The sequence below is a fragment of the Kitasatospora sp. NPDC049258 genome (assembly GCF_040678895.1).
Taxonomy (GTDB): Bacteria; Actinomycetota; Actinomycetes; order Streptomycetales; family Streptomycetaceae; genus Kitasatospora.
The window spans coordinates 1-106009 of the sequence record NZ_JBFAQT010000022.1 but is presented as its reverse complement, the minus strand read 5'-3'; the positions used below and the strand labels follow the sequence as shown (position 1 = coordinate 106009).

Sequence of the window (106009 nt, the reverse complement as noted above, 5' to 3'; positions counted from 1 at the left end):
CGGACACTTCCTTCGAGCCACTCTCGTGAACTCTCCGGGCGCTTCGTTCTTTCGTGTTTCCCAGCCTAGCAGATGTTTTCCGCTCCGTTTTCCGGAGTTTCACTCACCAGCCGGCCGGTCCTTCGTGTTTCCAGCTTATCAGATGTTTTCCGTCCCGTTTCCGGGTCTTCCTCGTCCGATTCGCTTTCCGTCGGCCCGACCTGACGGCCTGTCCGACGTTTCAAACCTTAGCCGATCCCCGCCTCGAAAGGCGAATCCGGCCACAATCCATAAAAGCGCGCACGCCAATTCTCACGGGACGCGACAGAACACGCCCGATTGAATGGGAAGTGGTGGTTCAAAGGATTGGCCGCCCCGGGACCGTCCGCGTAGACACGTGTCCGGTGCTCCCAGCCGAGCGACTAGGGAACACTACCTGCGGTCCGCAGCCGATGCAAACCTCGGCCGACCCGAACGGCCGAGGGCCGCCCGGCGGGCCGAGCCGTCCTGTGACGGCGGGCGGGCCGGGCGGCCCTCGGTGCGGTCGGGCGCCGAGCGGATCGGCGGCCGGTGGGATCAGGAGTTGGTCGGGAAGCCCAGGTTGATCCCGCCGTGCGAGGGGTCGAGCCAGCGCTGGGTGACCACCTTGCCGCGGGTGAAGAACTGGACGCCGTCGGGGCCGTAGGCGTGGGCGTCGCCGAACAGCGAGGCCTTCCAGCCGCCGAAGGAGTAGTAGGCCACCGGGACCGGGATCGGCACGTTGATGCCGACCATCCCGACCTCGATCTCGTTCTGGAAGCGCCGGGCGGCGCCGCCGTCGTTGGTGAAGATCGCGGTGCCGTTGCCGTAGGGGTTGGAGTTGATGAGCTCCACGCCCTCCTCGTAGGAGGCGACCCGGACGACCGAGAGCACCGGGCCGAAGATCTCGTCGTTGTAGACCGACATGCCGGGCTTGACGCGGTCGAACAGGGTCGGGCCGAGCCAGAAGCCGTCGGTGGTCGGCGCGCCCGAGGCGTCCTCGCCGGCGATCGCGTGCTTGCGGCCGTCCACGCTGAGCTCGGCGCCGTCCGCGACACCGGACTCCACGTAGGAGGTGACCTTGTCGCGGTGCTGGCCGGTGACCAGCGGGCCCATCTCGGAGTCGCCGTTGCAGCCGGGGCCGACCTTGAGGGTGGCCATCCGGGCCTTGATCTTCTCGACCAGCTCGTCGCCGATCGGGTCGACGGCGACCAGGACGGACACGGCCATGCAGCGCTCGCCGGCCGCGCCGAAGCCGGCGTTGATGGCGGCGTCGGCGCTGAGGTCCAGGTCCGCGTCGGGGAGCACCAGCATGTGGTTCTTGGCGCCGCCGAGGGCCTGCACGCGCTTGCCGTACCGGGTGCCGGTCTCGTAGACGTAGCGGGCGATCGGGGTGGAGCCCACAAAGCTGACCGACTTGATGTCGGGGTGCTCGAGCAGGCGGTCGACCGCCACCTTGTCACCGTGGACGACGTTGAAGACGCCGTCCGGCAGGCCGGCCTCCTTCCACAGCTCGGCCATGAAGTTGGCCGCCGACGGGTCCTTCTCGGAGGGCTTCAGGACGACCGAGTTACCGGCCGCGATGGCGATCGGGAAGAACCACATCGGCACCATGGCCGGGAAGTTGAACGGCGAGATGATGGCGACCGGGCCGAGCGCCTGGCGGATCGAGTAGACGTCGACACCGGTGGAGGCCTGCTCGGTGAAGCCGCCCTTGACCAGCTGCGGGATGCCGCAGGCGTACTCCACGACCTCCTGGCCGCGGGCGAGCTCGCCGAGCGCGTCCGAGTGGACCTTGCCGTGCTCGGAGACGATGATCGCGGCCAGCTCGTCCTTGCGGGCGTTGAACAGCTCGCGGAAGTTGAAGAGCACCTGGGTCCGCTTGGCCACCGAGGCCGTGCGCCACTCCGCGAAGGCGGCGGACGCGGCCGCCACCGCCTGGTCGACCTCGGCGATCTCCGCGAAGTCGACCTGGCCGGAGACCTGACCGGTGGCCGGGTCGAAGATGTCGCCGCGCCGGGGCGCGGAGCCGGCGGTGGCGACGGGGGCGCCGCCGATCCAGTGGGTGATGTGCTTGCTCAAGGTCTTCTGCCTCCGAAGTCCGTACGGCGCAGCGCCGCCGGTACCGTGCCGGCGCCTCCCGGACGAGGGCCCGGGTGGCGGGAACACGGGGCTCCCGCGCTCAAGCTCCAGTCTGGTGACCGGGCGCGCCGGTCTCAACGAGCAGCATGACGGGGAACCGGGATTCACCCTTACAGGTCGTCGGGCGCCGGGCCGTCGGGTTCACCCTCCTGGGGGTCGGTCTCCTCCAGGTAGGGGTCGTGCAGGCCGTCGGGGAGGGCGAGCGTCTCCATCAGGTCCAGCCGGAGGTCCTGGGCCCAGTTCTGCGCCCAGGCCTGCAGCCCGGGCCGGCCGGGGCCGGTCAGCTCGGCGGCGCCTTCCAGCCGGTCGGCCAGCACGGTGGGCTGGAAGTCCTCGTCCAGTGCGCCGGCCAGCGCCAGCAGCTCGCCCTCGCGGAAGTGGTCGGTGAGGGCGTGGACGGCCACCAGGTCGGCGGGCAGGGCCCGGTCGCAGAGCTCCAGGACGGCGAGTCCGGCCGCGTCCGCCAGGGCGATCACCGGGACCGGGGCGTCCAGCAGCAGGGGTGGGTGGCGCAGCGGCTCCCGGCGCAGTTCGATCGGGCCGGTCGGGCCGGCCAGCTGGATCCGGCGGGGCGTGCCCGGTTCCTCGTGCGCGGGGTGACCGGCGGCGCGCAGGGTCTCGGCGAGTCCGCCGGCCAGTTCGGCCAGCGGGGGGCCTTCCGGGGAGACCAGGACCAGCCCGGTCGAACGGCCGACGGCCAGGCCGTGGGCGCGCAGGGCCTCGGTGCCGGCGAGGGCGAGGGCGTGCCGCAGGCAGTACGGCTGGGCGGTCGCCAGCAACTGCAGGTGCTCCTCGGCGAGCAGGCTCGGGGTCATGCCTCCAGTGTCGCGTCCGGGGCCGGCGGGCGCAGTGGCCACGGCCGCGCCGCGGTGATCGGGAGGCGGGCCAGGAGTGGCCGCCCGTGTCAGTCCGCGGGGCGGCCGAGGTGGTGGCGGGCGGCCGCGTCGTGCAGGGCGAGTTCCAGCAGGGCCGGGTCCACCAGGCGGCCCGAGCCGTCCGGGGGGACCAGCCAGCGCAGGCCGTGTCGTCGTCGGCCCGGGTGCGGCACGGCGACCCACAGGCCGTCGCCGGCCACCTTCACGCCGGTGCCGAACCACCGGGAGGCGGTGCCGACCGGGGTGAGGAAGCCGACCTGGCCGTGGCCGGCCAGGACCGGGCCGCCACCGGGGAGCCTGCGCAGGATGTCGAGTGCGGGCAGGCCGAGGCCGTCGGGGACGGAGAGCAGGTCCCAGTTCTGGCCGGCGGGCAGCAGCAGCACGGCCGAGCCGGCCCGGGCCCAGGTGCTGCGGCAGCCGGACGGGTCCGGGGCCGCATCGGCGAGCCAGTCGAGGGCGGCGTCGTGGGGGTTGCCGGGTGCCATGGTCGGTTCTCCCGCTCGGTAGGTGCTCATCGGGGAGAGAGAGCGGGTACGGGGCCGGCTCTTACACGGGTGCTGCGGGCGGAAGGGGAGGGCGGGGAAAGGGACGTGGGGCGCATCCGGGAGTGGATGCGCCCCAGCGGGCCGGATCGGCGGGCCTGCACGGCGGCTTCGGCACGGCGGCTTCGGCACGGCGGCTTCAGCGCGGCGGCTTCGGCACGGCGGCTTCAGCGCGGCGGCCCCGGCGTGTCAGCTGTCGAAGCCGAGGCCGAGCCGGTCGAGCGTTCGCAGCCAGAGGTTGCGGCGGCCGCCGTTGTGGTCGGCGCGGTCCAGCGACCACTTGGTGATCTCGATGCCGGCCCAGCGGACCGGCTCGGGCGGGAACGGCAGCGGCTTGCTGCGGACCATCTCCAGCGAGGTGCGCTCGGTCAGCTCGCCGGCCAGCAGGTCGAGCATCACCTCGGCGCCGTAGCGGGTGGCGCCCACCCCGAGGCCGGTGAACCCGGCGGCGTACGCGACCTTGCCGCGGTACGCGGTGTCGAAGAAGGCCGAGAACCGCGTGCAGGTGTCGATCGCGCCGCCCCAGGCGTTGGTGAAGCGGACGCCTTCGAGCTGCGGGAAGGTCTCGAAGAAGTGCCGCGCGAGGGTGCGGAAGGTCTCGGGCCGCTGGTCGTACTCGGCCCGGACCTTCCCGCCGAAGTTGTAGATGGCGTCGTAGCCGCCCCAGAGGATGCGGTTGTCCCCGGAGAGCCGGAAGTAGTGGAACTGGTTGGCGCTGTCGCCGAGGCCCTGGCGCCCGCTCCAGCCGATCGAGGCGAGCTGCTCGGCGTTGAGCGGCTCGGTCATCAGCGCGTAGTCGTACACCGGGGCGAGGTACGGGCGCACCCGCTTGAGCAGGGACGGGAACACGTTGGTGCCGAGTGCGACCCGCCGGGCGAAGACCCGGCCGTACGGGGTCCGGACCGCCATGCCGCTGCCCTGCTCGGCAAGGTCGGTGGCCCGGGTGTGCTCGAAGATCCGGACGCCCTGGGCCAGGCAGGCGGCCTTCAGTCCCCAGGCCAGCTTGGCCGGGTGGACCATCGCCACGCCGTCCTTGTCCCAGATCCCGCCGAGGAAGGTCGGCGAGTCGACCTCGCGGCGCAGCTCGTCGGCGTCCAGCACGGTGAGGTCCAGGCCGAACTCGGCGACGGCCTCGGCGACCTCGTGCAGCTCCGCCAGCTGGTGCGGCTGGGTGGCGACGTCGATCTCGCCGGTGCGCTCCCACTCGCAGTCGATGCCGTAGCGCTTGACCGCGTCCTCGATGGCCTGGAGGTTGGCCGCGCCCTGGCGCTCCAGCTCGGCGAGTTCGCCGGGCCAGCGCTGGAGGCCGTTGCCGAAGCCGTGGGTGAGGCTGGCCGCGCAGAATCCGCCGTTGCGCCCTGAGGCGGCCCAGCCGACCTCGTGCCCCTCGACCAGGACGACGTCCAGCGAGGGGTCGCGCTCCTTGGCGATCAGCGCGGTCCACAGGCCGGAGTAGCCGCCGCCGACCACCAGCAGGTCGCACCGGGTGTCACCGACCAGCGCGGGCAGGGCCTGCGGGCGGCCCGGGTCCTCCAGCCAGAAGGGGGTCGGCTGGGCGTCACTGAGCGCACGGGCGGAGTCCATGCTCTATCAGCTACTTTCTGGTCATCGATTGGTGTCGTGCGGCCTGACGGGAGTCGTGTCAGGCGCGCGCCTTTCGCCGGTTGCCGATCGCCTGGCCGACGACGGTCAGCACCACCGCGGCGAGGAACATCGCGGTACCGATCACATTGACCTGAACCGGGATGCCACGCTGGGAGGCGCCCCAGACGAACATCGGGAAGGTGACCGTGGTCGGTCCCGAGTTGAACTGGGTGATGATGAAGTCGTCGAAGGAGAGCGCGAAGCTGAGCAGCGCGCCGGCCGCGATGCCGGGGGCGGCGAGCGGCAGGGTGATCTTGAGGAAGGTCTGCAGCGGGGTGGCGTAGAGGTCCTGGGCGGCCTGTTCCAGCCGGGGGTCCATGCTCATCACGCGGGCCTTGACCGCGGTCACCACGAAGCTGAGGCAGAACATGATGTGCGCGATCAGGATCGTGGTGAAGCCGAACGGGATCCGCATGTTGAGGAAGAGGGTGCCGAGCGAGGCGGCCATCACGACCTCGGGCATGGCCATCGGCAGGAAGATCAGCGCGGTGGTGGCGGAGCGGCCGCGGAAGCGGTAGCGGGCCAGCGCGAAGGCGACCATGGTGCCGAGCACGGTGGCGCCGAGGGTGGCCAGGGCGGCCAGCTTCAGGCTGAGGGTGAGCGAGCCGCACATGTCGGCGACGCCGCAGGGATCGGTCCAGGCGTCGGTGGAGAACTCCTGCCACTCGTAGTTGAACTTGCCCACGGGCTTGTTGAACGAGAAGGCGAGCACCACCAGGTTCGGCAGGACCAGGTAGGCGAGGGCGAGGATGCCGGCCAGGACCACGAGGTTCCGGCGGATCCATCCGATGGTTCGGGTCATCAGACCAGTTCCTCCGTTCCGGCCTTCTTCATGTAGACCGTCACCATCCCCAGGATCAGGGCCATCAGGATGAAGCTCAGGGCTGCCGCGGTCGGGTAGTCGAGCACGTTCAGGAACTGCTTCTGGATGCCGTTGCCGACCATCTGCTCGCTCGGCGAACCGAGCAGCTGGGCGTTGATGTAGTCGCCGGAGGCCGGGATGAAGGTGAGCAGGGTGCCGGCCACCACGCCGGGCAGCGAGATCGGGAAGGTCACCTTGCGGAAGGTGGTGAACGGCCGGGCGTACAGGTCGCCGGCGGCCTCGTGCAGCCGGGGGTCGATCCGCTCCAGGGACGTGTAGAGCGGAAGGATCATGAACGGCAGGAAGTTGTAGGTGAGACCGCAGACCACCGCGAGCGGGGTGGCCAGCACCCGGTGCCCGGAGGTCAGGCCGAGTGCGTCGCTGATGTCCAGCAGGTGCAGCGTGTTGAGGGCGCCGACCACGACGCCGCCGTCCGAGAGGATGGTCTTCCAGGCGAGCGTGCGGATCAGGAAGCTGGTGAAGAACGGGGCGATCACCAGGATCAGGATGACGTTGCGCCAGCGCTTGCTCGCCTTGAAGGCGATCGTGTAGGCGAGCGGGTAGCCGATGGCCAGGCAGAGCACGGTCGCGGTGGCCGCGTACGAGAACGAGCGGACGAAGTGCCACTTGTACTCGACCAGCGCGTCCCAGTAGGTGGCGACGTGCCAGGTGACCTTGAAGCCCTCCTCCAGCGAACCGGTCTGCAGGGAGGTGGAGCCCTGGTAGACCATCGGCACCGCGAAGAAGACCACCAGCCAGGCGATGCCGGGCAGCAGCAGCCAGTACGGGGTCAGCCGGCGGCGGGTGCGCTTCGGTTCGGCGAGCGGGACGACCTGGGGTGGCGCGGCCTCGGTGGTGGTGGTCATGCCGCCGCCTCCCCGGTGCCGGCGTCGATCGCCTGGGTGGCGTCCATGCCGAAGGAGTGGGCCGGGTTCCAGTGCAGGACGACCGGGGCGCCGGCGGCTATCCGGATGTCGCGGTCCATGTTCTGCTCGAACACCGCGAGCTCCTGGCCGGTCTCGGCGCGCACCACGTACTGGGTGGAGACGCCGATGAAGCTGGAGTCGACCACCGTGCCGGCGACCTGGTTGCGGCCCTCGGCCACCGGGCTGTCGGCGTGCGCGATGGTGATCTTCTCGGGCCGGATGCCCAGGTGGACCTTGGTCGCCTCGGTGGCGCAGCGGGCCTTCGGCAGCGCCAGCCGGACCCCGGAGGCGCTCAGCAGCAGGTCCTCGCCCGAGCGCCCGGTGACCTCGGCGGGGATCAGGTTGGACTGGCCGAGGAAGTTGGCCACGAACGTGGAGGCCGGGTTCTCGTAGAGGTCGGCGGGGGCGCCGAGTTGCTCGATCCGGCCGCCGTTCATCACCGCGATGGTGTCGGCCATGGTCATGGCCTCCTCCTGGTCGTGGGTGACGTGGACGAAGGTGATGCCGACCTCGGTCTGGATCCGCTTGAGTTCGAGCTGCATCTGGCGGCGCAGCTTGAGGTCGAGGGCGCCGAGCGGCTCGTCGAGCAGCAGCACCTGCGGGTGGTTGATCAGCGCCCGGGCGACCGCGACGCGCTGCTGCTGGCCGCCGGAGAGCTGGTGCGGCTTGCGCCGCGCGAGCGGGCCGAGCTCGACCAGGTCGAGCATCTCCTCGACCTGCTTCCTGACGTCCTTGCGGCCGCGGCGGCGCAGACCGAAGGCGACGTTCTCGAAGATGTCCAGGTGCGGGAAGAGCGCGTAGCTCTGGAAGACGGTGTTCACCGGGCGCTTGTACGGGGGTAGCGCGGTGACGTCCTGGCCGCCGATCAGGACGGTGCCGCTGCTGGGCTCCTCCAGGCCGGCGATCATGCGCAGGGTGGTGGTCTTGCCGCAGCCCGAGGCGCCGAGCAGGGCGAAGAACGACCCCTGCGGCACGGTGAGGTCCAGCGGGTGGACGGCGGTGGAGGCGCCGTAGGTCTTGCTGATGCCGGTGAGGCGAACGTCTCCGCCGGCGGCCGCGGTGTCGCGCAGCTGCTCCGTCATGGTGTCCCTCTGTCAGATGCCGTACGGGGTGCCCGGAGGCCGAGTGGGGTCAGGCGCCGATCAGCTTGGAGAACTTGTCCTCGAAGTCGCTCTCCTCGGCCTCGGTGAGGCTGCGGAAGGCGTGCACCTTGGCGGCCATCTCCGGGGTGGGGATCACCAGCGGGTTGGCGGCCGTGTCCGGGTCGAGCGCGGCGAGCTCCTCCTGGACGCCGGTGACCGGCGAGACGTAGCCGATCCCGGCCGTCAGCTCGGCTGCGATCTTCGGCTGGTAGTAGAAGTCGATCAGCAGTTCGGCGTTCTTCTTGTGCTGGGCCTTGGCGGGTATCAGCAGGTTGTCGGTCGAGGCGACGTAGCCGTGGTCCGGGATGACGAACTCGATGTCGGGGTTGTCGGCGCGCAGCTGGATCAGGTCGCCGCCCCAGGCGACGCAGGCCGCGATGTCGCCGGAGGACAGCTCCTGGCCGTAGTCGTTGCCGGTGAACTTGCGGATCTGCTTGCTGTCCACCGCCTTCTGCAGCCGGTGGATCGCGGCGTCGTAGTCGTCCGCGGTGAACTTCGCCGGGTCCTTGCCCATCTCCAGCAGGACCATCCCGACCGTGTCGCGCATCTCGGAGAGGAAGGTGACCCGGCCCTTCAGCTCGGGGTCGTCCAGCAGCTGGGTGACGCTGGTGACGGCCTTCCCGCCGGTGGCCTTCTTGTTGTAGGCCACCACCACCTGGATGCCGGCCCAGGGGTAGGAGTACAGCCGGTTCGGGTCCCAGTCCGGGGCCCGGAAGCGGTCCTCCAGGTTGGTGATGGCGTGGGTGAGGTTGGCGGGGTCGAGCCGCTGCGCCCAGCCGAGCCGGATCAGCCGGGCGGCCATCCAGTCGGTCAGCACCATCAGGTCCCGGCCGGTGTCCTGACCGGACGCCAGCTGGGGCTTGACCTTGCCGAAGAACTCGACGTTGTCGTTGACGTCCTCGGTGTAGCGGACCTTGATGCCGGTGGCGGTCTGGAACTCGTCGAGGGTGGCGTGCTTCTGCTCGTCCTGCGCGTCCACGTCGATGTAGAGCGGCCAGTTGGAGAAGTTCACCACCTTCTCCTCGTCGGAGTGGTCCGGGGCGGCGACCGCGTCACCGGTGGCAGAGCTCCTGGCCGGCGGGATCCCGCAGGCGGCGAGGGTGCCGGCGCCGGCCGCGACCACCGAGGCCTGCAGCAGCGCCCGCCGGGTCAGTGCGGCCCGGCCGCTGGTCAGACTGCGTTGCCAGGCCTTGCGGACCGGATCCGGCAGGCTGCCGGTGATCTCGTTGAGCTCCATGCGGGGACACCCTCCTGGGGGAAGAGGACAGGAGACGACAGGGGATTATCTGTCTCCGAAGATCGTGCGGTGCCAGTCCTTGCGGGCCACCGCCGTGGTGTCGAACATGACGTGCTTGACCTGCGTGTACTCGTCCAGCGAGTACTGCGACATGTCCTTGCCGTAGCCGGAGGACTTGTAGCCGCCGTGCGGCATCTCGCTGATGATCGGGATGTGGTCGTTGACCCACACGCAGCCCGCGGCGATCTCCCGGGTGGCGCGCAGCGAGCGGTGCACGTCGGTGGTCCAGGCCGAGGCCGCCAGGCCGTACGGGGTGTCGTTGGCCAGCCGCAGGCCTTCGTCGTCGCTCTCGAAGGGCAGCACCACCAGCACCGGGCCGAAGATCTCGCCCTGCACCACCTCGCTGTCCTGGGCGACGCCGGTGATCAGGGTCGGCCGGTAGTAGGCGCCGCGGGTGAGGTCGGTGCCGTCGTGCCCGGTGTCCGGGGCCTGACCGCCCGTCACGATGGTGGCGCCGTAGCCGCGGGCGCGTTCGACGAAGCCGGCCACCCGGTCCCGGTGGGTGTACGAGACCAGCGGGCCGAGGTCGGTCTGCGGGTTGAGCGGGTTGCCGAGCCGGATCGCGGCGAACAGCTCGGCCACCCCGGCCACGAAGGCCTCGTACAGCGGGCGCTGCACGTAGGCGCGGGTGGCGGCGGTGCAGTCCTGGCCGCTGTTGATCAGCGAGGCGGCGGCCGCGCCGTGCACGGCGGCCTCCAGGTCGGCGTCGTCGAAGACCACGAACGGGGCCTTGCCGCCGAGCTCCAGATGGGTGCGCTTGACGGTGGCGGTGGCCAGCTCGGCGACCCGCTTGCCGACCGGGGTGGAGCCGGTGAAGGAGACCATCGCGACGTCGGGGTGCGAGATCAGGTGCTCGCCGGCCGGGCGGCCGGCGCCGGTGACCACGTTGACCACGCCGTCGGGGATGCCCGCCTCGGTGCAGGCCCGGGCGAACATCAGCGAGGTCAGCGGGGTCAGCTCGGCGGGCTTGAGCACGATGGTGTTGCCGGCCGCGATCGCCGGGAGGATCTTCCAGGCGGCCATCTGCAGCGGGTAGTTCCACGGGGAGATGGAGCCCACCACGCCGATCGCCTCGCGGCGCACGTAGGAGGTGTGGTCACCGGAGTACTCGCCGGCCGCCTTGCCCTCCAGGTTGCGGGCCGCGCCCGCGAAGAAGGCGGTGTTGTCGACCGTGCCGGGTACGTCGAACTCGGTGGCGAGCTTGATCGGCTTGCCGGTCTGGGCGCTCTCCGTCCGGGCGAACTCCTCGGCCCGCTCGCCGAGGATCGCGGCCAGCTTCAGCAGCGCCTCGGAGCGCGCGCCGGGGGTGGCGCGGGACCACTCGGGGAAGGCGGCCTTCGCGGCGGCCACCGCGGTGTCCACGTCTCCCGTGGAGGCGAGCCGGACCTGCTGCACGACGCTGCCGTCGGCCGGGTTGACGACCTGGAAGGGCTCCGTGCCGGTGCCTTCGGTCAGCCGGCCCGCGATGTACTGCGCGCCCGCGCTGAAGTCGGTCAGGTCCATCTGTTCCTCCATGTGCCCGATGATTCGACGGCAGCGGCGTGGGGGTGCCGCTGCCGTCATGCTGCACGCGCCGACGGGTCCGGCCCGGTACTGCGCCGGGCGCGGCTGGTCGAGTCGCGCTAGCAGCATCGGTCGGCCCGCGAGGTCTGATCGCCGGGATTGCGCGATCCTGACAGGCGCGGCCGGTGGCCACAAGGGATTCCGCTGTTGCCATCTGGTTACGCGACGGATTCCGGCGGAATCGGCCGCAGGCTGCCACTGCCGACCCGCTGACGATGCCCGTTCCGGTGACCGGGTGACAAGGGTCACTGCGACAGGGCGGGCGCCGAGCGCCTTACAGGGTGCAAGGCCGCATCGGTGTGACAAGGCGTCGTGGCGATGGATGATTTACCTGACACTCTGATCAGTAGGAGGACCTGCGATGCTCCCCACCGTCGCCCGCGTGCTCGACCTGGACGTGATGCGGCGCGGCCTGCCCCAGGTGGTGGCCGGCGCGGAGCACCTGGAGCGCCCGATCCGCTGGGTGCACGTCAGCGAACTGCCCGACGTCGCCGGTGTGCTGCAGGGCGGCGAGCTGGTGCTCAGCACCGGGATCGCACTGCCGGAGGACCGCGAGGGCCTGGCCCGGTACGTCCGGGAGCTGGCCGAGGTGGGGGTCGCCGGGCTGGTCATCGAGTTCGGGCGGCGCTACTTCGACTCGCTGCCGCGCGCCCTGGTGCACGCCGCCGAGCAGCGCGGGCTGCCGCTGATCGTGCTCCGCCGCGAGCTGCGCTTCGTCGCCGTCACCGAGGCGGTGCACGCGCTGGTGGTCAACGCCCAGCTGGAGCAGCTGCGCACCTCCGAGACGGTGCACCAGATCTTCAACGAGCTGGCCACCGAGGGCGCCGAGCCGGGCGAGGTGGTCCGCCAGGTCGCCCAGCTGGCCGGTGCGCCGGTGGTGCTGGAGAACCTCGCCCACCAGGTGCTGGCCCACGACCCGGCCGGCCGCCCGGAGGCCGAGCTGCTGGAGGGCTGGGAGCGCCGCTCCCGCGGGGTCCGCCCGCCCGGCCGGACCGGGCACGACCCGCGCAGCGGCTGGCTGGTCACCACGGTCGGTGCCCGCGGACAGGACTGGGGCCGTCTGGTCCTGGTCGACGACCCGGGCCCGCTCCCGGAGGGCGTGGCGCACCGGCACACCATGCTGCTGGAGCGCGGGGCGGCCACCCTCGCACTCAACCGGCTGGTGCTGCGCGACCGGGAGAGCCTGGAGCGGCAGACCCACCGCACCCTGCTCGCCGGCATCCTGACCCACGCGCTGACCGTCTCCGAGGTGGCACTGCGGGCGCAGGCGCTGGGGGTGCCGCTGGAGGGCCGCCGGCTGGTCGGTGTGGTGCTGCGGCAGCGCCAGGGCCCCATCCCGGCCGCGCTGGAGGCCCAGGCCCGGCTGCGGGACTTCACCGAGCTGGCGGCCACCGCGATCCGCGCCGCCCGGCTGTCCGCGCTGGTCGGCGCGTTCGACGACGAGGGCGTGGGGCTGCTGATCGCGCTCGGCTCCCAGCAGGACGAGCACGCGGCCCTGGAGACCTTCGCCGCCGCGCTGCGCAAGCTGCTGGCCGAGGCCACCCGCGACCCGGCCGTGCCGGCGCCGCACCCGGTGATCGCCGTGGGCTCCTCGGTCGGCTCGGTCCGGGACGCCCGGCGCACCCTGCTGGAGGCCACCCAGGTCGCCGACGCCGCCCTGCACGACGCCCCCGGCGGCCGGGCCGCCGCGTACTACCGGCTGCCCGACGTCCGGCTGCGCGGGCTGCTGCACCTGCTGCGCGACGACGAGCGGCTGCAGACCTACGTGGAGCGCGAGCTCGGCCCGCTGCTCGCGTACGACGCCGAGCACGGTGGGCAGTTGGTGCGGATGCTGCGGATCTACCTGGAGCAGGGTCGCAACAAGTCCGCCGCGGCGGACGCGGCGCACCTGTCCCGCCCCTCGTTCTACGACCGGCTGCACAAGGTCGAGCGGATCCTCGGGGTCGACCTCGACCAGGTCGAGTCCTGCCTGTCGCTGCACGTGGCACTGCTGGCCCTGGACGCGGTGCGCCGCTGAGCGCGGTCGCGGCGGTCCGGAAGGGTCGCCGCGAGCGGCACGGTCGCCGCGTTCCAGGACGGCCGACGGCCCCGGGCAGCGTTGCCCGGGGCCGTCGTGCGCGGAGGGGGGTCGTGGTCAGACGGTGTGCGCGTCGGCCACGGTGAGGGCCTCGTCGAGGACCGCCAGGCCGGCCTTGGCCTCCTCCTCGGTGACGGTGCACGGCGGCACCACGTGGAAGCGGTTCATGTTGACGAACGGCCACAGACCGCGCTGCTTGCAGGCGGCGGCCAGCTCGGCCATCGGCGCGTTGGCGGCGCCGGCCGCGTTGTACGGCACCAGCGGCTCGCGGGTCCCGCGGTCCTTCACCAGGTCGAGCGCCCAGAACACGCCCAGGCCGCGGACCTCGCCGATCGACGGGTGACGCTCCGCCAGCTCGCGCAGGCCCGGACCGAGCACGTTCTCGCCGATGTGCTTGGCGTTCTCCACGATGCCCTCCTCGGCCATCGTGTTGATGGTCGCCACCGCGGAGGCGCAGGCCAGCGGGTGGCCCGAGTAGGTCAGGCCGCCCGGGAACGGGCGCTCGGCGAAGGTCGCGGCGATCTCGGCCGAGATCGCCACGCCACCGAGCGGCACGTAGCCGGAGTTGACGCCCTTGGCGAAGGTCAGCAGGTCCGGGGTGATCCCCCAGTGGTCGGCGGCGAACCACTCACCGGTCCGGCCGAAGCCCGCCATCACCTCGTCCAGGATGAAGACGATGCCGTGGCGGTCGCAGATCTCCCGGACCCCGGCCAGGTAGCCGGCGGGCGGGATCAGGATGCCGGCGGTGCCGACCACGGTCTCCAGGATGATCGCGGCGACGGTGGCCGGGCCCTCGAAGGCGAGCACCTGCTCCAGGTGGGCCAGCGCGCGCTCGCACTCCTGCGCCTCGTTCTCGGCGTGGAAGTTGGAGCGGTAGGCGTAGGGGCCCCAGAAGTGCTTGATGCCGGAGACGCCGGTCTCGTTGGCCCAGCGCCGGGGGTCGCCGGTCAGCGCGATCGCGTTGGCGGTGGCGCCGTGGTACGAGCGGTAGGTGGAGAGCACCTTCTGCCGGCCGGTGTGCAGCCGGGCCATCCGGATGGCGTTCTCGTTGGCCTCGGCGCCGCCGTTGGTGAAGAAGATCTTGTCGAGGTCCCCGGGGGTGCGCTCGGCGATCAGCCGGGCCGCCTCGCTGCGCGGCTCCACCGCGAAGCCGGGGGCGATGGTGCAGAGCTTCGCCGCCTGCTCCTGGATCGCCGCGACCACCTTCGGGTGCTGGTGGCCGATGTTGGTGTTCACCAGCTGCGAGGAGAAGTCCAGGTAGCGGTTGCCGTCGTAGTCCCAGAAGTAGGAACCCTCGGCACCGGCCACCGCGAGGGGGTCGATCAGCGCCTGGGCGGACCACGAGTGGAAGACGTGCGCGCGGTCGGCGGCCTTGACGGCCTGCCCGGCAGCCGAGTCAGCAGTGGGGATGCTCATGCGGCAAGCCTAGGGAAATCCACCACGCGGATGCAGTTGCATCTTGTCAGGCGGTCCTCGCGTCGGCCGACATGCTGACAGGTACCGCGGGCGGGCCCACGCGCGTACGCCAGGGGCGCGGGGAGCCGTGCTGCTCCCCGCGCCCCTGGCACGTACCGGTGACGACCCGCTCGGATCGCGGTATCAGATCTCAGATCGCGGTCATCACGTGCTTCACCCGGGTGTAGTCCTCGAAGCCGTACGAGGAGAGGTCCTTGCCGTAGCCCGACTTCTTGAACCCGCCGTGCGGCATCTCCGCCACCAGCGGGATGTGGGTGTTGATCCAGACGCAGCCGAAGTCCAGCCGGCGCGACATCCGCATGGCGCGGGCGTGGTCCTTGGTCCACACCGAGGAGGCCAGCGCGTAGTCCACCCCGTTGGCGTAGCCGACCGCCTGGTCCTCGTCCGAGAACTTCTGCACGGTGATGACCGGGCCGAAGACCTCGTTCTGGATGATCTCGTCGTCCTGGTTCAGCCCGGAGACCACGGTCGCGGCGTAGAAGTAGCCCACGTCGCCGACCCGGTGGCCACCGGCCTCGACCTTGGCGTGGGAGGGAAGGCGCTCGATGAAGCCCGCCACCTGCTTCAGCTGGTTGGCGTTGTTCAGCGGGCCGTACAGCACGTCCTCGTCGTCGATCCCACCGGTCTTCGTCTCGCTCGCCGCCTTGGCCAGCGCCGACACGAACGCGTCGTGGATCGACTCGTGCACCAGCACGCGGGTGGCGGCGGTGCAGTCCTGGCCGGCGTTGAAGTAGCCGGCCACCGAGATGCCCTCGACGGCCTCGGCGATGTCGGCGTCCTCGAAGACCACGACCGGGGCCTTGCCGCCGAGCTCCAGGTGGACCCGCTTGACGTCCTTGGCCGCCGACTCCGCGACCTGGATGCCGGCGCGGACCGAGCCGGTGATGGAGGCCATCGCCGGGGTGCGGTGCTCGACCATCAGGCGGCCCGTCTCGCGGTCGCCGCAGATCACGTTGAACACACCCGCCGGCAGGTCGAGGTCGCGCAGCACGCCGCCGATGATCTCGGCCAGCAGCACGGTGGAGGCCGGGGTGGTGTCCGAGGGCTTGAGTACCACAGTGTTGCCCGCGGCGATGGCCGGGGCGAACTTCCACACCGCCATCATCATCGGGTAGTTCCACGGGGCGACCTGGGCGCAGACGCCGACCGGCTCACGCCGGACGATCGAGGTCATGCCGTCCATGTACTCGCCCGCGGCCTTGCCCTCCAGCAGGCGGGCGGCGCCGGCGAAGAAGCGCAGCTGGTCCACCATCGGACCGATCTCCTCGGAGAGGGTCAGCCCGCGCGGCTTGCCGGTGTTGCGACACTCGGCGTCCACGATCTCCTCGGCCCGCGCCTCGACCGCGTCCGCGATCTTCAGCAGGAGCTTCTGCCGGGTGCTCGGGGTGGCGTCGCGCCAGGCCGGGAACGCGGCGTCGGCGGCGGCCATCGCGGCGTCCACATCGGCCTCACCGGACAGCGGCGACGTCGCGTACACCTCGCCGGTGGTGGGGTCGATCACGTCCAGGGTGCGGCCGTCGGCCGCATCGACGAACTCACCGTTGATGTAGTTGCGCAGCGTACGAAGCTCGCTCACGGGTCTCTCCTACGGTCTGGCCTGCGGCGTTGCAGTTCCGGCGCCAGGGTACTCCGGCACCGCGCGAGGCGGACCCGACGAAACGGCAGGTCCGCTGTCCACATGTGGACGTGTTCACGCCTCCGCGTGTACCTGATCAGGCTACCCCGAGAGCTGGCGGTATCGACAGGTCTTCCGGAGAAGACCCACGCAATCCGTATCGATTTTTGAAAACAGCGACGAAATCAGCAGCACGTTGGGTTGCGCGACCGGACCGGATCAGGCACAGTGGCGACGTGGCCAACCGCGACCGGAACGCCAGCGTTCCCCTCGACGCCGCCTCCAAGGCGATCATCGAGCAGCTCCAGGAGGACGGGCGCCGCCCGTACGCCGCCATCGGCAAGGCCGTCGGCCTTTCGGAGGCAGCCGTGCGCCAGCGGGTCCAGAAGCTGCTCGATCAAGGCGTGATGCAGATCGTCGCCGTCACGGACCCGCTCACCGTCGGATTCACCCGTCAGGCGATGGTCGGCATCCGGATCGAAGGCGATGTCGAGCCCGTCGCCGACGCGCTGGCCGCCCTCGACGAGGTCGACTACGTGGTCTGCACCGCAGGCTCGTTCGACCTGCTGGCCGAGCTGGTCTGCGAGGACGACGAGCACCTGCTCGAAATGATCAACAAGCGCATCCGCGCGCTTCCCGGCGTGCGGAGCACCGAGAGCTTCGTTTATCTGAAGCTCCGGAAACAGACCTACACCTGGGGCACCCGATGAGCGCCGACCCGGCACAGAAGGACCTTTCGAAGACCGCCTACGACCACCTGTGGATGCACTTCACCCGCATGTCGTCGTACGAGAACTCCCCCGTGCCGACCATCGTGCGCGGCGAGGGCACCTACGTCTTTGACGACAAGGGCAAGAAGTACCTCGACGGCCTGGCCGGCCTGTTCGTCGTGCAGGCGGGCCACGGCCGCGAGGAGCTGGCCGAGGCCGCCGCCAAGCAGGCCAAGGAGCTCGCCTTCTTCCCGGTGTGGAGCTACGCCCACCCGAAGGCCGTGGAGCTGGCCGAGCGCCTCGCCAACTACGCCCCCGGTGACCTCAACAAGGTCTTCTTCTCCACCGGTGGTGGCGAGGCCGTCGAGACCGCCTGGAAGCTCGCCAAGCAGTACTTCAAGCTGACCGGCAAGCCGACCAAGTACAAGGTCATCTCGCGCGCCGTCGCCTACCACGGCACCCCGCAGGGCGCCCTGTCGATCACCGGCCTGCCGGGCCTGAAGGCCCCGTTCGAGCCGCTGGTGCCGGGCACCCACAAGGCCCCGAACACCAACATCTACCGCGCCCCGGCCTTCCTGGCCGGCCCCGACGGCACGGTGGACCCGGAGGCCTACGGCCGCTGGTGCGCGGACGAGATCGAGGTGGCCATCCTCAACGAGGGTGCCGACACCGTCGCCGCCGTCTTCGTCGAGCCGGTGCAGAACGCCGGCGGCTGCTTCCCGCCGCCGCCCGGGTACTTCCAGCGCCTGCGCGAGATCTGCGACCGCCACGACGTGCTGCTGGTCTCGGACGAGGTCATCTGCGCCTTCGGCCGCCTGGGCACCATGTTCGGCGCCGACAAGTTCGGCTACCAGCCCGACATGATCACCTGCGCCAAGGGCATGACCTCGGGCTACTCCCCGATCGGCGCCACGATCATCTCGGACCGCCTGGCGGAGCCGTTCTACAAGGGTGACAACACCTTCCTGCACGGCTACACCTTCGGCGGCCACCCGGTCTCCTCCGCGGTGGCGCTGGCCAACCTCGACATCTTCGAGCGCGAGGGCCTGAACCAGCACGTGCTGGACAACGAGGCCAACTTCCTCGGCACCCTGAACAAGCTGCGCGACCTGCCGATCGTCGGCGACGTCCGCGGCAACGGCTTCTTCTACGGCATCGAGCTCGTGAAGGACAAGGTCACCAAGGAGTCGTTCAACGACGACGAGGTCGAGCGCGTGCTCTACGGCTTCCTGTCGAAGGCGCTCTTCGACAACGGCCTGTACTGCCGCGCCGACGACCGTGGCGACCCGGTGGTCCAGCTGGCCCCGCCGCTGATCTCGAACCAGTCGACCTTCGACGAGATCGAGCAGATCCTGCGGACCAGCCTCACCGACGCCTGGGCCAAGCTCTGACCTTCCGCCCACCCTCCGCCGCCAGGGCGGTCCCGGCCTCCGGGACCGCCCTGCGGTGCGTTCCAGGCCCACCTTCTTTCGGACCTGCGGTGGATTTCCGGACCCAACACGCCGGAAAGGCACCGTTTTGCCCATGAATGGGTCAGTGTGCCGCAACCATGGAGCGCCCCGGTCGTTCTAATCTGACGACTGTCATATCCCTGCGCAGCCATCAGGATGGAACCTCATGTCAGCGGCCCCGCCCGACAACGACGTGCTGTGGGCCCGGGGGATCGTCAAGTCCCACGACGGCACCCCCGCCCTGCGCGGCGTCTCGCTCGGCGTCCGGGAGGGCGAGGTGCTCGCCGTCACCGGCCCGCGCGGCTCCGGCAAGAGCACCCTGCTCGGCTGCCTGTCGGCCCTGGTCCCGGTCGACGAGGGCGAGGTGTGGTTCAACAGCGGCCCCGTACACACCCTCTCCCGGGCCGGACGGGAACGGCTGCGCCGCGAGCGTTTCGGCTTCGTCGGCTCCGAGCCGCACCTGGTCCCGGAACTGACGGCCCGGGAGAACGTCGCGCTGCCCCTGCTGCTGGCCGGGGCCGGGCACAAGGCCGCGTACGGGGCGGCCGGCGACTGGCTCGAGCGCCTGGACGTGGCCGACTGCGCCGCCCGCCGGCCCGCCGAACTGGTCCAGAGCCAGCGCCAGCGGATCGCCGTCGCCCGGGCGCTGGCCCCGCTGCCGACCGTGGTGTTCGCCGACGACCCGACCGCACCGCTGCACCGCGAGGCGCAGGACCAGGTGCTGCGGATACTCGCCAGCGCCGCCCGCTCCCACCAGCTGACCCTGGTGCTGGCCAGCCACGACCCGGAGGCCGCCCGCTACGCCGACCGCACCGTCGCCCTGGTGGACGGCCGGCTGACCGGCCCGGTCGCCGCGGTGCCGGCGCGGACCGCGTCTGCGGTCCCGGCCGGGCACTGAGGGAGGTCGGCCGTGCTGTACCTCAGACTGGCCCGGGGCTACCGGACCCTCGACCTCGGCCGCTGGCTGCTCACCGCGGCCGCCGCCGCGGTGCTCGCGGCCTTCCTGCTGCGAGCGCTCGGCCGGGCGCTCGGCGACCCAGCCGGCGCCTCGCTGCCCCGGCTGCTCTGGTGCCTGCCGCCGCTGGCCGCGGTGAGCTGGCTGGCCGCCGTCACCGCCCGCGCGGTGCCGGTCCAGCGTCCCGAGCGGATCGCCGGGCTGACCGCCGCGGGCGCCGGCACCGGACGGATCCGGGCCCTGATCGCCGGCGAGACCGCGCTCGCCTGCGTCCTCGGCAGCGGCTTCGCCCTGCTGCTCTTCCTGGTGCTCCGCAACGACATCGCCGACGCCTCGCTCGCCGCCGACCTGGGGATGGGTACACCGCTGCCCACCGCGGCCCCGGTCACCCTGCTCGCGCTGGTCCCGCTGGTCGGCGGGCTCGCCGCCGCGGGCGCCGTGAACTCCCCCGAGCAGCTGGTCGGCCGGCCGGCCGAGACCTCGGCACCGGCCTTCCACCCCCTGCGGATCGCTCTGCCGCTCGGCCTCACCGTGGTCGGATTCGCCCTGGAGCTGTACGGGCTGCGCCCCGGCGCCGCCCAGGACGGTCGGCCGATCGACCTGCCCGCCGGGATGGGCTCCGCCAGTTCCGCGCTGCTGATCGGCTGGTCCTTCGCCGCGCTCGGCCTGGCCCTGCTCACCGGCCCACTGCTGGCGCTCACCGGCCGGCTGCTCGCACTCGGCCGGCCCACCCCGCTGCGGCTGCTCGCCGGCCGGGGGCTCACGGCGCAGGCCGACCGGCTGTCCGCGCCGCTCGCGGTCCTCACCCTGACCCTGGCCGTGGTGCTCACCGGCGCCCGGCAGTGGACCGGTCACCCCGGCACCGCCGAGGCGCTGCCGGCGGCCGAAGGTGTCCTGCTGGTGGGGTGCACCGCGGCCGCGGCGGCCTTCCGGCTGGTCGAGATCAGGGCCGCCCGGCGCCGGGTGACCGGCGACCTGCTCCGGCTCGGAGCCGCCCCCGGGCTGCTGGTCGGTGCGGTGGCCCTGCGCACGGTGGCCGCCGGCACCGTCCTGCTGGTGACCGGCGGCCTGACCGCCCTGCTCGCCGCCGGCGCGCTGACGGCCTAGGCCGCCGCGGGGCCGGCGGAGCGGTGGCGGGCTCAGCCCGCGGCGGCCAGCTGGCCGCAGGCGCCGTCGATCTCCTGGCCACGGGTGTCGCGGACGGTGGTCGGAACGCCGTGCGCCTGGAGCCGGCGGACGAACTCGCGCTCGTCCTCCGGGCGGGAGGCGGTCCACTTGGAACCCGGGGTCGGGTTCAGCGGGATCAGGTTGACGTGCACCCGGTGGTTCTTGATCAACCGGCCGAGCAGGTCGGCCCGCCAGGCCTGGTCGTTGATGTCCTTGATCAGCGCGTACTCGATCGAGATCCGGCGGCCGGACTTCTCCGCGTAGTTCCACGCCGCGTCGAGCACCTCGGCGACCTTCCAGCGGGTGTTGACCGGCACCAGCTCGTCGCGCAGCTCGTCGTCGGGGGCGTGCAGCGAGAGCGCCAGGCGGCAGCTCAGGCCCTCGTCCGCGAGCCGGTTCATGGCCGGGACCAGCCCGACCGTGGAGACCGTGATGCCGCGCTGGGACAGGCCGAAGCCGTCCGGGGCCGGGTCGGTCAGCCGGCGGATCGAAGCCAGCACCCGGTTGTAGTTGGCCAGCGGCTCGCCCATGCCCATGAAGACCACGTTGGACAGCCGTGCCTCGCCGCCCGGGATCTCGCCGTCCTTGAGCGCCCGCATCCCGGCCGCGATCTGCTCGACGATCTCCGCGGTGGACAGGTTGCGGGTCAGCCCGGCCTGGCCGGTGGCGCAGAACGGGCAGTTCATCCCGCAGCCGGCCTGCGAGCTGATGCACATGGTGACCCGGTCCGGGTAGCGCATCAGGACCGACTCGACCAGCGTGCCGTCGAAGAGCTTCCAGAGCGTCTTGCGGGTGGTGTCCTCGTCGCAGGACACGTGCCGGACGACCGACATCAGGTCCGGCAGCAGGCTCTCGGTGAGCTTGTCCCGGCTCACGGCGGGGATGTCCGTCCAGCTCTCCGGATCGTTGGACATCCGGCCGAAGTAGTGGTTGGACAGCTGCTTGGCGCGGAACGGCTGCTCGCCCAGCTCGGCGACGGCCTCCTTGCGCTCGGCGGGGCTGAGGTCGGCGAGGTGTCGCGGGGGCTTGGCGCCGCGCGGCGCGACGAAGGTCAGTTCTCCGGGCTTAGGCATGGTTCATCCAGTGTCGCAGATGGCAGACAATGGCCCGCGCCGCCCAAGGTGTGCAGGGCTCGACGTTGGCTGTTGACTGTCGCCCTCGGCCACCCTCGGACGGCCCACAGGCGGCCCAGACCGACTGTGCTCGACATCCGGTGCGCAGCGACTACCGCGCAGCTGGCCCGCTTCCCCGACTCTCCCTGCCGTCGCGACGCTACGCGCCCTCGCGGGCCCGCCAGACCGGGCGTAGCACGGCTGCATTCTCTTGGCCATCGGCACCGTCTACCAGCAGATATGCCCATATCGACTGCAGGCGTTGGGCTAGCCTCTTTCGACCTTGGAGGGCTATGCCAGCTCCAAACTCAATGACTTTGGAGCCGACACGCTGAGACCGTCCGCGCCCCCTAAATCTAGGAGTAGCCAATGCGCTGGCCAAGCGCCCAAGCGATCCCCTAAAGCAGGTATGCTGACACTCGTTCAGCTCTCGTCGCCCTCATTCGCCTCGGCAAAGCCGAGGTACTCGCTCACTGCGAGGAAGTCCGGCGACAGGAGAAGAACAGCATGGGAAAGCGGCGGCCCCGCGACAGGAAGCAGGCGTTCTCCAACTCCAACTGGAGGGAGGTTGTCATCGCAGCGCTGACAGCGGTGGCCGCAGTGGCGGGCTGCGTAGAGCAGCTGGTGCGCTGAGACCGCACCCATGATCAAGGCGGGGCACCGGACGGTTGGCCAGGGCGCAAGTAGGCCCGGCCGTGATCTACTCGGCCGGGCCTACTTGATCTCTCTACACAGGAGCCCGAGTCTGGTTGCACCCAGCTCGGGCTTCTGCTTGCAGAGAGCCCGACGTTAGCTAGGTACGAGACCTAGCAACGAAGGCAACTTAAGTTGTCACCTATCTTCTTCAATCCACTTCCACAGTTCCACTGTAGATGTAGATCCATATGTCAAGCGTTGCTTACTTCCACTTCCGGAAGTAAGACGGGACCAACTATAGCCGCTGGAAGCAACTTCGCCTCATCTTCTGGTAGCTCCTAGCAACTCCCAGCAACCTGTCTCAGCTTCGGGGATGTCGTTTCGGTGTAGCTTCATCAAAACGACTCGCATCCAGGTCACACCGGGCGTCAATGTCAGCCGCCTACTCGGTGCCGGGCAGCGGGTGGCGAAGCGGTCTGGCGTCATGCCTTGACGACGTCCGTGACAGCTGCGAGGCGTAGAAGTGGGCCTGACCTCCTGCCTAGCGATCCGCTGGCCTGTCGCCATAGCTCCAGCTTCGGCCAGTACCCCGGTACTCAGCGACAGAGATGGTGTCGACGCCTGCGCGCATGCGCGCGGTATAGAGGGTCCCCTCCAAGTGGTCGATCTCATGAGCCACGAGGCGAGCCACCGCATCCTCGAAGATCGTGATTCGACGCTGGCCGTCGATGTCCTGGTGCTCGACGGTGATCGCTCTCGGACGCGGCACCATGCCTCGCAGGTCGAAGAAGCTCCAGCAGCCCTCGTACTGTTCGTCCGTCGCAGCTGATTCCTCGATCACCCTTGGGTTCAGCAGCGTGATCGTCTCGCCCTGAGCCGTCCGCACGATGGCTGCAGCCCGGTCGATGCCGAGCTGGGGCGCCGCCACCCCCATTCCCTTGCTGAAGTTGTGGATCCCCGCCGCGCGCTCGGCCGCCGAGTTGAGTTCAGCGACCACTCGCCGAACGTCCTCTGCTTCCCCTGGCAGCTCGAAGGCGCGGGCCTGGCCCGCGAGGATCGGGTCACCGACCTGGACGACGCCGATAGAGCGCATCTTCTCGCTCGCAGTGGTGGGGGACACAGCCGAAGTCTCCTCGCTGTTGGGGCGGGCCCGGAACTTCCACTCCAGGCGGTATCGGGCGTGCAACGGCGGGTCGTCGGTGGTCCAGGAGAATACCTGCCGGCCGTCGGTGGAGTCCTTGTGGATCGCGGTCCGGAACGGGAAGGCGGCAGCCGTCATGGTGGTCTCGGTGCCCCAGACGGCGGGGTCGAGCTCGGCTGGGAAGTTGAGCCGGACGCTCAGCCGCTCGGTGGGGAGCCGGACAGCGCGCTGGAACCACGTGCCCCACTTCTCGTCGCTCACCGTGTACGAGTACTCGATCCACGTCGTCTCACCCGGGTAGAGCGGGTAGCGGCCGAAGTCGTTCTCGAACAAGAGCCAGAGCTCCTTGAAGGCGTCCCGGTCGTGCTGGACGCGCCATCCGACCGGCTCACCGCCCACGTTCGCGCTGAGGTCGATCTCTTCCCAGGTGAGCGGGTTCTCGCGGTACAGCCGGTTCGAGCGCTCCGGGTTCCCGGGGAAGCGATCCACCGAGATGCGGATCAGGTATCGGGTGATCGGGTCCGGGCTGGCGTTGTAGAGCTGGCGTCGTTGAGTAGCCCGGTAGGTACGGCCGTCGTAGAAGAGCTCGGCGTCATCGTGCTTCACGATGACGCTTGCGGGCTGACTGTCACCGCCGGGCGCGTCCACGTCCGCCGGGTGCGCGTTGGATGCGTCGAGCCGCGGCAGGGTCTCGATCTCGCGGAAGGCTCTGCGAAGCGCCCCGCCCGCGTGAAGGACCCGGTCCGCCTGCTCGGCGAAGGGAGCCGACGGCCGCTGATGTCCGCTCTCGACCTTCGACACGTACGACGGCGTGTAGCCCACCGCCTTTGCCAGTGCTGACTGAGACAGCCCCCGCACATCCCTCCAGCGCTTGAGCTCCGCGATGAATGGCTCGGCTGCTGGCGTCTCGCTTGGCATCTCGTCCCCCCGACGGCTGTGCCTGTGAGTGATCTGTGAGTGATCGAGTCTCAGGCTGTAGTCACTGGCCTGGCCTGCGCTTTGCTGACTGCACCACGAGGGAACCTACCGGACCGGAAGGCGGGCAGAGCAAGTGCGCACGACTCAACTGACGCCGCGCCAGCTACTCCAACTTGGTTGCTCCGGCGGCCAGCAGGGCTTCGACGGAACTCAGCCGCTCGGTCAGCCGATCCACCTGGGATTCGAGCTCTTGGACTCGACTCGCCAGACCACGGCCGGCGGGTGCGCTCACATCAGCAGCATCCTCTGCGGGCCGCCGGACGAAGGTGCCTCGCCCCTGGGTGGAGTAGACGAGACCTTCGTCTCGGAGCACCCGGACGCCACTGGACGCGGTCATCACGGCCACGCCGAACCGGTCTGCCAACTGCCTTGCCGACGGGAGCTTCTGGCCCGGCCCGAGCGCGCCCGAGCTGATCTCTTCGCGCAGCGCATCGGCTACCTGGACATAGGGGGCGCGGTCGTCATCGCTGGAGACAGTCATGCCGTCAGGGTATCCGCTGACACGGGCTAGCACACCTAGGGCCATTCGCTTGACACGTTGATACACCTAGGTCAGCATAGGTGTCACAAGGAAGCCCCGCAGAAACCTGTGGAGCGGCGCCTTTCCGCCAAGTCAGCACGCCGCCCCACACCCATGAAGGGAGTTCCATCATGCCTGCAGCGATCGCGCCCCAGCCAGTGACCATCGGCGCCATCCAGGACAACATCAGCATCTTCGGCGAGAAGGACCCCGGCGAGCCGCAGCGCGCCGCCGTGCAGCTCTCGCTGTGCCTGCGCTTCCACGACCTGGTGGGTCTGCTGGCCTTCCACCCCGTGGCCGGGCTGACGGGCGAGATGCTGGCCGACGACCACGAGGTGAGCGACGCCCTGCGGTTCACGCTGGCGGACTCCAACCTCGCGCAGATCGAGGACTACGCGGGCCTGGCCGTCACTGCCCTCTCCGGCCCCGGGCGCCCTTTCCACCGGTACACCGCCATGGTCGGCGAGGCCGTTACGCGGGTCTTCGGCCTGACCGCTCCGATCACCGAGGCCACCCACACCGAGGGCATCCCCGTCGGGCTGGCCACGCTCACCAGCTGACCACCCCCTGTACCCGCCGTACCCGGGGTGTACCCGGCCCGTACCCGGCACGCCCCAAGGGCGTACCCGGAAGCCTCGCGGCCGGGCGCCCCGGATCGGCCGGCGGACCGACCGCCCACCGCTGCACACCGCCGTCGACCTGGCCGGAGTACGTACCCCGGGTACGGCGAGTACGCCCCGAGTACGTGTACCCGGCTGGTGGCCGACCACCGTTGAGCGCTCACCGACGCTCACGGACGCTCACGGGTGCTCACCGGCCGCCGTACCCGGTGTACTCGGTCGGGGTCTGACCAGCCGTCACGGCCCGACCGGCCACCCGACTGCCCACCGGCGAGCACACCCGACTTCCAGCCCGACTCTCACCCACAGGGAGAGCTTCGCTGTGACCGACCAGACCCAACCCCCACCACCCGACCACACCGACCCGACCGACCCGATCCGCCCGACCGATCCGGTCGTGGTGGACCCGATCGAGCTGGACCCGGCCGAGCGTCGGGCGCATCGGTCGACCGCCCGGTGGGCCGCCGACCGGTTCGTGACCGTGCTGCGGCGCATCACCCCCGCCGTCGTCTTCGACCGGTGGGGCCAACCGATGGGGATCCCCGACTACGGCTGCCCCGCCTTCGCCCTGCTGCCCCCGGAAGACCCCCGCCGGGAAGCGGCGCTGATCACTGCCGCCGAGGCCTGGCGGCAGAGCGCCGAGGACGCCCCCGCCCGAATCCACGCCACCGTCCACACCGAACCGGCCCTGGGCCAGCGCGCCCGGGACACCTGGGAGTTGCAGCGAGACGACGCCGAGCGGGCCGACTGGCAGCGCCTGGTACGCGACGTCCGCTCCTGGGCCAACCACCCGACCGCCGTCCAGCGCGACGCGCTCCGGGCCCGCCGGGAGCGGGCCGCCGCCCGCACCCCGGCCGCCTCGCCCACCTGGCCGCCCGTCGCCGTGCCGGGCCGCCCGGGCTACCACCGCCACCTGACCGGCGACGGCCACCAGGTGGACCGCCCCGACACCGACACCGGCACCGACCTTGCGGAGAGCGCCTGATGCCCGTCGAACTGCACCTCGCCACCACCGCCGACGACGCCCGACCAACCCGGGCGGCGAACCCGCTCTACGACCCCTCCCCCGGCCTCGACCGGCCCACCCGGCCGGGCCCGGTGCCGGACCCGGAGGTCTTCTGCGGCTGGGTCGGCGAGACCGTCCGCGACCTCGACCCGACCACCGAGGCCGACCCCGTCGGCGTGCTGGTCAACCTACTGTCGGCCGGCGGGGCGGTCATCGGCCCCGGCCCGTTCCTGTGGATCGGCAACGACCGCCACCCCGCCCTGATCTGGGCCCTGACCGTCGGAGCCACCGCAGCGGGCAGGAAGGGCGCCGGGTCCAACACCGTGCGCCGCCTGCTCAAGGCCGCCGTCCCCGAGTTCATCGCCCACAACACCCCCTCCGGGCTGTCGTCCGGCGAAGGGCTGATCGAGCAGGTCAAGGACGACGACCCCGACGACGACAAGGCCACCGGGGTCCGCGACAAGCGCCTGTGGGTGGTCGAGTCCGAGTACGGCATCACCATGGCCCGCGCCCGCCGCGAAGGCTCATCCCTGGGCGGCGTGCTGCGGCAGGCGTGGAACGGCGAGGACCTCGGCGTGATGAACCGCGACGCGCTCCGGGCGACCGCCCCGCACATCGCCCTGATCGGCCACATCTCCCCGCGTGAGCTGCGCGCCAAGATGCAGGACTCCGAGCTGGCCGGGGGCACCTACAACCGGTTCCTGCCGGTCTTCGTCCACCGCAACCTCCTGCTGCCGGACGCCACCGGCGCCCCGGAGCAGCTCGTGGACAACCTCGCCTCCGCCTGGCGGACCGTCCTCACCGAGGCCCGCGCGGTCGGAGAGGTGAAGCTCTCCCCCGACGCCGGACAGCTCTGGCGCGAGGAGATCTACCCGGCCCTGTCCGGCGGCGAGGACGACGACGGGCCGCTGGCCGAGTTCACCGCCCGCGCCGCCCCGTACGCCAAGCGCACCGCCATGGTCTACGCCCTACTCGACCACACCGACCGCATCGAGGTGCATCACCTGCGGGCCGCCTGGGCGCTGATCCGCTACGCCCGCGCGAGCGCCGCGCACATCCTCGGCGCCGCCGCGTCCAGCACCGGCGATCCCAACCTCGACAAGCTGGCCGCCGCCGTCAAGGCCGCCGGACCCGGGGGCATGACCCAGACCCAGGTCCAGGTCATGTTCAAGCGCCAGAACGCCACCCAGCGCGGCGAACTCACCGCACGGCTCTGCCAACTGCCCGGGTACGCCGCCGCGCAGGCCCCCGGCACCGGGCGTCCCCAGACCGTCTACCTGTACGCCCCCGCCGACGACTAGCGGACCGGCCCGGGGGCGGCCGGAAAGGTCGGAAAGGTCGGAAAGCCACCTGACCTGCGACAACGCCCGGCGGAAAGGTGTCCGGAAAGGTCCGGAAAGCCTCCCGCCCACCAACCGGCCGCCCCCTCCCGGACCCTTTCCGGACCTTTCCGGACCTTTCCGGACCACTTTCCGCCCACCAAAACCCCAGGTCAGACCCCTTTCCGACCTTTCCGGGCTTTCCGGCCCGCCCCTCGACCCGCGAACGGACACCACCCACCATGATCAGCACACCCGAGCAGCCCGCACCGTCCAGAGAACCGGCCACCACCGATCCACGACCGCCCCGCCCCCGAGCCCGCTCCCCACCACCCCGCAGAGCCCGCTAGCGATAGCAGCCCGGCCCGCTAGCGATAGCGACCCTGATAGCACCCCAAAGGTCCCCTGACCAGGCTGTTAGCAGTAAGCACCCCGCTGGCCGAAACCCCGGAAACAGCCCGAAACGCGGGTCTGAGACCCCTCCGGAGGGTGCTTGCACCCAGCGGGCCCCGCCCGCTTGCGCAAGCACCACCGCTAGCACCCACCCGGACCGGGCTAGGCACCACGGAGAGCAACACTCCGGCACGGGCGGCGCCGGCCACCTGACGCGTCAGACGCGTCTGACACCAGAGGGCCGATTCCCCCAGGTAACGCGTGCACGCGGGCCCGCCTGACGCGGCTGACGCTCCATCTGACACCCCGCCCGGCGCCACCCTGACACCCCTCCCCGCCCGGTCTGACGGCCCTGACACCCCGCCGATGCCCACTTGTCGCTTGTCGCGTTCCACCTCAACGACCGCTCCCCGACCCTGAATCCACCCCTCGACCTGCGGCGCGACAAGCGACAAGCGACAAGCGCGAACCCCGGCCGACAAGCAACACAAAGGGCAGCGCAAAATCTCTGGTGTCGACCGATCGAGCGCACTGTCGCCTCTGCTGTGGCCTGTCGCCCCGAACGTCCCGGGGACCCGAAACCCCCCTCCCACCTGGGAGGCGACAGACGACACGACAGTCGTGACGACAGCACCGGCGACAGGTCACACGACAGCACCGGCCACCTGTCTGTCACCTGTAACCACCCCGTCCGAAGGCCCCACACAGCCGGAATCCACCCGGTCTGGCGCCCAGACAGGTGACAGGTGACAGGTGACAGACAGGCAAGCCGCAGGCTCTCCGCGCCGCCCGCTACTGGGTACTGGGGCGACACCCCACTGACCAGTAACCACTGACCAGTGGCCACCAGAAGGGCCCAGCACGCCCCCACACCCCAGTAGCGGCGCCCCACTACCCAGTAGCCAGTGGCCAGTAGCGGCCAGCGCCACGACCGCCGGCACCTAGCACCACCCTCGCTAGACCTAGCAACCCCGCTAGCACCCGCCCCCCGCCCTGACCGGCCACCTAGCGACCTAGCGCCCGCCGCCAGCACCACCGGAAACCGGCCCTGACGGCCTTGTGGCCACCCCGCCGGTCGCTAGTGCTAGACCCCAGCCGCTCCCACTACCGCGAGGAGAGCCACCACCATGCCCCGCCGCCAGGCCACCATCACCGCCCTGCCGACCCGGAGCACCACCCCGCAGCCCGACGCCCTGCCGCTGCCCGCCCGCTACCTCACCCCGGAGAACATCGCCGAGCTCTTCGAGGTGCCGCTGGAGACCGTCTACCAGTGGCGCCGCAAGCGCACCGGCCCGCCCGGATTCCGCGTCGGCCGCCACGTCCGCTACCACCCCGCCGCCGTCGCCCAGTGGGTCGCCGCCCAGAGCGAAGCCGCGTGAACCGCCGCTACCGGTAGCGGCCCACCCCGCTACCGGTAGCACCCGCGATAGCACCCCAAACCCCAGCCCACCAGGCCGCTAGCAGCAAGCGGCCCTCCCCCGGCACGCCCAAAAACACGCCCACACCGCGTCTGCGGACCCGCACCGCACCCGCTACCAACCGAGGAGCTGGCCCATGGCCGGACACATCCAAGACCGCTGGTACAAGACCGAGACCGGCCCCGACGGCACACCCCGCAAGGTCCGAAGCGACCGCTACGGCACCGGCCTGCGCTACCGCGCCCGCTACGTCGGCCCCGACGGCAAGGAGAAGAGCCAGTCCTTCCCCGACCGCCAGAAGCGCCAGGCTGAGCAGTGGCTCACGCAAATCGAGGCCGACATGGCACGCGGCCAATACATCAACCCCAAGGCCGCCCGAACGACGTTCCAGCAGTTCGCGGAGCGGTGGCTCAAGATGCAGACCACCGACCCTTCAACTCAGGTGCTCGTAGAGACCCGGCTGCGGCTGCACGCCTTCCCTCGGATCGGGCGGCGACCGCTTGACTCGTTCCGACCGTCCCACATCCAGGAGCTGGTCAGGGAGCTGGAGGACAGCCCCATGTCAGGCTCGTACGCCCGGAACATCTACTCCGACGTGCGGTCGGTTCTCTCGGCGGCCGTGGATGACGGTCTCCTGAACCGGAACCCGTGCGGAGCTCAGTCGGTACGTCCGCCGGCCGCTGAGGCCCGGCGCGTCGTGCCCTGGCTTCCGGAGCAGGTGTTCGCAGTGCGGGCGGCTCTCCCGGAGCGGTACCAGACCATGGCAGACCTGGGGGCCGGGTGCGGCCTCCGTCAGGGCGAGATCATCGGGCTCGCAGAGGATGACGCGGTCGACTTCGAGACGGGAACCGTCCACGTTCTGCGCCAGGTGAAGCTCATCCGGGGGAAGGCGGTGTTCGCCCCGCCCAAGTGCAACAAAGAGCGGGACGTGCCACTCCCACGCTCGGTGGCCGCCTCCCTGCGCGCCCACATGCACGGCTTCAAGGTCGCGCCGATCACGCTCCCGTGGAAGACACCGGACGGGCCGAAGGTGACCTTCCGGCTGCTCTTCACCAACACAACCGGCGGCCTGGTCTGGAAGAGCAACTTCAACATCCAGGACTGGAAGCCCGCCATCGCGGCCGGCGGGCTCATCCCGGCGCCCCGCCCGGGCGAGTCGTACGCCTCCGCCCGCGAGCACGGTATGCACGCCCTGCGGCACTTCTACGCCTCGGTGCTTCTGGACGCCGGAGAGAGCATCCGGGCCGTCAGTGACTACCTGGGCCATGCCGACCCGGCCCTGACCCTCCGGGTGTATGCCCACCTCATGCCGAACAGCCAGGACCGTGCCCGGAAGGCCGTCGACCGGCTCTTCCTCCCAGGCGAACCGACCGACTGACGGCCCAGAGACGGCCCAGCGCCAATGCGAAAGCCCCCTTCCAGCGGCAATCCCGCAGGTAGGGGGCTTTTCATCACCTCGCCGGAGCATGTTCTCCGGGCTTAGGCATGGTTCATCCAGTGTCGCAGATGGCGAAAGCCCCGGACGCCGGGCGTCCGGGGCCTGCTGTGGTGGTGCTCGGTCGAGGTCGAGGTCGAGGTCCGGGTCGGGCCCGGTGGTGGGTCAGCTTCCGACGAAGGCGGCCAGCAGCAGCCAGACCACCGGGGCGGTCGGCAGCAGCGAGTCCAGCCGGTCCATGATGCCGCCGTGCCCCGGCAGCAGGGTGCCCATGTCCTTGATGCCCAGGTCACGCTTGATCATCGACTCGGCGAGGTCGCCCAGCGTCGCGACGACCGCGGCGCAGCCACCGAGGATCAAGCCCTGCCACCAGGTGCCGTCGTCGATGACGTACTGCATCAGCAGGGCGCCCGCCAGCATCGACAGCCCGATGCCGCCGGCCAGTCCCTCCCGGGTCTTGCCGGGGCTGATGGTCGGGGCGAGCTTGTTGCGGCCGAACTTGTAGCCGACGGCGTAGGCACCGGTGTCGCTGCAGATGGTCACGACCAGGAAGAGCAGGATCCGCCAGGAACCGTCGTCGGCAGCCAGCATCAGCGCCACGAAGGTGGCCAGGAAGGGGACGTAGAAGGCGGTGAAGATGCCTGCCGTTATGTCCCGCAGGTAGTTCTCCGGCGGGGTGCTCATCCGCCAGATCATCACCGCGAGGCCGGTCAGCGCCAGCACCGCGGCGGCCCACTGGGCACCCGCGAAGTAGCCGGTGATCAGCATCGCCACGCTGCCGACCAGCAGCGGGACGCGCGGGACGTGGATCTCCTTGCGCTCGGCCAGCCGGCTGGTCAGCTCCCAGACCCCGACCGCCACCGCGGCGGTGACCACCACCAGGAAGAACGCCTTGACCACGAAGAGCGAGGCCGCGATGACCGCGCCTAGGCCGACGCCCACGCCTATCGCCGCTGGCAGGTTGCGGCCGCCGCGCGGCTTGGGGGGCTGCTGGTCGGGCTGGGCCACGGGTGTCTCCTGGACAGTGGGCATGATCTGAGTCTGCGCCGCAGTGCCCCCTTGGTACACCGCAGTGCGCTGCGAGTGACCCGTTCGGTCCGCCGGCCGGTCGCGGGCGGCGGCGGGCCGGCTCGCAGCGGCCGGCGCCGGGGCGGGTCACCCGCAGCAGCGGGGTGCGGGAGGTGCTGTGCCGAAAGGTGTGCGGGGAGCGCCCGGCCCCCGCCCGGCCCCGTGGTCGGGGCCGGCGGGGCGGCGGGCGCGCCTGCGTCAGACCTCGAGCAGTTCGGCTTCCTTGTGCTTGAGCAGCTCGTCGATCTGGGCCACGTACTTCGCCGTGGTGTCGTCGAGCTCCTTCTCGCCGCGGCGGCCGTCGTCCTCGCCGATCTCGCCGTCCTTCACCAGCTTGTCGATGGCGTCCTTGGCCTTGCGGCGGATCGACCGGATGGAGACCTTGGCGTCCTCGCCCTTGCCGCGGGCGACCTTGATGTACTCCTTGCGGCGCTCCTCGGTCAGCTGCGGGAACACCACCCGGATGATGGAGCCGTCGTTCGACGGGTTGACGCCCAGGTCCGAGTCCCGGATGGCCTGCTCGATGTTGCGCAGCGCGCTCTTGTCGAACGGGGTGACGACCGCCATCCGCGGCTCCGGCACGGCGAACGAGGCGAGCTGGTTGATCGGCGTGATGGCGCCGTAGTAGTCCGCGACGATCTTGGCGAACATCGCCGGGTGCGCGCGGCCGGTGCGGATGGCGGCGAAGTCGTCCTTCGCGACCGCGACGGCCTTCTCCATCTTCTCCTCGGCCTCGAGGAGGGTCTCTTCGATCACTGTGTGCTCCCTGTCCGCTTCATCTGCTGTAGTCCCGTACCGGTGCCCCGGACGGCTGATTGCTGCTCAGGCCCGGGCGGAATCCTGGCTGATGAGTGTGCCGATCTTCTCACCCTTCACCGCACGGGCGATATTGCCCTCGGCCAACAGCTCGAACACCAGCATCGGCAGGCTGTTGTCCTTGCACAGCGTGATCGCGGTCAGGTCGGCCACCTTCAGATCGCGCGAGATCACCTCGGTGTAGTCCAGCGCGTCGAACTTGACCGCCGAGGGGTTGGTCCGCGGATCCGCGTCGTACACCCCGTCCACGCCGTTCTTGCCCATCAGCAGGACCTCCGCGTGGATCTCCAGCGCGCGCTGCACGGCGGTCGTGTCGGTGGAGAAGTACGGCATGCCCATCCCGGCACCGAAGATGACCACGCGGCCCTTCTCCAGGTGCCGGACCGCGCGCAGCGGCAGGTAGGGCTCCGCGACCTGGCCCATGGTGATCGCGGTCTGGACCCGGGTCTCGATGCCTTCCTTGATCAGGAAGTCCTGGAGCGCCAGGCAGTTCATCACGGTGCCGAGCATGCCCATGTAGTCGGAACGGGCCCGGTCCATGCCCCGGACCTGCAGCTCGGCGCCGCGGAAGAAGTTGCCGCCGCCGATCACCACCGCCACCTCGGTGCCCGCGCGGACCACCGTGGCGATCTCTCGGGCGATCGCGTGCACGACGTCCGGGTCGACACCGAGGCCGCCGCCACCGGCGAAGGCCTCACCGGACAGCTTGAGCAGAACCCGCCGGCGATTGCCGTCCTGCGCGGTCTCCTGTGTCTGGTGCATGGGCCTCTCCTTCTCCGCCTGCCGATTCGCAGGGCTCATGTGCTGCTCACAGTGCCGGGTGTGCGGTTCCCGGACCTGCGGGTACACGCGAGGAGGCCACTGCCGCGGGAACCGGTACGGTGTCCTGCACGGCAATGGCCTCCTCGTCGTTCATGGTGCCGACGCGGCGCCCCACGGGGTACCGGAGAGCCTGATCGGCGTGTTCCTACCGCCCACTCGGGGCGGAGCGCCTCCTACCTTAGGCCGGAAGCGCGGGGGAACCTGTTCAGGCGCCGACGCGGAAGCGGACGAAGCGCTTGAGGGTGACGCCGGCCTCGTCGAGGACCTTGGCGACGGTCTTCTTGTTGTCCTTCGCGAAGGCCTGCTCCAGGACGGAGTTCTCCTTGACGAAGCCGGTCACGCGACCCTCGACGATCTTCGGCAGGGCAGCCTCGGGCTTGCCCTCCTCGCGAGCGGTGGCCTCGGCGACGCGACGCTCGTTCTCGATGTCGGCGGCCGGGATGTCCTCGCGCGAGAGGTACTTCGGGGCGAAGGCGGCGATGTGCTGCGCGACGTCCTTGGCGACCTCGGCGTTCTCCTTGTCGAGCTCGACCAGGACGCCGACCTGCGGCGGCAGGTCCGGAGAGGTGCGGTGCATGTAGGCGGCGACGAAGCCGTCACCCGAGAACTGGGCGAAGCGCTTGAAGACGATCTTCTCGCCCAGGTTGGCGTTGGCCTCGTCCACGAACTGCTGGACGGTCTTGCCGGGCTCGATCTCGGAAGCCAGCGCGGCCTCCAGGTCGGCCGGGGCGACGGCGGCGACGTGCTTCGCCAGCGCGTCGGCGACCTCGACGAACTTCTCGCCCTTGGCGACGAAGTCGGTCTCGCAGTTCAGCTCGAGCAGGACACCGGAGTTGCCGCCCTCCAGGACCAGCGACAGCGCACCGTTGGAGGCGTCGCGGCCCTCGCGCTTGGCAACACCCTTCTGGCCCTTGATGCGCAGGAACTCCTGGGCCTTCTGGACGTCGCCCTCGGCCTCGTCCAGAGCCTTCTTGCAGTCCATCATGCCGGCGCCGGTGAGCTCACGGAGCTTCTTGACGTCCGCGGCGGTGAAGTTCGCCATGGTGTGATCTCTTCTCACGTCTCGCGTGTCAGCGTGGGGTGGTGCCGGGGCCGCTGGTTCAGCCCCGGCACGGGAGAGAGGGGCACCTACCGGCTACGTACCCGGTGGGCGCCCCTCACCCTTTGGTACGTCAGGCCTGCTCGGCCTCGGCGGCCGGAGCCTCGGCAGCCGGCGCCTCGTCGGCAGCGGCCTCGGCGGCGGGGGCCTCCTCGGCGGCGGCCTCAGCAGCCGGCGCCTCGTCGGCAACGGCCTCGGCGGCGGGGGCCTCCTCGGCCTTCTGGCCCTCCAGGATGTCCTTCTCCCAGTCGGCCAGCGGCTGGTCGGCGCCCGGCTCGGCCTTGGTGTCGCCCTTGGCGACGCCGGCACGGGCCTTGAGGCCCTCGGCGACGGCGTCGGCGATCACGCGGGTCAGCAGGGTGACGGAGCGGATCGCGTCGTCGTTGCCCGGGATCTTGTAGTCGACCTCGTCGGGGTCGCAGTTGGTGTCCAGGATGGCGACCACCGGGATGTTGAGCTTCCGGGCCTCGCCGACCGCGATGTGCTCCTTCTTGGTGTCGACGATCCACACGGCGCTGGGCACGCGCTGCATGTCACGGATACCACCGAGGGTCTTCTCGAGCTTGGTGTGCTCGCGCTCGAGGACCAGGAGCTCCTTCTTGGTGAGACCGGAGCCGGCCACATCCGTGAAGTCGATCTCGCCGAGCTCCTTCATCCGCTGAAGGCGCTTGTAGACGGTCTGGAAGTTGGTCAGCATGCCGCCGAGCCAGCGCTGGTTGACGTAGGGCATGCCCACGCGGGCCGCCTGCTCGGCAATGGCCTCCTGCGCCTGCTTCTTGGTGCCGACGAAGAGGACGCTGCCGCCGTGGGCAACGGTCTCCTTGACGAACTCGAACGCGCGGTCGATGTAGTTCAGCGACTGCAGCAGGTCGATGATGTAGATGCCGTTGCGCTCCGTGAAGATGAAACGCTTCATCTTCGGGTTCCAACGACGGGTCTGGTGACCGAAGTGGACGCCGCTCTCCAGCAGCTCCCGCATCGTGACGACGGCCATGGCCGTGCTCCTCAGGTGTTGCGCCCGGCTGCCGCGCCCCGCGCTCACTGGTGAGTTCGCGCAGTGCGGCGTGACGCCGGGTCGGTCTCGGTTGTCCGTGCCGGTCGGGTGACCGCCACGCCTGACGCCCCGGACGTGCCGTGCCTCCTCCGTCTGCGTCGCGGCTCTGGGCCGCAGGCCGCGGACCGTGGTCCCGGTGGGGGCCGTGATCCTTGGCTGCACAGACTCGGGGGACCGAGCGGCACTCGCACCGGAGTGGTCAGGCGGGCCCTTGCGGGACCGGCTGCTCCACCGGTGGCGGGGCGTGCGAAGTCGACCCGGCGGACCGGGTCGCGTGTGAAGTGTACGGGAAGCGCCGAGCCAGGAGCGACCCCGGCGATCGGGAGGGGCCGTCGAGACCCGGACCGACGGCCTGGCGGGCGGTGGTCGGACGCCTGCCGGGAGCGCGCATTCACCCGTGTGGGGGATCCGAGTTTTCCACAACCCGGAGTTGTCCACAGGTCCGGAGAAGGGTCTGGTCGGGTGGCCCGGCGGGCGGGAGCCTCGGCGCATGACAGCGATGCGCTTGAGGCCCGTGCCCACCCTGCTCGCCGGAGTACGTTCGGCGACGCCGCCGCCCGCCCCCGATCGGGGCCGGCGCGCCGCTCTGCTCGCCCTGCTGCTGGCGGTGGTGGTGGCGCTCTCCTGGCCGCCGGCCTCGGCCCGCGCGCGGTCGGACAGCTCCAGGTCGGACAGCCAGGGGCGGGCCGCTCCACCGGGGCCCGCACAGGTGCTCGGCGTCGCGGCCCCGCCCGGCCCCGGGAGCGGGCGGGCCTGGCCGGTCGGCGGGCCGGGCGCGCTGGCCCGCCGGTTCGAGGCGCCGGCGGCGCGGTGGGCGGCCGGGCACCGCGGCGTCGACCTGGTGGCCTCGGCAGGGGCGCCGGTCCGGGCGGCGGCGCCCGGTGTGGTGGTGTTCTCCGGGCCGGTCGCGGGTCGGCCGGTAGTCACCGTCCAGCACCCCGGATCCGGGAGCCCACCGCTGCGGACCACCTACCTGCCCGTGGCCGGCACCGCCCCGGTGGGCACCTCGGTATCGGCGGGAGAGGTCATCGGCACCCTGGCCGACGGCGGCGGTCACTGCGCCGCGGGGTGCCTGCACTGGGGGCTGCTTCGCGGCGACCGGTACCTGGATCCGCTGGCCCTGTTCGGCGCCGGGCGAGCCCGGCTGCTGCCGCTCTCCGGTGGCTCAGCTGTGCGGGGTCGGGACTGACCGCGGGACTGACCGCGGCGCCGGGGCCGCGGCGCCGGGTCGGCCCCTCGTCAGACCGTGCAGGGCGAGGGCGACGGCGGCGTCCGCGACGGACTCGACCTCCGGCTGCCCGGCAGTGGTCTCCAGGTGTGGGTGCGGGGGTGGCACCGGGTGGCCGCCCGCCCTCAGCCGCTCGGACTGCCGGACCGCCGCCTCCACCACCCCCTGCAGCAGCGCGGCCGCGAGCCTGGGCTGCGCGTGTCCGAGCTCTTCCAGGGCTTGCAGCACCAGACCCACCACACCCGCGTGGGCGGACCGGATCCGCTCGCGCGAGGCGTCGTCGAGTTCGAGCTCCGAGATCGTCACCACGGCGCGGTGCCGTGGATCCCCGGCCAGTGCGAGCTGGCCGCGTACATAGGCTTCGATCCGGGCCTCGGCCGTGTCGCAGGCGGCCATGCCCGCCTCGATCTCGGCCGCCCAGAGCGGCAGGTCCTCCGCGCACAGCGCCTCGATGACGGTGGCCCGGGAGCGGAAGTACTCGTACACCGACGAGCGGGCGAGCCCGGTCCGGGCAGCGAGCGCCGGGAAGGTCAGGGCATCGCCCCCACCCTCGGTCAGCAGGGCGCGCGCAGCGTCCAGGAGCGCTGCTCGTTGCAACTCGCGATGCGCGGCCACCGTCGCCGCTCGGATCTTCGGCACCCCCCAACTCTACGAACCCCTGCCTGCTCCCGGGTACGGTGCCGCGCATTTCGGGACTCAGGAGATCGGGCGAGCACGCGCAGGCGCCCCACCGGGCCGGCTCCGCAGGGTGGTCCTGCGGAGCGTCAGCGCATGTCGGAGAGCTTGGCGCGGAGCTGGAGCACGGATTTGGTGTGGATCTGGCTCACCCGACTCTCCGTCACCCCGAGCACCTGACCGATCTCGGCCAGGGTCAACCCCTCGTAGTAGTAGAGCGTCACGACGGTCTTCTCCCGCTCCGGCAGCGTGTTGACGGCTGTCGCCAGCAGCAGTCGCAGCTCGCGGTCCTCCGCCACCTCGACCGGGTTGTCGGCCCCGGTGTCCTCCAGGGTGTCCATCAGGCTGAGGCGGTCGCCGCCCTCCCCCACCGGGTGGAGCAGCTCGTCCAGGGCGACGACATTGGCGAGCGAGAGCTGGCTGAAGATCGCCCGCAGGTCCTCCAGCGTGATCCCCATCTCCGCGGCCACCTCCGGCTCGTGCGGCGTGCGCCGCAGCCGGGCTTCCAGCGTGGCGTAGGTGCGCTCCACGGCTTTGGCCTTCTGCCGGACGGACCGCGGGATCCAGTCCAGGGCCCTGAGCTCGTCGATGATCGCGCCGCGGATCCGGCTGATGGCATAGGTCTCGAACTTGATGGCCCGGTCGATGTCGAACTTCTCGATCGCGTCGATCAGCCCGAACACGCCCGAGGAGACGAAGTCGGCCTGCTCGACATTGGCCGGAAGGCCGACGCTGACCCGGCCGGCGACGTACTTGACCAGCGGCGAGTAGTGCAGGATCAACTGCTCGCGCAGCCGGGGATCGCCACTCTCCTTGTACGAGCGCCAGAGCTTCTCCAGCGCGGTGCGCTCGGCGGTGACCGGTTGGGCCTTGGCCTTCGCCTGCGCGGCGGGTCGGGCGCCAGTTGCAGCGGTGACCGCGGCGGCAGCCTCGGCGGCAGCGGCAGCGGCCGACTCGGCCGGTCCAACGGTGTCGGTCGCGGTGAGCTCGACGGCATTCGCCGACTCGGTGGTCGCTGCCGGCTCAGCAGGCTCGGCTGCCTCGTCGGTCCGTCCGCCGGGCGGCGACGTACTCGGCTGAGCGGCGACGGGCGCAGCGGAGGCGGGCTTGCCTCCGGCTTTCGGCGCGGGAAGCGGCGCGGCGGCGGGTCTGGAGGCGGGCGGGGCTTGCCCGGTGACCTGTGCGCGCGTCTCCGGCCCCGCGGCGCGGGATGCCGCGGTGTTCTTCGGCCCGGGTGGGCGTCCGACCTGCCGAGCCAGCCCCACCATCGCCGGCGCCTTCGGCTGCGGCTCCGCCGTGGGGCGGGCCTCGGCCGCCGTCCCGTCCGAGGGCCGAGCGTCACCGGGCACCCGGTGTCCGGGGGTATGTGTGGGCATGCGTTGGTCTGCGCCGTTCTGCCGAGTCCTGTGCCGATAGGGAAGCCAGATGCGAGCGTAGCGTGATCGCATCACTGCATTGTGCTACCGCCACTCGGTCGTCCCCCGATCCGGTGGCTGATCGGGGCGGTCGACCGCGCTCCCGGTGCGGCGGCAGCCGGGGTGGCGCGGCTGCGCCGCGGTCAGCGTCTGCGGACCAACCTCCAGTGCGCCCCGTGCCGTTCGACATGTCCGAGCGAGCCCAGCTCGTACAGCCGTTGGAGGACTTCGTCCGCCGGCAGCCCGGTCCTGCTGGCGAGCCGTTCGACCGGCGCGCCGTCGGCGCTCGCGGGCACGGCTTCGAGCACCTGGGCCGCGGCGGGCTCGAGCAGATCCCGTGGCAGCAGGGGCCCGGATCTGATCGGCGCGAGGTCCTCACCGATGGCGCCGATCAGTTCGCCGATCTCCGCCGCATCGGTGACCAACGAGGCCGCCCCGCTGCGGATCAGGGCGTGCACCCCTGCCGAGAGCTCGGAGGTGACGGGACCGGCCACTCCCATCGTGTGCCGGTTGAGGTCCCGGGCGCGCCGCGCGGTGCTCAGGGCTCCGCTGCGCAGTGCCGCCTCGACCACCACGGTGCCCCGGGTCAGCGCGGCGATCACGCGGTTGCGCAACACGAAGCGGAAGCGGTTGGGGTGCTCGCCCGGGGGCAACTCGCTGAGCAGGATGCCCTGCTCGGCGATGTTCCGGATCAGCTGCGTGTTGCCCGACGGGTAGGCGACATCGACCCCGCAGGCCAGCACTCCGACCGTGACCCCACCGGCCGCGAGCGCACCGCGGTGCGCCGCCGCGTCGATGCCGTAGGCGGCGCCGGAGACCACCACCCAGCCCCGCTCGGCCAACTGGGCGGACAGCTCGCAGGCCACGTGCGCGCCGTAGGAGCTGCACGCGCGTGCGCCCACCACGGCCACCGACCGGAGCGCCAGCAGCCGGAGCGAGCCGGTGCCCCGGACCCACAGGCCGACCGGCCGACTGTCCCCGAGGTCGTTGAGCTGGGACGGCCACTCGGGATCGCCCGGAATGATGAATCGCCCGCCGAGCGCTTCCACCCTGGCAAGGTCACCGTCGGGATCGACGGCGGGGAGTCTGGCCCGGTACGCGGCCAGGCGGACGCCGTGGGGTTCCTCGGTGGCGGCCGGCACCCGGCCGCTGATGGCTCCTATCAGGGCCGCCGCGCTCATCCCCGCGAGCCATCGTCCGACCACCGGGTCACCGGGCTCGATGAGTCTGCTGAGGGCCGCTCGGGCCCGCCGTTCCTGGTCGGGCCTGGCCGGCCCGGGGTCCGTTGCCTTGGCCGGCCAGGGGTCCGGTGCCCTGGTCGGCCCGGGGTCCGGTGCCCTGGTCGGGTCCGGCGGCTTGCCGGCGGCCGGTGCGGCGGGGTGGTCCGTACTCGTCGGGGCGTTGTTCACCGCTGCCTCCCTGGCAGGTGCGGGCGGATGGCTTGTGCCGGGTGCGGATGGCTCGGTGCCGGGTGGGTCTCCGACCGGCCGGTGGCTCAGCTCTCACCGCCGAGGTCGGTGTCGGGATCCGGGTGGTCGTGGATCGGCCGGTCCGCGTGTGGGAGCCCCCGTTGGACTCCGGTGCGCAGCATCAGTGCGGTGCGGACGTCGAGCCGGCCCGGTTGGTCGCGCCCGGCGAGGTCGGCGACCGTCCAGGCCACTCGGAGCACCCGGTCCAGACCGCGGGCCGTGAGCAGGCCGCGTTCCAAGTCCCGCTCGGCGTCGGCGAGTGCGCCGGGGGCCACTCGCCAGCGGGTCCGTAGTTCGTGCCCGGGCACTTCCGCGTTGGTGCGCCACGGGGTGCTGGTGAGCCTGGCAGCAGCCCGGCACCGTGCCTCCCGCACCCGAGCGGCGACCGTGGGGGTGCTCTCCGCCGACCGGTCCTCGCCGAGCAGCTCCGCCCTGGTCACGGACGCGACCTGGACCTGGAGGTCGACCCGGTCGAGTAGGGGGCCCGACAGCCGGGCCTGGTACCGGTTCACCATCGCGGGAGTGCATTCGCAGCCACCGCCCCGCATCGAGTGGCGCCCGCACGGGCAGGGGTTGGCGGCGAGGCACAGCAGGAAGCGCGCCGGCAGCCGCATCGACCCCGCCGATCTGGCGATCATCACCTCCCCCGCCTCCAGCGGCTGCCGCAAGGCGTCCAGGGCACGGACGGAGAACTCGGGCGCCTCATCGAGGAACAGCACGCCCCGGTGGGCCAGCGAGACGGCGCCAGGCCTCGGCAGTCCGCTGCCGCCGCCGACGATGGCGGGCATGGTCGCCGAGTGGTGCGGGGCGCAGTAGGGCGGCGTGTCGATCAGCGGGCGGCCCGGCGGGAGCAGACCGGCCACCGAGTGCACCGCGGTGACCTCCAGCGCCTCGGACTGGGTCAACGGCGGGAGCAGGCCGGGCAGCCGCTCGGCCAGCATGGTCTTCCCGGCGCCGGGCGGCCCCTTGAGGTACAGGTGGTGGGCTCCGGCGGCGGCGATCTCCAAGGCCCGACGGGCTTCGTACTGGCCGGCCACATCGGCGAGGTCGGGCGGCGGCTGCCGCACACCGCCGAAGTCCCGGACCCCGATCCCGGGGAGCAGCAGACCGGCGAGCATCGGATCCGGCTGGCCCGCGATCGGGTCGGGTGCCTCCTCCGGCGGCGGCGTGCCGGAGAGCAGGGCGATCAGCTGGCGGAGGGAGCGCACGCCCAGCACGGAGACACCGGGCACCAGCGCCGCCTCCGCCGCGGCCTGCTCGGCGACCACGATCTGGCGGAAGCCGGCGTCCGCCGCCGCCAGGACGGCCGGCAGGACACCGCGCACCGGCCTGACCCTCCCGTCGAGGCCGAGCTCGCCGATGATGAGCAGCTCGGCGATCGTCTCCGGTGGGAGGCGCTCCGCGGCCGCGAGCACGGCACAGGCCACGGCCAGGTCGAAGCCGCTACCGCCCTTCGGCACCGAAGCCGGGCTGAGGCCGACGGTGAGTTTGCGCTGCGGCCAGCTCTCGCCACTGTTGACGACGGCGGCTCGCACGCGGTCCCTGGCCTCGCTGAGTGCCTTGTCCGGCAGCCCCACCAGGGCGAATGCCGCGACTCCCGGTTCCAGGTCGGCCTGCACCTCCACCACCACGCCGTCCACGCCGACCAGCGCGACGGAGCAGGTACGGGCGAAGGCCATCTCAGATCGCCCCGCGCAGGTGTTCCACCTGGGCCGCGCCCTTGAGCCGGTTGACCACGGCGACCAGGTCGATCCGTACCCCGCCCGGTGGCGGCGGCGCGGGCGGCGCCGCGGTGGGCGGATCCCCGGGTGCGGGCGGACTGCCGCCCTTCCGGGGCTTCCGGGTGCCCGTCGGCCGGTCGGTACGGGCTGGCGGTGCCTCGGCCGGCGTCGAGCCGTCACCGGCGACCCCCGGCAGGCCAACGCCGGTCCGGGCCGCTTCCGCCACCTGGACGAGCCGATCGAAGTGGACCGGCCAGCGCTCGTCGAGCCAGCGGGCGGCAAGGCGGTGCAGCCGGTCCGCCTTGGTCTGGTCGATGGCCTGGGTGGGCTGCTGGAAGCCCCGCTCGGAGCGGGTCTTGACCTCGCACACCGCGAGCGTGTCCCCGTCCAGCGCGACGATGTCCAGCTCGCCCTCGGCGCAGCGCCAGTTGCGTTCCAGGATCCGTAGGCCGTCCTGGGCGAGCCACCGCGCGGCGACCTCCTCGCCGTAGCGGCCGAGGCCGTTGTTGCCCGTACCGCTGCCCGCGCCGCCTGCACCGGCGGTGCCGTTCGCCGCCCTTCCACCGGGATCACGGCCGGTCCTGCTGCCCCGCGCGGGGCCAGTGGTCTTGCCACCCGTGGACTGCGCACCCGGGGGCTTGGCACCCGTGTTCTTGCCACTCTGCACGGCGATCACCTCCGAGGCAGGAGGTTGCCGGGCAGGAGCCAGCCGGGCCAGAGGGTGCCCATTCCCTGTGGACAACTCAGGGCTGTGGATAACCGCTGTCACTCACAGGAGTGAGTATTCGGCTCAGCTCTGGACATCGCGTGAGCTGTGCGGCCAGTCTCGGTGCCCTCGGGACGGCCGCCGCCCGGCTCAGTTGCCGAAGGACGCGTCGTCCGAGGGCAGCTCCAGGTCGCTCTTCGCGAGCTCCTCGATATTGACGTCCTTGAAGGTCAGCACCCGTACCTTGCGGACGAACCGGGCCGGCCGGTACATGTCCCAGACCCAGGCATCCGCCATCGACACCTCGAAGAACACCTCACCCTGGACCGAGTGAACCTGCAGTTCGTAGTCGTTGGTGAGGTAGAAGCGCCGCTCTGTCTCGATCACGTACTTGAACAGGCCGACGACATCCCGGTACTCCCGGTAGAGCTTGAGCTCCATCTCGGTCTCGTACTTCTCGAGGTCTTCGGCACTCATCCAAGCGTCCCCTCAACTCGTCACGTCCACCCCATTGTGGACCACCGCACCTGTCGTCAGAGCCTTACCGGCGGGACCGGTGGACCGCCGGTGGAGATGCGCTCCAGAAGTCCTGCAAGTCCCACCGGGTAGACGGCCTCCTCGGTCGTCCGCAACTCCGCGAGTGTCCACCATCGCAAACCGAGCAGCCGCGCGTGCTCCTCGGCCCCGCTTCCGGCGAGACCGAGGTCGGTCCTGCCCGTGCGGGCCAGGTGGAACCACTGTTCCTGCTCGAATTCCTGCCCTTGATAGGAGAAAGCAGTCGTGCCGTACGCCACCAGCGGTCCCAGCTCCACCTCCACCGGCGCCAGTTCCTCGGCCAGCTCCCGGAGCGCGGCCTGCCTGAGGTCCTCACCGGGTTCCACGCCACCGCCGGGTGTGATCCACCAGGTCACGTCGGGGACGGCGGGGTCGAGCCCGTGCAGCAGCAGGACCCGGCCCTGGCCGTCCAGGAGCAGGATGCGGACCGCCTTGCGCTTCATCGCCGCCATCCGGTCCTCCTCCGTCCTACGGCGCCGTGGTCGGCCCGCTCGACCTGCACCCGGGTATGCCCCCTGGTGCCGGATCCGGGCCTGGCCGGCCGGGGCCTGGGGGCCACCGCGGTCAGCGCTTGCGTCGCTTCTTCGTCCACTGGGCGAGCGACACCGCCCACCCGGCCGCCGCCGCCAGCAGGACCAGGGCGACGCCGGCGGCCATGGCGTAGGCGGCTGGCAGCAGCGGGCCCGGGTCATGGGCGCGCGGACCGCTCAGGCCGTCGAAGGCCGGGGTGCGCTGGTACAGGGCGACCCGCGAGGTCGGCAGCACGGTGGCCGCCACCCTCGCCTCCACGTCGGAGGCCGGGACGGTGCCCGAGGCGATCTCGAGGTGGCTGCGGGAGTCGATGGAGTTGGTCCGGAAGTCACCGAGGAGGAAGAGCCGGCCGTCCGGCACCGTGATGCTGAACGCCTCGCCGGAGCCGATCCCCCGGTCCACGTAGGGCTCGTCGATCGCGACTCCGTTGACCAGGAGGCGCTGCCGGCTGTCACAGCAGGCCACCGTGTCCCCGGCGACCGCGACCACCCGCTTCACCATCTCCGCGTCGCCCCAGACCGAGTCCTTGAAGATCACGATGTCGCCCCGGCCGACTGCGGCGCCATCGACCTTCCGGGCCAGCACCGTGTCACCGACCTTGATCGTCGGGGACATCGACGCGCTCGGGATCCGGTAGGGCCGGTAGTCCACGGCGACCAGGCCGAAGCCGGCCACCAGCATCACGAAGCCGAGCGCGATCACCGTGCCCTGCACGATGACCGCCACGCTCCGACGCGGCCGGGAGCCCGTCGGCGCGGATGCTGTCCGCTCCGCCACACTGCTCATCGCCACCAACCCATTCTGTTCGGCCCACCTGATGAGCCCGGCCGGCGCGGTGAGCCCGGCCGGAGGCCGAGGTCCGGTCCGGGCCGAGGGCCCGGACCGTGCCCGGGGCCCGGACCGCCCCGACCGGCGGACGCCGGAAAGCGGAGCACCACGGCAGGCTCGGAAAGACTCGCGGGCCGCGGCACGTGCGAGCAGATTACTCACGAGTACCGCGGCCCGCGCAAGAGTCGGCCACAGATCAATCTCTTCCGGCCGGCGGCCACCGGCCGGTCAGCGGCGGCGGCGCAGCAACCAGACGGCGGGCAGCGCGGCCGCCGCCCCGGCCAGCGGGGGCGCCAGCGGCCCGGACGCCGACAGGCCCTTCTGGTCGAAGGTGTCGGGCACCGGGAGCGTCGCCCAGTCGCTGATCGGCCACGCGACGACGAAGGCCCGGCCGACCACGTTCTCCACCGGCACCGTGCCACCACCCGGCTGGTCCTGGTGGTAGCGCGAGTCGAGCGAGTTGCCGCGGTGGTCACCCATCACCCAGATCCGGCCCTCCGGCACCTTGACCGGCCCGAAGGGCTTCTCACCGCAGGGGGTGTTGCCCGGGTAGATGTAGGGCTCGTCCAGCGCAATGCCGTTCACCTTGACCGGCCCGCTGCCCTCGCACTCGACGGTGTCGCCACCGACCGCGATGACGCGCTTGATCAGGTCCTTCTCGTTGCTGGACGGCATCAGCCCGATGAAGCTGAACACGTCCTGGATCCCGCGCACGAACCCGTTGTCGCTGCGCTGCGCCGGCTCGTCGTTCAGCCAGCCGCCCGGGTCCTGGAAGACCACCACCTCGCCGCGCTCGGGCTCGGCACCGAACCAGGGAGTCAACTTGTCGACCAGGACGCGGTCCCCGACCTGGAGGGTGTTCTCCATGGAGCCCGACGGGATGGAGAAGGCCTGCACGAAGAAGGTCTTGATCACCAGCGCCAGGATGAGCGCGATGCCGATCAGGATCGGCAGTTCCTTCCAGAAGGACCGCTGCTTCTGAGGCCTCGGCGACGCCTCGTCGGACTCGTCGCCGTCGGCCGAGCCGGCCCGACCCGATCCGTCCGTCGGTCCCGCGAAGTCGCCCGAGTCGCCCTGTCCGTCGACCGGTCCGCCCTGCCGAGCGGCCGAATCGGCCAAGGCGTGTTCTGCGGACAGCTCGGCCTCGGCCGACCTGACTCCACGGCCCCCGGCGCCCTCGGGCTCCGGGGCACCCGAGCGGGCACCGATCACCAGATCCCCCACGACATCTCCTCCCTGCTGTGCGGACGCCCGCGCGTCCGCGCTCACCAGTGCCGCACAGCGGGCACCACGTTGCGTGATCGACCGTCAACCCGCCTCAGAACTGCCCGAGCCGGGCACTCCTGACACCAGCGCAGCCTTGGGGACGACCGGGTAGCACACCGGACGATGCGGCATCGAACGATACGGCACCGAACAGTGGGCCCCCGGTACCCCTGCACTTCTCTATCACTCCGGATCGACACACCGGGTGCTCCCACACGGCGGGCCGTGGTGGCCGGCGGTCGCCCCGCCTGCCCCCGGGATCTAGTGCCGCCGGCGCACGAGAGTCGGAAGAACGCCCAACACACCCATAACGAGCGGAGGTTCCGCAGGATCCGGCCGATCGGAGATCGATTGCAGGCTCACTCCGGCGCCGGCCACCGGCCGTTCGTCGAGGACAGCGGTCGGCGCCGGAGCCGCCAACGAGGAGAGTGACGACGGTGTATCGAGTTGACTCACACGGGAAACCGGCCACGCAATCAGGAAGGCCCGTCCGACCACGTTCTTCATCGGGATGGTGCCGTTGCCTGGATTGGCCATGTGGAAGCGCGAGTCGGCCGACAGGTCTCGGTGATCGCCCATCACCCACAGGCGCCCGGCGGGCACGGTCACCTTGAACGACTGCCGGGAGGGCGCGTTGCCGGGCGCGATGTACGACTCGTCCACCGCCACCCCGTTGATGATGAGCCGCCCTCGCTCGTCGCAGCACTCGACGGTGTCACCCGGGACCCCGACGACCCGCTTGATCAGGTCACCCTCGTCGTTGGAGGGGATCAGGCCGACCGTGGAGAGGGCGGACTTCACCCGCCGCATCACCGGGCCGTCGGCCGAGCGCGTGTGGTCGGGTTCGAGCCAGCCGCCGGGGTCCTTGAACACCACCACGTCGCCCCGGCCCGGCTCGTTGCCGAACCACGGCGTGAGGCGGTCCACCAAGACCCGGTCCCCCACCTGGATGGTCTGTTCCATCGAGCCGGAAGGGATGACGAACACCTGCACCAGGAAGGTCTTGAGCACGATCGCGATGAACAGCGCGACCACGGCGATCAGCGGCAACTCCCGGAGCAGCGAGCGGCGCCTGCGCCGCGCCGCGCGCTGGGCGGTGCGCCTGCGGTCGGCCCGCCCCCGGGAGGGCACACGGGACGACCGGGCCTCGACCCGGTCCACGGTGGCGCGTGCCACCGGTTCTTCGACGACCCGTCCCCTACCCCTGGTGCCCATGTCCGGTGCTCCCCCCTATCGACGAGAAGCCGGCCGGCCGGTCGAGCGAGCTCCACCGACCGACCGGGAAGACCACCCAGTCGGCGCGGCCGATCACCTTCTCCTCCGGGACGGTACCGCCACCGGGCTCCCCGAGGTGGTCCCTGGAGTCGCTGGACGCGCTTCGATGGTCGCCCATCACCCACAGCTTCCCCGCCGGCACCACCACGTCGAAGGCGACGCTGGAGGGCGCGTCGCCGGCGGCCAAGTAGTCCGTCTCCTCCAACGGCACGCCGTTCACCCTCAGCCGGCCGTCAGTCCCGCAGCAGGTCACCCGGTCACCCCCGACTCCGATCACCCGCTTCACGTACACCGAGTTGCCGGTCGGCAGCAGGCCCAGCTCGGCCAGAGCACCTCGCACGGCCCCCGGCTCGGCGGCGTACGGCAGGAAGGAGCCCGTGCCGTCGAAGACGACGACATCCCCTCGCTGCACCGTGCCGCCGAAGGCGTAGGCGAGACGATTCACCACCAGCCGATCCCCCGGCCGCAAGGTGTTCTCCATCGACCCCGACGGCACCACGAACGGCCGCGCCACAAAGGCATTGACCACCAGGAGGACCAGCACGCAGATCCCCACCAGCAGCAGCAGTTCGCGGGACAGCCGGCGCACTCGGCCGCCGGCCACATCCGCAGCCGGGTCACCCTCAGCGGGCTCGCCCTCGACCACGACAGGCTTGGCCGCATCGAGTACGGCCGACCCGACAACCGTCGCCGATCCGCCGGTCACCCCGCTCCCGCCTGCGGAAACGCCCACGGACCGCGTCGGCGTGTCCGTACCGGCCGGTACGGGACTGCTGACGCGGTCCGTGGGTGGTTCGTGCGTGCTCATCGCGCTGAGCTTATCCTCACGGCCTCAGCCATGAAGAGGGCCCGGCGTGACCTGAGCGGAAGCGGCTCCGGAAGCCGGAGCCGTCCGGTCAGTTGTCGCGCTTCTCCTTGATCTTCGCGGCCTTGCCGCGCAGGTCACGGAGGTAGTACAGCTTGGCGCGGCGAACCGCACCGCGGGTGACGACCTCGATCTTCTCGACGACCGGGGTGTGCACCGGGAAGGTGCGCTCCACGCCGACGTTGAAGCTGACCTTGCGGACGGTGAAGGTCTCACCGATACCGGCGCCGTGGCGACGGATGACAACGCCCTGGAAGACCTGGACACGGGAGCGGCTGCCCTCGATGACCCGGACGTGAACCTTCAGGGTGTCACCGGCGCGGAAGGCCGGGATGTCGGTACGCAGCGAAGCAGCGTCGACAGCAGCGAGCTTGTTGCTCATTTTGCTCTCCATCGCAGGCGCCACGGGCCGCCCACGGAAAATCGTCACAATGGGGTTTGCTGCGGGCCGCATCGGCTGGCGGTGATCCCCCCGCGGCGGGGGCACCGGTCCACGTGGCGCCCCTCAGGGGCGCCCAGCGACAGACAACAGTCGCCTATTCTTCCACAGCATCGGCCGTGGTCCTAAATCGGCCCTGCTCCTCGTCCCAGCGCAGCCCGAGCACGCTGAGCGCCTCCCGCTCCTTCTTGTCGAAGGCTCCCTGCTGCCAGCGGGCCACCAGGTCGGGGCGGTGCGCGAGGGTCCGGGCGAACGCCTGCTCACGGCGCCAACGAGCGATCTTCCCGTGGTGCCCGCTGAGCAGCACCTCCGGCACCTCGCGCCCGCGCCACTCGGCGGGCTTGGTGTACACGGGGCCTTCCAGCAGGTCCGCCATCGCGCCCGGGGCGAAGGAGTCGTCCCGGTGCGACTCGGCGTTGCCGAGCACCCCGGGCAGCAGCCGGGCGATCGCCTCGACCATCACCAGCACCGCGACCTCGCCGCCGGCCAGCACGTAGTCACCGATCGAGGCCTCGACGACCGGCATCCGGGTCGCGGCCTCCTCGATCACCCGGCGGTCGATGCCCTCGTAGCGCGCGGGCGCGAAGGCGAGCCAGCTCCGGCCGGCCAGCTCCTGGGCCAGCTCCTGGGTGAACGGCCGCCCGCTGGGCGTCGGTACCACCAGGGTCGGCACCTGCACCGCCACATCACCGTCCGCCGCATCCCCGACCGCCGCATCCCCGACCGCCGCATCGCCGTCCGCCGCCAGGGCTTCCGCACCCTCGGCGAGCACGGCGTCCAGCGCGGCGCCCCACGGCTCCGGCTTCATCACCATGCCCGGCCCGCCCCCGTACGGGGTGTCGTCCACGGTGCGGTGCACGTCCGTGGTCCAGGAGCGCAGATCGTGCAGGTGCACGTCCAGCTGGCCGCGCGCCCGGGCCTTGCCGACCAGCGAGACGTTCAGCGGCTCCAGGTACTCGGGGAAGATCGTGACGACGTCGATCCGCATCCGGCTCACGCGGCGCCCCCGCCGTCCCGCTCCTCGACACCGGGCTCGGCCCGGCCCCCGGCCGCGGCCTCCGCCCCGGTCCCCGTCTCCGCCCCGGCACCCGTCTCGGCCCCCGTCTCGGCCCCCGTCTCGGCCCCCGTCTCGGCCCCCGTCTCGGCCTCAGCCTCGATCGGGTCGATCAGACCGGGCGGCGGGTCGATCACGGCCCGCTGGTTCTCCAGGTCGATGGTCGGCACGATCCGGCTGACGAAGGGCACCAGCACCTCGGTGCCGTCCGCCTTGGTGACCATGAGCAGGTCGTGGAACGGCAGGTGGATCACCTCGGTGAGCTCACCCACCATGGTCCCGTCGGTGAGCACCACGTCCAGCCCGATGAGCTGGTGGTCGTAGTACTCCTCCGGGTCCTCCGGAGTCTCCTCGGGGTCCACCTCGGCGATCAGCACGGTACCGCGCAGCGCCTCGGCGTCGTTGCGGTCCTTGACCCCGGCGAAGCGCAGCAGCAGGCGGCCGCTGTGCACCTTGCCGGACTCGACGGTCAGCGGGCCGGCCGAGGCCGGATCGGTGAGCAGGACCGCGCCGGGGCCGAGCCGGAGTTCCGGCTCGTCGGTGCGGACCTCGACGCTGACGTCCCCCTTGATGCCGTGGGCGCGGCCGATCTTGCCGACGACGAGCTGCACGGTGATCGCTCTCCTGGTGTCGTGCGCTGCCGAGCCGGACAGACCTGCGCTGCCGGACCGGACAGGGGTGGGCGGAAGAAGTGGGCGAAAGAAGTGGATGGAGGAACCGGAGCACCGGGAACCCCGGGCGGCCGGCACCCCGAAAGGCACCGGCACCCCGAAGAGCACCGGCACCCCGAACAACGAGCACCCCGAACAACGAGGAAGGGCCGACCGGGACGACTAAGCGTCCCGGCCGGCCCAGAAACCTGACGGTCTAGTGTCAGCGAATGCTGTCCACGTCGACCAGGTCGACCCGGACGTTGCGACCGCCGAGCGCGCCGACCACGGTGCGCAGAGCGCGCGCGGTCCGGCCGCCACGGCCGATCACCTTGCCGAGGTCATCGGGGTGCACCCGCACCTCGATGGTGTGGCCCCGACGCAGCTGGCGCGAACGCACCTGCACCTCGTCGGGGTGCTCGACAATGCCCTTCACCAGGTGGTCGAGGGCTTCCTCGATCACGCTCAGGCCTCGGTGGAAGCGGCCTCGGCCTCGTCAGCCTTGTCCGACTTCTTGGCCTTCGGGGTGATGGCGACACCGGTGGTGGCGTCCTCGAAGCCGGCGACGGCCTTCGCGAAGAGGTGCGAGAAGTCCTCGACCTTGGGCTCGGCGACCTTCAGCGGCTCCGGAGCCGGCAGGCCCTTGAACTTCTGCCAGTCACCGGTCAGCTTGAGGATGGCGAGCACCGGCTCGGTCGGCTGGGCGCCGACGGACAGCCAGTACTGGGCGCGGTCGGTGTCGACCTCGATCTTCGAGGGGTTGTAGGTCGGCTGGTAGATGCCGATCTCCTCGATCGCACGACCGTCACGCTTGGTGCGCGAGTCGGCGACGACGATGCGGTAGTGCGGGGAGCGAATCTTGCCGAGACGCTTGAGCTTGATCTTGACTGCCACGGGAGTGGAATCTCCTGGTGTTGACGTGGGTGAGCGACCGATTGGCGCCGCGTGGGGTTGCGGGCCCGGCCGTTCAAGGGACACGCCAGCCGTAGGAGAGAGGGGTCCTGCTCGGCTGCCGAGTACTCAGCTGTCCATTCTGCCATACCGGGGCAGGTCGGCCCGACCGAGGGTCCCCGCCCCCGGTAGAGCCGAACAGCCACTCGGCGGCAGTCGGCAGCGGCCGTCGACAGTCGGCGGAGCACACCACCGGTCGATCCGACCCGGCCTCCGGCGCCCTCCGGGCACACCCGTCCACCACTGCTACTGCAACTGTTCCGGTTCTGCCTCTGTGTCCACCACTGGTGTCGCGTACTGCACTGCTGGTACCGCAGGCATGGCCCGTGCTGCCCGACTAAGCGATCTTGAACGGCTGCTGGCAGGCGCCGCAGACGATCGAGGCCTGCGCGAGCACCGACGGAACGACCCGCACGTTCCGGCCGCATCCGCAGACCGCCTTCACCCGGACACCGCCGCCGGAGGATCCGTGCCGCGCCGCCGGACCGCGGAACGCCCGGTGCACACCCTCGCCGGCCACGGCCAGCTGGTGGGCGCCCAGCGCGCGGTCGAGCCGCTCGATGGTGCCGGAGTAGCGGTCCCTGGTGTCGTTGAGCATGGTCACCTGGGAGAACCCGCTGCTCGCGTGCGGCTCCACCGGGTGGGCCAGCCCGAGCTCGGAGGCGAGCATCAGGAAGCGCCGGTTGTGGTACCGGCCCGCCCTGGAGGTGTCACGGATCTCGCGGGCGGCCGCGAGGCCGTGGGCGGCCTCGTGCAGCAGCCGCTCGAAGTCGAGCCGGGTGCCACAGGCCGAGGAGGACTCGCCGATCAGGGCCTCGGGCGAGGCCAGGTCGGGGAGGTCCTGATGGTGGGCCTGGATGTCGCTCCAGGCGGCGGCCAGTTCGGCCGCCAGGACGAGAGGCTGTGTCGTGCTCACGCTGTACCAACGATGCGCGGGGAGCCGACGTTCCACGAGTTCCCGTCCGAGGGGAATTCCCAGGAAACTCTCAGGAATACACAGCTGTGCGCGAATTGCGCTGACCGGATCTGACGCAAGACCAACCCCCTGCAACTCTCGGCTCGCCGGATTCGGCGGGCTCTCGGCTATCACCCCAGGGCGGTGACGCCCATAGGACAGACGGCCCGCAGCCTGGTCGGAAATTGACAGGGCCACGGGCCGTATACCGTACCGCTAGTTCAGCGCGACCGGCAGTTGACTGGTGAGTAGCCTCAGCGGAGAACGCGGACCACTGGGCGAACAGCATTCGAACGGCCGTCGACGGCCGGGGATACCGGTAACTCCGGCCACCGACCCGCCCCCCGGGGCCACTTCCACGGCCCCTTCCGGTTGCCACTTCCACGGCCCCTTCCGGAAGCCGCTTCCACGACCGCACTCCGGACCGCCGCCCCGGTGATGTGCGAGTCGTCCACCCGCACATCGCCGAGGCGGCGAATTCGTCCGGAATATCCGGTACGTCAGTAAGCGCGCGCCACAATGGCGATGTTGCCGTCCTGGTCGTCGGTGGCCGGCACGGAGCCGTCCGCGGCGACGATGCAGCGCACCGAGACCCCCTGCTCGGCCAGCTTGGCCTCGCCCTCCGGACCGAGCTCGGCCCAGGAGATCCGGCCCCAGCCGGTGGCGGCGGCCTCGACGGCCTCGTCGAGGTTCTTGACGTCGACGGTGCGCGACTCGCGGCGCTCGCGGGACTGACGGAGCAGCAGCGCCTGGTCCTCCTCGAGGATCCCGGGCAGCAGTGCGGCCAGGGAGTCCACGGCCACCGGCTCCTTGCCACCGGCGATCCGGCGGGCCAGCATCGCGGTGCCGTTCTCCAGGTCGCGCGGGCCGACCTCGATCCGCAGCGGCACGCCCTTGAGCTCCCAGTCCACCGCGCGGCGGCCGAACGGGGTGTCGGTGCGGTCGTCGACCACCACCCGGATGCCCACGGCCTCCAGCTGCGCGCCGATCTCGCGGACCTTGGCGAGCACCGCGTCGTCGCCCTTGATGGCGAGGACGACGGCCTGGACGGCGGCCAGCCGCGGCGGGACCCGCAGGCCGTTGTCGTCACCGTGCGACATGATCAGGCCGCCGACCATGCGGGTGGAGACGCCCCAGGAGGTCTGCCAGACGTGGTCACGCTGGTCGCCGCCGGACAGGAAGGTGGTGTTGAAGGCCTTGGCGAAGTTCTGGCCCAGCTCGTGGCTGGTGCCCATCTGCAGGGCCTTGCCGTCACCCATCATGGCTTCGAGGGTGAGGGTGTTGATCGCGCCGGCGAACCGCTCCTTGGCGGTCTTGCGGCCGAGCACCACGTCGATGCCCAGCACGTTGGTCATGAAGTCGCCGTACACATCGGTGTGGATCCGCGAGGCGTAGTCCCGCGCGTCCTCGTACGAGGCGTGCGCGGTGTGGCCCTCCTGCCAGAGGAACTCGGTGGTGCGCAGGAAGACGCGCGGCCGCAGCTCCCAGCGGACCACGTTGGCCCACTGGTTGATCAGCAGGGGCAGGTCGCGGTGGCTCTGGATCCACTTGGAGAAGTACTCGTTGATGATCGTCTCGGAGGTGGGCCGGACGACGACCGGCTCCTCCAGCTGCTTGCCGCCGCCGTGGGTGACCACCGCGAGCTCGGGGGCGAAGCCCTCGACGTGCTCGGCCTCCCGGGTCAGGTAGGACTGCGGGATGAACATCGGGAAGTAGGCGTTCTGCGCGCCGGCCTTCTTGATCCGCGCGTCCATCTCCTGCTGCATCCGCTCCCACAGGCTGTAGCCGTACGGTCGGATGACCATGGTGCCGCGCACCGGACCGTTGTCGGCCAGCTCAGCCTTGTTGATGAGGTCCTGGTACCAGCGGGGAAAGTCGTCCGCCTGGGGGGTGAGAACGGGTGCCTTAGCCATGGGGCAGATGGTACGGGGCCCGGGCCGCCGACCGTGAATCGGTTTACCTGCCGAACGGGCGGGCAGCGCGGCGGGCTCGGACCGGCGCATCCCACCGGCGCACCACCGCAGCGCGCGGATACCTGCTCGCACCCCTCTGGACGCCGGGCCCCGACCGCTGTTCGCTGGAGGCGGGGCGGGGTCATCGGGGGGAGCCGTAGACACCGAAACAGACGCCGATGCAGACATCGGAATCCAGAACCGGATGGGAGGCCGCGATGGCTTCAGCGCATGTGGCCGGCACAACCGCGCAACGCCCCGACACTCACGGCACGGCGGGGTCCAACGGCCGGGCGCGCGACTGGGCGGAGATCCAGGAACGCATGCTGGTGCCGCTCTACCAGGCGGTCTTCGAGCGGCTGGAGGTCGGACCGGCCACCAGCGTGCTCAGCCTCGGGTGCCGGTCGGGGCTGGCCCTGCTGCTGGCCGAGGAGCGCGGCGCGCAGGTCTGCGGACAGGAGCCGGAGGCGGAGCTGCGGGAGCTCGCCGAGGGGCGCGGACTGCGGGTGCTGACCGAGTCCGCGGGGGCCGCGCAGGCCGATCGGCGCCTCACCCGGTCGGCGTACGGCATCCCCCGGGCGGCCCATTCGCTGGTCACCGTTTTCGAGCAGTTCCCCTACGTCCGCGACCCGGCCCGCCTGGTCGCCGAGGCGGCCGCCCTGACCATGCTGGGCGGGCACCTGGTGCTGGCCTCCTGGGGGCCGCCGGAGCGGTGCGAGAGCGCCGGCGCACTGGACGTCGCGCGCCGCCTGTCCGTACGTACACCGGCCCCTGCGCCGTTCGCGCTGAGCGGCCCCGGCGCGCTGGAGCAGCTGCTCGGCGGCGCGGGCCTGCGGCCGGCCGGCAGCGGCCGGGTGCACTGCCCGTTCGCCTACCCGGACCTGGAGAGCGCGGTGCGCGGGATGCTGTCGACCGGGCTGTTCGACAGCGCGATCGAGGACTCCGGGCGGGCGCTGGTCGGCAAGGAGCTGGAGGAGGCGCTGCACCCGTACGTGCAGGCGGACGGCTCGGTCCGGATGGCCAACCTGTTCCGTTACGTGGTGGCGGAACAGCCGCGCTGAGCAGCCGGGGGGGTGGTGCCCCGGCCGGGGCACCTGCCCGACCGCCCCCCGGGGCCCCTCAGTCCTGCGCCGGCAAGTCCCACTCCTCGGCCGTCAGGGCGAACCGCTCGTGGTCCCGCCACGCCCCCGCCAGGTACAGCATCCGCGGGGTGAAGCCCTCGTGCCGGAAGCCCAGCCGGCGGGCCAGCGCGATCGAACGCTCGTTGTCCGGCTGGACGTTGATCTCCAGCCGGTGCAGGCCCAGCCCGCGGTGTTCGAGCGGGGCGAAGCAGCGGCCGACCACCAGCCGCATGCCCTCGGTCATCAGCCCCGTCCCGGCGAACGGCAGGTAGGAGTCGTAGCCGAGGGCCGCGTTGCAGAACCGGCCCATCACGATGTTGGCCACGTTGCACTTGCCGACCAGGCCCCCGCCCTCGGCCTCCTCGATCAGGAAGGTGCGCAGCCCCGGGCCCTGACGTTCGAGCAGCTCGGGCAGCCCGTCCGGCTCGACCGGGTTCCACCGGCCGATGTGCTCGGCGGATCGGTGCACCGCCTCGGCGTACGGTCCAGCGTCTGCGGGCCTCGGCGCCCGGATCCTCACTCGCATCGGACCATCATCGGCCATCCTCGGTCACCCGTGCGGTTGGCTCGGCGCCCTGCCGCGGCGGCGCCCGAACGACACCGGCCCGCCACCCTTCGCGAGGGTGGCGGGCCGGCGGCACGGACCGTCAGATCAGGTCCCGGAACTCCTTGGGCAGTTCGAAGTCGGACGGGCCCTTGCCCGCGCCCAGGCCGAACGCGCCGCCCGGGGCCGGGGCCTGCGGGGTGCCCGGCCCGAGCGCCCGGCGCTCGGCGGCCGCCGCCTCCTCCTGCGCCCGCTTCAGCGGGTTGCCGGACTTCTTGCGGCCCTTGGCGGGCTGGGCCTTCTTCGCGGACTTCTTGCCGCCGCCGCCCATCCCGGGGATGCCCGGCATGCCGGGGATGCCCTTGCCGGAGGCCATCGCGGACATCATCTTGCGCGCCTCGAAGAACCGCTCGACCAGGTTGTTGACCTCGCCGACGCCGACGCCCGAACCCTTGGCGATACGGGCCCGGCGCGAGCCGTTGATCAGCTTCGGGTCGGTCCGCTCGGCCGGGGTCATCGACTTGATGATGGCGCCGACGCGGTCGACGTCCTTGTCGTCGATGTTGTTGATCTGGTCCCGGATCTGGCCCATCCCGGGCAGCATCCCGAGCAGCTTGGAGATCGAGCCCATCTTCCGGACCTGCTCCAGCTGGGCCAGGAAGTCGTCGAGGGTGAAGTCCTTGCCGCCGCCCTGCAGCTTGGCGGCCATCTTCTCGGCCTCGGCCTGGGAGAAGGTCTGCTCGGCCTTCTCGATCAGGCTGAGCATGTCGCCCATGCCGAGGATGCGCGAGGCCATCCGGTCCGGGTGGAAGGCGTCGAAGTCGTCGACCTTCTCGCCGTTGGAGGCGAACATGATCTGCCGGCCGGTGACGTGGGCCACCGAGAGCGCGGCACCGCCGCGGGCGTCGCCGTCCAGCTTGGAGAGCACCACGCCGGTGAAGTCGACGCCCTCGAGGAAGGCCTGCGCGGTGGTGACCGCGTCCTGGCCGACCATCGCGTCGACCACGAAGAGGACCTCGTCCGGGTTGACGGCGGCGCGGATGTCCGCGGCCTGCTGCATCAGCTCGGCGTCGATGCCCAGGCGGCCGGCGGTGTCGACGATGACCACGTCGAACTGCTTCTGCTTGGCGTACTCGATCGAGTCGCGGGCCACCTGCACCGGGTCGCCGACGCCGTTGCCCGGCTGGGGGCCGTAGAAGGCCACCCCGGCCCGCTCGGCGACCACGCCGAGCTGGGTGACCGCGTTCGGGCGCTGGAGGTCGCAGGCGACCAGCAGCGGGGTGTGCTTCTGGCTCTTCAGCCAGTGGCCGAGCTTGCCCGCCAGGGTGGTCTTACCGGCACCCTGCAGACCGGCCAGCATGATCACGGTCGGCCCGGTCTTGGCGTACCGCAGGCGACGGGTCTCGCCACCGAGGATGTTGACGAGCTCCTCGTTGACGATCTTGATGATCTGCTGGGCCGGGTTCAGCGCGCCGGAGACCTCGGAACCGAGCGCGCGGTCCTTGACCTGCTTGATGAAGGCCCGCACCACGGGGAGCGCGACGTCCGCCTCCAGCAGGGCGATCCGGATCTCGCGCGTGGTGGCGTCGATGTCCGCCTCGCTGAGGCGGCCCTTGCCCCGGAGGTTCTTGAACGTCGCTGCGAGGCGGTCGGAGAGAGTGTCGAACACGTCGGTCGCGGGTCCCTTGCGGCATCGGTACGGGTACTGTCGTCGCCCCCAGGGTATCCGCCCGGTCCGGTTGCGGTCTCCACCCCGGTGGCCGGGCCCCCGGAAGGCCTGCGTCCGGCAGGCCCGGCGGGGTCAGCCGAGCGCCTCCTGGACCGCCCTGGCCACCTCCCTGGCCCGTTCGGCGCCCAGCGGCAGCCCGGCCGCGTCCGTCACGTAGAAGGCGTCCACCGCGTCCGCGCCCAGGGTCGAGACGTGCGCGGTGCGCACCCGCACCCCGGCCCCGTCCAGCGCCCGGCCGATCCGGTGCAGCAGCCCGGGGGCGTCGTGCGCCCGCACCTCCAGGATGGTGGCGCTGCGGGAGGCCTCCGGTGCCACCGCGACCACCGGGGGCGGGGTGGCGATGCCGGGGCGGCGCGGGGCGGCGGCGTCCCGCTCGGCCAGCTTGCGCGAGACGTCCAGCGAGCCGTCCAGCGCCCGCCGCAGGTCGGCCCGGAGCCTGGCCGTCTCCGGCAGCTCGCCGTACTCGGCGGCGACCGTCCAGGAGATCAGCAGCACCGGCCCCGCCCCGACCGGGTCGAGCTCGCGCAGGCTCGCCGCCCGGACCCGCAGCCGGTGCAGGGCGAGCACCCCCGCGACCGTGCCCAGCAGGCCCGGCCGGTCCGGGATCGCCAGGGTGAGTTCGACGCCCATCGGCTCGGTGGCCGGCGACCCGTGGTCGGTCTCGGCGTGCAGCGCGAGCGCCGGGCCGCCGGTGCGGGCCGCCTCCACGGCCAGCCGCTCCTCGTCCACGGTCGGCTCGGCCTCGGCCGGGAAGCCGCCGCCGCCCGCCAGCTGCGCGGCCGCCCGCGCCACCAGGCCGGCCACCAGCGAGGCCCGCCAGCCGCTCCAGGCAGCGGGGCCGGTCGCGGTGGCGTCGGCCTCGGTGAGCGCGTGCAACAGCTCCAGCTGGGGCAGCGTGCCGACCACCTTGGTGATCAGCTCGACGGTCGCCGGGTCGTCCGGGTCCCGGCGGGTGGCGGTGTCCACCAGGGTCAGGTGGTGGCGCACCAGCAGCGCGAGGGTCTCGGTGTCCGCCCGGTCGAAGCCCATCCGGGCGGCCACGTCGCGGACGATCACCTCGCCGGCCTCCGAGTGGTCCCCGGGCCAGCCCTTGCCGATGTCGTGCAGCAGCGCCGCGACCAGCAGCAGGTCCGGCCGGGCCACCCGGCGGGTCATCGCGGCGGCCTTCACCGCCGTCTCGATCAGGTGCCGGTCCACCGTCCAGCGGTGCACCGCGTTGCGCTGCGGCCGGCAGCGGACCCGCTCCCAGTCCGGCAGCAGCCGGCTGATCAGGCCCTCCGCCTCCAGCGCCTCCCAGACCGGCAGGCAGGCCTCCCCCGCGCCGAGCAGGGTGACCAGCTGCTCGCGGGCCTCGTCCGGCCACGGCACCGGCAGCGGCCTGGTCTCGGCGGCCAGCCGCCGCACGGTGGCGTACGAGACGGTGAGCCCCGCCTGCGCGGCCGCGGCGGCCGCGCGCAGCGGCAGCACCGGGTCCTGCGCGGGGCGGGCCCCCTGGGCGAGGACCGCCTCACCCTCGTGCTCGACCACGCCCTCGGCCAGCGGACGGCGCTCGACCGCGCCCTTGGCCACCGCACCGCCGGTCCGGCCGGCGCCGCTGAACGGGAACGCCAGCCGGGAGATCCGCCGGCCGCGGTTGGCGCGGGCGGCCAGTATCCGCTCGACCGAGCGCCAGGTGACGTCCCCGGCGTAGGCGATGGTGCGGGCGGCCTCGTACACCTGCCGCAGCAGGGTGTCCGCGTCCAGCACGCCCAGCCGGGCGGCGACCTGGTCCTGGTCCTGCAGGCTGAGCCGCTCGGTGGCCCGGCCGGTGACCAGGTGCAGCGCGTCGCGGACGTCGGCGAGCCGGGCGGCGGCCGCGTCCAGCCCGTCGCGGGGGGCGTCGGCCAGCCAGGTCGCGGCGATGGCGCGCAGCGCGACCACGTCGCGCAGCCCGCCGCGGGCCTCCTTGAGGTCCGGCTCCAGCAGGAAGGCGAGCTCGCCGTGGCGCTCGGCCCTGGCCCGGCCCAGCTCGTGCAGGTCGGGCAGGCGCTTGGCCGCGTCGGCCCGCCAGTCCGCCAGCACGGCGGAGCGCAGCTGAGCGGTCAGCTCCGGGTCGCCGGCCACGTGCCGGGCGTCGAGCAGGCCGAGCTGCGCCTTGAGGTCCTCGGCGGCGACCGCGCGGGCCTCCTCGAGGGTGCGCACCGAGTGGTCCAGGGCGGCGCCGGAGTCCCAGACCGGGTACCAGAGGCGGTCCGGCAGCTCGGGGTCGAGCGCGCCGTCGTGCAGCAGCAGCACGTCCAGGTCGCTGCGCGGGGAGAGCTCGCCGCGGCCGTAGCCGCCGACCGCGACCAGCGCCGTGCCGGCGGGGGCGCCGGCCTTGCGGTGCAGTCCGGCGAGCCAGCGGTCGGTCAGTCCGGCCAGTGCGGTGCGGCGTTCGGCACCGGACAGCGCGGGGTCGGCGAGCAGCCGCGCGCGGTCGGCGGCGTGGTCGCCCGGGCGGGCCGGGTCACAGGGGTGGGTTTCGGTCGTGGTCACGTCGTGGTCCCCATCCGTGGAGCAAGCGGTGCCTGGTACGCCTGCGGCGACAGTGCCGGACGCGCTTTCGGCGACGATGCCGGATACGCCTGCGGCGGACCTGCTGGGAGCAGGTCCGCCTAGGGCCGATAGTGCTGAATGCTAGAGCGCGTCGGGCCCGCGCTCGCCGGTCCGGACCCGGACCGCCGTGTCGACCGGGACGGACCAGACCTTGCCGTCCCCGATCTTGCCGGTCCGGGCCGCCTTGACCACGACGTCGATCAGCTGCTCGGCGTCGTCGTCCTCGACCAGGATCTCGATCCGGACCTTGGGGACCAGGTCGACGGTGTACTCGGCGCCGCGGTAGACCTCGGTGTGGCCGCGCTGCCGGCCGTAGCCGCTGGCCTCGGTGACGGTCAGGCCGTGCACCCCGAACGCCTGCAGGGCGTCCTTCACCTCGTCCAGGCGGTGCGGCTTGATGACTGCGGTGATGAGCTTCATCAGGCGTCGACCTCGGTCTTCCGGGCGGTGGCGGTGGTGGTGGGAGCCGTGGCGGTGGCCCGGCCGAGGCTGGCGCCGACCGCGCTGAAGTCGTACGCGGACTCGGCGTGCTCGGCCTGGTCGATGCCGGCCACCTCGACGTCCTCGGAGACCCGCAGGCCGATGGTCTTGTGGATGGCCTGGCCGAGCAGCCAGGAGAGGACGAAGGAGTAGACGGCGACCACCGCGACGCCCATCGCCTGCTTGCCGAGCTGGCCGAGGCCGCCGCCGTAGAACAGGCCCTGCGCGCTCTGGCCGACGTGGCCGGTGGCGAAGAAGCCGATGGCCAGCGAGCCGATGATGCCGCCGACCGCGTGCACCCCGACCACGTCGAGCGAGTCGTCGAAGCCGAAGCGGTACTTGAGGCTGATCGCGGCGGCGCAGGCGGCGCCGGCGATCAGGCCGATGGCGATCGCGCCGAGCAGCGAGACCGAGCCGCAGGCGGGGGTGATCGCGACCAGACCGGCCACCGCGCCGGAGGCGGCGCCCAGCGTGGTGAACGCGCCGTGCTTGATCTTCTCGTAGGCGAGCCAGCCGAGGACGGCCGCGGCGGTCGCGATCTGGGTGTTCAGGAAGGCCATCCCGGCGACGCCGTTGGCGGCCAGCGCCGAGCCGGCGTTGAAGCCGAACCAGCCGAACCACAGCAGACCGGAGCCCAGCATCACCAGCGGCAGGCTGTGCGGCCGCATCGGGTCCTTCTTGAAGCCGATCCGCTTGCCGAGCACCAGGCACAGCGCGAGGCCCGCCATACCGGCGTTGATGTGCACCGCGGTGCCGCCGGCGAAGTCGATCACGCCGTTGCGGTCACCCAGCCAGCCGCCGTTGCCGCCGTCGAAGAAGAACACCCAGTGCGCGACCGGGAAGTAGACGATCGTGACCCAGAGCGCCACGAACAGGGCCCAGCCGGTGAACTTGGTACGGTCCGCGACCGCACCACTGATCAGCGCCGGGGTGATGATCGCGAACATCAGCTGGAAGGCGGAGAACGCGGTGACCGGAATGGTGCCGGTGAGGTCGTTGAGCCCGATGCCGCGCATCCCGAGGAAGTCCAGGTTGCCGATCAGACCCGCACCGGCGTCGGGGCCGAAGGCCAGCGTGTAGCCGTAGAGGACCCAGAGCACGCTGACGATCGCGAGCGAGATGAAGCTCATGACCAGCATGTTGAGTGTGCTCTTGACCCTGACCATGCCTCCGTAGAAGAAGGCCAGACCCGGGGTCATCAACATGACCAGGGCCGCACAGATGAACACAAAGGCGGTATCGCCCGCGCTGAAGCCGTCCGGCATCGGCGTCTCCTCTGGAATGAAAGCCGCTCCACACCCGGGATCCCTGTCCCGTGCCACCCGGGGTGTCGGCGATGAGAGGAGAGTGCCGAAGACGGGTTTCGGCCGATGCGGCTCGGTGTTTCACCACAGTGACGTGGTTGACGCGCGCGTTACGAGGACGTGAACTACGGCCGTGCCATGACAGATCTTGCGATACCGTGCGGCCGCGCGGACGGGTTGTGCCCAGGACGTCACCGACCGTGGAGGCCGACTCGCTGCGGGGGCGGGGGAGCCCGTGCGGATGCGAGTTGCGGCGGCCTCCACGGTCGGAGTCCGGTCCGGCGCTGGCCGGAAATCGGTGGGTGTGCGGGTGGCGGGGCCGGCTCAGACCGCGGTGGCGGCGAACTCCGGGATGTCCTGCACCACCCGCTCGGCCAGCCGGGAGATCTCGGGGACCCCCTGGTACTGCCGGGTGGCCGCCTCCGAGGTCTTGCGCACCCGGGTGTTGAGCCGCTCCGAGCGGACCTTCTTGGCGATGTCCACCGCCTGCTCGCACATCACCGCGGCCTGCTCCGGCTCGCCCTGCAGCAGGTGCACGCTGGCCATGCCCACCAGGTTGAAGGCGTACGAGCGGACGTGCTCGCCGTCCTGCCGGAACAGGTCGACCGCCCGCTCCATCACCGGGGAGGCCATCGAGGCGTAGAGCGGGCTGCGGGTGGAGTGGTAGGCCAGGTCGCGGAAGGAGTGCGCGTTCTCCGCGTTCAGCTCGGCCTCGGAGAAGAACTTGAGCCAGTCCGGGGTGCCGTCACCGGGCCGGCAGTCGCTGAAGGTGTCCTCGGCCAGCCGGGCGGCGCGGGCGCAGCGGTTGACCTCGCCGATGGTCGCGTAGGCGCGGGCCTCCATGGCGTACAGCAGGGCCTGCTGGCGCGGCCCGGCGGTGTCGCGGCTGCCGTACTGGGCGAGGTGGATCAGCTCCAGGGCGTCCTCGCCCCGGTTGAGGTGGATCATCTGGCGGCTCATGTCGGTGAGGATCAGCGCGCCGAACGGGCGGTCCCCCGCCTCCTTGGCGGCGTGCAGGGCCAGCACGTAGTACTTCTGGGCGCTGGGGTGCATGCCGACGTCGTACGACATCCAGCCGGCCAGGTGGGCCAGCTCGGCGGTGAGCCGGAAGAGCCGGCGGGTGGTCTGCTCGGGGTAGGTCTCCTGGAGCAGGTCGGTGACCTCGTGCAGCTGGCCGACCACGGCCTTGCGGCGCAGACCGCCGCCGTTCTGCGCGTCCCACTGGCGGAACATCTCGGTGGTCTGCTCCAGCAGTTGGAGCTCGGGCTCGGAGAGCCGGCCGGTGTGCGGCTCGCCGCCGTTGGCGGCGGTGAGGATCGGCATCGGGGCGCCGCCCGGGCCCGGGGTGAGCCAGCGCTGCATCGGCTCGATCAGCGCGGCACCGGCCGTCAGGGCGAGCGAAGTGCCCAGGAAGCCACGGCGGTTGAGCATCAGGTCGCTGCGGGAGTACTCGCTGATCAGCTGGACGGTCTGCTCGCCGCTCCACGGCAGGTCGACGCCGCCGCCGACGGTGGAGACCGGGACGGCCGCGCGCAGTCCGAGGTCCTCCACCGAGACCACCGAGCCGAACCGCTCGGAGAACAGCTCGGACAGGATCCGCGGGATCGGCTCGCGCGGCTGCTCGCCGTCGAGCCAGCGGCGCACCCGGGAGGTGTCGGTGCTGACGTGATGGGCGCCGATCTGCCGGGCCCGACGGTTCACCTGGCGGGCCAACTCGCCCTTGGACCAGCCGCTGCGCGTGAACCACGAGCTCAGCTTCTCGTTCGGTTGCTTGTCTCCCATGCGAACGTCCCCATCCCGCCCGGCCCCGGTCGGGGCCCCGATCGTGTGCCCGACGGTCGCGGGCTCTTGCTCGACGTGCCGTGCCTTGCGGTGCCTCTTGCCTTGCCATGCCTCGATCCCGGCCACCGAAGTGACCGGTTCATTGCTTTCCGTGTGCCGAACGTAACGCTCCATCCGCCATCCGGGGGAGCATGGCTCGGGAAACGCCACCTTTCGCCACCCCTACGAGTGAACTACGCACGCACTGTCAGCGGTTCACTGGTAGCCGGCCCGGCGTGACACCGGCACATGCCGGTACCGACAGGGGTCGCTCCATTCGCCGCCGCATGCGGCCAACTTCCGCGAGGGATCGGCGCATTGCCGGCCTCGGAGACGACGGAGGCACCCCGTGCAGCAACGACGATCCGGCATCCGGCGGACCGGTGCAAGGCGGCTCCTGGCCCGCGCCACCCGAATTGGTGCACGGCGTCCGCTGCGCGCCGCCAACGCACCACGCGCACCACACCGCACCATTGACGCATTGTCACGATCCCGTAACCACCGGCAATCCCAACCTGTTGGGGGAGGCATGGACAACCTGTTCGGCGATCTCCGGCTGGGCACCCTGTGGTCGACACCGCTGGGCATCCGCCGCACCCGCGCCACCTCGCTCCAGGCGGCCACCGAGTACACCGGCCGGCTCGGCTGGACGGTCGCCGTGGGCACCGCGGCCGCGGGGCCCGCCCCGGGCGGGGCCGGGTGCGGCTGCGCAGCGCCGTACTGCGCGGCGCCGGGCCTGCACGACGCCGTCGGTCCCGAACTGCCCGCCGGCACCACCGCGCAGGAGCTGGCCGGCCGCTGCGTGGCCGGTGCGCCGCTGCTGCTGCCGACCGGGCGCCACTTCGACGTGCTGGACGTGCCGGCCCAGCCCGGGCTGCAGGCCCTGGTGCGGCTGGAGCGGATGGGCACCCAGGTCGGCCCGGTGCTGGCCGCCCCGACCGGTCGGCTGCTGTTCCTCGTCGCCCCCGGCACCGCCGAGCGGCTGCCCGAACTGCTGTACCGGATGGGCTGGGACGACGCCGCGCTCGACCTGGCCTGCCACGGCGAGGGCGGCTACCTGGCGGCGCCGCCCACCGTGCTGGCGGGCCTCGGCCCGATGCGCTGGCTGCGCCGCCCGTCCCGGGAGAGCGCGGCCTGCCCGCCGGAGGCCCGGCTGCTGCTCGGCACCCTCGCCTACGCCTGCCACCGCAGCCGCACCCGCAGCGCCGAACCGGCCTGGCTGGCCTCCTGATCCACCGGGCGGACCGGGTGCCGCCACCGGGGGAATGTGAAGGGGCCGCCTCCCCGGCGGGGAGGCGGCCCGGAGCCTTGGACCGGCCGGTCAGTCGCCGATCAGCGCGTCCACGAAGGCGGCCGGCTCGAACGGCGCCAGGTCGTCCGCCCCCTCGCCGAGCCCGATCAGCTTGACCGGCACGCCCAGCTCGCGCTGGACCGAGATCACGATGCCACCCTTGGCGGTGCCGTCCAGCTTGGTCAGCACGATGCCGGTGATGTCGACCACCTCGGCGAAGACCCGGGCCTGCACCAGCCCGTTCTGCCCGGTGGTGGCGTCCAGCACCAGCAGCACCTCGTCCACCGGGCCGTGCTTCTCCACCACCCGCTTGACCTTGCCCAACTCGTCCATCAGGCCGGTCTTGGTGTGCAGCCGGCCGGCGGTGTCGATCAGCACGGTGTCCGCGCCCTCGGCGATGCCCTCCTTGACCGCGTCGAAGGCCACCGAGGCGGGGTCGCCGCCCTCCGGGCCGCGGACGGTCTGCGCGCCGACCCGCTCGCCCCAGGTCTGCAGCTGGTCGGCGGCGGCGGCACGGAAGGTGTCGGCGGCGCCGAGCACCACCTTGCGGCCGTCCGCGACCAGGACCCGGCCGAGCTTGCCCGAGGTGGTGGTCTTGCCGACGCCGTTGACACCGACCACCAGGACGACGGCCGGGCGGCCGTCCTCGTGCTTGGCGGTCTTCAACGAGCGGTCCGCCTCCGTGCCGATCAGCCCGGTGAGCTCCTCGGCCAGCAGGCTGCGCAGCTCGGCCGGGGTGCGGGTGCCGAGCACCTTCACCCGGGTACGCAGGCTGTCCACCAGCTCCTGGGTGGCGGCCACCCCGACGTCCGCGGTGAGCAGGGTCTCCTCGATCTCCTCCCAGGTGTCCTCGTCGAGGCGGTCCCGGGAGAGCAGCGTCAGCAGGCCCTTGCCCAGCGTGTTCTGCGAGCGGGAGAGCCGGGAGCGCAGCCGCACCAGCCGGCCGGCGGTGGGTTCGGGCACCTCGACGGCGGGCGGGGCGAGGGCCTCCTCGACCGGCACCTCCGCCTCGGGCGCCTCGACGGCCTCGACCCGTGCCTCGGTCGGTGCCCCGGTCGCTGTCTCGGTCGGTGGCGCCTGGGCGACCGGCTCCTCGACGGCCTCCGGCGCCTCGGGGGCGGGAGCGGTGACGACGGGGGTCTCGGCCCGCGGGGGCAGTTGCTTGCGTCGTCTGCCGGTGACGACGAGACCTGTGATCGCGCCGACGGCGACCACGGCGATGACTACGGCAAGGATCACGTATTCCATAACCCCCCCAGTATCCGCGACACCCCTGCCGCGGGGAACGGTGACATTCGCGGGCGCCGCCAGCTTCCACCCCTTGCGCCGTACCGGCGCGGGCCCGGGGTCAGTCCGCGGCCACGGCCGCCTCCTGCTGGCGGGGCAGCGCCGGCCGCTCCCGGTGCTCCTCGCGCAGCCGCTGGCTGATCACCTGGGAGATGCCGTCGCCCTTCATGGTCACGCCGTAGAGCGCGTCGGCGGACTCCATGGTCAGCTTCTGGTGGGTGATCACGATCAGCTGGGAGCTCTCCCGCAGCTCCTCCATGATCGCCACCAGGCGGCGCAGGTTGGTCTCGTCCAGCGCCGCCTCCACCTCGTCCATCACGTAGAACGGGCTGGGCCGCGCCTTGAAGATCGCGACCAGCAGCGCCACCGCCGTCAGCGACCGCTCACCGCCGGAGAGCAGCGACAGCCGCTTCACCTTCTTGCCCGGCGGCCGGGCCTCCACCTCCACCCCGGTGGTCAGCATCGACTCCGGGTCGGTCAGCACCAGCCTCCCCTCGCCGCCCGGGAAGAGCCGCGAGAAGACGCCCTCGAACTGCGCGGCGGTGTCGTGGTAGGCCGCTGTGAACAGCTGCTCCACCCGGACGTCCACGTCCCGCACGATGTCCATCAGGTCGCGCCGGCTCTTCTTGAGGTCGTCCAGCTGCTCGCCCAGGAACTGGTGCCGCTCCTCCAGCGCCGCGAACTCCTCCAGCGCCAGCGGGTTGACCTTGCCCAGCTGCTGGTACGCCCGCTCGGCCGCCTTCAGCCGCTTCTCCTGCTCGGCCCGCACGTACGGCGCCGCCTCCCCCGGCGGCTGCCCCTCCTGCGGCACAGGCGGCGGGACGAGCTGGTCCGGCCCGTAGGAGGCGAGCAGCTCGCCGCCCTCGATGCCGAACTCCTCCAGCGCCCTGGCCTCCAACTGCTCGATCCGCAGCCGCTTCTCCGCCCGCAGCACCTCGTCCCGGTGGCCGGCGTCCACCAGCCGGTCCAGCTCGGCCTTCAGCTCCCGGCCCGACTCGCGCCCGGCCCGCAGCTCGCTCTCCCGCCCGGCCCGGGCCTGCTCCGCCTCGGTGCGCTCGGCCTCGGCCCGGCCGAGCGAGATCTCCAGGCAGCCGAGCAGCTGCCGGGCCCCGGCCGCGACCGCCGTCGCCACCGCCGCCTCGTGCCGGGCCCGCTCGCGCCGCTCGGCCGCCCGCACCCGGGCCTCCCGCTCGGCCCGGGCGGCCCGGTCCAGCTGGTCCGCCCGGCCGGACAGCGCCCGCACCCGCTCCTCGTGGGTGCGCACCGACAGCCGCGCCTCCAGCTCCACCTGCCGGGCCTGCACACCGGCGGCGGCCAGCCTGTCCCGCTCGGCGCCGTCCGGCTCCTGCTCGCTGCCCTCGGCCAACTCCTCCGCGGTGGCGAGCCGTTGCGCCAGCTCCTCGGCCGCGGACAGCGCCTCGGCGAGCCCCTGCTCGGCCCGGGCGGCCGAGCCGGCCAGCCGCTCCGCCTCCCCCGCCGCGGCCCGGGCCTGCCCGCCCAACCGGCCGAGCGAGCCGGCCAGCTGGGCCCGCTCCCGCTCACCCTGCCGCCGACGCGCCGCCAACTCCTCAAGGCCGGAGCTGAGTTCACGCCGCCGCTCGGCCGCCTCGGCCAGCCGCGCGCCGGCCGCCGTGTGCCGCTCCTCGCACTCCTCGATCAGCCGGGCCGTCTGCGCCACCGCGGCCTGGGTCTCCAGCTGGCTCGGCGCACCGGCCGAGCCGCCCTGGGCGAAGCCGGCCGAGAGCACGTCCCCGTCGGCCGTCACGGCCGTCAGCTCCGGCTCCGCCGCGAGCAGCAGCCGGGCCTGGTCCAGATCCGCCACCAGGGCGGTGCGCTCCAGCAGCGTTTCGGCCGCGGCCAGCACCTGCTCGGGCCCGCTCAGCCGCTCCGCGGCCCAGCAGGCGCCGGCGGGCAGCGGCCGCCGCTCCCCCACCGGCCGGGGCCGGGCGATCAGCAGCGCGGCCCGCCCGGCCTCCTCCTTGCGCAGCCGCCGCAACGCCTCGACCGCGGCCGCCGGCGTGTCCACCGCCACCGCGTCGGCCGCCGCGCCGAGCGCCGCCGCCACCGCCACCTGATGACCGGGCGCCACCTCGAGCAGTGCGGCGGCCGGCCCCAGCACCCCCGCCGCGGCGCCCAGGTCGAGCAGCGCACCGCTGCCGTCCTTGCGCCGGAGCCCCAGCGCCAGCGCCTCGTGCCGGGCCGTCAACCCGGCCCGCTCGCGCTCCGCGGCGCCTACCGCCTCCCGGGCGGCGGACAGCACCCGCTCCGCCTCGGCCAGCTCCTCCCGGGCCTGCCGGTGCGCCTGCTCCAGCTGCTCGTCGCCGGCCTCCACCCGGTCGGCCTGCTCCTGGAACTGCTCGTACTCCTCCTGCGCGGCCCGGGCCCGCAGCCGGGCCTCGTCCCTCGCCTCGGCCAGCCGGCCGATCTCGGCCTGCGCGCCGGCCGCCCGGGAGGTGGCGGCGGCGGCTTGCCCCTGCAACCGGACCAGGCCCTCCCGGCGGTCAGCGATCGCCCGGGCGGCGGCCTTCAGCCCGGCCTCCTCGGCGGTCAGCGAGCGCTCCAGCTCGGCCCGTTCCTCGACCGCCTCGGCCAGCGCGTACCGCGCCTGCTCCAGCGCCTCGGCGAGCGCGGCCTCCTCCTCGCGCACCCGCTGCGCCTCGCGCTCCAACTCCTCGGGATCCCGTCCGCGCCGCTCCTCCGGCTGCCCGCCGCCCAGCGCGTGCCGGATCCTCGCCTCGGCCAGTCCGACCGTGCCCCTGGTGCGCTCGGCCAGCGCGGAGAGCCGGTACCAGGTCTGCCGGGCCGCCTCCAGCTGCGGGCCGAGCTGCTCGACCTGGGCCTCCAGCACGGCCTCGCGCTGCTGCGCCCGGGCCAGCTCCTGCTCCACGGTGGCCCGGCGGAGCTTCAGCGCCAGCTCGTCCGCGATCTCGGCCTCGACGGCCTGCCGCAGCACCAGCAGGTCGTCGGCGAGCAACCGCAGCCTGGCGTCCCGGAGTTCGGCCTGGATACCGGCGGCCCGCCGGGCGATCCTGGCCTGCCGGCCGAGCGGCCCGAGCTGGCGTCGCAGCTCCGCGACCAGGTCCTGGACGCGGTTGAGGTTGGCCTGCATCGCGTCCAGCTTCCGCAGCGCCTTCTCCTTGCGCTTGCGGTGCTTGAGGACACCGGCCGCCTCCTCGATGAAGGCGCGCCGGCCCATCGGGTCCGCGTGCAGGACGGAGTCCAGCTGGCCCTGGCCGACGATGACGTGCATCTCGCGGCCGATGCCGGAGTCGGAGAGCAGCTCCTGGATGTCGAGCAGCCGGCAGGTGGCGCCGTTCAGCGCGTACTCGCTGCCGCCGTTGCGGAACATCGTCCGGGTGATCGTCACCTCGGAGTAGTCGATCGGCAGGGCGCCGTCGGTGTTGTCGATCGTCAGGCTCACCTCGGCGCGGCCGAGCGGGGCGCGCCCGCTCGTCCCGGCGAAGATGACGTCCTCCATCTTGCCGCCGCGCAGCGACTTCGCGCCCTGCTCGCCCATCACCCAGGAGAGTGCGTCCACCACGTTGGACTTGCCGGAGCCGTTCGGCCCGACCACACAGGTGATCCCCGGCTCGAAGCGCAGGGTGGTGGCCGAGGCGAAGGACTTGAAACCGCGGAGGGTCAGACTCTTCAGGTGCACCCGTACCCTCCTGACCTCGGCGTTCCGGCTCTGCTGGCGACTGTATCCGGCAGTGCGGACACAGAGTCGTCAGGAGCCGGTTTGGCCACGCCGGGCCTGGGCACCTTTACCGGAAAAAGACGCATGCGACTGATGCCGGACACGACGAAGGGACGTCACCGGGACGTCCCTTGCAGGCTGCATTCCCCTATCGGGAAGCTCAGTGCGCAACAGCGTCGATCTACGAGGATCGGGGTGGGCTCAGGTGAGAGCCGGCTCCCGGTGGTCCAGTTCGATGCTGCTGAGCAGCGAGTGCTCGTCAGCGACAGCGAGTAGTGCGTCGTTCTCCGTCTGGAGCCGGTTGAGTTCGGCCTCCAGATCCTGGACGCGCTGCTGGAGCCGTCGCATCTCGGAGAGCATTCGCGGGTCGGGGCCGCCGACGTACCCGAGAAGCGCCTTTGCCATGATGAATGGTCCTCCACGCTGAGTGACCGAACCGGGAGCGGTACTGGTCTAGGGGGAAGGGAACACGCACCCGACGACGCGACCGGCTGTGCTGGCTGGGCACTCCGGAACACCCGCAGTGAGCTGGGCCCACGGCGGAATGACCCGACCGGGTAAACGCGGACGTGTGCGCGGGTTTTCAGGGTCTCACCAAAGACGGTACGGGTCAACACGATCACCGCACGCTACCGCGCCCCTGTCACCTGCATGGCGGGACGGACACACCATGGAGCGGGGTGGGGCCCTGCGAGGGGCCCGGTGGATCACTGCTCGGTGCGGAGTCAACCACGAGTCCGCGCAGATGGCAACCGCAGGACACCGGCGGTTGCCCCACCCGGGGGACAATCCGGACGATCAGCGGATGGCGAAGGTCGGGTAGCCGTCCCCGGTCGCACTCCAGATCTCGGTCACGCCGCTGACCTGGCCGGGAGTGTCCGGCCCGCGCAGCAGGGCGAGCAGTTCCTCGCACTCGGCGTGCAGCCCCTCGGCCACCACCTGCACCCGGCCGTCGCCGAGGTTGCTGGTGTAGCCGGTCAGGCCGATCTCCAGGGCCCGGGCCCTGGTCCACCAGCGGAAGCCGACCTGCTGGACCCGGCCGCGCACCCAGGCGGTGACCCGGACCGGGTGCTGACTGTCATGACCGTGCATGCGTCGACCCTAACGGCAGGTCGGGCCTCAGAAGCCGCCGAAGTCGCCGCCGCCGCCGAAGTCCCCGCCACCACCGAAGTCGCCTCCGCCGCCACCCGAGTCGCCGAAGCCGCCACCGAAGTCGGAGGAGTTGTAGTCGCCGCCCGAGTAGTCGCCCGGGTCGACCCCGTTGGAGCCGTCGAAGCCGTCCTGGGCGGCCCAGGCGGTGCCCGGGGACATCGCCGAGCCGAGCAGGGTGCCCACCAGCAGGCCGGGCAGGATGCCCGAGCCGAAGTAGCCGCCCGCCCAGGGGCTGTAGGCCGGGCCGGCGTTCCAGTACGGCTGGCTGCCGTGGTCGGTGTGCACGGTGCGGATGTCCGGCTCCTGGCCGCTCGCCAGGCGGGCCGCGTCGGCGGCGCAGACCGGGACGGCGCGCGCCGCGCCACCGGCCGGGGCCCAGTCGGCGTCCTGGACGGAGGGGCCGTGCCGCGGGTCGAAGAAGCAGGGCACCCGGCGCTCCGGCAGGGCGCGGTGCTCGCGCCGGGCGGCCAGCGTCGCCAGCGAGAACCGGCCGTCCGCCAGCGCCTCGGTGACCGGGCGGACGTCCTCGGGCCGCCGGGCCGCGTCCATGGTCTGCTTGGCGCGCTCGTAGGCGTCCAGCGCCCGGGTGTAGTCGTCCCGCTGAGCGTCGTCCGCGTCGGCGGCGCCGGGGCTGAACTCCAGCCGGTCGAGCTCCTCGCCGAAGGCGGTGATGTCCTCGTCCACGACCGTCCGCAGCTGGGCCAGTTCCGCCTGCTGCCGGGCGAGCTTGCGGCGCTTGGAGCGCCGCAGGAGCAGGAAGGTGCCGGCACCGGCCAGCGCCAGCAGCGCGACCGGGATGACGATCGCGGCGGTGCTCACCCCGCCGGAGCCGACGCCGTGGCCCTTGGTCTGGGTGGTGGCCTGGCCGACGAAGTCGTTGAGGGTGCCGTCGATGTCACCGGGGTGCGAGCGCGCGGCCGCGCCGGCGATCCGGTCCGCGGCCGCGGGCGGCAGTGCCTGCCGGTCGGCGAAGGCGCGGAACTCCCCGCCGCGCCAGATCGCGTAGACACCGACGATGCCGACCTTGGTCCGCAGGTCCTGGGCGACGGTCTTGGCCGGGTAGTTGTCATCGGCCGGCACCACCGCAACGAAGATCGGCTTGTCGGCCTGCTCGATCTTCTTGCCGAGCGCGGCCGCCTGGGCCTCGGAGAACCGGCCGGTCATCGCCGGGTCGACGTAGACCTGGCCCTGCTTGAGGGCACTCGCCGCCTGGTCGACCCCGGACCCGGCGGCCGAGGCCGGGCCGGCGAACGCCAGCAGCAGGCCGAGCAGCAGCGCCACCAGCGCGGCCGGCAGGGCGGCCGGGGCGATGCCCGGGATCCGGCGGGAAACGGTTCTCATGGCACCGACGGTACCTGGCGGGGCCCGTGGTACGCCCATACCCCAGACGGACCCACCCCCGCCGACCGACCGGTCTTGGGCGCCGGGTAGATCATCCGGTGTCTGGACCAGGCATAGTGGTGCCTGCTTCCCCTGCCTCGGCCCGCCCCTGATCGGAGCATTCCCGGTGATCATCGGACTCGTCACCGCCGTAGCGGCCTCCGTCTGCTACGGCACCGGCTCCGTCCTGCAGGCCGTCGGCACCCGGCGCTCGGCCCGCGAGGAGACCGCCGCCCGGGGTGCGGCGGCCGGGGCGACCGAGCACGGCGGGCCGAGCCTCGCCTCGACCGCGAAGGCTGCGGTGACCTGGGAGTTCATCGTCGGCACGGTGCTCGACCTGATCGGCTTCGGCCTGGGTGCGCTGGCCGCGCGGCTGCTGCCGCTGTTCCTCTCCCAGACCATCATCAGCGCCAACCTGGTGATCACCGCCCTGCTCAGCATCAAGCTGCTCGGCCTGCGGCTGAAGCAGCTGGAGTGGATCTCGATCGCCCTGCTCTGCGGCGCGCTGGTGATGCTGGCCAGCGCGGCCGGCCCGGAGGGCGGGCACCACGCCGCGATGTCCTTCCACTGGTGGCTGCTGGTCGGCTCGGTGGTGCTGATCGCCGGCGGCAGCCTGCTGGTCCGCCGGCTCGGCCGGGGCGCCGCCATCGTGGCCGGCCTGCTGTCGGGCCTGGGCTTCGGCGCGCTGGGCGTCGGGGTGCGGATCCTCAACGGCGTCCAGCCCTTCGACCTCGGGCAGCTGCTCGGCGACCCGGCGCTGTACGCGATCCTGGTCGGCGGGATCGGCGGGATGTACCTGCACACGGTGGCGCTGCAGGTCGGCTCGGTGAACGGAGCGACGGCCGCCCTGGTGGTCGGCGAGACCGTGGTGCCCGGGGCGGTCGGGGTGCTGTGGCTGGGCGACACCTCCAAGGAGGGCCTCGGCTGGCTGGCGGTGCTGGGCTTCCTGCTCGCGGTGGTGAGCGCGGTCGGGGTGGCCTACTTCGGCCAGAGCGAGGTGGAGGAGCACGGCGCCCAGCCCAAGCTCCCCGAGCCGGCCGGGCACTGACCGCCCCCGAGGGGCGCGCCCTAGCGGGGCCGGGGCACCCGCTGGCAGCGCGGGCAGAAGTAGCTGGACCGGTTCATCCAGGCGGCCCGGCGGATCGCGGTGCCGCAGCGACGGCAGGGCTCGCCCTCACGGCCGTAGGCGTCCAGCTCCCGGGAGAAGTAGCCGCTCTCGCCGTTCACATTGACGTAGAGGCTGTCGAAGCTGGTGCCCCCGACGGCCAGCGCCGCGCTCATCACCTCGCGGGCGTGCTGCAGCAGCACGCCCGCCTGGGGGCGGGTCAGGGTGGCGGTCGGCCGGTCGTAGTGCAACCCGGAGCGCCACAGCGACTCGTCGGCGTAGATGTTGCCGACGCCGCTGATCAGGGTCTGGTCCAGCAGGGCGCGCTTGACGGTGGTCCGCTTGGCGCGCAGCGCGGCGACGAAGGCGTCGTCGTCGAAGCGGGGGTCGAGCGGGTCGCGGGCGATGTGCGCGATCGAGACCGGGGTGTGCTCCGGATCGTCCGGCTCCGCCTCCTCGACGGCCAGGCCGCCGAAGGTCCGCTGGTCGACGAAGCGCAGCTCGCGACCGTGGTCGGTGAAGCGCAGCCGGACCCGCAGATGGGTCTCGTCCGCCGTGCTCGGGTCCTGCACCAGCAGCTGACCGCTCATACCGAGGTGGCCGATCATCGACTGGTGGTCGCCGAGCGGCACCCAGAGGTACTTGCCGCGCCGCTGGGCCTCGCCCAGCGTGCTGCCGGTGAGCCGGGCCGCGAACTCCGCGGCGCCGCCGGGCTGCCGGCGGACGGATCGCGGGTGCAGCACCTCGACCTCGGCGACGGTGCGGCCGGCGGCCCAGCGGGCCAGGCCGCGCCGGACCACCTCTACCTCGGGAAGTTCAGGCACTTCGGCCCCCCGGCCGGGTTCAGACTGCGGCGCCGGGGCGGTCGTCGGCGTACTTGGCCTTGATGGCCCGCCAGGCGCTCTCCGCGGCCTTCTGCTCTGCTTCCTTCTTCGAGCGGCCACTGCCGTGCCCGAAGTCCTCGCCGGCCACCCGGGCGGCGGCGGCGAAGGTCTTCTCGTGGTCCGGGCCCGACTCGGTGACCACGTACTCCGGCACTCCGATGCCCACCGAGGCGGTGAGCTCCTGGAGGCTGGTCTTCCAGTCCAGTCCGGCGCCGAGCTGGGCGGACTCCGCGATCAGCGGGTCGAAGAGGCTGTGGACGAACACCGTGGCGGCGTCCAGGCCCTGGTCCAGGTAGACGGCGCCGATCACGGCCTCGACGGTGTCGGCGAGGATCGAGGACTTGTCGCGTCCACCGGTCCCCTCCTCACCCTTGCCGAGCCGGATGAAGGCACCGAGGTCCAGGCCGCGGCCGACCTCGGCGAGCGCGCGGGAGTTGACCACCGCGGCGCGAAGCTTGGCGAGCGTGCCCTCCGCGACCTCCGGGTGGAGGCGGTAGAGGGTGTCCGTCACCACCAGACCCAGCACCGAGTCGCCGAGGAACTCCAGGCGCTCGTTGGTGGGCAGCCCGCCGTTCTCGTAGGCGTAGCTGCGGTGGGTGAGGGCACGTACCAGAAGGGCGCGCTCAAGTGTGTACCCGAGGCGCCCTTCCAGGACGTCGTATTCGGTCGAGGCCGGCCCGCTGCCCTTGCCCCCGTTGGAAGAGTCCTTCGCGGCGGGAGCCTGCTTGCGGGGGGAGTTGCTCTCCGACATCGATCCGTGCACCCTGCCGATCAGACCGAGAGGACCTGGCGGCGGTTGTACGTGCCGCAGCTGGGGCACGCGAGGTGACCGAGCTTCGGCTCGTGGCAGCGGTCGCACGCCACGAGGGCCGGAACGACGGCCTTCCAGTTGGAACGGCGGTGGCGCGTGTTGCTGCGCGACATCTTCCGCTTCGGAACAGCCACGGCTACTTCTCCTGGTTCTCGGCGAGACCCTCACGGGTACCGCTGTTCTTGATTCCGTCACCCTCGTCGCCGGGGGCGGCGGAGAGTCCCTGCAGTGCCGCCCACCGGGGGTCGGCGGCGTCGTGGTGGTGCGACGGGTCGTCGCTCAGGCGTGCGCCGCACTCGACGCACAGACCCAGGCAGTCGTCCTGGCACACCGGCTGCAGCGGCAGTGCGAGCACCACCGCGTCACGCAGCACCGGCTGGAGGTCGAAGTAATCGCCCTCCAGGCGGTAAGTCTCATCGTCCGAGTCCTCGTCGAGGTCCTCGTCGGCGCCCGCCGCGCGGCCACGGCCGCGGTCGTCGGACTCCGGGTAGTAGTACAGCTCCTGGAAGTCGACCTCCAGGCCGTCGCTCACCGGCTCCAGGCAGCGCACGCACTCGCCCTCGACCTGGGCCTCGGCGGTGCCGGTCACCAGTACGCCCTCGACCACGGACTCCATCCGCAGCTCGAGCGTGATCTCGCTGGTCTCCGGGATGCCGATCACGTCTTCGATGCCCAGCCCCTGGGGGGCCTTCAGGGTGCGGGAGACCCGCCGCAGCGAACCTGGGCGACGGCCGAGCTCATGCGTGTCGAACACGAGCGGGTCGCGGTGGTCGAGGCGGTTCAAGGTGTCCTGACTTCCTGGCGGCGGCACGCACAGCCGTGGGTGCCGCGGGTTTTCCTGAAGAGTGTGTTGCCGCCGAGTTGCGGGCAGCAGACGGCCCCGGAACAGGCCGAGTGGTCAGACTACCGGAGAGTGGGGCCAGGCCCAACTTCGGGCCCGCACCCCCCGCCGCTCAGCGGCCGCCGAGCTCCCGCAGCCTGGTCATGTCGATCATGCTGGTGTCGAAGAAGCTGGTCTCGTCCAGCCCGCCCTGCTGGGCCGGCTGCGGGTGCCCCTGGGCCTGCTGCTGCCCGTGCTCCTGCGGGTAGCCGCCGGCTTCCGGCACCGGGTTGCCCCAGGCGTCGTACTGCTGCACCTGCGGGTAGCCGGGCTGTTGCTGGTAGTACGGGTCCTGGCCCTGGTAGGCGGCGGGCTGCTGCTGGTAGCCGTACGGGTTCGCCCCGGTGCCGTCCGCGATCGGGTTGCCCCAGCCGTCGGTCTGCGGGGCACCCACCGGGTCGTAGCCGCCGTTGTAGACCTCGGCGTACTGCGGGCCGGCCGCGTACTGCTCCTCGCCGGGGGCCTGCCAACCGGCCGCCGCGGGGGTCTGCTCCGGCCAGCTCTGCTGCTGCGGGACGGCCTCCTCGCGGTACCAGGGCTGCTCCTCGCCGTCCTCGGCGAAGCCGGAGGCCACCGCCTCGGCGCGGTCCTTCAGCTGCTGGGCCTCGTCGGCGGCGGCCAGGTAGGCCCCCAGCTCGTCGATGGGCGCCTTGCCGAGCAGGGTGTCGCGGCCCTTGCCGACGGCCTGGAGGGTCTTGCTGAGCACCGCCTCCAGGGTGGCGAGCTTCACATCGACGTACTCGTCGACCTCGGGGCTCGGGGTGGCGGGCGGCTGGAACTCCTCGCCCTCGCCCTCCACCTCGGACTCGTAGACGCCCGCCGCACCGCGCAGCTTCTGCCGGCCGCGGCCGACGGCGCCGAGCGTCTTGGTGAGGACCACCTCGAAGTTGGCGAGCTTGCTGTCGACGTAGTCGTCCGCCTCGGCGCGCTTGGTCTGCACCTCGGCGCGGGCCTCGCCGAGCACCCGGTCCGCCTCGGCCTGGGCCTGGCGGACCACCTCGGTGTCGGAGATCAGCGAGCCGCGCTCGTCGTGCGCCCCGCGGATGATCTGGTCGGCCTGGGCGCGCGCGTCGGCCACCAGCTGCTGGTGGTCGGCGACCACCGACTGGGCCTGGGCCAGCTCGGCCGGCATGGTGTCGCGCAGTTCGCGGAGCAGCCCGACCAGTTCGGCCCGGTTCACCACGCAGGATGCCGACATCGGCATCGCGCGGGCGTTCTCCACCACGGCGACGATCTCGTCGAGTTTCTGCTGCACGTCCACGAGCGCATCAGTCTTTCCGTGTGCCGCCGAGGTGCGGCGGAGGCAGTCCCCGTCGGCTCGGCAGCGCCCACGGGGCGGGAGTACAGACTGTACGGCCACTGCGCCCGGAGCTCACAACGCCCGGGGCGCCCGCGCCACCCGACAGGGGGACGTGTTGTGACGGTTCGCCAGGAAGGTCCGGCTTGCCCCGATCAGCCGCGCCGCTCGGCGATCCGGGCCACCAGCCGGCTGTTGACCGTCGCGGGCAGCAGGTGGGAGACGTCGCCGCCGTACGAGGCGACCTCCTTGACCAGCGAGGAGGACAGGAAGCTGTAGGTCGGCGAGGTCGGCACGAAGAGCGTCTCGACGCCGCTGAGGCCGTGGTTCATCTGGGCCATCTGGAGCTCGTAGTCGAAGTCGCTGACCGCCCGCAGGCCCTTGATGATCGCCGGGATGCCGCGGTCCCGGCAGAAGTCCACCAGCAGGCCGCTGTGCGCCTCGACCTCGATGTTGCCGTACGGGGCGCAGGTCTCCTCGATCAGCGCGATGCGCTCCTCGACGGTGAACAGGCCCTGCTTGTTCTTGTTGATCAGCACGGCGACATGGACCACGTCGTACAGCTTCGAGGCGCGCTCGATGATGTCGAGGTGCCCGTTGGTGATGGGGTCGAAGGACCCCGGACAGACGGCGCGGCGCATGGCGTGTACTCCCTTGTGGGGGTTCCTGGTGCTACGGGTGCTGGTCGCCCTCGGCAGCGGCGCGACCGTACCAGAGGGTGCCCTCGCCGTAACGGCGCGAGCGCAGCGGCTCGAACCCCTCCGGCCAGCCGAACTCGCCGCCCCGGGTGCTGCGTTCCACGGTGACGAGAACCTCGTCGCTGAGCCAGCCCCCCGAGCCGAGTGTGATCAGCATCTCGCGCACCTCCTGGTCCGTCACGGAGTACGGCGGATCGAGGAAGACCAGGTCGTACGGGGCGCCGGGCGGGATCCCGGCGATCACCCGCTCGGCCCGGTCGGCGCGCACCTCGGCGCCGGGCAGGCCGAGGGTGCGGACGTTCTCCCGGATCACCCGGGCGGCGCTCGGGTCGGACTCGACCAGCAGCGCGTGCTCCGCCCCCCGGGACAGCGCCTCCAGGCCGACCGCGCCCGAACCGCCGAACAGGTCGAGCATCCGGGCCCCGTGCACGGTGCCGCGCAGCGCGGCCAGCGTGGAGAACATCGCCTCCCGGGCCTTGTCGGAGGTCGGGCGGGTGGTCCGGCCGGGCGGCACGGCCAGTCGACGGCCGCCGGCCGTACCGGCGATCACGCGGGTCATGAGGTGGGGAGGTCCTTTCCTGAGGCAGCCACCACGCTATACCGGCGCGGGGGCCGGGCCGCGGCGACCGACCAGCGGCCCGCCCTCAGCCCTTCTCCAGGTACTCCGCGCGGTCCTCGTCCAGCAGGCTCTCCAGCGCCGTCCGCAGCTCCGGGTGGCGCTCCAGGTCCGGGTCCTCGGCGACCAGCACGGTGGCCTCCTGGCGGGCGGTGGCGATGACCTCCTCGTCCTCCAGCACCGAGAGCACCTTGAGCGAGGACTTCACGCCCGACTGGGCCTGGCCGAGCACGTCGCCCTCGCGGCGCTGCTCCAGGTCGATCCGGGACAGCTCGAAGCCGTCCAGCGTGCCGGCCACCGCGTCCAGCCGGGCCCGGGCCGAACTGCCCGCGGGCATGTCGCTGACCAGCAGGCACAGGCCCGGCGCGCTGCCCCGGCCGACCCGACCGCGAAGCTGGTGCAGCTGGGAGACGCCGAAGCGGTCCGCGTCCATGATCACCATCGCGGTGGAGTTGGGGACGTTGACACCGACCTCGATCACCGTGGTGGCGACCAGCACGTCGACCCGGCCCGCGGTGAACCGCCGCATCACCTCGTCCTTGGCCTCCGGTGCCAGGCGGCCGTGCAGGATCTCCACCCGCAGGCCGGCCAGCGGGCCCTTGCCGAGCATCTCGGCGGTCTCCACCACGGACAGCGGCGGCCGGCGCTCGTCGCTGCCCGCGCCGAGGTCCTCGGGGTCGTCCGGCAGCGCCTTGCGCTTCTTCTTCGGGTCGTCCGGCTCGTCGCCGATCCGGGGGCAGACCACGTACGCCTGGTGGCCCTTGCCGACCTCCTCGCGGACCCGCTCCCAGGCGCGGGCGAGGAAGTTGGGCTTCTCCTGCGCGGGCACCACATGGGTGGAGATCGGCGACCGGCCGGCCGGCAGCTGGTCCAGGACGGAGGTCTCCAGGTCGCCGAAGACCGTCATCGCGACGGTGCGCGGGATCGGGGTCGCCGTCATCACGAGCAGGTGCGGCGGCTGCCCGCCCTTGGCCCGCAGCGCGTCGCGCTGCTCGACGCCGAACCGGTGCTGCTCGTCGACCACGACCAGGCCGAGGTCCTGGAACTGCACCTTGTCCTCGATCAGCGCATGGGTGCCGATCGCGATGCCGGCGTCGCCGCAGGCCATGTCCAGCAGCACCTGCCGCCGGGCCGGCACGCCCATCGAGCCGGTCAGCAGGGCGACCTTGGTGCCCAGCTCGGAGCCGCCGAGCATGCCGCCCTCGGCGAGGTCGCCCATCATCTCGACGATCGAGCGGTGGTGCTGCTGGGCCAGCACCTCGGTGGGCGCGAGCAGGGCGGCCTGGCCGCCGGCGTCGACCACCGCGAGCATGGCGCGCAGCGCCACCAGCGTCTTGCCCGACCCGACCTCGCCCTGGAGCAGCCGGTGCATCGGGTGCTCGCTCGCCAGGTCGGCGAAGATCTCGCCGCAGACCTTCTGCTGACCATCCGTCAGGGTGAACGGCAGCCGGGCGTCGAAGGCGTCGAGCAGGCCGCCGGGGGCGGCCCGGCGGGCCACCGCGGGCAGCGCGGAGTCGGCGGCCCGGCGGCGGGCGAGCGCGACCTGGAGCACGAAGGCCTCGTCCCAGCGGAGCCGGCTCTGGGCCCGCTCCCGGTCGGCCTGGTTGCGCGGCCGGTGGATCAGCTCCAGCGCCTCGGGCAGCGGGATCAGCTCGTGCTTCTCGCGCAGCGCGCCGGGCAGCGGCTCCCCCACGTCGCCGAGGTGCTTGTCCAGCGCGGTCTGCACGCACAGCGACAGCTTCCAGCTGGGCAGCTGGGCGCTGGCCGGGTAGACCGGGATCAGCCGGCCGGCGAACTGCCGCGCGGCGTCCGAGCCGGCTTCCTCGTCCAGCAGCTGGTAGTCCGGCGAGGCGAGCTGGCGGGTGCGGTTGAAGAGGCCGACCTTGCCCGCGAACAGGCCCTGGGCGCCGGGGCGGAGCTCCTTCTGCCGCCAGCCCTGGTTGAAGAAGACCAGGCTGAGCCGGCTGCGCCCGTCGGTGACCACCACCTCCAGCCGGTCGCCCTTGCGCCCCTTGAAGGGGATCAGGGTGACCTTCTCGATCCGGGCCAGCACGGTGACGTGCTCGTCCACCTCCAGCTCGTCGAGGCTGGTGAGCGAGCCGCGCTCGACGTACCGGCGCGGGTAGTGGTGCAGCAGGTCGCCGACCGTGCGCAGCTTGAGGCTGTCGGCCAGCACCTTCGCGGTGCGGTCGCCGACCAGCTTGGTCAGTGGTTCATCGAGAGCGCCCATCAGCTCCTATTGGACACCACCGCAAGGACAGTGCGGGCTGCTCCACCCCGATGAGCTGCTCCGCCCCGATGAGCTACTCCACCCCGATGAGCAGCGGCGCCGACTCCTGGCCGCCCAGGTAGACCATGGTGTCCACCTCGGGCCGCTGCCGGCGGGCGTGCGCCACCAGCTGGTCGGCCAGCGCGCCGGGGACGCCCTCGCCGAGGACCAGGGTGACGAGTTCGCCACCGGCGGCCAGCATCCGGGCGAGCACGGTGGCCGCGGTGTCGGCCAGGTCGGAGCCGATCAGGGCGACGTCGCCGTCGATCAGGCCGAGCACGTCGCCGGCCTGGCAGACGCCGGCCATCGTCCAGGACTCGCCCTCGGCGACCGCGAGTTCGGCGTAGCGGGTGGCTCCCGCGGCGGAGGTCATGGCGACCACGTCCTCGTCGAAGCGCCGGGCGACCTCGTGCACGGCGAGCGCCGCCAGCCCCTGGACCGGCGAGCGGGTGGGCAGCACCGCGATCCGCAGCCCCTCCTCGCGGAGCTGGTCGGCGGCGGCGCCGGCGGCGGCGCGCAGTTCGGGGTCGTTCAGCAGCAGGACGACCTCGCGGGCGGCGCAGCGCCGGACCGCCTCCACCAGTTCGGAGCTGGCCGGCGGGTGGTCGGGGTCGGCGAAGAGCACGGCGGAGCCGGCCTGCTCGCAGAGTTCGGCGAGCCCGCTGCCGGTCACCACGCTGAGCACCGCCCGGCCGTGCGGGGCGGGCGCGGGCGGCTCGCCGACCCGGGCGGCCGCCTCGGCGAAGTGCGTGATCCGGATCCGGTACGGCCGGCCGGCCTCCACCCCGGCCTCCACGGCGGCGCCGGCGTCGTCGACGTGCACGTGGACGTTCCACAGACCGTCGCCGCCGCCGACCACCAGCGAGTCGCCGAGCCCGGCCAGCCTGGCCCGCAGGCCGGGCATCGCCTCGTCGGGCGCGTCCAGCAGGTAGATCACCTCGAAGGCGGGGTGGCCGGGGCCGGCCGGGCGCTGGTGGCCGTCGCAGCCGGCCGCGGGGCCGGGGAGGGGCACGGGCACCGCGGTCTCGCCGCGCAGGGCGAGCGGACCCATCGGGCTCTGCCCGGAGACGGCGTCCAGCAGCGCGCCGAGCACGGCCACCAGGCCGCGCCCGCCGGCGTCCACCACGCCCGCCTCGGCCAGCACGTCCAGCTGCTGCGGGGTGCGCAGCAGCGCCTCGCGGGCACCGCGGTAGGCGGCCTCGGCGACGGCCGGCAGGCCGTCGGGGCTGCGGCCGGCCCCGCGCGCGGCCGCGGCCGCGACGGTCAGCAGGGTGCCCTCGACCGGCTCGGCGACGGCCTGGTAGGCGGCGTCCGCGGCGACGGCCAGCGCCCGGCGCAGCTGCCCGGGGTCGCCGCCCTCGGCCAGGGCGCCGGCCAGCCCGCGCAGCCACTGGGCGAGGATCACGCCGGAGTTGCCGCGGGCGCCGAGCAGCGCGCCGCGGGCCACCGCCGCCATGGCCGGGCCGAGGCCGGGTTCGGGGAGCTCCGCGAAGCAGCTCTCACCGTGGGCGGCGGCGGACTCGACGGTGAGGTAGAGGTTGGTGCCGGTGTCGCCGTCGGGCACGGGGTAGACGTTGAGCGCGTCGATCTCCTCGCGGGCCTGGCCGAGAGCGGCCAGGGCCAGCCGGTACCAGGTGCGGACGGCCGGGGCGTCGAGCGTGTCCAGCACCAGGTCTCCTCCGGGTGAACGCCACGGGAACGCGACTGAACGCGGTGGCTAGGGCGATGCTGGCAGGTTATCGGTGCCCGGCCCCGGCCCGCCCGCGCGGTCGGCGGCGGCCGCTGCCCCGGCGACGGGAACGATCACGGCCCTGAGCATGGTAGTTTCGTTCAGCGGGAGCACCCGATGTATGCTTCTGCGGTTGCCTGGAACAACCCGGGCTCACCCCTTGAACCGATTCAACCCCACGCGAGTGGGGGCGGTCGCTCAGCCGGGGTTTTCGAACGTACCTGATCTGAAGTCTTGGAGTGACTCCTGTGGCTGCCAACTGCGACGTCTGCGGCAAGGGGCCGGGCTTCGGCAACAGCATCTCCCACTCGCACCGCCGTACCCCTCGTCGTTGGAACCCCAACATCCAGACGGTGCGCGCTGTGGTTGGGCGGACGCCGAAGCGGCTCAACGTCTGCACCTCGTGCATCAAGGCCGGTAAGGTCTCGCGCTGACGCGCAGACCGGTAAGCCGGTCCTCCGGACAGCCGATCCATCCTCGGGTGGGTCGGCTGCTCTGTTGTTCCGGGCCTGCACGGCGCTGCGGGGGTCAGGAGGTTCTCCTCCTGACCCCCGCAGTGCTGTCTGCGGGCAGGGTCAGCGCCAGCGCCAGCCGTGGTCGACCGGGCCGATGCCCGCGCCCAGGGCGAAGCCGGCCGCGATGGCCCCGGTGACGTACTCCTTGGCGGCGGCCACCGCCTCGGGCACCGCGGCGCCCTTGGCGAGCTCCGCGGCGATCGAACTGGCCAGGGTGCAGCCGGTGCCGTGGGTGTGCCGGTTGTCGTAGCGCGGCGCCCGGTACCAGTGCTCGCTGCCGTCCGATCCGACCAGCAGGTCGGCGGCCTCCCCCTCCAGGTGCCCGCCCTTGACCAGCACCCACTCCGGCCCGAGCTCGAGCAGCGCCTCGGCCGCGGGCCGCATCCCGTGCTGGCCGGTGACTTCGATGCCGGTGAGCTGGGTCACCTCGTGCAGGTTGGGCGTGGCCAGGGTGGCGACCGGCAGCAGCCGTTCCCGGACGGTGGCGACCGCCTCGGCCACCAGCAGCGCGTCGCCGTGCTTGGAGACCCCGACCGGGTCGACCACCACCGGCGCCCCGACCCCGGCCAGCAACTCGGAGACCACCTCGACCAGCTCGACCGAGGCCAGCATGCCGGTCTTCACCGCCTGCACCCCGATGTCGTCGACCACGCTGCGGAACTGCGCGCGGACGGCGTCCGCGGGCAGTTCCCAGTAGCCCTGCACGCCGAGCGAGTTCTGCGCGGTGACGGCGGTGATCACGCTCATGCCGTGCACGCCGAGGGCGAGCATCGCCTTGAGGTCGGCCTGGATGCCCGCGCCGCCGCCGGAGTCGGAGCCGGCCACGGTGAGCACCCGCGGGGGTGCCGAGGAGGGGTGGACTGTCGAAACCATGCCGCCAACCTACCGGGCGCGGCTCACAGCACCGCTTCGGATTCCAGCCAGCGGGCCTCGGGCACGGTCTTCAGCCGGGTGACGGCGTCACCGATCGACACCAGCCGGATGTCGTTGCCGCGCAGCGCGGTGAAGTGCCCGAACGCGCCCTTGTGCACGGCCTCCACGGCGTGCCAGCCGAACCGGGTGGCCAGCACCCGGTCGCGGGCGGTGGGGGTGCCGCCGCGCTGGGTGTGGCCGAGGATGACCGGCCGGGCCTCCTTGCCGAGCAGCCCCTCCAGCTCGTTGGCGAGCCGGTTGCCGATCCCGCCGAAGGTCCGGTGGCCGTACTGGTCGACCTGGCCGTGCTCGAACCGCAGGGTGCCGGGCAGCGGTTCGGCCCCCTCGGCGACGGCGATGATGGCGAACTTCTTGCCCCGCCGGAACCGCTCCTCGATCATCCGGGCGACCACCTCGATGTCGAAGGGCTTCTCCGGGATCAGGATGCCGTGCGCGCCGCCGGCCACCCCGGCGGTCAGGGTGATCCAGCCGGTGTGCCGGCCCATCAGCTCGACCACCATCACCCGCTGGTGCGACTCGGCGGTGGTCTTCAGCCGGTCGATCGCGTCGGTGGCGACGTGCACGGCGGTGTCGAACCCGAAGGTGACGTCGGTGGCGTCGATGTCGTTGTCGATGGTCTTCGGGACCCCCACCACCGGCAGGCCGGCGTCGCTGAACTGCTTGGCCGCGGTCAGCGTGCCCTCCCCGCCGATCGCGATCAGCGCGTCGATGCCGACGCCGCGGGCCAGGATCCGGGCGTTGTCGACGGCCCACTCGATCCGCTCGCGCTGCACCCGGGCCGAGCCGAGGATGGTGCCGCCCAGGGTGAGCAGGCCGGTGACGTCGTCGTGCGAGACCACCCGGCTGCGGCCCTCGATCAGGCCGAGGAAGCCGTCCTCGATGCCGATGATCTCGTCACCGTGGACATCGGTGCCCCGGTGCACCACCGACCTGATCACCGCGTTGAGGCCGGGGCAGTCGCCGCCGCTGGTCAGGACACCGATTCGCATGGTGGCTGTGCTCTCCCGCTCCGTGGGGCCCGGCAGCCGCGCCGGGCCGGTTCCGACACCGCAAGCGTACGCACTCGCCCCGCCCCCGGACCCGCTCCCGCGCCACCGCCGCGCGGTGCGGTGCGGCCCGCGGCGCCGCTACTGGTCCGCGAAGTGGTCCCAGCCGCCGGCCCGGTCCCAGGGCGCGCCGTCCACCGTGACCCGGCCGCCGCGTGCCGCGCTCGCGGTGCGCACCACCTCACCGACCACCCGCCAGCGGGCCGGCAGTTGGACGGACTTCGGGAAGGTGGCCACGATCGCGTGGTCCTCCCCGCCGGAGAGCACCCAGAGCAGCGGGTCCACCCCGACCGCCTGGCCGATGTCGGCCATCTGGGCGGGGACGTCGAAGTCGGCGGCACGCAGGTCGATGTCGACACCGCTGGCCCTGGCGACGTGGCCGAGGTCGGCGACCAGCCCGTCGCTCACGTCCACCATCGCGTTCGCCCCGAGGTCGGCCGCGGCCGGGCCGGCGTGGTACGGCGGCTCGGGCCGGCGGTGCGCCTCGACGAAGGCCCGCGGCGAGCGGAAGCCGCGCTGCAGCACCGTCAGTCCGGCCGCGGACCAGCCGAGCCAGCCGGTCACCGCGACCACGTCGCCGACCTGGGCCCCGGAGCGCAGCACCGGGGCGCGGCCCTGCAGGTCGCCCAGCGCGGTGATGGCCAGCGTGATGGTCTCGCCGCGGACCACGTCGCCGCCCACCACGGTGGCGCCGGCCACCTGGCACTCGTCGCGCAGCCCGTCCATCAGCTCGGTCGCCCAGGTGGTCGGCAGGTCGGCGGGGGCCACCAGGCCGAGCAGGATCGCGGTCGGCACGGCGCCCATCGCGGCCACGTCCGCCAGGTTCTGCGCGGCCGACTTGCGGCCGACGTCGTAGGCGGTGGACCAGTCGCGGCGGAAGTGCCGGCCCTCGATCAGCACGTCGGTGGTGGCCACCACCCGCCCGTCCGAGGCCTTGACCACGGCCGCGTCGTCGCCCGGCCCGAGTTCGACGGCCGGGGTCAGCGGCAGCCGGGCGGTCAGCTCCCGGATGAGTCCGAACTCGCCGAGCTCGCCCACGGTCCCCTGCATCTGCCGTCCTCTCAACTCAATCCGTCCGGCCGTGCGGATGGCTCCGCGGCCGTCTCCGGGGCCCGGCCGCCCGCCACGGCCGCGCGCCCCCGCGCGCAGCGTACGCCCTCGGGCCCGGCAGGGGACTCCCGTACCGGCGGCACCGCGCGGTAGCGTGGTGATCAGCCTGTCGGTCGGCCTGCCGCACCACTCCTGGCCGGTCCCCGGGGGGCGATCTCCGTTCCGAGCCGCCTGGAGGTCCCTGTGGTCCATGCATACATCCTGATCCAGACCGAGGTGGGCAAGGCGACGGCCGTGGCCGAGTCCATCTCCAAGATCGAGGGCGTCCTCACCGCCGAGGACGTCACCGGACCGTACGACGTGATCGTCCGCGCCGCGGCCGACACGATGGACAACCTCGGCCGGATGGTCGTGGCCCAGGTCCAGCAGGTCGAGGGCATCACCCGCACGTTGACCTGTCCGGTGGTGAACCTGTAGGGCCGGATAGCATCGGTGGGTGTCCCTGACCTCCCGCCTCGCCGCGCTGCCCGCCCCGGTCCGCTGGCTCACCCTGCCGGCGGTACTGCTGGGCGGCATCGTGCTGCTCACGGCCGCCTGGCAGGTGCCCGCGGACGTCACCCCGCCGGCGCCCCGGCCCGAGGCCGCCGGGTACTGCGCCGCGCTGGACAAGGCGCTGCCGAGGACGGTGCTGGGCCATCCCCGGGAGGACCCCTCCCCCGCCTCCCCGTACACCGCCGCCTGGGGCAGTTCACCGCGCACCGTGCTGCGCTGCGGCATCGACCGGCCCGGCTACCTGGACGACGACCCGCTGCGCAGCTCGCCGGAGATCAACGACGTGCAGTGGGGCATGTCCCGGACGGCGGACGGCGGGTACCGCTTCGTGACCACGCTGCGCAAGGCGTACGTGGAGGTCGAGGTGCCCGCGGGCGCCTACCCCAACTACTCCGACCCGCTGAGCTCGCTCACCGACGCCATCAAGGCGACCGTCCCCGACGGTCTCTGAGCGCCGCTGCCGCCCCCGGTCACCCGGGGGCGGCAGCGGCCGGACGGGCTAGCGCAGGCCGGTGGAGCGCCGCAGCGCGGCCTGCAGCAGACGGTCGATCAGCTCCGGGTACGGCACCCCGCTGGCCTCCCACATCTTCGGGTAGGCCGAGATGGGCGTGAAGCCGGGCATGGTGTTGATCTCGTTGACCATCCAGCTGCCGTCCTCCAGCAGGAAGAAGTCGACCCGGGCCAGCCCCTCGCAACCGAGCGCCTCGAAGGCCGCCACGGCCTGGCGCCGGATCTCGGCGGTCTGCGCCTCGTCCAGCCGGGCCGGGATCTCCACCTCGGAGGAGTCGATGTACTTGGCCTCGAAGTCGTAGAACTCGAAGTCGCCGCCGACCACGATCTCGGCCGGCACGCTGGCCCGCGGGCCCTCCTCGAACTCCAGCACCGCGCACTCGATCTCGCGCCCGGTCACCCCGGCCTCGACGATGATCTTCGGGTCGTGCCGGCGGGCCTCCTCGATCGCCGCGTCCAGCTGGGCCAGGTCCTTGACCTTGGTGATGCCCATGCTGGAGCCGGCCCGGCAGGGCTTCACGAACAGCGGCAGCCCGAGCTCGGCGATCCGCTCGCGGGCGGCGGCCCGGCCCTGCTCGCTCTCCCACTCGCGCGGGCGCACGACCGTCCAGCGGCCCACCCCGATGCCGTGCGAGGCGAGGATCCGCTTGGTGTACTCCTTGTCCATGCCGGCCGCGCTGGCCAGCACGCCGGAGCCCACGTACGGCACCCCGGAGAGCTCCAGCAGGCCCTGCAGCGTGCCGTCCTCGCCCCACGGGCCGTGCAGCAGCGGCAGCACCACGTCCACCTCGCCGAGCACCTTGGGCGCGGCGCCGGGCTCGCTCCAGACGACCTCGCGGCTGCCGGGGCTGCCGGGCAGCGAGACCTGGCCCTCGGTGGACTCGGCCACCTGGTCGACGTCCGGCAGCCGGCCGTCGGTGATGGCCATCCGGCCGGGCTCGTCCCCGACCAGGGCCCAGCGGCCCTCATGGGTGATGCCGATCGGCAGCACCTCGTACTTGCTCCGGTCGATCGCGCGGAGCACGCTGCCGGCCGTGACGACCGAGATGGGGTGCTCGGAGCTGCGGCCGCCGAAGACGATCGCGACGCGCGGCTTGGCCGCGTGGTCCGTGGAGGTCTTTTCGATGCTCATATCGCTTTTGAGACTACCGTGCGAAGGTTTCCGGGTCGCGTCACCGGCGCTCCGGCTTGGCCGAACGGGCCATCAGGCCCTTGAGCACCTCGTGGGTCGGGCGCCCGTTGTGCACCACGTCGACCACCGCCTCGACGATCGGCATGTCGACCCCGCTGCGCCGGGCCAGGTCCAGCACCGACTCGCAGGACTTGACGCCCTCCGCGGTCTGGCTGGTCGCCGCGACGGCCTGCTCCAGGGTCATCCCGCGGCCGAGGTTGGTGCCGAAGGTGTGGTTGCGGGAGAGCGGCGAGGAGCAGGTGGCCACCAGGTCGCCCATCCCGGCGAGGCCGGCGAAGGTGAGCGGGTCGGCGCCCAGCGCGACACCGAGCCGGGTGGTCTCGGCCAGGCCGCGGGTGATCAGGGTGGCCTTGGTGTTGTCGCCCAGACCCATCCCGTCGGCCATGCCGACCGCCAGGCCGATCACGTTCTTGACCGCCCCGCCGAGCTCGCAGCCGACCACGTCGGTGTTGGTGTACGGGCGGAAGTACGGCGTGTGGCAGGCCGTCTGGAGCCGCTTGGCGACCGACTCGTCGGTGCAGGCGACCACGGTGGCGGCCGGCTGCCGGTTGGCGATCTCCCGGGCCAGGTTGGGCCCGCTGACCACGGCCACCCGCTCGGGGCCGACCCCGGCGACCTCCTGCAGCACCTCGGTCATCCGCTTGGCGGTGCCGAGCTCGATCCCCTTCATCAGGCTGACCAGCACCGTCCGCGGGCCGAGCAGCGGCGCCCAGGCGGCGAGGTTCTCGCGCAGCGTCTGGGAGGGCACCACCAGCACCGCGAAGTCCGCGCCCGCCATCGCCTCGGCGGGGTCGGCGGTGGCCCGGACCGCGTCGGGCAGCGGGACGCCCGGCAGGTAGTCGGGGTTGACCCCGGTCCGGTTGATCTCGTCGGCCAGCTCCTTGCGGCGGCCCCACAGGGAGACCTCGCAGCCGGCGTCGGCCAGGATCATCGCGAAGGCGGTGCCCCAGGAGCCGTTCCCGAATACCGCGCAACGGGTCACTGGGCCTGCTCCTCGGTGTCGGTCGCCTTGGTCGCCGCCCGATCGCCCTTGCCCTCGGCGGCGGCGGCCCGCTCCCGGGCGGCCCTGCGCATGTCGTACCGGACGGCCGGCGGCTGCTCGCCGCGGATGCCGGCGAGCACCTCGGTGATCGCCGCCATGATGTCCTCGGTGGCCTCGCGCAGCACCTGGGCGGTGAGTTCCTTGCCCTGGTAGCGGCTCAGGTCCACCGGCGGCCCGGCGGCCACCGTCACCCGGTGCCGGGGGAAGAGGTTGAACTTGCTCTTGCCGCCGCGCCCGTACGGCGGCACGATCTCGTGCGCGCCCCAGTGCGCCACCGGGATCACCGGTGCGCCGGTCATCAGCGCGACCCGGGCGGCGCCGCTCTTGCCGGTCATCGGCCACAGCTCCGGGTCCCGGGTCAGCGTGCCCTCCGGGTAGAACTGCACGCACTGCCCGCCCTCGATCGCCTCGATCGCGGCCCGGAAGGCGGCGGCGGCGTCGGTGGACTCCCGGAACACCGGGATCTGGCCGGTCTTGCGCAGCATGAAGCCGATGAACGGCACCGAGAACAGCTGGGACTTGCCGAGTATCCGCGGCGGGCGCCCGCTGTTGTACTGCCAGTGCGCGTAGACCACCGGGTCGATGACCGAGTTGTGGTTCACCACCGCCAGGAAGCCGCCCTCCTCGGGGAGGTGCTCCCATCCGCGCCAGTCCGGCTTCACCAGGGCGGTGGTCACCGGCTTCACCAGCACGGCCGCGAAGCGGTACCAGATGCCGTAGTCGGCGTTGCCGAACCTGGCGTTCGAGCGGCGGGCCACCCCAGCTCCTCCTCATCCGGTGCGGCACCCGGGTGCCGCACGTCTTCCGTCGTCTCCCGGCCTTCGCCGGTCGGGGCCGTCGGCCCGGTCCGCACCTGCACCGCCGTCACCGGCGGACGAGTCCCGACCCGCGGCTCGCCGCCGGCCGCACGGCCGGGCGGCGCCCCAGGCGCGGATCAGTCTCACCTGCGGACCTGCCGGCTGTCGAGCGGACCTGCCCGTCGGCCGCGGGCACGTGAGCAACCGCACGCCGAGCGCGCGGTGCGGTTGGCCAGGGCCGCGGACCCGGCGCCACAATGGCGCCGATGACCCAGGACACCGTACGCCCCGTCGGGCCGCTCACGCCCGCTCCCTCCCCGTCGCACCCCGGCGCGGGCGCGGCCGGTGCGCCGGGCTGGTCCCTGGTGCTGCCGGTCAAGCCGCTCGAACTGGCCAAGAGCCGGCTGGGCCCGTTCGCCGGGCCGCGGCGGGCCGAGCTGGCGCTGGCGTTCGCCCTGGACACCGTGACGGCCGCACTGGCCTGCCCGCCGGTGGCCCGGGTCCTGGTGGTCACCGGGGACGCGGTGGTGGCCGAACGGGTCCGCGCGCTGGGCGCGCTGGTGGTCGGGGACGAACCGGTCGGCAATCGCGGCGGGCTCAACCCCGCGCTGGCGCACGGAGCAGCGCGAGCGCTCCGGTACGCGCCGCGCGCCCCCGTCGCCACGCTGTCCGCCGACCTGCCCGCGCTCCGGCCGGCCGAACTCGCCCTGGTGCTGGCCGCGGTGCCCCCCGGCCACCGTGCCTTCCTCGCCGACACCCCCGGCACCGGCACCACCCTGCTGGCCTGCCCGCCGGGCCTGCGGCTGAGCCCGGCCTTCGGCCCCGGCTCACGCGAGCGGCACGCCGCCCGCGGCGCCCGCGAACTCCCGCTGGCCGGCGTACCGTCGGTCCGCCGGGACGTGGACACCGCGGCGGACCTGGTGGAGGCGCTCGCCCTGGGCGTCGGCCCGCACACCGCCGCGGTGGCCGCCACCCTGGTCTGAGCCGCTCGACCGCTCGCTATGCTGCAGGCATGCAGGCCACCTCGTTCACCTTCGACCCGGCGACCCGGACGGGCTCGGTACTGCTCGACGACGGCACCCCGGTGCCCTTCGACGCCGCGGCCTTCGACGCCGGCGGCCTGCGCCTGCTGCGCCCCGGGCAGCGGGTCCGGATCCGCACCGAGGGCAGCGGCGAGGCCCGCCGGGTGGTCTTCCTGACCCTGCAGACCTTCCCGGACCCGGGCGCCGAGGCCTGACCTCGCGCTACCTTCGGGCCGGCTCCACCGTGACGGTGTGGGAGCGGCCCGCCAGCACGAAGGCCATCACCAGCCGGCCGTCCCTGGCCAGCGCCTCCTCGACCCGCCCCACCGCCTCCGGCCCGAAGTAGCCCTGGCAGACCTCGTACTGGGCCCAGCCGAGCGGCAGTATCCGCAGCGCCTCCCAGAGTGCCGCCAGGGCGTCCGGCAGCCGGCTGAAGGTCGCGGGCAGGGTGATCCCCTCGATGACCACCGTGACCGCCGCTGATGCTGCTGATGCCGCTGCCGTGTGCCTGGTCGTCATGGTCCTGGCTCCTCGCTCTGGTCGTCGATCCGGTCGTCGAACTCGGCCCAGGCCAGCTGGGCCCCGGTGGAGTACCGGTGGCCGAAGCGGTCCGCCTCCGCCAGCACGGTGAGCAGCTCCTGATGGGCCGCCTCGCCGCGGCCGGCGGCGAGCGGGACCTCCACCCGGTAGCCGCCGCCCTCCGGCCGTCGGCGCACTCTCGCCCTCGCCCCGGCGGCGCCGGCGAGGCGTCGAGCGAGACATCCGGCGAGGTCAAATGCCCTGGTGGTGCGCACGCGACGTCTCTCCCTGTGGGCACTCGATCACACCCGGTAAATCTAACTCATCAGATTCCACCTGATGCATTAGATTGTCAACGTCGTATCACCCGCCCTGCCGAACCCGGTCGGGCCGCGCCTGCCGCCGGGAGTGCCGGATGCCCTCACTGGAGCCCCCGTACCTGCGGGTCGCCGACGACCTGCGACGCCGGCTGACCCTGGGCGAGTGGCCGGTCGGTGAGCGGCTGCCCTCCCGCGCGCAGCTCGCCGCCGACTACGGGGTGGGGCCGAACGTGCTCCAGCGGGCACAGGAACTGCTCATCGCCGAAGGGCTGCTGGAGGGCCGGGCCGGCTCCGGCACCTATGTCCGGCTGCCCACCGAGCGGCGCCGGATGGTGCGTTCCCGGCACCGCGGGCTGAGCGGGCCCTCGCCGTTCCGGGCCGACCACGGCAACCGGGAGCCGGCCGGCAGCTGGGACGCCAACAGCTTCGCCCGCACGCCGGCCCCGCCGGAGATCGCCGACCGGCTCGGTATCGAACCGGGCGAGCCGACCGTGCGCACCTGCTACGAGTTCCTCACCGACGGCCGCCCGGTGCAGCTGGCCGAGAGCTGGGAGCCGATGTCGGTCACCGGCGGGACACCGGTGCTGCTGCCCGAACTCGGTCCGCTCGCCGGGCGGGGGCTGGTGGAGCGGATGGCCTCGATCGGCATTCAGGTCGACCACCTGGTGGAGCGGCCGCGACCGGCCCGGGCCACCCAGGAGCAGGCGCACCTGCTCGGCATCTCGGCCGGCGACCTGGTGACGCTGGTGGAGCGGACCTACTTCGACGTGGACGGCCGGGCGGTGGAGACCGCCGACCTGGTCGTCCCGGACTCCCGCTGGGAGATCGTCTACGAGCTCCCGGTCCCGGGCCGCTGAACCGGCGTCAATCCTTCCCGCGGGCCCGCCGGCCGGGCCCGCGAAGGCAAACGGCTGCGGCGGCCCGCCCCGGGGTGATCCGGGGCACGGGCCGCCGCAGCCGTCCGGTGCGTGCACCGTTACCGCTGTTACCGCGGGTACCGGCTGGCTCGCCGGTGCCCGGGCACCGCCAGTGACTACTTGGCGGTCGCCTTGCGCGCGGTGGTCTTGCGCGTGGCGGTCTTCTTCGCCGGCGCGGTCTTCTTGGCCGCCGCCGTCGCCTTCTTGGCGGTGGTGGTCTTCTTGGCCGCCGCGGTCTTGGCGGTGGTGGCCTTCTTGGCCGCGGTGGTCTTCGCCGGGGTGGTCTTGGCCGCCGTGGTCTTGGCCGCGGTGGTCTTGGCCGCCGTGGTCTTCGCCGCGGTGGCCTTGGACGCCGTGGTCTTGGACGCCGTGGAGCGGGCGGTGGTGGTCTTCTTGACCGCCGCCTTCTTCGCGGTGGTGGTCGCCTTGCGGGCGGCCGTCTTCTTCGCCGCGGCGGCGGCCGGGGCGGCGGCAGCGGCGGCAGCGGCGCGCTTGGTGGCGGCGCGCTTCACGGCGGCGGTGGTGCCGCCCTTGCCCGGGGTGAGGGAGCCCTTGGGGGCCTTCTTCACCGAGGGGCCGTCCTTCGGCAGCTTCTTGGCGCCGGAGACCAGGTCCTTGAAGCCCTGGCCCGGGCGGAAGCGCGGAACCGCGGTCTTCTTGACCTTGACCCGCTCGCCGGTCTGCGGGTTACGGGCGAAGCGCGCGGAGCGCTCCACCTTCTCGAAGGTGCCGAAACCGGTGACCGACACGCGGTCTCCTGCCACAACGGCACGCACCATGGTGTCGAGCACTGCGTCGACGGCCTCTGCGGCAGCCTTGCGACCGCCCAGCTGCTCGGCCACCGCTTCGACAAGCTGAGCCTTGTTCACGTCTTCCCCTTCGGAAACGGGCGCCGGATGATTCCATCCGTTCATTTCGCACGTTAGGTATGTATCTGCGGACTTTCAATTACCAAACGTGTGAATCACCCTAGTGTCGCAATGGATTTGCGCGTCGGCGACCTCACGGGCGCGGCTGCCGCCCCTCGTCGAGGTCTTGCACAAAGCGACTCAACCGCCGCGCCGCCTCCGGAAGATCGCGCTTGGCGGTCTCCGTGACGATGAGCAGTTGCCGGGTGAGAGCGGTCTTTGCATCCGTTGACACGTTCAGCGCAGAAACGCGAGCGTGCGCTTGCTTCAACCGCTCGGCCACTAGCGCGTAGAGCGCTGTGACTTCCGAGTCGTCCGGTTCCTCAGCAGGTGAGGTGTGTTGGTCCGTCCGGTCGTCAATTCGACTGCCGGCTGCACCGTCCGTCTCCTCCGTCGCGGCGGGTTCGCCACCCGGGCACGGAGGTTCGGGGAGCCGGTGCATGCAACGATTGTGCCATCTGTACGGAGTTGCGCTGCCCCGGGGGTTTATGCAGACCGCCGCGGCGGTCCGAACTCCCGTCCCGAACAGCCGAAGACCCGCCCCCCCGAGGGGGAGCGGGCCATCCGGCGAAGCATCAGAAAGCGGTGGATCAGGCCACCGGGAGGGTCCTCGGCTTGAAGGCCGGCCGGGTCGTCTCGAAGGCCGCGATGTCGGCCTCGTTCTGCAGCGTGATGCTGATGTCGTCCAGACCGTTGAGCAGCCGCCAGCGGACGTTGTCGTCCAGCTCGAAGGAGGCGTTGACGCCCTCGGCGCGGACCTCCCGCGCCTGGAGGTCGACGGTGATCTCGGCGGTCGGATCGGCCTCGACGAGCGCCCACAGCCGCTCCACCGTCTCCTGCGGCAGAACCACCGTCAGGAGGCCGTTCTTCAGCGAGTTGCCACGGAAGATGTCGGCGAACCGCGAGGAGATGACGGTCTGGAAGCCGTAGTTCTGCAGCGCCCAGACGGCGTGCTCGCGGGAGGAGCCGGTGCCGAACTCCGGGCCGGTCACCAGCACGGTGGCGCCGGCGCGCTCGGGCCGGTTCAGGACGAAGGACTCGTCCTTGCGCCACGCCTCGAACAGCCCGTCCTCGAAGCCGGTGCGGGTGACCTTCTTCAGCCAGTGCGCCGGGATGATCTGGTCGGTGTCGACGTTGCTGCGGCGCAGCGGGACGGCCCGGCCGGTGTGGGTGGTGAACTTCTCCATGCTGCTCAGGCCTCCACAGCGACGTTGGGGTCCGCCAGGTCGGCGGCGCTCAGATCGGCGGGCGCCGCCAGCCGGCCCAGCAGGGCGGTCGCGGCGGCGACCTGGGGCGACACCAGGTGGGTGCGGCCGCCCTTGCCCTGGCGGCCCTCGAAGTTGCGGTTCGAGGTGGAGGCGCAGCGCTCCCCCGGGGCCAGCTGGTCGGGGTTCATGCCCAGGCACATCGAGCAGCCCGCGTGCCGCCATTCGGCGCCGGCGGCGGTGAAGACCTTGTCCAGGCCCTCCTCGACGGCCTGCAGCGCCACCCGCACCGAGCCCGGGACGACGAGCATCCGGACGCTGTCGGCGATGGTGCGGCCCTCCAGGATGGCGGCCGCGGCCCGCAGGTCCTCGATCCGGCCGTTGGTGCAGGAGCCGACGAAGACGGCGTCCACCGCGACCTCGCGCAGCGGCGTACCGGCCTCCAGGCCCATGTACTTCAGCGCGTTCTCGGCGGCGATCCGCTCCTGTGGGTCCTCGAAGGAGGCCGGGTCCGGCACGTCGGCGCCCAGCGGGGCGCCCTGGCCGGGGTTGGTGCCCCAGGTGACGAACGGGGTCAGCCGGGTGGCGTCGATGAAGATCTCGTGGTCGAAGACCGCGTCCTCGTCGGTGGCCAGGGTCTTCCAGTACGCGACCGCGGCGTCCCAGTCCTCGCCCTCGGGGGCGTGCGGGCGCCCCTCGAGGTAGTCGAAGGTGGTCTGGTCCGGGGCGATCATGCCGGCCCGGGCGCCCGCCTCGATGGACATGTTGCAGATGGTCATCCGGGCCTCCATGGAGAGGCTGCGGATGGCCGAGCCGCGGTACTCCAGGACGTAGCCCTGGCCGCCGCCGGTGCCGATCTTCGTGATCACGGCCAGGATCAGGTCCTTGGCGGTGACGCCCTCGGGCAGCTCGCCCTCGACGGTGATCGCCATGGTGCGGAACGGGGCCAGCGGCAGCGTCTGGGTGGCCAGCACGTGCTCGACCTGGCTGGTGCCGATGCCGAAGGCCAGCGCGCCGAAGGCGCCGTGGGTGGAGGTGTGCGAGTCGCCGCAGACCACGGTGGTGCCCGGCTGGGTCAGGCCCAGCTGCGGGCCGACCACGTGCACCACGCCCTGCTCGATGTCGCCCAGCGAGTGGATCCGCACCCCGAACTCGGCGGCGTTGCGGCGCAGCGTCTCCAGCTGGACCCGGGAGACCGGGTCGGCGATCGGCTTGTCGATGTCCAGGGTGGGGGTGTTGTGGTCCTCGGTCGCGATCGTCAGATCGGTCCGGCGGACCTTGCGGCCGGCCAGTCGGAGGCCGTCGAAGGCCTGCGGGCTGGTCACCTCGTGCAGCAGGTGCAGGTCGATGTAGAGCAGGTCGGGCTCGCCCTCGGCGCGCCGGACGACATGGTCGTCCCAGACCTTCTCCGCCAGTGTCCGTCCCATCGCTTTCCCTCCAGCCGGCCGCATTGCCGGCCTTCTCGTGTCGTCGAGGTCTCTTCCCGAGCCACCCTGGTGAGGCTCGCCGCAGGCGACCTGCACGCCGGATCGTGTCCAGGATGTGGACACCTGGGTAAGGGTCCGTCCTGGGTGTCTCCCGGGCTGCTGCATCCAGAGTGGCGCTTTTCTCGCCGGATTGAACTTGCGTCTCGCGTACTGAGACTGCAGTATCGAGACATGGACAACACAAGCGGCGTCGGCGTTCTCGACAAGGCCGCTCTGGTGCTCAGCGCACTGGAGTCGGGCCCCGCCACGTTGGCGGGGCTGGTCGCCGCCACCGGTCTGGCGCGGCCCACGGCCCACCGACTCGCCGTCGCACTCGAACACCACCGCCTGGTCACCAGGGACATGCAGGGCCGGTTCATCCTCGGCCCCCGACTCTCCGAGCTCTCCGCCGCGGCCGGCGAGGACCGCCTGCTGGCCGCGGCCGGCCCGGTGCTCACGCACCTGCGGGACGTCACCGGCGAGAGCGCCCAGCTCTACCGCCGGCAGGGCGAGATGCGGATCTGCGTGGCCGCCGCCGAGCGCCTCTCCGGCCTGCGGGACACCGTGCCGGTCGGCTCCACGCTGCCGATGAAGGCCGGCTCCGCCGCCCAGGTGCTGCTCGCCTGGGAGGAGCCCGAGCGGCTCCACCGGGGCCTGCAGGGCGCCCGGTTCACCGCCACCGCGCTGAGCGGTGTCCGGCGGCGCGGCTGGGCCCAGTCGATCGGCGAGCGGGAGCCCGGCGTGGCCTCCGTCTCGGCGCCGGTGCGCGGCCCCTCCAACCGCGTGGTGGCCTCGGTCTCGGTCTCCGGCCCGATCGAGCGCCTCACCCGCCACCCGGGCCGGCTGCACGCCCAGGCCATCATCGAGGCCGCCAACCGCCTCACCGAGGCGCTGCGCCGCGGCTGAGCGCCGACGGGACGACGTTGCCGCAGGGGCCGCTCCGGACATCCGGGGCGGCCCTGCGCCGTCGGCGGCACTCGGCGGCACCAACGGCACTGCCGCACCGGCAGCACTCGGCAGCGCCCGGAAAAGCAAAAAAGCCCCGGGTGACCGGAGCTTCTCAGGACCTGCGTGGGGCTTGTATTTCTGGCTGGGGTACCAGGACTCGAACCTAGACTAAATGAACCAGAATCACTCGTGCTGCCAATTACACCATACCCCAAAAGTACCCCCGACCGGATTCGAACCGGCGCTACTGCCGTGAGAGGGCAGCGTGCTAGGCCGCTACACAACGGGGGCCCGCACCATCACTGGTGCTGAGTACCCCCGACCGGATTCGAACCGGCGCTACTGCCGTGAGAGGGCAGCGTGCTAGGCCGCTACACAACGGGGGCATACTCGTATCTTTATTCAGTTTGCAATTTGCATTGCGTACCCCCGACCGGATTCGAACCGGCGCTACTGCCGTGAGAGGGCAGCGTGCTAGGCCGCTACACAACGGGGGCTTGTCCTGCTTGTCCTACCTGCACTGCTCAACACTACCTGTACTGCGCTGGGGTACCAGGACTCGAACCTAGACTAACTGAACCAGAATCAGTCGTGCTGCCAATTACACCATACCCCACCAGAGTTCAACCCCTGCGGAGCCTTCCTCGGTGTCTTGCGCCTCCCTGCCCGGGCGGCGCAGAAAGAACATTACCCGACGCGTGGCCCGGCTCCAAAATCGATAACCGCAGGCAGCGCCGCGGGCGCCTGCGGGCCTGGTCAGCGCACCAGGCCCGCAGGCGTCACGAGCCGGCTCAGGCGGCCGGCAGGAGCTCCAGGGCGCCCCGCAGCCGGCGCAGCGTCTCGGCCCGGCCGAGCAGCTCCATCGACTCGAAGAGCGGCGGCGAGATCCGGCGGCCGGTGACGGCCACCCGCAGCGGCGTGAAGGCGAACTTGGGCTTGATGCCCAGGCCGTCCACCAGCGCCTCGCGCAGCGCCGCCTGGATCGGCTCCGGAGTGAAGTCCGCGAGCTCCTCCAGCGCCTTGATGCTGGCCTCCAGCACCGGGCGGGCGTCGGCGGTCAGTACCTTGGCCGCGTCGTCGGGGTCGACCGCGAACTCGGCCGGGTCGACGAAGAGGAAGCCGGCCATCGCGACGATCTCGCTCAGCACCACCATCCGCTCCTGGGTGAGCGGGGCCACCGCGGCCAGCAGCTCCAGCTGCTCGGCGGTCGGCTCGGCCGGCAGCAGGCCGGGGGCCTGCAGGTACGGCACCAGCCGGCGGACGAACTCCTCGGGAGCCAGCTCGCGCACGTGGCGGGCGTTGATCGCCTCGCACTTCTTGAGGTCGAAGCGCGCCGGGTTGGCGTTCACGTCCGCGATGTCGAAGGCGGCGACCAGCTGGTCCATCGAGAAGTGGTCGTCGGCCGCGGAGAGCGACCAGCCCAGCAGGGCAAGGTAGTTGAGCAGCCCCTCGGGCAGGAAGCCGCGCTCGCGGTAGAGGTTGAGCGAGGCCTGCGGGTCGCGCTTGGAGAGCTTCTTGTTGCCCTCGCCCATCACGTACGGCAGGTGCCCGAAGCGCGGGGTGGTGCCGTTGCCGACACCGATCTCGGCGAGCGCGGCGTAGAGCGCGATCTGACGCGGCGTCGAGGAGAGCAGGTCCTCGCCGCGGAGCACGTGAGTGATCTCCATCAGCGCGTCGTCGACCGGGTTGACCAGGGTGTAGAGCGGAGCGCCGTTGGCCCGGACGATGCCGAAGTCCGGGACGTCCTTGGGGTCGAAGCTGACCGGGCCGCGGACCAGGTCGTCGAAGGTCAGCGTGCGGTCGGGGATCCGGAAGCGGACGATCGGCCGCCGGCCCTCCCCGCGGTACACCGCGACCTGGTCGGCGGTGAGCTCGCGGCAGTGGCCGTCGTAGCCGCTCGGCCGGCCGGCCGCCCGGGCCGCCTCGCGGCGGGCGTCCAGCTCCTCGGTCGAGCAGTAGCAGTCGTAGGCGTGGCCGGCCGCCTTGAGGCGGGCCGCGACGTCCGCGTAGATGTCCATCCGCTGCGACTGCCGGTAGGGCGCGTGCGGGCCGCCGATCTCGGGGCCCTCGTCCCAGTCGAAGCCGAGCCAGCGCATCGCGTCCAGCAGCTGGTTGTACGAGTCCTCGGAGTCGCGGGCCGCGTCGGTGTCCTCGATCCGGAAGACCAGCTTGCCGCCGTGGTGGCGGGCGAAGGCCCAGTTGAACAGGGCGGTGCGGACCAGGCCGACGTGCGGGTTGCCGGTCGGGGAGGGACAGAAGCGGACCCGGACGGTCGGGTCCAGCTCGGAGTTAGCCACGCTTACAGCCTCAATCACGGGAGATGACCTTGTTGGCGAGAGTGCCGATACCTTCGATGGTGACGGCGACCTCGTCGCCGACGCCGATGGGGCCGACACCCGCGGGGGTGCCGGTGAGGATGACGTCGCCCGGGAGCAGGGTCATCGCTTCGGAGATGTGCGCGATCAGCTCGGCGACCGGGCGGATCATCAGCGAGGTCCGGCCGGCCTGCCGCAGTTCACCGTTGACGGTGCAGGTGACCGCCAGGTCGGCCGGGTCGAGGTCGGTCTCGATCCACGGGCCGAGCGGGCAGGCGGTGTCGAAGCCCTTGGCCCGGGCCCACTGGCCCTCGCGCTGCTGCACGTCGCGGGCGGTCACGTCGTTGGCGCAGGTGTAGCCGAGGATCACCTCGGGCACCCGGTCGACCGGCACCTCGCGGCACATCCGGCCGATCACCACGGCCAGCTCGGCCTCGTGCTGGACGTCGCCGGAGAACGGCGGGTACGCGATGGACTCGGTCGGGCCGATCACGGAGGTGGAGGGCTTGAAGAAGGTCAGCGGGACGTCCGGGACCTCGTTGCCCAGCTCCGCGGCGTGCGCCGCATAGTTGCGGCCGACCGCGACGATCTTGCTGGGGAGCATCGGCGCGAGCAGTCGGACGTCCTGGAGGCGGTAGCTCTCACCGGTCGGCTGCGGCGCCCCGAACGGGTGTCCGGCCAGTGCGTGCAGCACCAGCGAGTCGGGCTTCGAGGGATCACCCTCGACCACACCGAAGGAGACGCTGCCGGCGGCAGGGCTTCCTTCCCGGACGGAGAACCTGGCAATGCGCACTGCCCAGCAACCTCTCGGTTCGTCGGCCGCCGGGGCGCCCGGACGCTGGCCGGGCCCGCGGACCGGGGCCCTGCTCGATCGTCCCCAGGCTATCGCGTGGGCCGTCACCCGCAGTCGCGGCAGGCTCGATCCCGGTCGCGGCGGGCCCCATCGCGCGCCCCCGCCGCGGCCGGGCGTGCGAAGGGGCGCCGACCGCGACTGCGGTCGGCGCCCCGGTCGGCCTGAGGTCAGTCCAGCGGGGTGCGCGGGGCCGGGGCGACCATCAGGATGGTGCGGCGCGGGTTGGCCGTGCTGTCGGGCAGCTCGGCGGAGTACTCACGGGGCGCCTGCGCGGCGAGGAAGCCGGGCAGCTGGCCGAAGTCCTCGACGGAGGCCAGGGTGGTCCGACGCGGGTTGGCCGTGGGGCGGCAGTTGAGCGTGGACTTCGAAGCCTTCTTCGTCGGCTCGGACATTGCGTCACACCTCGGGGTCGTAGGCGGGCCGTGGCGACCGGCCCGGCAGGGTCGGCGTTTCGGACCGGCCTCGGGATGGGCAGGCTGGAATCACGGCGGGGGCACAGGCGTGCGCCCGCCGAGGCAAGGCTAAGGATCTCCTTTCACAGCCGCCGTGACCAAAGCTACACATAGCGGTGTGACTTTGCTCACTTTTCACTGGAAAATTGCCGCGATCTCGGCCAATTCCGACGTGGAGAAATGGCCGACATAGGGGATATCTCGGACATTTTGGGACCTCCGGCACTCCGGTGAATCCGCAGCCCACTTGGCATGCATCCGGCAAGTGTCCGAAAAGGGCTGTATTCCGGCACCCCTACCGCACAGTCCGTGAGGCGGCGCGCGCACTGGGTAGCCCAGGACACCGACGGGTAACGCCCCTTGTTGGACTTCTCGTGCTGTGCTGGAATGCCACGGAAAAACTCGACACCGTCCTATCCCGCCAGTCGCGGGAGGGGCGCCCGGTCCAGAGGTTGCGACGCCAGTGCAGGGACGTTTCAAGAGGGGCAGCGGCGCCGCGGGTGACCCGGAGCAGCGCGAGCCCATGTCAGGCTCCCACCAGGCAGCACCGATGACCGGCGCTGCCGCCGATCGGTTGACTTCCGGCGGCTCCGAGCCAGCCCCAGGCGACAACGCCGCCGGCGCGGACAGCGCCGAGCATGCGGACAAGGAGAGCCGCCGATCCCGGCTGCGCGGTTCACTGAACCGCCGCCGGGCCACCGGCATGAGCCGGTTCGCCATGAAGAACTGGCGGATCCGGACGCGCCTGATCGCGCTGCTGCTCCTCCCCGTGATGGTCGCGCTGGTGCTCGGCGGCCTGCGGGTGCAGACCTCGCTGGAGAACTCCCGGCAGCTGGCGCAGATGAAGGACCTGGCGGACCTGGCCCGTAAGGCCACCGCCCTGGCCAACGCGCTGCAGACCGAGCGCGACATCAGCGCCGGCCCGATCACCTCGGACGCCAACCACCAGAACCCCGAGGACGCCGAGGTCACCGAGGCGAAGAAGAACAGCGACGCGCTGAGCAAGGCGTTCAACGCCAGCGCCGACAAGTTCGACGAGCTCGACCTCGCCGGTGGCAAGACCCTGCTGCTGCAGGTCCGCAAGGACCTCAACCAGCTCACCGCGGCCCGCAACAACGCGTACCGGAGTCCTGACAACATCCAGGCCACCATCACGAGCTACGACGTGATGATCAAGGACCTGATCGACATCATCCAGGACCTCGCGATCACCTCGAACAGCACCGAGCTGATCAAGACAACCCGCGCGCTGCGCCAGTTCTCGCTGGCCAAGGAGAGCACCTCCATGCAGCGCGCGCTGATCAGCGCGGCGCTCGCCCGGCCGGGTACGGCCGACCTGAGCACCTCGGACGAGACCTTCGGCATCCGCCTCCAGGGCGCCGAGGACAACGCGCTCGCCAACTTCACCGCCATCTACGGCGAGGGCGAGGCGCGCGCCAAGCGGGCCCAGATGAGCTACAACCAGCTGATCGCGGAAGCCGACCGGTTCACCAAGGCCGTGCTCAACCCGAACGGCATCCAGCAGGCCGAGAGCCGCAGCTACAAGAGCTGGTACGACGACGCCACCGCCAAGATCACCGCTGAGCGGAACATCGAGACCGGCCTGGTCGACGACCTCGACGGCAAGGCCCAGGCGCTGCAGTCCGACGCCGACACCCAGGCGCTGATCAACGCGGCCCTGGTCGCGATCGTGCTCATCGTCGCCATCGCCGGCGCGGCCCTGATGGCCCGCTCGATGGTGCGCTCGCTGACCCGGCTGCAGACCGCGGCCGAGGACGTCGCCGAGCGGCGGCTGCCCGAGCTGGTCAAGACCCTCTCCGAGAGCGACCCGCAGGACGTCGACGTCACCGTCGAGGCGGTCGGCGTCGACTCGGCGGACGAGATCGGCCACGTGGCGCACGCGTTCGACATGGTGCACCGCGAGGCCGTCCGCCTCGCCGCCGAGCAGGCGCTGCTGCGAGGCAACATCAACGCGATGTTCACCAACCTCTCGCGCCGCAGCCAGGGCCTCATCCAGCGCCAGCTGTCGCTGATCTCCGAGCTGGAGAGCCGCGAGGCCGACCCGGACCAGCTGGCCAGCCTCTTCAAGCTGGACCACCTGGCGACCCGTATGCGCCGTAACGGTGAGAACCTCCTGGTGCTCGCGGGTGAGGACCCGGGCCGCCGCTGGACCCGCCCCGTGCCGCTGGTCGACGTGCTCCGCGCCGCCGCCTCCGAGGTGGAGCAGTACGAGCGCATCGAACTCGCCGCGGTGCCGTCCACCGAGGTCGCCGGCCGCGTCGTCAACGACCTCGTCCACCTGCTCGCCGAGCTGCTGGAGAACGCCACCTCGTTCTCCAGCCCGCAGACCAGGGTCCGGGTCACCGGCCACGCGCTGCCCGACGGCCGGGTGCTGGTCGAGATCCACGACACCGGTATCGGCCTCAGCCCCGACGACCTCGCGGACATCAACGAGCGCCTCGCCAGCCCGCCGGTGGTGGACGTCTCGGTGTCCCGCCGGATGGGTCTGTTCGTGGTCGGCCGCCTGTCCCTGCGACACGGCATCCGGATCCAGCTCCGCCCCAGCGACTCCGGTGGCACCACCGCGCTGGTCATGCTCCCGGTGGACGTCACCAACTCCGCCGACCGCCGGGGCGGCCGTCCCGGCCAGGGCGGTCCCGGCGGCAAGCAGCAGCGCGGCGTCGGTCCGACCCCGCGCCAGCAGGGCCGGGCCGGTGCGGCCGACGCGCTGTCCGGCCGCCAGGCCGCCGCGCTCGGCCAGGGTCCGGGCGGTGCCGGGAACGGCCGCCCGCAGCTGGGCGCGCCCCAGGGCAACGGCCCGCAGGGCGGCCAGCAGGGCCGTGGGCAGGCCGGTGGCGGGCTGTTCGGCGGCCAGCCCTCGGGCGGCCCCGGTGCCCCCGCAGGTGGCGGCCTGCCGACCCGCGAGGTCGGCCAGTCGCTCCAGGGCGGCCCGGCCGCCCCGCAGGGCAACCCCTCCCCCGACATGCCGCCGCGGCGGGTGCCCGGCGCCTCCGGTGCGCCCGGCGCCTCCGGTGCGCCCGGCGCCCCCGGTGCCGGTGCCGGTGCCCCCGGCGGGATGCCCCGCCGCTCGCCGCGCCCGCAGGACGGCCCTCCCGGCCGCCGGCCGGCCGGCGAGCGCCCGCAGCCGCGGGCCGGTGCCGAACTGCCCGAGAGCGCCGCTCCGTTCGGCGAGCGTCCGCAGCACGGCCGGGCCGACCAGGCTCCGTCCGCCGAGGGCGCCCGCGGCGGACTCGCCCCGCGCCGCCCGCAGGGCCCGCAGAACCCGCAGCGCCGTCCGCAGCAGCCGCAGCCGCAGCCGCAGCAGGCTCCGGCCGAGAGCGCCGCGGAGAGCACCGCCCAGTTCGCCCGGCCCCGGTTCGAGGCCAGCGACATCGACCCCCGGGACCCGCTGGGCCTCGGCCTGGTCGAGCCGGTGCTGCCGAGCGTGCCCGGCCCCGCCGGTCAGCAGCAGGCCCAGCCCGGCCAGCCGCAGCAGGCGTTCGCGCCGCAGCAGGGCCAGGCACCGGGCGCCCAGCGCCCGCAGCGCCAGGCCGGCGCCGAGCGGCCGCAGCCGATGGCGCTGCCGACCGGTCCGGGCGCGGAGGACACCCAGTGGTTCCGCCCCGAGGACGGCGACCAGTCCAACCGCCCCCGCCCGTACCAGCCGCAGCGCCCGGGGACCTCGGCCCCCGGCATCGCGGAGCAGGGCCGTCCGCAGCAGGGTCACCCCCAGCAGCGGCAGGCACCGCAGGGCCGGCCACAGCCGGCGCCGCAGCAGCAGGCCCCCCAGCAGGCTCCGCAGCAGCACGCCCCGCAGCAGCAGGCCCCCCAGCAGCGCCAGGCGCCGCAGGGTCCGGCCCAGCCGCCCCTGCAGCCGGAAGCCCCGTGGCGCCCGTCGGCGAACGACGAGCGCTGGCGCCGGGCCGAGCAGCTGCGCGAGCCCTCGACCGGTGGCCTGACCACCTCCGGGCTCCCGCGCCGCACCCCGCAGGCCAACCTGGTGTCCGGCACGGCGGAGTCCTCTCCGCTGACCGGCCCGCAGGTGTCCCGCAGCCCGGAGGAGGTGCGCGGCCGGCTCACCAACCTGCGCCGCGGCATCCAGCAGGGCCGCCAGGCGGGTACCGGCGCCAACCCCGGCGCCGGCCAGGCCCCGCAGGGCTTCGACGGCTTCGGCGGCGCCGCACGCGGCAACCGTCCCGGTCATGACGGGCAGCGCAACGCCGATGGCACCTACGGCTTCGGCCCCGAGCACCAGGAGCGTTGAGTTGAGTCAGATGAGCCAGGCCGCACAGAACCTGAACTGGCTGATCACCAATTTCGTGGACAACACCCCCGGGGTGTCGCACACGGTGGTGGTCTCCGCCG

Annotated in this window: 93 protein-coding genes, 5 tRNA genes and 2 pseudogenes; 23 read left to right on the top strand and 77 right to left on the bottom strand. The window is 72.2% G+C overall.

All coding sequences use genetic code 11. From position 1 onward, the window contains the following. Positions 1 to 555 precede the first annotated feature (555 nt). The 9 genes from AB0K43_RS20205 to AB0K43_RS20165 form a co-directional block, all read right to left on the bottom strand. Positions 556 to 2079 (bottom strand): CoA-acylating methylmalonate-semialdehyde dehydrogenase, encoded by a 1524-nt coding sequence (locus AB0K43_RS20205; protein WP_363641572.1) that lies wholly within the window; start codon positions 2077 to 2079, stop codon positions 556 to 558. Positions 2080 to 2249: 170 nt separating this feature from the next. Then, positions 2250 to 2954 (bottom strand): hypothetical protein, encoded by a 705-nt coding sequence (locus AB0K43_RS20200; protein ID WP_363641570.1) that lies wholly within the window; start codon positions 2952 to 2954, stop codon positions 2250 to 2252. 89 nt (positions 2955 to 3043) lie between these two features. Beyond that, complete coding sequence (locus AB0K43_RS20195) at positions 3044 to 3499, bottom strand: hypothetical protein (protein ID WP_363641568.1); 456 nt, start codon at positions 3497 to 3499, stop codon at positions 3044 to 3046. Positions 3500 to 3745: 246 nt separating this feature from the next. Continuing rightward, the gene (locus AB0K43_RS20190) at positions 3746 to 5140 is read right to left on the bottom strand and encodes an FAD-dependent oxidoreductase (protein WP_363641566.1); all 1395 of its coding nucleotides are present in this window, start codon (positions 5138 to 5140) and stop codon (positions 3746 to 3748) included. 58 nt (positions 5141 to 5198) lie between these two features. Beyond that, positions 5199 to 6002 (bottom strand): ABC transporter permease, encoded by an 804-nt coding sequence (locus AB0K43_RS20185; RefSeq protein ID WP_363641564.1) that lies wholly within the window; start codon positions 6000 to 6002, stop codon positions 5199 to 5201. After that, positions 6002 to 6928 carry an ABC transporter permease gene (locus AB0K43_RS20180; protein ID WP_363641562.1) on the bottom strand — a complete coding sequence of 309 codons (927 nt, stop codon included), beginning with the start codon at positions 6926 to 6928 and terminating at the stop codon, positions 6002 to 6004. The genes AB0K43_RS20185 and AB0K43_RS20180 overlap by 1 nt, the downstream gene beginning before the upstream one ends. Beyond that, entirely contained in the window at positions 6925 to 8070 is a 1146-nt protein-coding gene (locus tag AB0K43_RS20175) for an ABC transporter ATP-binding protein (protein ID WP_363641560.1), read from the bottom strand. The genes AB0K43_RS20180 and AB0K43_RS20175 overlap by 4 nt, the downstream gene beginning before the upstream one ends. Before the next feature lie 49 nt (positions 8071 to 8119). Then, positions 8120 to 9367, bottom strand: a complete 1248-nt coding sequence (locus AB0K43_RS20170) for a spermidine/putrescine ABC transporter substrate-binding protein (protein ID WP_363641558.1) — start codon at positions 9365 to 9367, stop codon at positions 8120 to 8122. Between the two features lie 45 nt (positions 9368 to 9412). After that, on the bottom strand, positions 9413 to 10942 hold the full coding sequence (locus tag AB0K43_RS20165; protein WP_363641556.1) for a gamma-aminobutyraldehyde dehydrogenase: 1530 nt from the start codon (positions 10940 to 10942) through the stop codon (positions 9413 to 9415). Between the two features lie 409 nt (positions 10943 to 11351). Between AB0K43_RS20165 and AB0K43_RS20160 the strand changes: the two genes are divergently transcribed. Beyond that, positions 11352 to 13007, top strand: coding sequence for a PucR family transcriptional regulator ligand-binding domain-containing protein (locus AB0K43_RS20160; protein ID WP_363641554.1), 1656 nt, complete (start codon positions 11352 to 11354; stop codon positions 13005 to 13007). A 117-nt stretch (positions 13008 to 13124) separates the two neighbouring features. Here AB0K43_RS20160 and AB0K43_RS20155 read toward each other — a convergent pair whose 3' ends face one another. Together AB0K43_RS20155 and AB0K43_RS20150 are read right to left on the bottom strand one after the other, a co-directional pair. Beyond that, entirely contained in the window at positions 13125 to 14483 is a 1359-nt protein-coding gene (locus AB0K43_RS20155; RefSeq protein WP_363641552.1) for an aspartate aminotransferase family protein, read from the bottom strand. A gap of 190 nt (positions 14484 to 14673) precedes the next feature. Beyond that, positions 14674 to 16119, bottom strand: coding sequence for a gamma-aminobutyraldehyde dehydrogenase (locus tag AB0K43_RS20150; protein ID WP_363641550.1), 1446 nt, complete (start codon positions 16117 to 16119; stop codon positions 14674 to 14676). A gap of 275 nt (positions 16120 to 16394) precedes the next feature. Between AB0K43_RS20150 and AB0K43_RS20145 the strand changes: the two genes are divergently transcribed. From AB0K43_RS20145 to AB0K43_RS20130, 4 genes are all read left to right on the top strand, one after another. After that, on the top strand, positions 16395 to 16868 hold the full coding sequence (locus AB0K43_RS20145) for an Lrp/AsnC family transcriptional regulator (protein WP_350641955.1): 474 nt from the start codon (positions 16395 to 16397) through the stop codon (positions 16866 to 16868). After that, positions 16865 to 18259, top strand: coding sequence for an aspartate aminotransferase family protein (locus tag AB0K43_RS20140; protein ID WP_363641548.1), 1395 nt, complete (start codon positions 16865 to 16867; stop codon positions 18257 to 18259). The genes AB0K43_RS20145 and AB0K43_RS20140 overlap by 4 nt, the downstream gene beginning before the upstream one ends. 226 nt (positions 18260 to 18485) lie before the next feature. Beyond that, positions 18486 to 19217 carry an ATP-binding cassette domain-containing protein gene (locus AB0K43_RS20135; RefSeq protein WP_363641546.1) on the top strand — a complete coding sequence of 244 codons (732 nt, stop codon included), beginning with the start codon at positions 18486 to 18488 and terminating at the stop codon, positions 19215 to 19217. Positions 19218 to 19229: 12 nt separating this feature from the next. Continuing rightward, complete coding sequence (locus AB0K43_RS20130) at positions 19230 to 20381, top strand: hypothetical protein (protein ID WP_363641544.1); 1152 nt, start codon at positions 19230 to 19232, stop codon at positions 20379 to 20381. Positions 20382 to 20413: 32 nt separating this feature from the next. Here the strand turns inward: AB0K43_RS20130 and rlmN are convergent, their stop codons facing one another. From rlmN to AB0K43_RS20115, 3 genes are all read right to left on the bottom strand, one after another. Further along, positions 20414 to 21514 (bottom strand): 23S rRNA (adenine(2503)-C(2))-methyltransferase RlmN, encoded by a 1101-nt coding sequence (rlmN, locus tag AB0K43_RS20125; RefSeq protein WP_363641542.1) that lies wholly within the window; start codon positions 21512 to 21514, stop codon positions 20414 to 20416. Positions 21515 to 22730: 1216 nt separating this feature from the next. Then, a complete protein-coding gene (locus tag AB0K43_RS20120; protein WP_363641540.1) occupies positions 22731 to 24248 on the bottom strand; it encodes a peptide deformylase in 1518 nt (505 codons plus the stop codon). A 163-nt stretch (positions 24249 to 24411) separates the two neighbouring features. After that, positions 24412 to 24789, bottom strand: coding sequence for a GntR family transcriptional regulator (locus tag AB0K43_RS20115; RefSeq protein ID WP_363641538.1), 378 nt, complete (start codon positions 24787 to 24789; stop codon positions 24412 to 24414). Positions 24790 to 24959: 170 nt separating this feature from the next. Between AB0K43_RS20115 and AB0K43_RS20110 the strand changes: the two genes are divergently transcribed. From AB0K43_RS20110 to AB0K43_RS20090, 5 genes are all read left to right on the top strand, one after another. Further along, on the top strand, positions 24960 to 25388 hold the full coding sequence (locus tag AB0K43_RS20110; RefSeq protein WP_363641536.1) for a hypothetical protein: 429 nt from the start codon (positions 24960 to 24962) through the stop codon (positions 25386 to 25388). A 382-nt stretch (positions 25389 to 25770) separates the two neighbouring features. Next, positions 25771 to 26433 (top strand): hypothetical protein, encoded by a 663-nt coding sequence (locus AB0K43_RS20105; RefSeq protein ID WP_363641534.1) that lies wholly within the window; start codon positions 25771 to 25773, stop codon positions 26431 to 26433. Continuing rightward, entirely contained in the window at positions 26433 to 27755 is a 1323-nt protein-coding gene (locus tag AB0K43_RS20100) for a hypothetical protein (protein WP_363641532.1), read from the top strand. Before AB0K43_RS20105 ends, AB0K43_RS20100 begins: the two co-directional genes overlap by 1 nt. A 1538-nt stretch (positions 27756 to 29293) precedes the next feature. Beyond that, a complete protein-coding gene (locus tag AB0K43_RS20095; RefSeq protein ID WP_363641530.1) occupies positions 29294 to 29545 on the top strand; it encodes a helix-turn-helix domain-containing protein in 252 nt (83 codons plus the stop codon). 175 nt (positions 29546 to 29720) lie between these two features. After that, a complete protein-coding gene (locus tag AB0K43_RS20090) occupies positions 29721 to 30962 on the top strand; it encodes a site-specific integrase (protein WP_363641528.1) in 1242 nt (413 codons plus the stop codon). 222 nt (positions 30963 to 31184) lie between these two features. Here the strand turns inward: AB0K43_RS20090 and AB0K43_RS20085 are convergent, their stop codons facing one another. The 5 genes from AB0K43_RS20085 to rpsB all read right to left on the bottom strand — a co-directional run bounded on the left by AB0K43_RS20085 (position 31185) and on the right by rpsB (position 35818). Continuing rightward, positions 31185 to 32051: a phosphatidate cytidylyltransferase gene (locus tag AB0K43_RS20085; RefSeq protein ID WP_363641526.1), complete on the bottom strand. Its 867-nt coding sequence runs from the start codon at positions 32049 to 32051 to the stop codon at positions 31185 to 31187. 234 nt (positions 32052 to 32285) lie between these two features. Next, positions 32286 to 32843, bottom strand: a complete 558-nt coding sequence (frr, locus tag AB0K43_RS20080) for a ribosome recycling factor (protein ID WP_363641524.1) — start codon at positions 32841 to 32843, stop codon at positions 32286 to 32288. Between the two features lie 66 nt (positions 32844 to 32909). Beyond that, positions 32910 to 33665, bottom strand: a complete 756-nt coding sequence (pyrH, locus tag AB0K43_RS20075) for a UMP kinase (RefSeq protein WP_363641522.1) — start codon at positions 33663 to 33665, stop codon at positions 32910 to 32912. Between the two features lie 265 nt (positions 33666 to 33930). Further along, positions 33931 to 34767: a translation elongation factor Ts gene (gene tsf / locus AB0K43_RS20070; RefSeq protein ID WP_363641520.1), complete on the bottom strand. Its 837-nt coding sequence runs from the start codon at positions 34765 to 34767 to the stop codon at positions 33931 to 33933. Positions 34768 to 34897: 130 nt separating this feature from the next. After that, a complete protein-coding gene (gene rpsB / locus AB0K43_RS20065; RefSeq protein WP_363641518.1) occupies positions 34898 to 35818 on the bottom strand; it encodes a 30S ribosomal protein S2 in 921 nt (306 codons plus the stop codon). A gap of 550 nt (positions 35819 to 36368) precedes the next feature. Here rpsB and AB0K43_RS20060 point away from each other — a divergent pair. Further along, positions 36369 to 37067, top strand: a complete 699-nt coding sequence (locus tag AB0K43_RS20060) for a M23 family metallopeptidase (RefSeq protein ID WP_363641516.1) — start codon at positions 36369 to 36371, stop codon at positions 37065 to 37067. Here the strand turns inward: AB0K43_RS20060 and AB0K43_RS20055 are convergent. The 18 genes and pseudogenes from AB0K43_RS20055 to proS all read right to left on the bottom strand — a co-directional run bounded on the left by AB0K43_RS20055 (position 37044) and on the right by proS (position 54374). Beyond that, positions 37044 to 37721: a TetR family transcriptional regulator gene (locus tag AB0K43_RS20055; RefSeq protein WP_363641574.1), complete on the bottom strand. Its 678-nt coding sequence runs from the start codon at positions 37719 to 37721 to the stop codon at positions 37044 to 37046. The genes AB0K43_RS20060 and AB0K43_RS20055 overlap by 24 nt on opposite strands. A 149-nt stretch (positions 37722 to 37870) precedes the next feature. Beyond that, a pseudogene (gene whiG / locus AB0K43_RS20050) lies at positions 37871 to 38674 on the bottom strand (RNA polymerase sigma factor WhiG); the annotation flags it as partial. A gap of 665 nt (positions 38675 to 39339) precedes the next feature. After that, a complete protein-coding gene (gene dprA, locus AB0K43_RS20045; RefSeq protein ID WP_363641514.1) occupies positions 39340 to 40605 on the bottom strand; it encodes a DNA-processing protein DprA in 1266 nt (421 codons plus the stop codon). Positions 40606 to 40691: 86 nt separating this feature from the next. Next, entirely contained in the window at positions 40692 to 42344 is a 1653-nt protein-coding gene (locus tag AB0K43_RS20040) for a YifB family Mg chelatase-like AAA ATPase (RefSeq protein WP_363641512.1), read from the bottom strand. Position 42345: 1 nt separating this feature from the next. Beyond that, entirely contained in the window at positions 42346 to 43053 is a 708-nt protein-coding gene (locus tag AB0K43_RS20035) for a YraN family protein (RefSeq protein ID WP_363641510.1), read from the bottom strand. Positions 43054 to 43242: 189 nt separating this feature from the next. Beyond that, positions 43243 to 43569, bottom strand: a complete 327-nt coding sequence (locus AB0K43_RS20030; RefSeq protein WP_057232326.1) for a DUF2469 domain-containing protein — start codon at positions 43567 to 43569, stop codon at positions 43243 to 43245. A 56-nt stretch (positions 43570 to 43625) separates the two neighbouring features. Continuing rightward, positions 43626 to 44099, bottom strand: a complete 474-nt coding sequence (locus AB0K43_RS20025) for an NUDIX domain-containing protein (RefSeq protein WP_363641507.1) — start codon at positions 44097 to 44099, stop codon at positions 43626 to 43628. Positions 44100 to 44211: 112 nt separating this feature from the next. Further along, positions 44212 to 44904, bottom strand: coding sequence for a signal peptidase I (gene lepB / locus AB0K43_RS20020; protein ID WP_363641505.1), 693 nt, complete (start codon positions 44902 to 44904; stop codon positions 44212 to 44214). Between the two features lie 330 nt (positions 44905 to 45234). After that, positions 45235 to 46230: a signal peptidase I gene (lepB, locus tag AB0K43_RS20015; RefSeq protein ID WP_363641503.1), complete on the bottom strand. Its 996-nt coding sequence runs from the start codon at positions 46228 to 46230 to the stop codon at positions 45235 to 45237. Positions 46231 to 46533: 303 nt separating this feature from the next. Next, on the bottom strand, positions 46534 to 47448 hold the full coding sequence (gene lepB, locus AB0K43_RS20010; protein WP_363641501.1) for a signal peptidase I: 915 nt from the start codon (positions 47446 to 47448) through the stop codon (positions 46534 to 46536). Positions 47449 to 47470: 22 nt separating this feature from the next. Further along, on the bottom strand, positions 47471 to 48151 hold the full coding sequence (lepB, locus tag AB0K43_RS20005; protein ID WP_363641499.1) for a signal peptidase I: 681 nt from the start codon (positions 48149 to 48151) through the stop codon (positions 47471 to 47473). Positions 48152 to 48443: 292 nt separating this feature from the next. Next, positions 48444 to 48794 carry a 50S ribosomal protein L19 gene (gene rplS / locus AB0K43_RS20000; RefSeq protein WP_363641497.1) on the bottom strand — a complete coding sequence of 117 codons (351 nt, stop codon included), beginning with the start codon at positions 48792 to 48794 and terminating at the stop codon, positions 48444 to 48446. Positions 48795 to 48948: 154 nt separating this feature from the next. Further along, positions 48949 to 49839: a tRNA (guanosine(37)-N1)-methyltransferase TrmD gene (gene trmD, locus AB0K43_RS19995; RefSeq protein WP_363641495.1), complete on the bottom strand. Its 891-nt coding sequence runs from the start codon at positions 49837 to 49839 to the stop codon at positions 48949 to 48951. A gap of 5 nt (positions 49840 to 49844) precedes the next feature. Next, entirely contained in the window at positions 49845 to 50516 is a 672-nt protein-coding gene (gene rimM, locus AB0K43_RS19990; protein WP_363641493.1) for a ribosome maturation factor RimM, read from the bottom strand. A gap of 262 nt (positions 50517 to 50778) precedes the next feature. Further along, positions 50779 to 51018, bottom strand: coding sequence for an RNA-binding protein (locus AB0K43_RS19985; RefSeq protein WP_033824615.1), 240 nt, complete (start codon positions 51016 to 51018; stop codon positions 50779 to 50781). Positions 51019 to 51020: 2 nt separating this feature from the next. Beyond that, positions 51021 to 51449 (bottom strand): 30S ribosomal protein S16, encoded by a 429-nt coding sequence (gene rpsP, locus AB0K43_RS19980; RefSeq protein ID WP_363641490.1) that lies wholly within the window; start codon positions 51447 to 51449, stop codon positions 51021 to 51023. A 394-nt stretch (positions 51450 to 51843) separates the two neighbouring features. After that, complete coding sequence (locus AB0K43_RS19975) at positions 51844 to 52422, bottom strand: hypothetical protein (RefSeq protein WP_363641488.1); 579 nt, start codon at positions 52420 to 52422, stop codon at positions 51844 to 51846. 539 nt (positions 52423 to 52961) lie between these two features. Beyond that, entirely contained in the window at positions 52962 to 54374 is a 1413-nt protein-coding gene (gene proS, locus AB0K43_RS19970; protein WP_363641486.1) for a proline--tRNA ligase, read from the bottom strand. A gap of 257 nt (positions 54375 to 54631) precedes the next feature. Between proS and AB0K43_RS19965 the strand changes: the two genes are divergently transcribed. Beyond that, positions 54632 to 55474 (top strand): methyltransferase domain-containing protein, encoded by an 843-nt coding sequence (locus AB0K43_RS19965; RefSeq protein ID WP_363641484.1) that lies wholly within the window; start codon positions 54632 to 54634, stop codon positions 55472 to 55474. Positions 55475 to 55532: 58 nt separating this feature from the next. On the opposite strand, the gene AB0K43_RS19960 is transcribed toward AB0K43_RS19965, so the two are convergent. From AB0K43_RS19960 to AB0K43_RS19935, 6 genes are all read right to left on the bottom strand, one after another. Continuing rightward, positions 55533 to 56060, bottom strand: a complete 528-nt coding sequence (locus tag AB0K43_RS19960) for a GNAT family protein (RefSeq protein ID WP_363641482.1) — start codon at positions 56058 to 56060, stop codon at positions 55533 to 55535. Positions 56061 to 56181: 121 nt separating this feature from the next. Further along, positions 56182 to 57747, bottom strand: a complete 1566-nt coding sequence (ffh, locus tag AB0K43_RS19955) for a signal recognition particle protein (protein WP_363641480.1) — start codon at positions 57745 to 57747, stop codon at positions 56182 to 56184. Between the two features lie 132 nt (positions 57748 to 57879). Next, complete coding sequence (locus AB0K43_RS19950) at positions 57880 to 60321, bottom strand: [protein-PII] uridylyltransferase (protein WP_363641478.1); 2442 nt, start codon at positions 60319 to 60321, stop codon at positions 57880 to 57882. A gap of 141 nt (positions 60322 to 60462) precedes the next feature. Further along, positions 60463 to 60801: a P-II family nitrogen regulator gene (locus tag AB0K43_RS19945; protein WP_363641476.1), complete on the bottom strand. Its 339-nt coding sequence runs from the start codon at positions 60799 to 60801 to the stop codon at positions 60463 to 60465. Beyond that, on the bottom strand, positions 60801 to 62126 hold the full coding sequence (locus tag AB0K43_RS19940; protein ID WP_363641474.1) for an ammonium transporter: 1326 nt from the start codon (positions 62124 to 62126) through the stop codon (positions 60801 to 60803). Before AB0K43_RS19940 ends, AB0K43_RS19945 begins: the two co-directional genes overlap by 1 nt. Positions 62127 to 62489: 363 nt before the next feature. Further along, positions 62490 to 63947, bottom strand: a complete 1458-nt coding sequence (locus tag AB0K43_RS19935; protein WP_363641472.1) for a hypothetical protein — start codon at positions 63945 to 63947, stop codon at positions 62490 to 62492. A 568-nt stretch (positions 63948 to 64515) separates the two neighbouring features. On the opposite strand from AB0K43_RS19935, the gene AB0K43_RS19930 reads away from it, so the two are divergent. Continuing rightward, the gene (locus AB0K43_RS19930) at positions 64516 to 65217 is read left to right on the top strand and encodes a bifunctional DNA primase/polymerase (protein ID WP_363641470.1); all 702 of its coding nucleotides are present in this window, start codon (positions 64516 to 64518) and stop codon (positions 65215 to 65217) included. 90 nt (positions 65218 to 65307) lie between these two features. Here AB0K43_RS19930 and ftsY read toward each other — a convergent pair whose 3' ends face one another. The 5 genes from ftsY to AB0K43_RS19905 all read right to left on the bottom strand — a co-directional run bounded on the left by ftsY (position 65308) and on the right by AB0K43_RS19905 (position 72754). Then, positions 65308 to 66525 carry a signal recognition particle-docking protein FtsY gene (gene ftsY / locus AB0K43_RS19925; RefSeq protein ID WP_363641468.1) on the bottom strand — a complete coding sequence of 406 codons (1218 nt, stop codon included), beginning with the start codon at positions 66523 to 66525 and terminating at the stop codon, positions 65308 to 65310. Positions 66526 to 66625: 100 nt separating this feature from the next. Further along, positions 66626 to 70222, bottom strand: coding sequence for a chromosome segregation protein SMC (gene smc / locus AB0K43_RS19920; RefSeq protein WP_363641466.1), 3597 nt, complete (start codon positions 70220 to 70222; stop codon positions 66626 to 66628). Between the two features lie 240 nt (positions 70223 to 70462). Continuing rightward, a complete protein-coding gene (locus AB0K43_RS19915; RefSeq protein WP_350641987.1) occupies positions 70463 to 70666 on the bottom strand; it encodes a hypothetical protein in 204 nt (67 codons plus the stop codon). A gap of 393 nt (positions 70667 to 71059) precedes the next feature. Next, a complete protein-coding gene (locus AB0K43_RS19910) occupies positions 71060 to 71353 on the bottom strand; it encodes an acylphosphatase (RefSeq protein ID WP_363641464.1) in 294 nt (97 codons plus the stop codon). A gap of 27 nt (positions 71354 to 71380) precedes the next feature. Continuing rightward, positions 71381 to 72754 carry a hypothetical protein gene (locus AB0K43_RS19905; RefSeq protein ID WP_363641462.1) on the bottom strand — a complete coding sequence of 458 codons (1374 nt, stop codon included), beginning with the start codon at positions 72752 to 72754 and terminating at the stop codon, positions 71381 to 71383. Positions 72755 to 72920: 166 nt separating this feature from the next. Between AB0K43_RS19905 and AB0K43_RS19900 the strand changes: the two genes are divergently transcribed. Then, the gene (locus tag AB0K43_RS19900) at positions 72921 to 73841 is read left to right on the top strand and encodes a hypothetical protein (protein ID WP_363641460.1); all 921 of its coding nucleotides are present in this window, start codon (positions 72921 to 72923) and stop codon (positions 73839 to 73841) included. 20 nt (positions 73842 to 73861) lie between these two features. Here AB0K43_RS19900 and mutM read toward each other — a convergent pair whose 3' ends face one another. The 9 genes from mutM to AB0K43_RS19855 all read right to left on the bottom strand — a co-directional run bounded on the left by mutM (position 73862) and on the right by AB0K43_RS19855 (position 83022). Next, positions 73862 to 74722, bottom strand: a complete 861-nt coding sequence (mutM, locus tag AB0K43_RS19895) for a bifunctional DNA-formamidopyrimidine glycosylase/DNA-(apurinic or apyrimidinic site) lyase (protein WP_363641458.1) — start codon at positions 74720 to 74722, stop codon at positions 73862 to 73864. Between the two features lie 19 nt (positions 74723 to 74741). Continuing rightward, positions 74742 to 75533 (bottom strand): ribonuclease III, encoded by a 792-nt coding sequence (gene rnc / locus AB0K43_RS19890; RefSeq protein WP_363641456.1) that lies wholly within the window; start codon positions 75531 to 75533, stop codon positions 74742 to 74744. Between the two features lie 20 nt (positions 75534 to 75553). Beyond that, the gene (rpmF, locus tag AB0K43_RS19885; protein WP_350641993.1) at positions 75554 to 75727 is read right to left on the bottom strand and encodes a 50S ribosomal protein L32; all 174 of its coding nucleotides are present in this window, start codon (positions 75725 to 75727) and stop codon (positions 75554 to 75556) included. Positions 75728 to 75729: 2 nt separating this feature from the next. Next, positions 75730 to 76377 carry a DUF177 domain-containing protein gene (locus AB0K43_RS19880; RefSeq protein WP_363641454.1) on the bottom strand — a complete coding sequence of 216 codons (648 nt, stop codon included), beginning with the start codon at positions 76375 to 76377 and terminating at the stop codon, positions 75730 to 75732. A gap of 169 nt (positions 76378 to 76546) precedes the next feature. Beyond that, positions 76547 to 77728, bottom strand: coding sequence for a cell division initiation protein (locus AB0K43_RS19875; RefSeq protein WP_363641453.1), 1182 nt, complete (start codon positions 77726 to 77728; stop codon positions 76547 to 76549). 197 nt (positions 77729 to 77925) lie between these two features. Beyond that, positions 77926 to 78411, bottom strand: a complete 486-nt coding sequence (coaD, locus tag AB0K43_RS19870; RefSeq protein ID WP_363641451.1) for a pantetheine-phosphate adenylyltransferase — start codon at positions 78409 to 78411, stop codon at positions 77926 to 77928. A gap of 31 nt (positions 78412 to 78442) precedes the next feature. Beyond that, complete coding sequence (gene rsmD / locus AB0K43_RS19865) at positions 78443 to 79027, bottom strand: 16S rRNA (guanine(966)-N(2))-methyltransferase RsmD (RefSeq protein WP_363641449.1); 585 nt, start codon at positions 79025 to 79027, stop codon at positions 78443 to 78445. Positions 79028 to 79112: 85 nt separating this feature from the next. Beyond that, on the bottom strand, positions 79113 to 81314 hold the full coding sequence (recG, locus tag AB0K43_RS19860; RefSeq protein WP_363641447.1) for an ATP-dependent DNA helicase RecG: 2202 nt from the start codon (positions 81312 to 81314) through the stop codon (positions 79113 to 79115). Positions 81315 to 81387: 73 nt separating this feature from the next. Then, positions 81388 to 83022 carry a DAK2 domain-containing protein gene (locus tag AB0K43_RS19855; protein ID WP_363641445.1) on the bottom strand — a complete coding sequence of 545 codons (1635 nt, stop codon included), beginning with the start codon at positions 83020 to 83022 and terminating at the stop codon, positions 81388 to 81390. Positions 83023 to 83330: 308 nt separating this feature from the next. Between AB0K43_RS19855 and rpmB the strand changes: the two genes are divergently transcribed. Next, entirely contained in the window at positions 83331 to 83516 is a 186-nt protein-coding gene (gene rpmB, locus AB0K43_RS19850) for a 50S ribosomal protein L28 (protein ID WP_073813963.1), read from the top strand. A gap of 141 nt (positions 83517 to 83657) precedes the next feature. Here rpmB and thiD read toward each other — a convergent pair whose 3' ends face one another. The 3 genes from thiD to AB0K43_RS19835 all read right to left on the bottom strand — a co-directional run bounded on the left by thiD (position 83658) and on the right by AB0K43_RS19835 (position 86626). Beyond that, positions 83658 to 84470 (bottom strand): bifunctional hydroxymethylpyrimidine kinase/phosphomethylpyrimidine kinase, encoded by an 813-nt coding sequence (gene thiD / locus AB0K43_RS19845; protein WP_363641443.1) that lies wholly within the window; start codon positions 84468 to 84470, stop codon positions 83658 to 83660. Positions 84471 to 84493: 23 nt separating this feature from the next. Beyond that, positions 84494 to 85519: an ATP-dependent 6-phosphofructokinase gene (locus AB0K43_RS19840; RefSeq protein ID WP_363641441.1), complete on the bottom strand. Its 1026-nt coding sequence runs from the start codon at positions 85517 to 85519 to the stop codon at positions 84494 to 84496. A gap of 138 nt (positions 85520 to 85657) precedes the next feature. Next, complete coding sequence (locus tag AB0K43_RS19835; RefSeq protein WP_363641439.1) at positions 85658 to 86626, bottom strand: thiamine-phosphate kinase; 969 nt, start codon at positions 86624 to 86626, stop codon at positions 85658 to 85660. A gap of 243 nt (positions 86627 to 86869) precedes the next feature. Here AB0K43_RS19835 and AB0K43_RS19830 point away from each other — a divergent pair, with 243 nt between their 5' ends. Both AB0K43_RS19830 and AB0K43_RS19825 read left to right on the top strand, forming a co-directional pair. Continuing rightward, on the top strand, positions 86870 to 87103 hold the full coding sequence (locus tag AB0K43_RS19830) for an Lrp/AsnC ligand binding domain-containing protein (RefSeq protein WP_363641437.1): 234 nt from the start codon (positions 86870 to 86872) through the stop codon (positions 87101 to 87103). Between the two features lie 19 nt (positions 87104 to 87122). Then, positions 87123 to 87629: a DUF3515 domain-containing protein gene (locus tag AB0K43_RS19825; protein ID WP_363641435.1), complete on the top strand. Its 507-nt coding sequence runs from the start codon at positions 87123 to 87125 to the stop codon at positions 87627 to 87629. Between the two features lie 48 nt (positions 87630 to 87677). On the opposite strand, the gene AB0K43_RS19820 is transcribed toward AB0K43_RS19825, so the two are convergent. The 3 genes from AB0K43_RS19820 to AB0K43_RS19810 are packed head-to-tail and all read right to left on the bottom strand — an operon-like array spanning position 87678 to position 90680. Further along, positions 87678 to 88820: a D-alanine--D-alanine ligase family protein gene (locus AB0K43_RS19820; RefSeq protein ID WP_363641433.1), complete on the bottom strand. Its 1143-nt coding sequence runs from the start codon at positions 88818 to 88820 to the stop codon at positions 87678 to 87680. 40 nt (positions 88821 to 88860) lie between these two features. Beyond that, positions 88861 to 89862 carry an NAD(P)H-dependent glycerol-3-phosphate dehydrogenase gene (locus AB0K43_RS19815; RefSeq protein ID WP_363641431.1) on the bottom strand — a complete coding sequence of 334 codons (1002 nt, stop codon included), beginning with the start codon at positions 89860 to 89862 and terminating at the stop codon, positions 88861 to 88863. Then, positions 89859 to 90680 carry a lysophospholipid acyltransferase family protein gene (locus tag AB0K43_RS19810; protein WP_363641429.1) on the bottom strand — a complete coding sequence of 274 codons (822 nt, stop codon included), beginning with the start codon at positions 90678 to 90680 and terminating at the stop codon, positions 89859 to 89861. The genes AB0K43_RS19815 and AB0K43_RS19810 overlap by 4 nt, the downstream gene beginning before the upstream one ends. A 305-nt stretch (positions 90681 to 90985) precedes the next feature. On the opposite strand from AB0K43_RS19810, the gene cofC reads away from it, so the two are divergent. Together cofC and AB0K43_RS19800 are read left to right on the top strand one after the other, a co-directional pair. Beyond that, positions 90986 to 91702 carry a 2-phospho-L-lactate guanylyltransferase gene (gene cofC / locus AB0K43_RS19805; protein ID WP_363641427.1) on the top strand — a complete coding sequence of 239 codons (717 nt, stop codon included), beginning with the start codon at positions 90986 to 90988 and terminating at the stop codon, positions 91700 to 91702. A 29-nt stretch (positions 91703 to 91731) separates the two neighbouring features. Beyond that, positions 91732 to 91956 (top strand): hypothetical protein, encoded by a 225-nt coding sequence (locus AB0K43_RS19800; protein WP_350642009.1) that lies wholly within the window; start codon positions 91732 to 91734, stop codon positions 91954 to 91956. 7 nt (positions 91957 to 91963) lie between these two features. Here AB0K43_RS19800 and AB0K43_RS19795 read toward each other — a convergent pair whose 3' ends face one another. Both AB0K43_RS19795 and AB0K43_RS19790 read right to left on the bottom strand, forming a co-directional pair. After that, positions 91964 to 92260: a hypothetical protein gene (locus AB0K43_RS19795; protein WP_363641425.1), complete on the bottom strand. Its 297-nt coding sequence runs from the start codon at positions 92258 to 92260 to the stop codon at positions 91964 to 91966. Beyond that, positions 92257 to 92457: a hypothetical protein gene (locus AB0K43_RS19790; RefSeq protein WP_363641423.1), complete on the bottom strand. Its 201-nt coding sequence runs from the start codon at positions 92455 to 92457 to the stop codon at positions 92257 to 92259. The genes AB0K43_RS19795 and AB0K43_RS19790 overlap by 4 nt, the downstream gene beginning before the upstream one ends. 218 nt (positions 92458 to 92675) lie before the next feature. On the opposite strand from AB0K43_RS19790, the gene AB0K43_RS19785 reads away from it, so the two are divergent. Beyond that, the gene (locus tag AB0K43_RS19785) at positions 92676 to 93437 is read left to right on the top strand and encodes a GntR family transcriptional regulator (RefSeq protein WP_363641421.1); all 762 of its coding nucleotides are present in this window, start codon (positions 92676 to 92678) and stop codon (positions 93435 to 93437) included. Between the two features lie 176 nt (positions 93438 to 93613). Here the strand turns inward: AB0K43_RS19785 and AB0K43_RS19780 are convergent, their stop codons facing one another. The 4 genes from AB0K43_RS19780 to leuC form a co-directional block, all read right to left on the bottom strand. Next, positions 93614 to 94366, bottom strand: a complete 753-nt coding sequence (locus tag AB0K43_RS19780) for an HU family DNA-binding protein (protein WP_363641419.1) — start codon at positions 94364 to 94366, stop codon at positions 93614 to 93616. A 133-nt stretch (positions 94367 to 94499) separates the two neighbouring features. After that, positions 94500 to 94688: a hypothetical protein gene (locus AB0K43_RS19775; RefSeq protein ID WP_350642023.1), complete on the bottom strand. Its 189-nt coding sequence runs from the start codon at positions 94686 to 94688 to the stop codon at positions 94500 to 94502. A gap of 307 nt (positions 94689 to 94995) precedes the next feature. After that, on the bottom strand, positions 94996 to 95592 hold the full coding sequence (leuD, locus tag AB0K43_RS19770; RefSeq protein ID WP_363641417.1) for a 3-isopropylmalate dehydratase small subunit: 597 nt from the start codon (positions 95590 to 95592) through the stop codon (positions 94996 to 94998). A gap of 5 nt (positions 95593 to 95597) precedes the next feature. Further along, positions 95598 to 97037 (bottom strand): 3-isopropylmalate dehydratase large subunit, encoded by a 1440-nt coding sequence (leuC, locus tag AB0K43_RS19765; RefSeq protein ID WP_363641415.1) that lies wholly within the window; start codon positions 97035 to 97037, stop codon positions 95598 to 95600. Positions 97038 to 97268: 231 nt separating this feature from the next. On the opposite strand from leuC, the gene AB0K43_RS19760 reads away from it, so the two are divergent. After that, complete coding sequence (locus AB0K43_RS19760; protein WP_033823066.1) at positions 97269 to 97982, top strand: IclR family transcriptional regulator; 714 nt, start codon at positions 97269 to 97271, stop codon at positions 97980 to 97982. 181 nt (positions 97983 to 98163) lie between these two features. Here the strand turns inward: AB0K43_RS19760 and AB0K43_RS19755 are convergent. From AB0K43_RS19755 to AB0K43_RS19720, 8 genes are all read right to left on the bottom strand, one after another. After that, a tRNA-Gln gene (locus AB0K43_RS19755) sits at positions 98164 to 98238 on the bottom strand. 4 nt (positions 98239 to 98242) lie between these two features. Beyond that, a tRNA-Glu gene (locus tag AB0K43_RS19750) sits at positions 98243 to 98315 on the bottom strand. A 22-nt stretch (positions 98316 to 98337) separates the two neighbouring features. Continuing rightward, positions 98338 to 98410, bottom strand: a tRNA-Glu gene (locus AB0K43_RS19745). A 38-nt stretch (positions 98411 to 98448) separates the two neighbouring features. Further along, positions 98449 to 98521, bottom strand: a tRNA-Glu gene (locus tag AB0K43_RS19740). Between the two features lie 47 nt (positions 98522 to 98568). Continuing rightward, a tRNA-Gln gene (locus AB0K43_RS19735) sits at positions 98569 to 98640 on the bottom strand. Positions 98641 to 98815: 175 nt separating this feature from the next. Beyond that, a complete protein-coding gene (gltX, locus tag AB0K43_RS19730) occupies positions 98816 to 100321 on the bottom strand; it encodes a glutamate--tRNA ligase (RefSeq protein ID WP_363641413.1) in 1506 nt (501 codons plus the stop codon). A gap of 10 nt (positions 100322 to 100331) precedes the next feature. Next, the gene (locus AB0K43_RS19725; RefSeq protein WP_363641411.1) at positions 100332 to 101132 is read right to left on the bottom strand and encodes a fumarylacetoacetate hydrolase family protein; all 801 of its coding nucleotides are present in this window, start codon (positions 101130 to 101132) and stop codon (positions 100332 to 100334) included. A gap of 227 nt (positions 101133 to 101359) precedes the next feature. Then, positions 101360 to 101584 (bottom strand): hypothetical protein, encoded by a 225-nt coding sequence (locus AB0K43_RS19720; protein WP_363641409.1) that lies wholly within the window; start codon positions 101582 to 101584, stop codon positions 101360 to 101362. Positions 101585 to 102194: 610 nt separating this feature from the next. On the opposite strand from AB0K43_RS19720, the gene AB0K43_RS19715 reads away from it, so the two are divergent. Together AB0K43_RS19715 and AB0K43_RS19710 are read left to right on the top strand one after the other, a co-directional pair. Then, complete coding sequence (locus tag AB0K43_RS19715; protein ID WP_363641407.1) at positions 102195 to 105908, top strand: nitrate- and nitrite sensing domain-containing protein; 3714 nt, start codon at positions 102195 to 102197, stop codon at positions 105906 to 105908. Between the two features lie 10 nt (positions 105909 to 105918). Continuing rightward, positions 105919 to 106009, top strand: a pseudogene (locus AB0K43_RS19710) (roadblock/LC7 domain-containing protein); the annotation flags it as partial.

Excerpts from the sequence above, each read along its gene's own strand:
- AB0K43_RS20025 (WP_363641507.1), bottom strand. The coding sequence starts at position 44,099 with ATGGCGGCGATGAAGCGCAAGGCGGTCCGCATCCTGCTCCTGGACGGC.
- AB0K43_RS20200 (WP_363641570.1), bottom strand. The coding sequence starts at position 2,954 with ATGACCCCGAGCCTGCTCGCCGAGGAGCACCTGCAGTTGCTGGCGACC.
- AB0K43_RS20095 (WP_363641530.1), top strand. The coding sequence starts at position 29,294 with ATGCCCCGCCGCCAGGCCACCATCACCGCCCTGCCGACCCGGAGCACC.
- AB0K43_RS19840 (WP_363641441.1), bottom strand. The coding sequence starts at position 85,519 with ATGCGAATCGGTGTCCTGACCAGCGGCGGCGACTGCCCCGGCCTCAAC.
- AB0K43_RS19930 (WP_363641470.1), top strand. The coding sequence starts at position 64,516 with ATGGACAACCTGTTCGGCGATCTCCGGCTGGGCACCCTGTGGTCGACA.
- AB0K43_RS20180 (WP_363641562.1), bottom strand. The coding sequence starts at position 6,928 with ATGACCACCACCACCGAGGCCGCGCCACCCCAGGTCGTCCCGCTCGCC.
- AB0K43_RS20190 (WP_363641566.1), bottom strand. The coding sequence starts at position 5,140 with ATGGACTCCGCCCGTGCGCTCAGTGACGCCCAGCCGACCCCCTTCTGG.
- AB0K43_RS19905 (WP_363641462.1), bottom strand. The coding sequence starts at position 72,754 with ATGAGAACCGTTTCCCGCCGGATCCCGGGCATCGCCCCGGCCGCCCTG.
- cofC (WP_363641427.1), top strand. The coding sequence starts at position 90,986 with ATGACCCAGGACACCGTACGCCCCGTCGGGCCGCTCACGCCCGCTCCC.
- AB0K43_RS19785 (WP_363641421.1), top strand. The coding sequence starts at position 92,676 with ATGCCCTCACTGGAGCCCCCGTACCTGCGGGTCGCCGACGACCTGCGA.
- AB0K43_RS19960 (WP_363641482.1), bottom strand. The coding sequence starts at position 56,060 with ATGCGAGTGAGGATCCGGGCGCCGAGGCCCGCAGACGCTGGACCGTAC.
- AB0K43_RS20100 (WP_363641532.1), top strand. The coding sequence starts at position 26,433 with ATGCCCGTCGAACTGCACCTCGCCACCACCGCCGACGACGCCCGACCA.
- AB0K43_RS20170 (WP_363641558.1), bottom strand. The coding sequence starts at position 9,367 with ATGGAGCTCAACGAGATCACCGGCAGCCTGCCGGATCCGGTCCGCAAG.
- thiD (WP_363641443.1), bottom strand. The coding sequence starts at position 84,470 with ATGGTTTCGACAGTCCACCCCTCCTCGGCACCCCCGCGGGTGCTCACC.
- AB0K43_RS19760 (WP_033823066.1), top strand. The coding sequence starts at position 97,269 with ATGGACAACACAAGCGGCGTCGGCGTTCTCGACAAGGCCGCTCTGGTG.
- ftsY (WP_363641468.1), bottom strand. The coding sequence starts at position 66,525 with ATGGAATACGTGATCCTTGCCGTAGTCATCGCCGTGGTCGCCGTCGGC.
- tsf (WP_363641520.1), bottom strand. The coding sequence starts at position 34,767 with ATGGCGAACTTCACCGCCGCGGACGTCAAGAAGCTCCGTGAGCTCACC.
- AB0K43_RS19795 (WP_363641425.1), bottom strand. The coding sequence starts at position 92,260 with ATGACGACCAGGCACACGGCAGCGGCATCAGCAGCATCAGCGGCGGTC.
- AB0K43_RS20160 (WP_363641554.1), top strand. The coding sequence starts at position 11,352 with ATGCTCCCCACCGTCGCCCGCGTGCTCGACCTGGACGTGATGCGGCGC.
- AB0K43_RS20030 (WP_057232326.1), bottom strand. The coding sequence starts at position 43,569 with ATGAGTGCCGAAGACCTCGAGAAGTACGAGACCGAGATGGAGCTCAAG.
- AB0K43_RS19935 (WP_363641472.1), bottom strand. The coding sequence starts at position 63,947 with ATGGGAGACAAGCAACCGAACGAGAAGCTGAGCTCGTGGTTCACGCGC.
- AB0K43_RS19945 (WP_363641476.1), bottom strand. The coding sequence starts at position 60,801 with ATGAAGCTCATCACCGCAGTCATCAAGCCGCACCGCCTGGACGAGGTG.
- rnc (WP_363641456.1), bottom strand. The coding sequence starts at position 75,533 with ATGTCGGAGAGCAACTCCCCCCGCAAGCAGGCTCCCGCCGCGAAGGAC.
- AB0K43_RS19835 (WP_363641439.1), bottom strand. The coding sequence starts at position 86,626 with ATGCAGGGGACCGTGGGCGAGCTCGGCGAGTTCGGACTCATCCGGGAG.
- coaD (WP_363641451.1), bottom strand. The coding sequence starts at position 78,411 with ATGCGCCGCGCCGTCTGTCCGGGGTCCTTCGACCCCATCACCAACGGG.
- rplS (WP_363641497.1), bottom strand. The coding sequence starts at position 48,794 with ATGAGCAACAAGCTCGCTGCTGTCGACGCTGCTTCGCTGCGTACCGAC.
- AB0K43_RS20165 (WP_363641556.1), bottom strand. The coding sequence starts at position 10,942 with ATGGAGGAACAGATGGACCTGACCGACTTCAGCGCGGGCGCGCAGTAC.
- AB0K43_RS19940 (WP_363641474.1), bottom strand. The coding sequence starts at position 62,126 with ATGCCGGACGGCTTCAGCGCGGGCGATACCGCCTTTGTGTTCATCTGT.
- AB0K43_RS19910 (WP_363641464.1), bottom strand. The coding sequence starts at position 71,353 with ATGCACGGTCATGACAGTCAGCACCCGGTCCGGGTCACCGCCTGGGTG.
- AB0K43_RS20195 (WP_363641568.1), bottom strand. The coding sequence starts at position 3,499 with ATGGCACCCGGCAACCCCCACGACGCCGCCCTCGACTGGCTCGCCGAT.
- leuD (WP_363641417.1), bottom strand. The coding sequence starts at position 95,592 with ATGGAGAAGTTCACCACCCACACCGGCCGGGCCGTCCCGCTGCGCCGC.
- AB0K43_RS19915 (WP_350641987.1), bottom strand. The coding sequence starts at position 70,666 with ATGGCAAAGGCGCTTCTCGGGTACGTCGGCGGCCCCGACCCGCGAATG.
- leuC (WP_363641415.1), bottom strand. The coding sequence starts at position 97,037 with ATGGGACGGACACTGGCGGAGAAGGTCTGGGACGACCATGTCGTCCGG.
- AB0K43_RS19800 (WP_350642009.1), top strand. The coding sequence starts at position 91,732 with ATGCAGGCCACCTCGTTCACCTTCGACCCGGCGACCCGGACGGGCTCG.
- AB0K43_RS20155 (WP_363641552.1), bottom strand. The coding sequence starts at position 14,483 with ATGAGCATCCCCACTGCTGACTCGGCTGCCGGGCAGGCCGTCAAGGCC.
- AB0K43_RS20140 (WP_363641548.1), top strand. The coding sequence starts at position 16,865 with ATGAGCGCCGACCCGGCACAGAAGGACCTTTCGAAGACCGCCTACGAC.
- recG (WP_363641447.1), bottom strand. The coding sequence starts at position 81,314 with ATGGGCGCTCTCGATGAACCACTGACCAAGCTGGTCGGCGACCGCACC.
- AB0K43_RS20060 (WP_363641516.1), top strand. The coding sequence starts at position 36,369 with ATGACAGCGATGCGCTTGAGGCCCGTGCCCACCCTGCTCGCCGGAGTA.
- AB0K43_RS20135 (WP_363641546.1), top strand. The coding sequence starts at position 18,486 with ATGTCAGCGGCCCCGCCCGACAACGACGTGCTGTGGGCCCGGGGGATC.
- rlmN (WP_363641542.1), bottom strand. The coding sequence starts at position 21,514 with ATGCCTAAGCCCGGAGAACTGACCTTCGTCGCGCCGCGCGGCGCCAAG.
- proS (WP_363641486.1), bottom strand. The coding sequence starts at position 54,374 with ATGGCTAAGGCACCCGTTCTCACCCCCCAGGCGGACGACTTTCCCCGC.
- rsmD (WP_363641449.1), bottom strand. The coding sequence starts at position 79,027 with ATGACCCGCGTGATCGCCGGTACGGCCGGCGGCCGTCGACTGGCCGTG.
- pyrH (WP_363641522.1), bottom strand. The coding sequence starts at position 33,665 with ATGCACCAGACACAGGAGACCGCGCAGGACGGCAATCGCCGGCGGGTT.
- AB0K43_RS19965 (WP_363641484.1), top strand. The coding sequence starts at position 54,632 with ATGGCTTCAGCGCATGTGGCCGGCACAACCGCGCAACGCCCCGACACT.
- AB0K43_RS20040 (WP_363641512.1), bottom strand. The coding sequence starts at position 42,344 with ATGGCCTTCGCCCGTACCTGCTCCGTCGCGCTGGTCGGCGTGGACGGC.
- AB0K43_RS19715 (WP_363641407.1), top strand. The coding sequence starts at position 102,195 with ATGACCGGCGCTGCCGCCGATCGGTTGACTTCCGGCGGCTCCGAGCCA.
- AB0K43_RS20110 (WP_363641536.1), top strand. The coding sequence starts at position 24,960 with ATGCCTGCAGCGATCGCGCCCCAGCCAGTGACCATCGGCGCCATCCAG.
- trmD (WP_363641495.1), bottom strand. The coding sequence starts at position 49,839 with ATGCGGATCGACGTCGTCACGATCTTCCCCGAGTACCTGGAGCCGCTG.
- AB0K43_RS19720 (WP_363641409.1), bottom strand. The coding sequence starts at position 101,584 with ATGTCCGAGCCGACGAAGAAGGCTTCGAAGTCCACGCTCAACTGCCGC.
- AB0K43_RS20175 (WP_363641560.1), bottom strand. The coding sequence starts at position 8,070 with ATGACGGAGCAGCTGCGCGACACCGCGGCCGCCGGCGGAGACGTTCGC.
- AB0K43_RS19820 (WP_363641433.1), bottom strand. The coding sequence starts at position 88,820 with ATGAGCATCGAAAAGACCTCCACGGACCACGCGGCCAAGCCGCGCGTC.
- AB0K43_RS20090 (WP_363641528.1), top strand. The coding sequence starts at position 29,721 with ATGGCCGGACACATCCAAGACCGCTGGTACAAGACCGAGACCGGCCCC.
- AB0K43_RS20120 (WP_363641540.1), bottom strand. The coding sequence starts at position 24,248 with ATGCCAAGCGAGACGCCAGCAGCCGAGCCATTCATCGCGGAGCTCAAG.
- rpsB (WP_363641518.1), bottom strand. The coding sequence starts at position 35,818 with ATGGCCGTCGTCACGATGCGGGAGCTGCTGGAGAGCGGCGTCCACTTC.
- AB0K43_RS20185 (WP_363641564.1), bottom strand. The coding sequence starts at position 6,002 with ATGACCCGAACCATCGGATGGATCCGCCGGAACCTCGTGGTCCTGGCC.
- AB0K43_RS20085 (WP_363641526.1), bottom strand. The coding sequence starts at position 32,051 with ATGCCCACTGTCCAGGAGACACCCGTGGCCCAGCCCGACCAGCAGCCC.
- AB0K43_RS20115 (WP_363641538.1), bottom strand. The coding sequence starts at position 24,789 with ATGACTGTCTCCAGCGATGACGACCGCGCCCCCTATGTCCAGGTAGCC.